This window comes from Sphaerisporangium rhizosphaerae (genome assembly GCF_042665155.1).
GTDB classification, from domain to species: Bacteria; Actinomycetota; Actinomycetes; order Streptosporangiales; family Streptosporangiaceae; genus Sphaerisporangium; species Sphaerisporangium rhizosphaerae.
In genome coordinates this window covers 112,097-225,201 of sequence record NZ_JBHTCG010000012.1, presented here as the reverse complement: position 1 = coordinate 225,201, position 113,105 = coordinate 112,097, and the positions used below count along the sequence as shown (strand labels likewise).

At 73.5% G+C, this 113,105-nt stretch carries 104 protein-coding genes (2 of these 104 running past the window's edge); 48 read left to right on the top strand and 56 right to left on the bottom strand.

The window, feature by feature from the left end; genetic code table 11:
- From ACFQSB_RS20230 to ACFQSB_RS20210, 5 genes are all read right to left on the bottom strand, one after another.
- A protein-coding gene (locus tag ACFQSB_RS20230; protein WP_380828354.1) for an ABC transporter ATP-binding protein crosses the window boundary here: on the bottom strand, positions 1-322 show its start. The gene continues 1,394 nt to the left of window position 1, outside the view; the window shows 322 of its 1,716 coding nt (coding positions 1-322); the start codon lies at positions 320-322; its stop codon lies beyond the left edge, outside the window.
- Positions 323-713: 391 nt separating this feature from the next.
- Positions 714-2,072 (bottom strand): calcium:cation antiporter, encoded by a 1,359-nt coding sequence (locus ACFQSB_RS20225; protein ID WP_380828352.1) that lies wholly within the window; start codon positions 2,070-2,072, stop codon positions 714-716.
- Between the two features lie 181 nt (positions 2,073-2,253).
- On the bottom strand, positions 2,254-3,750 hold the full coding sequence (locus ACFQSB_RS20220; protein ID WP_380828350.1) for an MFS transporter: 1,497 nt from the start codon (positions 3,748-3,750) through the stop codon (positions 2,254-2,256).
- A 16-nt stretch (positions 3,751-3,766) separates the two neighbouring features.
- Positions 3,767-4,213, bottom strand: coding sequence for a MarR family winged helix-turn-helix transcriptional regulator (locus ACFQSB_RS20215; RefSeq protein WP_380828348.1), 447 nt, complete (start codon positions 4,211-4,213; stop codon positions 3,767-3,769).
- 179 nt (positions 4,214-4,392) lie between these two features.
- A complete protein-coding gene (locus ACFQSB_RS20210) occupies positions 4,393-4,968 on the bottom strand; it encodes a helix-turn-helix domain-containing protein (RefSeq protein ID WP_354852580.1) in 576 nt (191 codons plus the stop codon).
- A gap of 147 nt (positions 4,969-5,115) precedes the next feature.
- Here ACFQSB_RS20210 and ACFQSB_RS20205 point away from each other — a divergent pair, with 147 nt between their 5' ends.
- Complete coding sequence (locus ACFQSB_RS20205; RefSeq protein ID WP_380828345.1) at positions 5,116-5,769, top strand: SAM-dependent methyltransferase; 654 nt, start codon at positions 5,116-5,118, stop codon at positions 5,767-5,769.
- An 828-nt stretch (positions 5,770-6,597) separates the two neighbouring features.
- On the opposite strand, the gene ACFQSB_RS20200 is transcribed toward ACFQSB_RS20205, so the two are convergent.
- The 4 genes from ACFQSB_RS20200 to ACFQSB_RS20185 all read right to left on the bottom strand — a co-directional run bounded on the left by ACFQSB_RS20200 (position 6,598) and on the right by ACFQSB_RS20185 (position 11,741).
- Complete coding sequence (locus tag ACFQSB_RS20200) at positions 6,598-6,849, bottom strand: DUF4242 domain-containing protein (RefSeq protein ID WP_354852583.1); 252 nt, start codon at positions 6,847-6,849, stop codon at positions 6,598-6,600.
- Positions 6,850-6,924: 75 nt separating this feature from the next.
- Entirely contained in the window at positions 6,925-9,723 is a 2,799-nt protein-coding gene (locus ACFQSB_RS20195) for an ATP-binding protein (RefSeq protein WP_380828343.1), read from the bottom strand.
- A 107-nt stretch (positions 9,724-9,830) separates the two neighbouring features.
- Positions 9,831-10,634: an inositol monophosphatase family protein gene (locus ACFQSB_RS20190; protein ID WP_380828341.1), complete on the bottom strand. Its 804-nt coding sequence runs from the start codon at positions 10,632-10,634 to the stop codon at positions 9,831-9,833.
- Positions 10,635-10,724: 90 nt separating this feature from the next.
- On the bottom strand, positions 10,725-11,741 hold the full coding sequence (locus tag ACFQSB_RS20185) for an NAD(P)/FAD-dependent oxidoreductase (protein ID WP_380828339.1): 1,017 nt from the start codon (positions 11,739-11,741) through the stop codon (positions 10,725-10,727).
- 231 nt (positions 11,742-11,972) lie between these two features.
- On the opposite strand from ACFQSB_RS20185, the gene ACFQSB_RS20180 reads away from it, so the two are divergent.
- The 3 genes from ACFQSB_RS20180 to ACFQSB_RS20170 all read left to right on the top strand — a co-directional run bounded on the left by ACFQSB_RS20180 (position 11,973) and on the right by ACFQSB_RS20170 (position 15,385).
- Positions 11,973-12,935, top strand: coding sequence for a helix-turn-helix transcriptional regulator (locus tag ACFQSB_RS20180; protein ID WP_380828337.1), 963 nt, complete (start codon positions 11,973-11,975; stop codon positions 12,933-12,935).
- A gap of 178 nt (positions 12,936-13,113) precedes the next feature.
- A complete protein-coding gene (locus ACFQSB_RS20175; protein WP_354929928.1) occupies positions 13,114-13,659 on the top strand; it encodes a DUF302 domain-containing protein in 546 nt (181 codons plus the stop codon).
- A gap of 187 nt (positions 13,660-13,846) precedes the next feature.
- Positions 13,847-15,385: a golvesin C-terminal-like domain-containing protein gene (locus ACFQSB_RS20170; protein ID WP_380828335.1), complete on the top strand. Its 1,539-nt coding sequence runs from the start codon at positions 13,847-13,849 to the stop codon at positions 15,383-15,385.
- A gap of 193 nt (positions 15,386-15,578) precedes the next feature.
- Here ACFQSB_RS20170 and ACFQSB_RS20165 read toward each other — a convergent pair whose 3' ends face one another.
- From ACFQSB_RS20165 to rox, 4 genes are all read right to left on the bottom strand, one after another.
- Positions 15,579-16,256, bottom strand: a complete 678-nt coding sequence (locus ACFQSB_RS20165) for an alpha/beta hydrolase (RefSeq protein ID WP_380828333.1) — start codon at positions 16,254-16,256, stop codon at positions 15,579-15,581.
- Between the two features lie 46 nt (positions 16,257-16,302).
- Positions 16,303-16,821, bottom strand: coding sequence for a pyridoxamine 5'-phosphate oxidase family protein (locus ACFQSB_RS20160; RefSeq protein ID WP_380828331.1), 519 nt, complete (start codon positions 16,819-16,821; stop codon positions 16,303-16,305).
- Positions 16,822-16,975: 154 nt separating this feature from the next.
- Positions 16,976-18,715 carry an RNA polymerase subunit sigma-70 gene (locus ACFQSB_RS20155; protein ID WP_380828329.1) on the bottom strand — a complete coding sequence of 580 codons (1,740 nt, stop codon included), beginning with the start codon at positions 18,713-18,715 and terminating at the stop codon, positions 16,976-16,978.
- A 166-nt stretch (positions 18,716-18,881) separates the two neighbouring features.
- The gene (gene rox / locus ACFQSB_RS20150; protein ID WP_380828368.1) at positions 18,882-20,306 is read right to left on the bottom strand and encodes a rifampin monooxygenase; all 1,425 of its coding nucleotides are present in this window, start codon (positions 20,304-20,306) and stop codon (positions 18,882-18,884) included.
- A 907-nt stretch (positions 20,307-21,213) separates the two neighbouring features.
- Here rox and helR point away from each other — a divergent pair.
- Entirely contained in the window at positions 21,214-23,361 is a 2,148-nt protein-coding gene (gene helR / locus ACFQSB_RS20145) for an RNA polymerase recycling motor ATPase HelR (protein ID WP_380828326.1), read from the top strand.
- Positions 23,362-23,472: 111 nt separating this feature from the next.
- On the opposite strand, the gene ACFQSB_RS20140 is transcribed toward helR, so the two are convergent.
- From ACFQSB_RS20140 to argG, 3 genes are all read right to left on the bottom strand, one after another.
- Positions 23,473-24,444: a pentapeptide repeat-containing protein gene (locus tag ACFQSB_RS20140; RefSeq protein ID WP_380828324.1), complete on the bottom strand. Its 972-nt coding sequence runs from the start codon at positions 24,442-24,444 to the stop codon at positions 23,473-23,475.
- A gap of 153 nt (positions 24,445-24,597) precedes the next feature.
- A complete protein-coding gene (sigJ, locus tag ACFQSB_RS20135) occupies positions 24,598-25,497 on the bottom strand; it encodes an RNA polymerase sigma factor SigJ (protein WP_380828321.1) in 900 nt (299 codons plus the stop codon).
- 234 nt (positions 25,498-25,731) lie between these two features.
- The gene (gene argG, locus ACFQSB_RS20130) at positions 25,732-27,180 is read right to left on the bottom strand and encodes an argininosuccinate synthase (protein WP_380828318.1); all 1,449 of its coding nucleotides are present in this window, start codon (positions 27,178-27,180) and stop codon (positions 25,732-25,734) included.
- Positions 27,181-27,535: 355 nt separating this feature from the next.
- Here argG and ACFQSB_RS20125 point away from each other — a divergent pair, with 355 nt between their 5' ends.
- On the top strand, positions 27,536-27,955 hold the full coding sequence (locus ACFQSB_RS20125) for a hypothetical protein (RefSeq protein WP_380828316.1): 420 nt from the start codon (positions 27,536-27,538) through the stop codon (positions 27,953-27,955).
- Between the two features lie 15 nt (positions 27,956-27,970).
- Here the strand turns inward: ACFQSB_RS20125 and ACFQSB_RS20120 are convergent, their stop codons facing one another.
- Positions 27,971-28,357 (bottom strand): VOC family protein, encoded by a 387-nt coding sequence (locus ACFQSB_RS20120; RefSeq protein WP_380828314.1) that lies wholly within the window; start codon positions 28,355-28,357, stop codon positions 27,971-27,973.
- Positions 28,358-28,393: 36 nt separating this feature from the next.
- Positions 28,394-29,650 carry an MFS transporter gene (locus tag ACFQSB_RS20115; protein WP_380828312.1) on the bottom strand — a complete coding sequence of 419 codons (1,257 nt, stop codon included), beginning with the start codon at positions 29,648-29,650 and terminating at the stop codon, positions 28,394-28,396.
- Positions 29,651-29,731: 81 nt separating this feature from the next.
- Between ACFQSB_RS20115 and ACFQSB_RS20110 the strand changes: the two genes are divergently transcribed.
- Entirely contained in the window at positions 29,732-30,610 is an 879-nt protein-coding gene (locus tag ACFQSB_RS20110; protein WP_380828310.1) for a LysR family transcriptional regulator, read from the top strand.
- An 86-nt stretch (positions 30,611-30,696) separates the two neighbouring features.
- Here the strand turns inward: ACFQSB_RS20110 and ACFQSB_RS20105 are convergent, their stop codons facing one another.
- The 4 genes from ACFQSB_RS20105 to ACFQSB_RS20090 form a co-directional block, all read right to left on the bottom strand.
- A complete protein-coding gene (locus ACFQSB_RS20105; RefSeq protein WP_380828308.1) occupies positions 30,697-31,566 on the bottom strand; it encodes an alpha/beta fold hydrolase in 870 nt (289 codons plus the stop codon).
- A gap of 184 nt (positions 31,567-31,750) precedes the next feature.
- Entirely contained in the window at positions 31,751-32,245 is a 495-nt protein-coding gene (locus ACFQSB_RS20100; RefSeq protein ID WP_380828306.1) for a GerMN domain-containing protein, read from the bottom strand.
- Between the two features lie 20 nt (positions 32,246-32,265).
- Complete coding sequence (locus tag ACFQSB_RS20095; RefSeq protein WP_380828304.1) at positions 32,266-33,822, bottom strand: ATP-binding protein; 1,557 nt, start codon at positions 33,820-33,822, stop codon at positions 32,266-32,268.
- Between the two features lie 7 nt (positions 33,823-33,829).
- Positions 33,830-34,504, bottom strand: a complete 675-nt coding sequence (locus tag ACFQSB_RS20090; protein ID WP_354852627.1) for a response regulator transcription factor — start codon at positions 34,502-34,504, stop codon at positions 33,830-33,832.
- A gap of 191 nt (positions 34,505-34,695) precedes the next feature.
- On the opposite strand from ACFQSB_RS20090, the gene vanY-N reads away from it, so the two are divergent.
- Together vanY-N and ACFQSB_RS20080 are read left to right on the top strand one after the other, a co-directional pair.
- Positions 34,696-35,292 carry a D,D-peptidase/D,D-carboxypeptidase VanY-N gene (gene vanY-N / locus ACFQSB_RS20085; protein WP_380828302.1) on the top strand — a complete coding sequence of 199 codons (597 nt, stop codon included), beginning with the start codon at positions 34,696-34,698 and terminating at the stop codon, positions 35,290-35,292.
- 77 nt (positions 35,293-35,369) lie between these two features.
- Entirely contained in the window at positions 35,370-35,972 is a 603-nt protein-coding gene (locus ACFQSB_RS20080; RefSeq protein WP_380828300.1) for a zinc finger domain-containing protein, read from the top strand.
- Positions 35,973-36,087: 115 nt separating this feature from the next.
- On the opposite strand, the gene ACFQSB_RS20075 is transcribed toward ACFQSB_RS20080, so the two are convergent.
- A complete protein-coding gene (locus ACFQSB_RS20075; RefSeq protein ID WP_380828298.1) occupies positions 36,088-37,017 on the bottom strand; it encodes a helix-turn-helix transcriptional regulator in 930 nt (309 codons plus the stop codon).
- 355 nt (positions 37,018-37,372) lie between these two features.
- Between ACFQSB_RS20075 and ACFQSB_RS20070 the strand changes: the two genes are divergently transcribed.
- Positions 37,373-38,353: an aldo/keto reductase gene (locus ACFQSB_RS20070; protein ID WP_380828296.1), complete on the top strand. Its 981-nt coding sequence runs from the start codon at positions 37,373-37,375 to the stop codon at positions 38,351-38,353.
- 307 nt (positions 38,354-38,660) lie between these two features.
- Here ACFQSB_RS20070 and ACFQSB_RS20065 read toward each other — a convergent pair whose 3' ends face one another.
- The 7 genes from ACFQSB_RS20065 to ACFQSB_RS20035 form a co-directional block, all read right to left on the bottom strand.
- Positions 38,661-39,116, bottom strand: a complete 456-nt coding sequence (locus ACFQSB_RS20065) for an STAS domain-containing protein (RefSeq protein ID WP_380828294.1) — start codon at positions 39,114-39,116, stop codon at positions 38,661-38,663.
- 333 nt (positions 39,117-39,449) lie between these two features.
- Positions 39,450-40,133: a DUF998 domain-containing protein gene (locus ACFQSB_RS20060; protein WP_380828292.1), complete on the bottom strand. Its 684-nt coding sequence runs from the start codon at positions 40,131-40,133 to the stop codon at positions 39,450-39,452.
- A gap of 190 nt (positions 40,134-40,323) precedes the next feature.
- Entirely contained in the window at positions 40,324-41,913 is a 1,590-nt protein-coding gene (locus ACFQSB_RS20055) for a serine/threonine-protein kinase (protein WP_380828289.1), read from the bottom strand.
- 398 nt (positions 41,914-42,311) lie between these two features.
- Complete coding sequence (locus ACFQSB_RS20050; protein ID WP_380828287.1) at positions 42,312-42,638, bottom strand: DUF1048 domain-containing protein; 327 nt, start codon at positions 42,636-42,638, stop codon at positions 42,312-42,314.
- 1 nt (position 42,639) lies between these two features.
- On the bottom strand, positions 42,640-42,996 hold the full coding sequence (locus ACFQSB_RS20045; protein WP_380828285.1) for a DUF1048 domain-containing protein: 357 nt from the start codon (positions 42,994-42,996) through the stop codon (positions 42,640-42,642).
- On the bottom strand, positions 42,993-43,319 hold the full coding sequence (locus tag ACFQSB_RS20040) for a PadR family transcriptional regulator (protein WP_354852640.1): 327 nt from the start codon (positions 43,317-43,319) through the stop codon (positions 42,993-42,995). Before ACFQSB_RS20040 ends, ACFQSB_RS20045 begins: the two co-directional genes overlap by 4 nt.
- A 247-nt stretch (positions 43,320-43,566) precedes the next feature.
- Positions 43,567-44,325 (bottom strand): lytic polysaccharide monooxygenase, encoded by a 759-nt coding sequence (locus ACFQSB_RS20035; RefSeq protein WP_380828284.1) that lies wholly within the window; start codon positions 44,323-44,325, stop codon positions 43,567-43,569.
- A gap of 213 nt (positions 44,326-44,538) precedes the next feature.
- Here ACFQSB_RS20035 and ACFQSB_RS20030 point away from each other — a divergent pair, with 213 nt between their 5' ends.
- The gene (locus ACFQSB_RS20030) at positions 44,539-46,380 is read left to right on the top strand and encodes a ricin-type beta-trefoil lectin domain protein (protein ID WP_380828283.1); all 1,842 of its coding nucleotides are present in this window, start codon (positions 44,539-44,541) and stop codon (positions 46,378-46,380) included.
- Positions 46,381-46,467: 87 nt separating this feature from the next.
- Here the strand turns inward: ACFQSB_RS20030 and ACFQSB_RS20025 are convergent, their stop codons facing one another.
- A complete protein-coding gene (locus ACFQSB_RS20025; RefSeq protein WP_380828282.1) occupies positions 46,468-46,812 on the bottom strand; it encodes a hypothetical protein in 345 nt (114 codons plus the stop codon).
- Between the two features lie 267 nt (positions 46,813-47,079).
- On the opposite strand from ACFQSB_RS20025, the gene ACFQSB_RS20020 reads away from it, so the two are divergent.
- From ACFQSB_RS20020 to ACFQSB_RS20005, 4 genes are all read left to right on the top strand, one after another.
- Positions 47,080-48,471 carry a ricin-type beta-trefoil lectin domain protein gene (locus ACFQSB_RS20020; RefSeq protein ID WP_380828281.1) on the top strand — a complete coding sequence of 464 codons (1,392 nt, stop codon included), beginning with the start codon at positions 47,080-47,082 and terminating at the stop codon, positions 48,469-48,471.
- A gap of 201 nt (positions 48,472-48,672) precedes the next feature.
- The gene (locus tag ACFQSB_RS20015) at positions 48,673-49,281 is read left to right on the top strand and encodes a hypothetical protein (RefSeq protein ID WP_380828279.1); all 609 of its coding nucleotides are present in this window, start codon (positions 48,673-48,675) and stop codon (positions 49,279-49,281) included.
- 215 nt (positions 49,282-49,496) lie between these two features.
- Positions 49,497-50,009 carry a TetR/AcrR family transcriptional regulator gene (locus tag ACFQSB_RS20010; RefSeq protein ID WP_354852714.1) on the top strand — a complete coding sequence of 171 codons (513 nt, stop codon included), beginning with the start codon at positions 49,497-49,499 and terminating at the stop codon, positions 50,007-50,009.
- A gap of 93 nt (positions 50,010-50,102) precedes the next feature.
- Positions 50,103-50,510, top strand: a complete 408-nt coding sequence (locus tag ACFQSB_RS20005; protein WP_354852650.1) for a pyridoxamine 5'-phosphate oxidase family protein — start codon at positions 50,103-50,105, stop codon at positions 50,508-50,510.
- Here the strand turns inward: ACFQSB_RS20005 and ACFQSB_RS20000 are convergent.
- From ACFQSB_RS20000 to ACFQSB_RS19990, 3 genes are all read right to left on the bottom strand, one after another.
- Positions 50,507-52,216, bottom strand: a complete 1,710-nt coding sequence (locus tag ACFQSB_RS20000; RefSeq protein ID WP_380828277.1) for a sensor histidine kinase — start codon at positions 52,214-52,216, stop codon at positions 50,507-50,509. The genes ACFQSB_RS20005 and ACFQSB_RS20000 overlap by 4 nt on opposite strands.
- A gap of 90 nt (positions 52,217-52,306) precedes the next feature.
- Entirely contained in the window at positions 52,307-53,185 is an 879-nt protein-coding gene (locus ACFQSB_RS19995) for a universal stress protein (protein ID WP_380828275.1), read from the bottom strand.
- A gap of 279 nt (positions 53,186-53,464) precedes the next feature.
- Complete coding sequence (locus ACFQSB_RS19990; RefSeq protein WP_380828273.1) at positions 53,465-53,899, bottom strand: pyridoxamine 5'-phosphate oxidase family protein; 435 nt, start codon at positions 53,897-53,899, stop codon at positions 53,465-53,467.
- Between the two features lie 231 nt (positions 53,900-54,130).
- On the opposite strand from ACFQSB_RS19990, the gene ACFQSB_RS19985 reads away from it, so the two are divergent.
- The gene (locus ACFQSB_RS19985; protein WP_380828272.1) at positions 54,131-54,802 is read left to right on the top strand and encodes a helix-turn-helix domain-containing protein; all 672 of its coding nucleotides are present in this window, start codon (positions 54,131-54,133) and stop codon (positions 54,800-54,802) included.
- Between the two features lie 12 nt (positions 54,803-54,814).
- Here the strand turns inward: ACFQSB_RS19985 and ACFQSB_RS19980 are convergent, their stop codons facing one another.
- Both ACFQSB_RS19980 and ACFQSB_RS19975 read right to left on the bottom strand, forming a co-directional pair.
- Complete coding sequence (locus ACFQSB_RS19980) at positions 54,815-55,300, bottom strand: CBS domain-containing protein (RefSeq protein ID WP_380828271.1); 486 nt, start codon at positions 55,298-55,300, stop codon at positions 54,815-54,817.
- 128 nt (positions 55,301-55,428) lie between these two features.
- Positions 55,429-56,031, bottom strand: coding sequence for an NADPH-dependent FMN reductase (locus ACFQSB_RS19975; RefSeq protein WP_380828270.1), 603 nt, complete (start codon positions 56,029-56,031; stop codon positions 55,429-55,431).
- Positions 56,032-56,305: 274 nt separating this feature from the next.
- On the opposite strand from ACFQSB_RS19975, the gene ACFQSB_RS19970 reads away from it, so the two are divergent.
- Entirely contained in the window at positions 56,306-57,751 is a 1,446-nt protein-coding gene (locus ACFQSB_RS19970; protein WP_380828269.1) for a sensor histidine kinase, read from the top strand.
- Here ACFQSB_RS19970 and ACFQSB_RS19965 read toward each other — a convergent pair.
- On the bottom strand, positions 57,709-58,413 hold the full coding sequence (locus ACFQSB_RS19965; protein ID WP_354852664.1) for a TetR/AcrR family transcriptional regulator: 705 nt from the start codon (positions 58,411-58,413) through the stop codon (positions 57,709-57,711). The genes ACFQSB_RS19970 and ACFQSB_RS19965 overlap by 43 nt on opposite strands.
- A 74-nt stretch (positions 58,414-58,487) precedes the next feature.
- Between ACFQSB_RS19965 and ACFQSB_RS19960 the strand changes: the two genes are divergently transcribed.
- Together ACFQSB_RS19960 and ACFQSB_RS19955 are read left to right on the top strand one after the other, a co-directional pair.
- Positions 58,488-59,645 (top strand): carotenoid oxygenase family protein, encoded by a 1,158-nt coding sequence (locus ACFQSB_RS19960; RefSeq protein ID WP_380828268.1) that lies wholly within the window; start codon positions 58,488-58,490, stop codon positions 59,643-59,645.
- Between the two features lie 240 nt (positions 59,646-59,885).
- Positions 59,886-60,626 (top strand): SRPBCC family protein, encoded by a 741-nt coding sequence (locus ACFQSB_RS19955; protein ID WP_380828267.1) that lies wholly within the window; start codon positions 59,886-59,888, stop codon positions 60,624-60,626.
- Between the two features lie 181 nt (positions 60,627-60,807).
- Here ACFQSB_RS19955 and ACFQSB_RS19950 read toward each other — a convergent pair whose 3' ends face one another.
- Positions 60,808-61,557, bottom strand: a complete 750-nt coding sequence (locus tag ACFQSB_RS19950; protein WP_380828265.1) for an SRPBCC family protein — start codon at positions 61,555-61,557, stop codon at positions 60,808-60,810.
- A 5-nt stretch (positions 61,558-61,562) separates the two neighbouring features.
- On the bottom strand, positions 61,563-62,219 hold the full coding sequence (locus ACFQSB_RS19945; RefSeq protein WP_380828262.1) for an ArsR/SmtB family transcription factor: 657 nt from the start codon (positions 62,217-62,219) through the stop codon (positions 61,563-61,565).
- Between the two features lie 192 nt (positions 62,220-62,411).
- Here ACFQSB_RS19945 and ACFQSB_RS19940 point away from each other — a divergent pair, with 192 nt between their 5' ends.
- Positions 62,412-63,584 (top strand): MFS transporter, encoded by a 1,173-nt coding sequence (locus ACFQSB_RS19940; protein ID WP_380828261.1) that lies wholly within the window; start codon positions 62,412-62,414, stop codon positions 63,582-63,584.
- A gap of 52 nt (positions 63,585-63,636) precedes the next feature.
- Here the strand turns inward: ACFQSB_RS19940 and ACFQSB_RS19935 are convergent, their stop codons facing one another.
- Together ACFQSB_RS19935 and ACFQSB_RS19930 are read right to left on the bottom strand one after the other, a co-directional pair.
- The gene (locus ACFQSB_RS19935; protein ID WP_354852676.1) at positions 63,637-64,017 is read right to left on the bottom strand and encodes a DUF427 domain-containing protein; all 381 of its coding nucleotides are present in this window, start codon (positions 64,015-64,017) and stop codon (positions 63,637-63,639) included.
- 276 nt (positions 64,018-64,293) lie between these two features.
- Positions 64,294-65,142: an alpha/beta fold hydrolase gene (locus ACFQSB_RS19930; protein ID WP_380828260.1), complete on the bottom strand. Its 849-nt coding sequence runs from the start codon at positions 65,140-65,142 to the stop codon at positions 64,294-64,296.
- A gap of 127 nt (positions 65,143-65,269) precedes the next feature.
- On the opposite strand from ACFQSB_RS19930, the gene ACFQSB_RS19925 reads away from it, so the two are divergent.
- The 3 genes from ACFQSB_RS19925 (at position 65,270) to ACFQSB_RS19915 (ending at position 68,545) form a co-directional block, all read left to right on the top strand.
- Complete coding sequence (locus ACFQSB_RS19925; protein ID WP_380828259.1) at positions 65,270-66,610, top strand: aminotransferase-like domain-containing protein; 1,341 nt, start codon at positions 65,270-65,272, stop codon at positions 66,608-66,610.
- Between the two features lie 156 nt (positions 66,611-66,766).
- On the top strand, positions 66,767-67,483 hold the full coding sequence (locus tag ACFQSB_RS19920) for a VIT1/CCC1 transporter family protein (RefSeq protein ID WP_354930151.1): 717 nt from the start codon (positions 66,767-66,769) through the stop codon (positions 67,481-67,483).
- 165 nt (positions 67,484-67,648) lie between these two features.
- Positions 67,649-68,545, top strand: a complete 897-nt coding sequence (locus ACFQSB_RS19915; protein WP_380828367.1) for a glycoside hydrolase family protein — start codon at positions 67,649-67,651, stop codon at positions 68,543-68,545.
- 178 nt (positions 68,546-68,723) lie between these two features.
- On the opposite strand, the gene ACFQSB_RS19910 is transcribed toward ACFQSB_RS19915, so the two are convergent.
- The 3 genes from ACFQSB_RS19910 to ACFQSB_RS19900 all read right to left on the bottom strand — a co-directional run bounded on the left by ACFQSB_RS19910 (position 68,724) and on the right by ACFQSB_RS19900 (position 72,673).
- Complete coding sequence (locus tag ACFQSB_RS19910) at positions 68,724-69,713, bottom strand: sulfotransferase family protein (RefSeq protein WP_380828258.1); 990 nt, start codon at positions 69,711-69,713, stop codon at positions 68,724-68,726.
- A 283-nt stretch (positions 69,714-69,996) separates the two neighbouring features.
- Positions 69,997-71,649: a TIGR03086 family metal-binding protein gene (locus ACFQSB_RS19905; protein WP_380828256.1), complete on the bottom strand. Its 1,653-nt coding sequence runs from the start codon at positions 71,647-71,649 to the stop codon at positions 69,997-69,999.
- 40 nt (positions 71,650-71,689) lie between these two features.
- On the bottom strand, positions 71,690-72,673 hold the full coding sequence (locus ACFQSB_RS19900; RefSeq protein WP_380828255.1) for a cation diffusion facilitator family transporter: 984 nt from the start codon (positions 72,671-72,673) through the stop codon (positions 71,690-71,692).
- 51 nt (positions 72,674-72,724) lie between these two features.
- On the opposite strand from ACFQSB_RS19900, the gene ACFQSB_RS19895 reads away from it, so the two are divergent.
- A complete protein-coding gene (locus ACFQSB_RS19895) occupies positions 72,725-73,489 on the top strand; it encodes an ArsR/SmtB family transcription factor (RefSeq protein WP_380828254.1) in 765 nt (254 codons plus the stop codon).
- A 118-nt stretch (positions 73,490-73,607) separates the two neighbouring features.
- On the opposite strand, the gene ACFQSB_RS19890 is transcribed toward ACFQSB_RS19895, so the two are convergent.
- From ACFQSB_RS19890 to ACFQSB_RS19875, 4 genes are all read right to left on the bottom strand, one after another.
- Positions 73,608-74,447 carry an isocitrate lyase/PEP mutase family protein gene (locus tag ACFQSB_RS19890; RefSeq protein WP_380828253.1) on the bottom strand — a complete coding sequence of 280 codons (840 nt, stop codon included), beginning with the start codon at positions 74,445-74,447 and terminating at the stop codon, positions 73,608-73,610.
- 112 nt (positions 74,448-74,559) lie between these two features.
- The gene (locus ACFQSB_RS19885) at positions 74,560-75,837 is read right to left on the bottom strand and encodes a cytochrome P450 (protein WP_380828252.1); all 1,278 of its coding nucleotides are present in this window, start codon (positions 75,835-75,837) and stop codon (positions 74,560-74,562) included.
- A gap of 137 nt (positions 75,838-75,974) precedes the next feature.
- Positions 75,975-76,961 carry a GNAT family N-acetyltransferase gene (locus ACFQSB_RS19880; protein WP_380828251.1) on the bottom strand — a complete coding sequence of 329 codons (987 nt, stop codon included), beginning with the start codon at positions 76,959-76,961 and terminating at the stop codon, positions 75,975-75,977.
- A gap of 209 nt (positions 76,962-77,170) precedes the next feature.
- On the bottom strand, positions 77,171-78,088 hold the full coding sequence (locus ACFQSB_RS19875; protein WP_380828249.1) for an ABC transporter ATP-binding protein: 918 nt from the start codon (positions 78,086-78,088) through the stop codon (positions 77,171-77,173).
- A 167-nt stretch (positions 78,089-78,255) separates the two neighbouring features.
- Between ACFQSB_RS19875 and ACFQSB_RS19870 the strand changes: the two genes are divergently transcribed.
- The 3 genes from ACFQSB_RS19870 to ACFQSB_RS19860 all read left to right on the top strand — a co-directional run bounded on the left by ACFQSB_RS19870 (position 78,256) and on the right by ACFQSB_RS19860 (position 81,179).
- Positions 78,256-79,548 carry a sensor histidine kinase gene (locus ACFQSB_RS19870; protein ID WP_380828248.1) on the top strand — a complete coding sequence of 431 codons (1,293 nt, stop codon included), beginning with the start codon at positions 78,256-78,258 and terminating at the stop codon, positions 79,546-79,548.
- 41 nt (positions 79,549-79,589) lie between these two features.
- The gene (locus tag ACFQSB_RS19865) at positions 79,590-80,294 is read left to right on the top strand and encodes a response regulator (protein WP_380828366.1); all 705 of its coding nucleotides are present in this window, start codon (positions 79,590-79,592) and stop codon (positions 80,292-80,294) included.
- A gap of 90 nt (positions 80,295-80,384) precedes the next feature.
- A complete protein-coding gene (locus tag ACFQSB_RS19860; protein WP_380828246.1) occupies positions 80,385-81,179 on the top strand; it encodes a TetR/AcrR family transcriptional regulator in 795 nt (264 codons plus the stop codon).
- Positions 81,180-81,252: 73 nt separating this feature from the next.
- Here the strand turns inward: ACFQSB_RS19860 and ACFQSB_RS19855 are convergent, their stop codons facing one another.
- Positions 81,253-81,621, bottom strand: coding sequence for a nuclear transport factor 2 family protein (locus ACFQSB_RS19855; protein ID WP_354852710.1), 369 nt, complete (start codon positions 81,619-81,621; stop codon positions 81,253-81,255).
- A gap of 414 nt (positions 81,622-82,035) precedes the next feature.
- Here ACFQSB_RS19855 and ACFQSB_RS19850 point away from each other — a divergent pair, with 414 nt between their 5' ends.
- The gene (locus ACFQSB_RS19850; RefSeq protein ID WP_380828244.1) at positions 82,036-83,649 is read left to right on the top strand and encodes an FAD-dependent monooxygenase; all 1,614 of its coding nucleotides are present in this window, start codon (positions 82,036-82,038) and stop codon (positions 83,647-83,649) included.
- 296 nt (positions 83,650-83,945) lie between these two features.
- Here the strand turns inward: ACFQSB_RS19850 and ACFQSB_RS19845 are convergent, their stop codons facing one another.
- Positions 83,946-84,785, bottom strand: a complete 840-nt coding sequence (locus tag ACFQSB_RS19845) for an ABC transporter permease (protein ID WP_380828243.1) — start codon at positions 84,783-84,785, stop codon at positions 83,946-83,948.
- Between the two features lie 253 nt (positions 84,786-85,038).
- Entirely contained in the window at positions 85,039-86,019 is a 981-nt protein-coding gene (locus tag ACFQSB_RS19840; protein ID WP_380828242.1) for an ATP-binding cassette domain-containing protein, read from the bottom strand.
- A gap of 321 nt (positions 86,020-86,340) precedes the next feature.
- Between ACFQSB_RS19840 and ACFQSB_RS19835 the strand changes: the two genes are divergently transcribed.
- Both ACFQSB_RS19835 and ACFQSB_RS19830 read left to right on the top strand, forming a co-directional pair.
- The gene (locus tag ACFQSB_RS19835; protein WP_380828241.1) at positions 86,341-88,344 is read left to right on the top strand and encodes a cellulose binding domain-containing protein; all 2,004 of its coding nucleotides are present in this window, start codon (positions 86,341-86,343) and stop codon (positions 88,342-88,344) included.
- A 125-nt stretch (positions 88,345-88,469) separates the two neighbouring features.
- Positions 88,470-89,240, top strand: a complete 771-nt coding sequence (locus ACFQSB_RS19830) for a TetR/AcrR family transcriptional regulator (protein WP_380828240.1) — start codon at positions 88,470-88,472, stop codon at positions 89,238-89,240.
- A 12-nt stretch (positions 89,241-89,252) separates the two neighbouring features.
- On the opposite strand, the gene ACFQSB_RS19825 is transcribed toward ACFQSB_RS19830, so the two are convergent.
- Entirely contained in the window at positions 89,253-90,203 is a 951-nt protein-coding gene (locus ACFQSB_RS19825; RefSeq protein WP_380828239.1) for an SDR family oxidoreductase, read from the bottom strand.
- 114 nt (positions 90,204-90,317) lie between these two features.
- On the opposite strand from ACFQSB_RS19825, the gene ACFQSB_RS19820 reads away from it, so the two are divergent.
- Together ACFQSB_RS19820 and ACFQSB_RS19815 are read left to right on the top strand one after the other, a co-directional pair.
- Positions 90,318-90,887 (top strand): TetR/AcrR family transcriptional regulator, encoded by a 570-nt coding sequence (locus ACFQSB_RS19820; RefSeq protein WP_380828237.1) that lies wholly within the window; start codon positions 90,318-90,320, stop codon positions 90,885-90,887.
- A gap of 278 nt (positions 90,888-91,165) precedes the next feature.
- Positions 91,166-92,080: a hypothetical protein gene (locus ACFQSB_RS19815; RefSeq protein WP_380828236.1), complete on the top strand. Its 915-nt coding sequence runs from the start codon at positions 91,166-91,168 to the stop codon at positions 92,078-92,080.
- Between the two features lie 54 nt (positions 92,081-92,134).
- Here ACFQSB_RS19815 and ACFQSB_RS19810 read toward each other — a convergent pair whose 3' ends face one another.
- Together ACFQSB_RS19810 and ACFQSB_RS19805 are read right to left on the bottom strand one after the other, a co-directional pair.
- Complete coding sequence (locus ACFQSB_RS19810; protein ID WP_380828235.1) at positions 92,135-94,000, bottom strand: CASTOR/POLLUX-related putative ion channel; 1,866 nt, start codon at positions 93,998-94,000, stop codon at positions 92,135-92,137.
- 293 nt (positions 94,001-94,293) lie between these two features.
- Positions 94,294-97,635: a BTAD domain-containing putative transcriptional regulator gene (locus ACFQSB_RS19805; RefSeq protein ID WP_380828234.1), complete on the bottom strand. Its 3,342-nt coding sequence runs from the start codon at positions 97,633-97,635 to the stop codon at positions 94,294-94,296.
- A 321-nt stretch (positions 97,636-97,956) separates the two neighbouring features.
- Between ACFQSB_RS19805 and ACFQSB_RS19800 the strand changes: the two genes are divergently transcribed.
- From ACFQSB_RS19800 to ACFQSB_RS19780, 5 genes are all read left to right on the top strand, one after another.
- Positions 97,957-98,364 (top strand): ATP-binding protein, encoded by a 408-nt coding sequence (locus ACFQSB_RS19800; RefSeq protein ID WP_380828233.1) that lies wholly within the window; start codon positions 97,957-97,959, stop codon positions 98,362-98,364.
- A 184-nt stretch (positions 98,365-98,548) separates the two neighbouring features.
- Positions 98,549-98,929 (top strand): STAS domain-containing protein, encoded by a 381-nt coding sequence (locus ACFQSB_RS19795; RefSeq protein ID WP_354853336.1) that lies wholly within the window; start codon positions 98,549-98,551, stop codon positions 98,927-98,929.
- A 205-nt stretch (positions 98,930-99,134) separates the two neighbouring features.
- Entirely contained in the window at positions 99,135-100,475 is a 1,341-nt protein-coding gene (locus ACFQSB_RS19790; protein WP_380828232.1) for a M1 family metallopeptidase, read from the top strand.
- Between the two features lie 51 nt (positions 100,476-100,526).
- Complete coding sequence (gene soxR / locus ACFQSB_RS19785; protein WP_380828231.1) at positions 100,527-101,012, top strand: redox-sensitive transcriptional activator SoxR; 486 nt, start codon at positions 100,527-100,529, stop codon at positions 101,010-101,012.
- Between the two features lie 198 nt (positions 101,013-101,210).
- Positions 101,211-101,705, top strand: coding sequence for a universal stress protein (locus ACFQSB_RS19780; RefSeq protein WP_380828230.1), 495 nt, complete (start codon positions 101,211-101,213; stop codon positions 101,703-101,705).
- Here the strand turns inward: ACFQSB_RS19780 and ACFQSB_RS19775 are convergent.
- On the bottom strand, positions 101,683-102,705 hold the full coding sequence (locus ACFQSB_RS19775) for a helix-turn-helix transcriptional regulator (protein ID WP_380828228.1): 1,023 nt from the start codon (positions 102,703-102,705) through the stop codon (positions 101,683-101,685). The two genes, ACFQSB_RS19780 and ACFQSB_RS19775, sit on opposite strands and share 23 nt — an antisense overlap.
- A gap of 54 nt (positions 102,706-102,759) precedes the next feature.
- Here ACFQSB_RS19775 and ACFQSB_RS19770 point away from each other — a divergent pair, with 54 nt between their 5' ends.
- Together ACFQSB_RS19770 and ACFQSB_RS19765 are read left to right on the top strand one after the other, a co-directional pair.
- The gene (locus tag ACFQSB_RS19770; RefSeq protein ID WP_380828227.1) at positions 102,760-103,512 is read left to right on the top strand and encodes a DeoR/GlpR family DNA-binding transcription regulator; all 753 of its coding nucleotides are present in this window, start codon (positions 102,760-102,762) and stop codon (positions 103,510-103,512) included.
- Positions 103,509-104,705 carry an MFS transporter gene (locus ACFQSB_RS19765; RefSeq protein WP_380828226.1) on the top strand — a complete coding sequence of 399 codons (1,197 nt, stop codon included), beginning with the start codon at positions 103,509-103,511 and terminating at the stop codon, positions 104,703-104,705. Before ACFQSB_RS19770 ends, ACFQSB_RS19765 begins: the two co-directional genes overlap by 4 nt.
- Before the next feature lie 6 nt (positions 104,706-104,711).
- Here ACFQSB_RS19765 and ACFQSB_RS19760 read toward each other — a convergent pair whose 3' ends face one another.
- Positions 104,712-105,455 carry a hypothetical protein gene (locus ACFQSB_RS19760; protein ID WP_380828225.1) on the bottom strand — a complete coding sequence of 248 codons (744 nt, stop codon included), beginning with the start codon at positions 105,453-105,455 and terminating at the stop codon, positions 104,712-104,714.
- Between the two features lie 82 nt (positions 105,456-105,537).
- On the opposite strand from ACFQSB_RS19760, the gene ACFQSB_RS19755 reads away from it, so the two are divergent.
- The 9 genes from ACFQSB_RS19755 to ACFQSB_RS19715 all read left to right on the top strand — a co-directional run.
- Positions 105,538-106,566: an AAA family ATPase gene (locus tag ACFQSB_RS19755; RefSeq protein WP_354853318.1), complete on the top strand. Its 1,029-nt coding sequence runs from the start codon at positions 105,538-105,540 to the stop codon at positions 106,564-106,566.
- On the top strand, positions 106,563-107,543 hold the full coding sequence (locus ACFQSB_RS19750) for a DUF58 domain-containing protein (protein ID WP_380828223.1): 981 nt from the start codon (positions 106,563-106,565) through the stop codon (positions 107,541-107,543). The genes ACFQSB_RS19755 and ACFQSB_RS19750 overlap by 4 nt, the downstream gene beginning before the upstream one ends.
- Positions 107,540-108,487, top strand: coding sequence for a VWA domain-containing protein (locus tag ACFQSB_RS19745; protein WP_380828221.1), 948 nt, complete (start codon positions 107,540-107,542; stop codon positions 108,485-108,487). Before ACFQSB_RS19750 ends, ACFQSB_RS19745 begins: the two co-directional genes overlap by 4 nt.
- A gap of 125 nt (positions 108,488-108,612) precedes the next feature.
- Positions 108,613-109,005, top strand: coding sequence for a GntR family transcriptional regulator (locus ACFQSB_RS19740; protein WP_380828219.1), 393 nt, complete (start codon positions 108,613-108,615; stop codon positions 109,003-109,005).
- Positions 109,002-109,889, top strand: a complete 888-nt coding sequence (locus tag ACFQSB_RS19735; protein WP_380828218.1) for an ABC transporter ATP-binding protein — start codon at positions 109,002-109,004, stop codon at positions 109,887-109,889. Before ACFQSB_RS19740 ends, ACFQSB_RS19735 begins: the two co-directional genes overlap by 4 nt.
- A complete protein-coding gene (locus ACFQSB_RS19730) occupies positions 109,886-110,956 on the top strand; it encodes an ABC-2 transporter permease (RefSeq protein WP_380828216.1) in 1,071 nt (356 codons plus the stop codon). Before ACFQSB_RS19735 ends, ACFQSB_RS19730 begins: the two co-directional genes overlap by 4 nt.
- Complete coding sequence (locus tag ACFQSB_RS19725; protein ID WP_380828214.1) at positions 110,953-112,134, top strand: alpha/beta hydrolase family protein; 1,182 nt, start codon at positions 110,953-110,955, stop codon at positions 112,132-112,134. The genes ACFQSB_RS19730 and ACFQSB_RS19725 overlap by 4 nt, the downstream gene beginning before the upstream one ends.
- 85 nt (positions 112,135-112,219) lie before the next feature.
- Entirely contained in the window at positions 112,220-112,858 is a 639-nt protein-coding gene (locus ACFQSB_RS19720) for a class I SAM-dependent methyltransferase (protein WP_380828213.1), read from the top strand.
- Between the two features lie 7 nt (positions 112,859-112,865).
- On the top strand, positions 112,866-113,105 hold the 5' end (the start) of the coding sequence (locus ACFQSB_RS19715; protein WP_380828212.1) for an RNA methyltransferase. The gene runs 357 nt beyond the window's last position; the window shows 240 of its 597 coding nt (coding positions 1-240); its start codon is at positions 112,866-112,868; its stop codon lies off the right edge, out of view.

Genomic DNA, 113,105 nt, shown 5'->3' with positions numbered 1-113,105 from the left:
GCTGGCCCGACTGCCACTCGCCGTGGAAGCTCATCGGCAGCAGTTGCAGGTGCCGGTAGAGGTCGTCGCGGATGGCCGTCTCCAGGCCGAGCACGGCCTTGGTCTGCATCCACCGGCGCAGGAAGGTCAAGAACGCCTCGGTGACGCCGAGGGCGAGGGCGAGCAGTCCGAGCGGGAGCAGGGCGTCGCCGTGGCCGTGGCCGACCGGGCCGTCGATGATGTCCTTGCCGACCAGAGGGATCGCGGTGCTGGTGGCGATGCCGGCGATGGTGGCGAGCCAGATGGTGACCAGTCGGGGGACGTAGGGGCGCAGGTAGGGCATGAGCCGCCGCAGTGAGCGGGATCTTGTTCCGCGGCGCTTGTCCGGGGAGTCGGGGGCAGGGCCTGGGTCTGTACCGTCGGAGGGCATGAGGAAGCGGCATTCCTTAGGGGTAGGCGCGATGGACGGGGCGGAAGGGCGCTCGAGGGGTGTCGCGGCGGCTTCGGGGGCGCGCGTGGGCAGCCACGGCCGCGGGCGTCACCTTCACCCTCCAAGCCTTCTACTCCCCCGAGCAACCGATTTTCGACACGCACGCGATTCCCGGCATCCCGGGCGGGTGGTCCGGTGTTGGCATACCCACTCGGCGGACCCACCCCACTCCGGCGCATCGGCGCCGCCTTCGGGCCCGGCGCCGATGCCGGCGGCGCTCAGGCCGCCCATTGACGCGGGGCGGTCAGGGGTTGGCGGCCAGGAACAGGTAGGCGGCGCACAGGGCGAGGTGGACGGCGGCCTGCAGGAGGGTGGCGCGGCCGGGCATGACGGTGAGGATGCCGACGCCGGCGGTGAGGGCGAGCAGCACGATCTGGGTCGCGCCGAGCCCGAGCAGCAGCGGGCCGCCGAGCCAGATCGAGGCCACGGCGATGGCGGGGATGGTCAGGCCGATGCTGGCCATGGCGGAGCCGAGGGCGAGGTTGAGGCTGATCTGGACGCGGTCGCGGCGGGCGTTGCGGGCGGCGGCGAGGGTTTCGGGGAGCAGCACCAGCAACGCGATGACGACGCCGACGACGGAGTGGGGCAGCCCGGCGGCGGCGACGGTGTGCTCGATGGTCCCCGACTCGACCTTGGCCAGGCCGACGACGGCGACGAGCGCGGCCATGAGCAGGGCGAGGCTGATCAGGGGGGCGCCGGCCGCTTGGACCACCGGGCCACCGGAGCCCTTGGGGCCTTCGGAGCCCTGGGAGCCGGCGCCGGGCACGATGGGGGCGGCCGGCGGTTCCCCAGAGGGTGGTTCCCCGGAGGGCCGTTCCCCGGGGGGGCGTTCTCCGGTGGGCGGTTCCCCCGTGGAACGGGCGCCCTCGGGGGCGCGGGCGGGGACCGGCGGGGCGGCGGGAGCGGCAGGAGCGGGCGGGGCAGGGCGAGCGGCGGGCGGCGCCGGCGGGGCGGATGGAGCAGGTGCAGCAGATGGGGCGACGGCCGTGGTGGCGGTGAGGAAGGACTCGCGGTGACGGACGTTCTGCACGAAAACGAACAACGAGTACAGAACCAGGGACGCCACGGCGGCGAAGGCCAGCTGCGGCGTCGAGAATTCCGGGCCGGGGGCACTGGTGGTGAAGGCGGGCAGCACCAGGCAGAGGGTCGCCAGGGTGATCACGGTCGCCAGGGCCGCGCCGGTGCCCTCGGGGTTGAACCGCGCGGTGCGCGAGCGCAGGGTGACGATCAGCAGTGACAGCCCGACGATGCCGTTGCAGGTGATCATCACGGCGGCGAAGACGGTGTCGCGGGCCAGGGCGGCGGTGGCGGGGCCGCCGGAGATCATCAGGGTGATGATGAGTCCGACCTCGATGATGGTGACGGCGACCGCGAGGACCAGCGAGCCGAAAGGCTCTCCGACACGGTGGGCGACCGCCTCGGCATGGTGAACCGCGGCCAGCACCGAGGCGGCCAGCAGCGCCACGACGACGACCTCCACGATGGCGGGCAGGTCGCGCCCCCACACCGCGACGAGTGCGAGGACCGCCACGATCGGCACGATCGCGGCGGTCAGATCCAGCGGCGAGCGGGCGGTCGTGGCCGCGACCGGCGGAGTGTTCACCACGAGCCTCCGTCGATTGAGATGGCCGGTGCACTCCCCCGCCGGCGACCGTACCGCCTGCCATTCTAGGCGGCGTGGTCACCGGCGGCCCGCACGCGCGTGCCCGTGGGCTGCGAACTCACCCCCTCACGCCCGATCCGCCCCGGCCATGACCAGGCGGGCGAGGTCCCCTTTGTGAGATCTATCTCGCCGCGCCGGACTCCGTCGCCGCCGCGCGGCCGAGCGTGCGGTCGAAGACGGTCAGCAGGAGGTAGAGCACGCCTGCGGCGAGCATGATCCAGGCGAGGTGGTGCATGCCGCCGGTGTCGGCGCGTCGTCCGAAGGACGCGCCGGCCGCCGAGGAGGCGATCATGGAGCCGATGTAGGCGAAGGTGCGCAGCAGGCCCGCCGAGGAGGCGATGCGCTCGGGGTCGGCCTGGAAGTAGACGGAGTTCTGCAGGGCCAGGCTTATCAGCCCCTGCGGGAAGCCGAAGAGCAGGGACACCAGCAGCAGGGCCCACAGAGGGCTGTGGCCGGTGAGCGTCAGCATCGCCAGGCAGGCGACGATCTGCCCGGCCGCGCCGGCCAGCAGCTTTCCCCGCACGCCCTTGCGCCGCCCGGAGACGATGGAGACGCCGATCGCCAGCAGGAACATGGGGACCTGCACCAGCCCGGCGTGGAAGGGCGTCAGCCCGTAGCCCTGCTCGGTCCACTGCGTGAAGCCGAACAGGAAGGCGTAGGCGACGAGGTAGGCCACGAGCGCGCGTGCGTAGGTGGCCAGAAGCGGTGCGTTGCCGCCGAGCACCCGCAGGTCGATGAACGGGGTGGCCGCCCGCAGCTCCCGCGCCGCGAACCCGGCCGCCGCGACGGCGGCGATCACCGGCAGGTACCACTCGCGCGGGTGCGGGTTCATCAGGAACAGCAGCAGACAGGTGAGCATCGCGGCGAACAGCCCCATGCCGGGCAGGTCCAGCTCGGCAACCGGCCACCTGCGCCGCGGCGAGGTTCCCTCGTCCGACCGCCCGCGCCGCGGCGACGTGTCCTCTCCGGCCGTTTCGGCCGGCCTGGGCAGCCGGCGCGCCCCCAGCAGCACGGCCACGACGGCCAGCGGCACGTTCAGCGCGAAGGTGGCGCGCCAGCCGCCCGCCGCGATCAGCAGGCCGCCCAGCAGCGGGCCGACGACGGCGACGGTCTGGTTGGCGACCGCCAGGGCGGTCAGCACCCAGCCGGGACCGTCCGCACCGGTGCGGTCCGCCTCGCCGCGCACCAGTGCCATCGCGGCGGGATACCCGCCGCAGGTGCCGAACCCGAGCAGGACGCGCGCGACGATCAGCACCCCCAGGTTCGGCGCCAGGGCCCCGATGACACCGGCCACGCCGACGAGGCCGTTGCTGATCAGGAAGAGCCCGCGCGGCCCGAAGATGTCGATCAGCCGGCCCACGACCGGCTGCCCGAGCGAGGTCGCCAGATACAGGGCGGAGATCAGCCACAGGGTCTGCGAGGACGGCGCGCCCAGGGCCGTGCCGATGGGGACGAGCGCGACGGAGATGATCGTCGTATTGATCGGATTCAGCACCGATCCCAGCAGCATCGGCGGCAGCAACCGCCGGTCGAACCCCGGCCGACCGGCCTGTCGCACGACGTCCCCGGTCCGCCGCGCGTCCCCGGTCCGTCGCACGGCGTCCCCGGTCTGCGGCATGGCGTTACTCGTCGGATCAGTCACGGGTGAGCCGCTGGAGGACGGCCATGGCGGCGATCACGGCCTGGCGTTCTTGTTCGGTGCACCTGTCCTGCAACCGGCCGGCGAGCCATTCCGTCCGGGCCTGGCGCCCCTCCTCGACGCGGCGGTGGCCCTCCGCGGTGAGCGTGATCAGCAGGCGCCGCCCGTCGGCGGGGTCGGGGCTCCGCTCCACCAGCCCCATCGCGGCCAGCGATGTGACCGTCGCCGTCATCGACTGGTGGCGCACCCCTTCGGCGGACGCCAGCTCACTGGCCGTGACGCCCCCCTCGCCGGACAAGCGGGCCAGCACGGAGGCCTGGCCCAAGGTGATGTCCTCGGCCTGGGAGGCGTTCAGGATGCGGCGACGCAGGCGGCTGATGACCGCGCGGATCTCCCGAGACGCCTGAACCGCCGAGGGCGAGGGGCCGGAGTCTTCGCTCATGCCGTCCACGCTAAAGCGCACAGTCCAAACTGTCCAGTTTACCTGTGCAGTATGGACTGCTGTATGCCCGCAGGACCGCCGCGGCCTTCGTCGCGATATTCTCCGGCCCGCCCTTCGGTCGGCGCTTCTTCAGGGGAAAGGTCAACACCGCGCCACCGTTCCGGCCGGCGCTCGCGCGGTCAGGTCGGGCGGGCGCGCAGGTGGGCGCGTTCGCCCTGCGGGCCGAACAGGGCGAGCAGCTCGACGGGCTGGTCGTCGGCCGGGCCCATCCAGTGCGGGACATGGGTGTCGAACTCGGCCACCTCGCCCGGCTTGAGCACCAGATCGCGCTCGCCCAGCAGCAGCCGCAGGCGGCCGTCCAGGACGTAGAGCCACTCATACCCCTCGTGCGTCTGCGTGACGGGCTCGGCGGCGTCGCACCGTGGCGGAATGACCAGTTTGTGCGCCTGCACCCCGCCGACCCGGCGGGTCAGCGGCACGATCGTCATGCCGTGGCGGCGCACCGGGCGCAGATGCACCCGCGGGTCGCCGGTCTGCGGCGCGCCGACCAGCTCGTCGAGGGGAACCCCGTACGCGCGGGCGAGCGGGAGCAGCAGCTCCAGGTTCGGCCGCCGGGTGCCGCTCTCCAGCCGGGACAGGGTGCTCTCGGAGATGCCGGTGGTGCGCGACAGCTCCGCCAGCGTGAGGCCGCGCCCCTTGCGCAGCTCGCGCAGCTTCGGGCCGATCGCCGCCAGGACGTCCTTCAGCTCTCCCATGGCCCCACCTTGCCGAAACGGCACGACGAATTGCAACCGGCGCGGAGGCTGGGCCACCATCGAGCCCACGTCCGGCCCCCCGCTCCGGCCCCCCGCTCGGGTCCCCTTCGCGGCGTCCCGCGCCGCACCATCGAGAAAGGCAGCCTCATGCACCACGACACGCCCGGCGCCGGCCGCACCGGCGAGGCCGGAGACTTCTGGGAGAACCTCTACAGCGGCCGCGAGCAGGTGTGGAAGGGCGATCCCAACCCCCTGCTGGCCGAGACGGCGCGGGGCCTGGCGCCCGGCGCCGCGCTGGACCTGGGGTGCGGCGAGGGCGGGGACGCCGTCTGGCTGGCCGCCCACGGATGGCGGGTGACCGCCGTCGACATCTCCCCGACCGCTCTGCGCCGCACCGCCGCCCACGCGGCCACCGCCGGCGTCGCCGACCGCGTCACCACCGAGCGGCACGACCTGTCCCGCACCTTCCCCACCGGCGCGTTCGACCTCGTCAACGCCCAGTATCTGCAGACGCCGTTCGAGTTCCCCCGCCCACGGGTCCTCCGCCGGGCCGCGAACGCGCTGACGCCCGGCGGCCTCCTGCTCATCGTCGACCACGGCTCGGCACGCCCCTGGGCCTGGAACCCCGATGTCGACGCCCACTTCCCGGCCCCCGAGGACATCGCCGAGGAGATCGGCCTGGACCCCGCCCGCTGGCGGCCTGAACGCCTCGACCGTCCCCAGCGCCAGGCCACCGGCCCGGACGGCCAGACGGCCACCGTCACCGACACCGTCATCACCATCCGCCGCCTGACCCCCTGACTCCTCCCCGCCTCCTCCCCTCCCTGGCCTTCCAGCGGCCCCACGGCCAGGCGGCCCCCCGGTACCCACCGGTGGCGATCTTGCGAGGATGACCGCCGGTCGCCCGCCCCCGTCGGAGGACGACCGGCGCACGCCTCGACCGCCGTCCGTCCCCCCCGGACGGACATGCGGCCGGCGCTCCTGCCACCCAGCTCTCGCTGTGCCGGCTTTCGCGGGGACCGGCGGCGAAGACGCCCTGGTGCCGACCACCGCAGGGCGAGGAAGAGGCCCCCGCCCGTCAGGCGCCGCCCGGCGTCACCGGATACGGCGCCCGCCTGCGACCGGCCGCACCGGCCCCGCCCTCGGCGGCGCGGAGACGGACGACGGACGGCGGACCACCATGGGGGTGACGGTGGCGGACGGCACGCGCGACCTCCTGGGATGCCGGTGACCCCTGCCGCCGCCCGGTCCTGCCCAACCCCGCTGGAGGCCACCGCCCCGCGCTCCGGGCGAACGCCGGTGGACACCGCCGGTTCGCGAGCCGGGCGGACGCCATGCGGGTCCGAGGAGGATGTGCTTCATACCGTCCCTCGCGTTGTCTGCTGCTCTGATGCTTGCCATGTCGTGCGGTGTCAGGAACAAGCCGCCACACCCGGCGCCCGTCTGGGAAGGCGGGACGGGCGCACCGTCCCCGTGGAAGACCTCCCCGCCCGATCACAGGTGCTCTTCCCGGCGCCTTCCTTCCTGTGGGCCCGGGGGGCGAAGTGCGTGCGCTGTACGCGCGGGCCGAGCCCGTCCCGCTATGGTGCGGGGGCGGGGCTCGTCCCGCCGCTCGCGCTCTGGGCGCCGTCAGCTGCCTTCCTGTACCTGGAAGATCTCGTCGGCGACCAGCCCGTGCGCCGCGCGGTGCACCGCGGCCGCCGCCTCGGCCGAGGGCGCCTCGACCAGGCAGAAGATCCTGCCCTGCCCCTCGTCGACCCAGTACCGCAGATAGCTGACGTCGTGCCCCGCCTGCTGCTGCAGGTCGGCCTTGTGCGCCTGGGCGACGTCGGCCATCGCGACGCCCCCGGCAATGGTGTGCACATCCATGTAGAGCGGCATTCCGGCCTCCTGTCTCGTGGTGAGTCCCGCCAACCGTAGGGACGGGGGCCGCGGGGCCGGATGGGGAGCGGTTCCCTATGTTGCGCCGCGTGCTCCCCAGATTTCCGCCGCGCCGCCACGCGCCCCCGCCGCGCCGCCACGCGGGCCCGGTGTCCGGGCCGATCCGCCGCGCCCGGCCGGCTCCTCCGCGGCGCCGCCGGCCGGTGCGGCCACCGTCCGGCCGGCCGGCCCTTGCCTCGTCCCACCGGCCGTCACCGGGACCTCGAGGCCGGCGAGGCCGAGACGGACGGCCTGTTCGGCGGCGGCGCCGCGGCTCGGGGCGCCGAGCTTGGCGAGGATCGCCGAGACGTGGTGGCCCGCGGTCTTGACCGAGATGAACAGCTTCGCGGCGATCTCGGCGTTGGTGTGCTGCGCGCAGACCAGGGCGAGCACCTCACGCTCGCGCCGGGTCAGCCCGGAGGGATGCTCCCGGGTGGCCGCCCGCGGCCCGGCCGGCAGCGACCGGACGCCGAGCCCGCGCAGCTCCTGACGGACGATGCGGGCCGCGGGGAAGGCGCCCAGGCCGGTGAACATCGCCAGGGCCTCACGCAGCTCCGGCTCGCCGCCGGCGCCGGACAGGGCGAGCGCGGCGTCGTAGCGGCAGTCCAGCTCGGTCCAGGCCCGCGCCGCCGCGACGGGCTCGCCGCCGAGCTCCAGCCGGTACGGCTCGGGCACCTCCCCCTGCGGCGGCCGCGGGGACCCGGTCCGCACCAGCCAGACGGCGACCGCGCCACGGTCCCACGGGTCGGAACCGGCCGACACGTCGTGGGCCAGTTCGGCCTCGCGGCGCGCCTGCCCCGTCCTGCCCTCCAGCCAGTACGCCTCGGCGCGGGTCAGCCGGACGGGCACGATCTGCTGCGGCTCGCCGGTGCGGTCGGCCAGCACGGCCGCCTCCTCCAGGTGCTCCCACACCCCCGGCTCACCCCGGCGGGCCAGGACCGAGCCGATCCTGCGCACCGTGCACAGCCGGTTGGACGGGGACGCGTTCACCGTGGCCAGGATGCCCGTGCTGATCGACAGCGACTCCTCCCAGCGCCCGTCGCGTTCCATGACGGTGGACCGCTCGCTGCGCAGGCACGTCGCGTAGGAGGTGAGGTCGTGCTCGTCGCAGTAGGCGATGCCCTCGGCCAGGTAGCGCTCACTCTCGGCGAACCGCCGCCGGCCGTTGTGCAGGGCGGCCAGGTTGGCGTACGCCCTGCCCGCCTGGTCCTGGTGCCGCCCGGCCAGCGCGATCTCCAGCGCGCGGCGCATCGGCCCCTCCCAGTCGCCGCCCCGGGTCCAGGCGCACACGGCGCGGGTGTTCAGCGCGTCGCTGAGCACGTCGGTGGCGCCGAGCCGCTCGGCCAGCTCCTGGGCCCGCAGCGCCGCCCCCTCCGCCGCGTCCAGTTCATAGCGCAGCATCCGCTGGTTGGCGTAGGTGGCGTACGCCCAGGCCAGCTCGACGCCCGGCCCGAGCGGCTCCAGGAGCGACACGGCGGACTCGACGGGAGCCCGTTCCCCGTGGCACATGTTCCACATGATGCGCGACAGCCGCCGCAGCGCGTCGCCTTCCCGCAGCCGGTTCCCCGCCTTGCGCCACTCCACCAGGGCGCGCTCGCACGCCTCGGCCGCCTCGTGCCACTGGTCGAGCAGCGCCGCCTCGTCGGCCAGCCCCTCGCACAGCTCGGCGAGGGTCGTGGCGTCCGTGCCGGCCGGGTCGGCCGTGCCGTCCGCGAAGCGCAGTGCCCGCCGGAACTGCGCCGCGGCCTCGCGGTGGGAGGACAGCCACGCCGCGCGGCGGGCGGCGGCGGGAGCGTGACGCAGGACCGCGGCCGCCTCACCGGCCGCCTCGGCGTGGAAGGCCATCCGGGCGTCGTCGTCGCAGCCGAGGGATTCCAGCGCGGTGAGGACCCGGCCGTGGACGGCGCGGGCGCGGTGGGCGGGCACCGCCTCCTGCACCGCCAGCCGGGCGATCTCGTGACGGAACCGCAGCCACTCGCCGTCCCCGACGACCAGCCCGCACGCCAGCAGCTCGTCCACGGCCGGGCCCGGGAACGGGGTCACCGCCTCCAGCAGCCGTGACTCGACCCTGGTGCCGGTCAGCGCCGCGACGTCGAGCACCTGACGGGCCGGGCCGCTCAGCCGCGCCGCGCGCGCCAGCACCGCGTCCCGCGCCGAACCCGGGATCTGTGATGACCCGGGCGCGTGCATGCCGGCCCGCACGACCTCGGTCACGTAGAAGGGGTTGCCGCCGGTCAGCCGGTGCAGCGCGCAGGCGTCGGCGCCGCTGCCCGCGGCCAGCTCCCGCACCGCCTCCGCCGACAGCGGCGCCAGGCCGATGCGCCGGGTCGACCGCTGCGAGGCCAGACCGCCCAGCGTGACGCGCAGCGGATCGGACGGCGCCATCGCGTCGTCCCGGTAGGTCGCGATGAGCAGCAGCCCGGTGCCGCGCAGCCGCCGGCCGAGGAAGCTCAGCAGGTCCAAGGTGGCCTCGTCGGCCCAGTGGACGTCCTCCACGACGACGGCGTCCAGCGCGTGCGGGTCACCGACTTCGCGCAGCAGCCCCCGGAACAGCTCCTCGCGGCCGGCTCCGGCGCGGCACAGCTCCAGCAGGGGGCCGCCCAGCCGGTCGGCCAGGTCGAACAGCGGCCCGAGCGGGCGCGGGGTGAACAGCCCGTCGCACGCCCCCCACGACCACCGTGCCAGCGGCAGGTCCCGCTGGAAGCGCTCGACCAGCGCCGACTTGCCCACCCCCGCCTCGCCGGCGACCAGGACCAGCCGCCCCTCACCACGCGCGGCCTCGGCCGCGTACTCGCCCAGCGACGCAAGCGACGACTCCCGCTCCAGCAAGCGCATCCCCGTAGTATCCGCCACCGCCGCGCGGCCGGTAAGGGATCGCCCGGGCCTGCGGCGGCCCGAGCGGCCGCCGCTGGGCGCGAGGAGCGGGGAACGGGGAACGGGGCCTACTCGCCGGAAGTGAACCCGCCGGCGATGATCTCCAGCAGGGCGTCGTGCGTCGGCTGGTCGGCCGCCACGACCAGACCACCCGCGCCGGTGTGCGCGGGCTCGCCGCGCAGACCGGTCACCACGCAGCCGGCGGCCCGGCACAGCGCGATGCCGGCCGCGAAGTGCACGCTGTCGCGCAGATGGCCGTCGGTGAGGTAAGCGGCCCGCCGGCCGGCGGCCACCCAGGTCACCGCCAGGGTGGTGGAGACGACGCGGGGCCGGAACCGCGCGGCGAAGCCGGGGTCGGCGAGCACGCGGACGGCGCGGAAGCCCGGCTGGTTCGGGAACGGCGGATCGAGGTTGAGGTCCACCAGCCGCGACTCCGCCGAGGGCGCCAGCGCCTGGTCCACGCCGTCGCGGCGGACGTAGGCGTGCTCGCCGCCGGTCCAGAACACCTCCCCGGAGAACGGGTCGGCGCAGGCGGCCACCGTGACCTCCGGCCCTCCGCGCAGGGCGACGTTCACCGCGACCAGCATGCCGCCCGTGGCGTAGTTCAGCGTGCCGCACAGGGGGTCGACCAGCCACACCCGCTCCGCGCCCGCGGAGCCCGTGCGCCCGCTCTCCTCGCCCACCACCGCGTCGTGCGGACGGGCGGCGCGGATGACCTCCACGATGGCCTTCTCCGCCTCGATGTCGGCGGCCGTGGCGAAGTCGTCCCCGGACTTGGGTACACGCGTCATCGACGCGCCGTACATCGCGCGCACAACGTCGGCTCCCGCCTGCGCCGCCGTCCGGGCCAGCTCCTCATCGGTGATCGCCATGCGCGCAGCATAGAGGCCGGCACCATGGACGCCCCCGCCACCCCACGACCGCCCCTGCCAGGTCGGGGCGGGACGGCGCCGCCGGTCGCCTCAGCCGTCCTGGCCAGGGGCGGGGCGGCGGGCGGCGACGGCCAGGCGGGTCTCCTCCTGGACCAGGTCGGCGTTGATCGCCGCGGCCGCGCGCATCCCGGCCGCCGCCGCGGTGACGACCTGGCCCATCAGGTCGGTGACGTTGCCGGCCACCCACACCCCGGGCACACCGGTGGCGCCCATGGGATCGGCGTCGAGGCGGGTGCCCACGACGTGACCGCCCAAGGACTGCTCGACCGGCTCCAGGCCCAGGCCCGCGAGCGCTCCGGTGCGGGCCGACAGGTGCGACATCACCACCAGGGCGGTGCAGGGCACCACCCGGCCGTCGGCCAGCCTCACCCCGGTCAGCCGGTCGCCGCCGACCTCCAGCCCGGCCGCCTCGCCCTCGACCACGGCGATGTCGCGGGCGGCCAGCCGCTCACGGTCGCCCGCCGAAGGCTCGGGCGCGGTGTGCAGCAGCAGGGTCACCCGCGGGCTCCACTGCCGCCACAGCAGGGCCTGCTCGGCGGCCAGGGCGCTGGTCGCCAGCACGGCGATCGGCTGGTCGCGGACCTCCCACCCGTGGCAGTACGGGCAGTGCAGCACGTCGCGGCCCCACCGCTCGGCCAGTCCCGCCACCTTGGGCGGCTCGTCGGCCAGGCCGGTCGCCACCAGCAGCCGCCGCGCCCGGACCGGCGAACCGCCGGCCGGCACCACGCGGAAACGGCCGTCCTTGGTCCGTTCGACCGCGATCACCTCGCCGGAAAGGACGCTGCCGCCGTAACGGGCGACCTCCGCGCGGCCCTCGGCCAGCAGCCGCGCGGGCGGCGTCCCCTCGCGCCCCAGGTAGTTGTGCACCGCCGAGGCCGGGGCGTTGCGCGGGCCGCCCGCGTCCACCACCAGCACCGAGCGGCGTGCCCGGGCCAGGGTCAGCGCCCCGCTCAGCCCGGCCGCCCCGCCGCCTACCACCACCACGTCGAAGTCCCGCTCCTGCTCGTCGGGAGCGGTCCGCGCCGTCTGTTCGTGCCTGTCGGTCATGTCCGGCACCTCCGTTCGCCGCAGATGCTCCGCCACCGCTCGCCGATCGGGCAAACCCTCTTGCCGATCCGGCAAGGGTAAAATCCCGCCAAAGCATGCGAGGGCCTAGCGCCGCCCGCGGCGCCGCTTCACGGGCCCGCACGGCGGGTCCGGCGCGGGCGGGCCCCGCGGCGACCGCCGCCCGCCCCGCGGACGTCACCTGCGCACCCGGCCGACGGCGTAATTTGAGATATGGACCGTGACCGGCCACTAGGGGCCTTCCTCCGGGCCCGCAGAGAGTTCACGACTCCTGAGCAGGCGGGAATCGCGCCCGGCCCGAACCGCCGCAGGACGCCGGGGCTGCGGCGTGAGGAGGTGGCGATGCTGGCCGGCGTCAGCATCGACTACTACATCCGGCTGGAGCAGGGCCGCGAGCGCCGTCCCTCGGAGCAGGTGCTGGACGCTCTGGCGCAGGTCCTGCGACTGGACGCCGAGGCCACCGAGCACCTGCACGAGCTGGCCCGCCCGCGCGTGCACCGGCGCGAGGTCCCCGGCCGCGCCGACACGGTCGACCCCAACGTGATACGCCTGATGAACGGCTGGGACCGCGTCGCCGCCTACGTGGTCAACCCCCGCCTGGACGTGCTGGCCAGGAACGCGGTGGCCAGTGCCCTGTACGAGGGCCTCGACCACAACGACAACCTGCTGCGGCTGGCCCTGCTCAATCCCCGGGCGCGGGAGTTCTATCTGGACTGGGAGAAGGACACCCGCTACAAGGTGGCCCACCTGCGCGCCGCGTCCGGCGCCGACCAGGACGACCCGCACCTCAACGAGCTGGTGGAGGAGCTGTCACGGGCCAGCCGGGAGTTCCGCCGGCTGTGGGACCGCCACGACGTGCGCAGCCGCATCCGCGCCCCGGTGCGCTTCCATCACGCGGTGGTCGGCGAAGTGATCACCACCATGGAGGTGCTGAGCGTCGACAGCGCTCCGGGGCAGAAGCTCGTCGCCTTCCAGGCCGATCCGGGCAGTCCTTCCGAGTGCAAGCTGGCGGAGCTCGGCCGCGTGGGACGGGAGACGGCCGGCCGCCGCGGCGAGGGCCCGTCCGGACGCGAGCGGCGCGGGGCGTCCCGGCCCGCCGTCTCACCCGAGGCCGGCGACGCGGCGGGCCGGGTGCGGTGCCACCCGGACGCGCCCTCCGGCAGGCAGGGACGGTGACCCTCGCGGCGCGGCCCGGCCGGGCGGAAGATCGGGTGTCCGGCGGGGGGCTTTCCGTTCGGGTGCTCGTCATGCCCCGGACCTGCCAGGCGTAGCGTTGCCAAGGTGAGCCCGCCCGCCCGCGGCCTCGGACCGCGCGGCCGCGGGCCCTGGCCGTGACCGGCGAAGGGAGCATCCGATGACCGCCAAGACCTCCCACGTGACGGACGTGGCACGCGAGGCGCACCGGCTGATCGTGGACGTCGGGATGCCCTTCGAGGAGTTCAGGCTGAGATACGAGCGGGCGGTGCCCCCCTTCGACGCGCCGGTGTACGAGCGGCTCGTGGCGGAGGGGGCCGGCTGGCCCGCCGTGCGGGCCGCCGCCGACCGGAACGCGCCCCACGGCTTCGTGATCTTCTGGAGCCTCGACAACGGGGCGCTTCTGCGGGGCTCGGGCGAGTGGTGGCGCAGCGTGCAGTACCTCATGGGCAACGCGGCCATCGCCGAGGGGATGTTCCGCCATGATCCGGCGGTGATGCTCTACGCGCCGCTGCGCACCACGATCTACGAGTACCCCGCGGGGGTGACGCACTTCGCGATCGAGCAGCCGAGCGCGCAGTTCGCTCAGTTCGGGCATCCGGAGATCACCGCGGTCGGCGCCGAACTGGACGAAAAGCTCGCGCGTCTGCTCCGCCACCTCCGCGTCCCGGTGCCCGACCGTCTCCTGCACGACGCCCGCCCCTGAAACCCTGACACCCGAGGCGTCCCTGCCGGTCGCCGGCTCCCGGCCGAGTGGCGGCGGGAGGGATGAGACGGAAAGCGGGAAGCGGAGGCACAAATCTTCCGCTTACTCGTGAGTAATGTCAATTATCGACATTTGTCAGAAAGCTCCTTACTGTGCACCCGTTGGCACCCCCCACCGAGGAGCACGCATGAGACCCCCCGGACGCCGATCGATCCCCGCCGCCAACCGCCTGCTGGCCGCCGCCCTGCTGGCCCTGGGTTCCCTGCTGGCGCTCACCGCCGCCCCGGCGAGCGCCGCCCCGCCGGGCGCCCCGGCCGAGCCCGCCCTGGCCGCCGCGTTCGCCCGCGCCGCCGCCGCCCACGACGTCCCCCGCGACCTGCTGGTCGCCCTGGCCTACGCCGAGACCCACCTGGACGGGCACGCGGGCAAGCCCAGCGCCGGCGGCGGCTACGGCGTGATGCACCTGGTCAGCAACCCCACCACCCACACCCTGGAGCGGGCAGCCGAGCTCACCGGCCGTCCGGCGGCCGCACTGCGCTCCGACACCGCCGCCAACATCGACGGCGCCGCCGCGCTGCTGCGCTCCTACGCCGAGGAGGCCGGCCTGGACGAGACGGCCCGCAAGGACGCCGGCCGCTGGTACCCCACCGTGGCCAGGTACGGCAACGCCACCACCCCCGAGGTGGCCAGGCTGTACGCCGACACGGTGTACGAACTGCTCGGCCGGGGACTCCGCGCGGCCGGGGTGAGCATCGCCCCGCGCGAGGTCACCGCCGACCGCGGCGCTTACGCCCGCACCCTGGACCTCAACGCCCAGGCCGCCGCCGCGCCCGACTACCCGAGCGGCACCTGGGTGGCGGCCAGTTCCAGCAACTACACCGCCTCCAGCCGCCCGTCGGCCTACGCCATCGACCGGGTGGTCATCCACATCACCCAGGGCTCCTACGCCGGCACGATCTCCTGGTTCCAGAACCCCAGCGCCCAGGTGTCGGCGCACTACGTCGTGCGCTCCTCCGACGGCGCGGTCACCCAGATGGTGCGCGAGAAGGACATCGCCTGGCACGCCGGCAACTGGAGCTACAACACCCGCTCGATCGGCATCGAGCACGAGGGCTACGTCACCGACGCCTCCTGGTACACCGACGCGATGTACCGGGGCTCGGCGGCGCTGACCCGCTACATCTGCGACAAGTACGGCATCCCCAAGGACCGGGCCCACATCATCGGTCACTCGGAGGTGCCCGGCGCCACCCACACCGACCCCGGCCCGTACTGGGACTGGAACAAGTACATGGGATACGTCACCGGAGGCGCCACCACCTGGTCGGCCACCGTGGACAACGCCACCGCCGGCGCGTTCACCGCCAGCGCCAACTGGGGCGTGTCGACCTACTCCTCCCAGCGTTACGGGGCCGACTACCGCTACGCCGGCCCGCTGTCGGCCAGCGACCCGGCCTGGTACCAGGCGAGCATCCCCAGCGCCGGGACCTACCGGGTGGAGGTCTGGTATCCCGCTGACCCCGGTTACAACAGTTCCGCGCCGTACATCGTCGCCGCCTCCGGCGGCAACCAGACGGTGTACGTCGACCAGCGCTCCGGCGGCGGCGGGTGGCGCTCGATCGGCACCTTCTCCCTCAACGCGGGCACCTACAACGTGGTCGCGGTGAGCCGCTGGACCGGCGGCACCGGCTACGTCGTCGCCGACGCGGTCCGCATCAGCCGCTGACCACCCGCGGTCCTCGACCGCCGCCGACGGCCGCGGCCTGTCGCGACCCGACAACGACCGCGACCAGCGACGACCGCGAGCCGACAACGACCCGCGACCCGCGACCGGCGACGACCGCGACGGCCCGGCACGTGCCGGCCCCTGCCCGCCCGGGCCCCGCCCGCTCCGCCGGTCCGGAGCGGGCGGCGGGCCATCACAGCTCGGCGCGGTAGGCCTCCAGCCGGTCGGCCAGTTCCTGCGGCCGGCTGAGGGCGATGCCGTGGCCGCCGTCGATCTCGTCGGGGACGATGCCGAGGCGCTCGCCGACGACCCGGCGCATGAACTCCGCCGGGAAGAAGCGGTCGTCGCGGCACAGCAGGAACCGGGTCGGCACCGCCGGCCACGCGCGCAGCGGCCAGGGTTCCAGGAACGGCGTGGCCGACTGCGCGCGGCGCCGGGCGAGCGCCCGCGCCGCCAACTCGGGCGGCACGTCGTGCAGGAACAGGGCGATGTCGTCATCGGGCGCCCTGCCGTCGCGTTCGTCCTGTTCGCGTCTGGCCTGCTCCCAGCCGGTGGCGGCCCACCACCGCCCCGGCGTCTCCCCCGGCGCGGGGATCATCGCCGTCACCAGCACCAGCAGGTCGACCGGCACCCGCTCGCACACCAGGGCCGCGGTGAACCCGCCCAGGGACTGCGCGACCACCACCAGGCCGGTGCGTGCGCCGATGGCATCGACCACCGTGTCGGCGTACTGGTCAAATCCGGCCGAATCGTCGTCGCAGGGCAGGTCGGGGGCGATCACGTCGTGGCCGCGCGCACGCAGCTCCGCCGTCACCAGATGCCAGTACCAGGAGTCGGACCCCGCGCCCGGGATCAGCACATAGGTCGTCATATCGCCCCGTCCCTGTGACCGCCGTCCCTGTGACCGGTCGCGGCCCTCACCGCCGGCCCCGGCGCTCGAAGTCCCGCATGCTGATGCCGCCCGGCAGCCGGGTCTGGAAGTCCAGCACCCCGGCCCAGGCGGGCCGCACCGCGATGCGGACCATCGTGACCCCGGGGTGGTCGAGCGCCGCCAACTGGGCGGCGGCCTGCTCCTGCCCGCCGTAGCGGCGCAGGGCGAGCGCGTACTCCGGGACGACGCCCTCCACGTCGGTGACCCGCGCCCGTCCGCGGATCAGCAGCGCCTCGGGCGGGGTGGAGGCGACGTCGATGGTGATCGCGACGTCGGGCCTGGCCCGCAGGGCGCCGACCTTGGCGCCGCCGAACGTCGACAGCACGATCTCGGCGCCCGTCCAGTGGAACAGCATCGGGAACACCCGCGGCGTTCCGTCCGCCGCGACATAGGCCACCCGGGCCAGTTCACGGGAGGCGAGCAGGCGCCGCGCCACCTCGCTGTCCAGCAGGCCGAGATCCCCCTGCGGCAGCGCCATCACATCTTCGCGGTTCTCGATCGCCATCGGTGCCCTCCCATCGCCGGCCGCGCGTGCCGCGACCGTCCGTTGTTGAGACGGCACGGCGCCCGCGAAGGAATCGCCCCCGGGTGGCGGCGGTCACGAACGGCGCACCAGAGGACCGCGGGTGCGGGTGCGGGACGCGGAGAGCAGAGGGGGGTCAGGGCAGCGTAGGGGGGAGATGGAAGGCGGAGAACAGGCGCGCCTCGAAGACGGTGATCTCGGCGATCATCCCGTCCTCGACCCGCAGCACGTTGAGCGCCTGAGCGCGGTACTCCCCGGCTCCCACCGGCCGGGCGTACACCGCCACCGCGGGCTGCCGGTTCGCCCGGGCCGGCAGGCCGCGCCACCGCGCCCCACGCAGCGGCGAGCCGAGCCCGAAGGCGTCGGCGGCGAAGCGGGCCACCGCCGCGCGGCCGTGGAACCAGAACGGCAGCGGGGGCATCGTCATCCGCACGTCCTGGCTGAGCAGCCGCGCGAACGCGGCGCTGTCGCCGCGTTCGTGGGCGTCCATGAAGCGCCGCAGCAGCGCCCGCTCCTGCGCGGTCGCCGGCGCCGACGGCGCCCACTGCTCTCGCCGCCGGGGAAGGTGGGCCCGCACGGCCGGCCGCGCCCGCTGCAGCGCGCTCTTCACCGAGGCGACGCTCGTCTCCAGCGCCGCGGCGGTCTCACCGGCCGGCCAGCCGAGCACGTCCCGAAGGATCAGCACCGCGCGCTGGCGGGGCGGCAGGTGCTGGATGGCGACCAGGAAGGCCAGCTCCACGCTCTCCCTGCCGAACGCGGCGGCCTCCGGGCCCGTCTCCCCGGGGGCCACCGACTCCAGCAGCCGGTCCGGATACGGCTGCAGCCAGCGGATCTCGGCCGGCGGCGTCCGGAGCGTCTCGCCGTCCTGCCCGTCCTGCCCGGCGGCTCGCGGGAAGGGACGGCGCGGGTGCCGCTCCAGGAAGTCCAGGCAGGCGTTGGTGGCGATGCGGTAGAGCCAGGCGCGGACGCTGGAGCGGCCCTGGAAGCCCTCGCGGGAGCGCCAGGCCCGCAGGAACGTCTCCTGCACCAGGTCTTCGGACTCCTCCAACGAGCCGAGCATGCGGTAGCAGTGCGCCTGCAGCTCGCGCCGGTGCCGCTCGGTCAGAGCGCCGAACGCCGCCTCGTCGTCCCCCTTGACCGCGTCGACGGCCGCCGCCCGCTCCGCCCGGCGCGCCGCCTCCGGCCCCTCCCCTTCCCCCCGCGGCCCGGCAGGGCCCGTGCCCGCGCCGGCGCCCGTCCGGGCCGAGGGATTCCCGCCGGTCGGCGGGACGGCGTCGGCGAGGTAGCGGTGCAGGGAGGTCTTGGGGATGCCCGTCTCGGCCGCGATCTGGGCCAGGGAGGCGCCCTGGGCCTTCAGCCGCCGGGCCTGCTCGATCTTGCCGGCCGGGTGGGCGACGGGCCGGCCGACGCGCCGCCCGGCCGATCCGGCGGCGGCGCGGGCGTGGGCGGCGCGCTCGGCGGCGAAGGTGCGGTCCATGTCGGCCAGCAGCGCGAGCAGAAGGCGGACGGTGCGGCCCTCGCCCTCGCCGGCGGTGTCGACGGGCAGCGGGCCGGCCAGCGTCCGCACCCCGATGCCGCGCTCGGACAGCTCCCCCACCAGGGTCAGCACCTCGCGCAGGTTGCGGCCGATGCGGTCCAGGGTGTGCACGACGATCGTGTCACCGGCCCGCGCCCCGGCCAGCAACCGCTCCAGGCCGTCCCGCGCCCCGGCGCCGCCGGTCCCGCCGCCGGTCCCGCCGTCGGTGTGGACGCGTTCGGCGGGGATGCCCGCGGCGCGCAACGCCTCAAGCTGCTGCTCCAGGGACCGCCTGGTCGCGGACGCGCGCGCGTAGCCGTACTCGACCCGGCCCCCGGAGTGCGCGGCACCGCTTCCCATGAGGCGAGCGTACCGAAATCCATCCCCGCACGCCGTTCTGGAACGGGCGTGCGGGAACGGACGTCCGACGGGAACGCCGGCCGCTCGACAGCCCCCGGCCGACAGCGCCGCAGGTACGCCCGCCATCTCGTCACCTCTGCGTGGGATGGCCGCTGGTCGGGCGAGATCAGGTGGCGGGCTCGCCGAACCAGCGGGAGAGGTGATCGTCCAGGTCCCGCTGGTCGTCGCCGATCCAGGCGACGTGGCCGTCGGGGCGTAGCAGGACGCACGGAGCATCCAGCGCCGCAGTGGGGTCGGCGAGGTGGTCGACCCGGTCCGACCAGCCGCCGACGCTCAGGCGTTCGGTGCGGTCCAGCAGCAGCCCGCGGCCGCGGTGCAGCAGATCGTAGAGGTGGCCCTGTTTCACCTCGATGTCGCGCAGGCGGCGGCCGAGCAGGTCGGGGCCCTCGCCGAAGTCGTAGCGGACGCCGATCGCGGTGATCTTCTCGATCAGGTGGCGGTTCACCTCGTCGAAGTCCATCAGCTCGGTGAGCAGCCTGCGCACGGCCTGCGCGCCCGGTTCGGTGGAATGCAGTTCCATCTGGGCGCGGGTGTTGTCCAGCACGTCCTCGGCGACCGGATGGCGCTCGGCGTGGTAGGTGTCCAGCAGTGCTTCCGGCGCCCAGCCGCGGAGCTGTGCGGCCAGTTTCCAGCCGAGGTTGAACGCGTCCTGGACACCCAGGTTGAGGCCCTGCCCGCCGGTGGGTGGATGGATGTGCGCCGCGTCGCCGGCCAGCAGCACCCGCCCGACCCGATAACGTTCGGCCAGCCGGGTGGCGTCCCCGAAGCGGGACATCCAGCGCGGAGAGTGCACGCCGAAATCGGTTCCGGCGATGGCGCGCAGCTGTTGCCTGAAATCCTCGAGGGTGGGCGGTTTCGTGCGATCGCTGACTCCCGCGGCGAGGACGACGACGCTGTAGACCCCTTCACCGAAGGGCCTGATCCAGAACCGCTGATGGCTTTGGGCGATTTCGGCCACCTTGGCGGTGATCTCCTCCTGCGGCACGGCCACTCGCATCTCGCCCATCAGCGTCTCGGTGCGTGAGGGCTCGCCGGGGAAGCCGACGCCGAGCCGCTTGCGCACCGTACTGCGCGCGCCGTCACAGCCGACGAGGTAGCGCCCGCGCAGCTGTTCCCCGCCGGCCAGCTCGACGGTCACGCCCTGGTCGTCCTGCTCGAAACCGGCCACCGCACAGCCGCGCCGGACCTGCGCGCCCAGCTCTATCGCGTGTTCTTCGAGCAGGTGGTTGATGACCGGCTGCGGGATGCCCAGCAGGTAGGCGTGCGCCGAATCCAGGCCCTTGGGCGCGGGCTTGTTGATGGCGGCGAAGAATCCGCCGGCGGGACGCTGTCTGGCGTGCGGGCGAATGCGCTCCAGCAGTCCGCGCATCGCCATCAGCTCGATACTGCGGATATGCAGACCGACGATGCGGACGAACGAGACCGGTTCGGCGTCCCTCTCCAGAACCAGGACCCGCACATCGTGCAACCGCAGTTCGGCGGCCAGCATCGCGCCGGTGGGCCCGCAGCCGGCGATGATCACGTCGAACATGAGGGGCGCGCGATCGGCGCCGGAGGCCGGTGACCAGGAAACCGCGGGGACCTCGCCCGCGGGCGAGCCGCGCTCGGCGCTGTGGTTGGACGGCGGCTCGGCGGTGAACTGAGAAGGGCTCATGGTGTTGCCTTTCGGGAGTGCCTTGTCGGCGAGGCGCTCCCGGCGACACCTACCTCGATCGCCCGGCCGTGACGGGAAGGGGGAGCACCCACATTGATACGGCGTTCATGGGGCTCACCTCCTTGGGCGGTGTCACGGTCGAGTGCAAGCTACAAGCCCGGGCGTCATCGCGTCCAATCCTTTTCCCGGCCCGGTGGTCACGGCGCCGAAAGGGGCCGCGCGTTCGCGTGGCAGAATCCGGCGTGGCGGCCCGGCCGGTACCGGCCACGGTCGACGGTTGGACTCTGACCGCCCCGAGGCGGCGGGGTCTTCGATGCCCGCCGCCGCCCGGCGAAGGCAAAGCGAAGGCAAGGCGACTGCGACTGCGGAGAAGTGGGCCGTCCGCGGCGGACGTCAATGAAGGAAAGGGGAGTGCCCGCGCCTTTCCACTCTCAACGTATAGCGCACCGGGGGGCTTGCGGCAAGACCCCGGGCATGCCGCACAATGGCGGGCCGAAGCCGGAACCTGCGGAAACGGGGAGTCGCGTAGTGGGGGTGTCGTTGTCGACGCATGGGTTCGCCGAGGGGACGTCGAGCCGCCGGTGGCATTCGCGGTGCGGTCGCGGGAGTTGGGCGCGCGGGTACGGGGGTGCACGCCGCCGTGGAAGGACATGAGCCGGCGGCCGCCACGGGGCTCGGCGCCAAGCTGAGCGCCGTCCGCCATGGCCGCCCCTTCGAGGTCACATCGGCCCGTACGCCGCGCCGCGCAATGGTCGCCCGGCGACCTTCAGATCGGAGCTTCACCGTGAACCCCTTGACCACCAGCGCGTTCGACCTTCCCGCCCACCTCGCGGCCAAGGCCGACCCGGCGCTGATCGCCCGCGACGAGCGGCACTTCGCGGACATCGCCCGCACCCTCGAGCAGTCGATCGCCGAGCTGTCCGAACGCCTCGACACCGAGCGCAGGTCCCCCGGCGGCCTCGGCCGGCAGGCGCTGGACCGCGACCTGGAGATCCACCGGCTGACCGCGCGCCTGCGCGCGCTGCGCCGCTTCGGCCTGGACCTGTGCCTTGGGCACATCGTCGGCGCCGACGATCCCGAGCCGGTGTACATCGGACGGCTCGGGCTCACCGACCGCGAGGGCCGCCGGCTGCTGCTGGACTGGCGCTCCCCCGCGGCCGAGCCGTTCTTCGGAGCGACCCACGCCAACCCCATGGGTCTGGCCAGCCGCCGCAGATACCGCTGGACCCGCGGCCGCATCAGCGACTACTGGGACGAGGTGTTCACCTCCGAAGGGTTCGACGGGCACGCCGCGCTCGACGACCAGTCCGCCTTCATCGCCAGCCTGGGCGCCGACCGGTCGGCGCGCATGCGCGACGTGCTGGGCACCATCCAGGCCGACCAGGACGCCATCATCCGCGCCGGGTCCAGCGGCGCCCTGGTCGTCGACGGCGGCCCGGGAACCGGCAAGACCGTCGTCGCGCTGCACCGTTCGGCCTACCTGCTCTACTCCGACCCCCGCCTGGGTCACCGCCGGGGCGGGGTGCTGTTCGTCGGCCCGCACCAGCCCTACCTGGCCTACGTCGCCGACGTCCTGCCCAGTCTCGGCGAGGAGGGCGTGCAGACCTGCACCCTGCGCGACCTGGTCGCCGAGGGGGCCGCGGCGGCGGCCGAGACCGATCCGCAGGTGGCCCTGCTGAAGTCGTCGGCGCGGCTGCTGCAGGCGATCGAGCCGGCCGTCAGGTTCTACGAGAACCCGCCTACCACGGGGATGACGGTCACGACCCCCTGGTCGGACATCTGGCTGAGCGCCGAGGACTGGGCCGAGGCGTTCGAGGCGCCCGACCCCGGCACCCCGCACAACCAGGCGCGCGACCAGATCTGGGACCACCTGCTCACCATCCTGGTCGACAAGCACGAGGAGGTGACCCCGGCCGATCTGCTCCGCAGATCCCTCACTCGCGACAGGGAGCTGCTGACGGCCTTCAACCGCGCCTGGCCGCTGATCGAAGCGGCCGACCTGGTCGGAGACCTGTGGACGGTGCCCGCCTACCTGCGCAAATGCGCTCCCTGGCTCAGCATCGAGGAGGTGCGGCGGCTGCAGCGCGACGACGCCCAGGCATGGACGGTGTCCGACCTTCCGCTCCTGGACGCGGCGCGGCAGCGGCTGGGCGACCCGGAGGCCTCACGGCGCAGGCGCCGTCATGAGGCCGCGGTCGCCGCCGAACGCGCGCGCATGGCACAGGTCGTCGACAATCTGCTCGAAGCCGACGACGACGGCGAAGGCGCGGTGACGATGCTCCGCGGCCAGGACCTCCAAGACAGCCTGGTCGACCCGACGGCGCCGCCCGGCACCGACCCCGACCTGCTCGCCGGCCCGTTCGCGCACATCGTGGTGGACGAGGCGCAGGAACTCACCGACGCGGAGTGGCAGATGTTGCTGCTGCGCTGCCCTTCACGCAGCTTCACCATCGTCGGGGACCGCGCGCAGGCCAGGCACGGGTTCACCGAGTCCTGGCAGGAGCGGCTGCGGCGCATCGGCCTGGACCGGATCACCCTGGCCTCGCTGAGCGTGAACTACCGCACGCCGGAAGAGGTCATGGCGCAGGCCGAGCCGGTGATCCGGGCGGTGCTCCCGGACGCCAACGTGCCGGTCTCCATCCGCGGCAGTGGTGTCCCCGTCGTGCACGGGTCGGCCCGCGACCTGGATTCCATCCTCGGTGCCTGGCTCGCCGCGCACGCCGAAGGCATCGCCTGCGTGATCGGCGATCCCACCTTCCAGGCCACGGGCCGCGTCCGCTCGCTGACCCCGGAACTGGCCAAGGGCCTGGAGTTCGACCTGGTCGTCCTCATCGATCCCGAGGACTTCGGCGAAGGCGTCCAAGGGGCGGTCGACCGCTATGTCGCGATGACCCGCGCGACCCGGCAACTGGTCATCCTCACCCACCCCTGACACCGGCCATCCCTTCACCGAACCGGTGCGGGATGCCCGCGCCGCCCCTCGACAGTGCAGGCCTGTCCTCTGGGCTCGCTGGCCCCGCCAAAGGCATCGGTCACGGGACCGTCAGCGGGCGGACGACCCGCGGCGCGGCGGGCGGCGCCCGCGACGGGCCGCCTCGGCGGTGCCACCGGGCACCGCGGGCCTCCCGGGGCTGCCGGTCCTGGCGGTGCCTTGGGGGGCGGCGGTGGCCGGCCAGTGGGCGGGGCGGGCCAGCGGGGACGGCAGCCGGGTGGCGCCGTCGCCTCTGGCGGCGTTGAGCTGGGGCCGGGTGAGGAACAGGCAGCCGGTCAGGTCGGCGCCGCCGAGATCGGCGCCCCGCAGGTCGGCGCCGATCAGGTCGGCCAAGCGGAGGTCGGCGCCGCGCAGGTCGGCGCCGATGAGGTAGGCCCCGCGCAGGTCGGCCGCCCGCAGGTCGGCCCCGCGCAAAGACGCGCCGATCAGGTCGGCTCCCCGGCGGTCCTTGCCGCGGCGCCCGGCGCTCGCGCGCACCAGTTCGCTCGCGCGGGCCAGCAGCGGGCGGATCTTCTGGCGCCGCTCCTCCACGTCCAGCTCCGCCAGGGTCTCGGCGGGCCGGGCCGTGAGCCTTTCCAGGTCGGCAAGGGCCAGGCGGACCTCGTCGTGCACGGGGGCGGCCCGGGGATGTCCCAGCGCCTGGGTGAGGTACCACATCAGCTCGTGCAGCCTCTGCATGACCGGGAAGACCGCGAACATCCGCTCGGCGTCGCCCGGGTCGGCCCGCCAGTCACGTCCGGCGAAGGTGAGCTGGGAGACCTTCTGCCCGGCGCCGAAGCAGTCATAGGCGACGCAGCCCGGGTAGCCGCTGTCGGCGAGCCGGTCGTGGATTCCGCACCCGAAGTCCGGCCGCAGGTTGGCGCACGGCCGGCCTGCCTGCTTGCCGGCCGCGAAGTCCGCCGACGCCGAGAAGGGCAGTGCGACGCAGCACAGTCCGAAACAGCTGCCGCAGTCGCCCTGGAGCAGGGCGAGCGGGCCGCCGTCCACCACTGGGCGGGGGGTGTGTTCTCGTCTGTCGGACACCGTGCGTGTTCTCCTCGTGCGCCGCCGTCACCGCCTTCCGGTACGGCGCTCCCAGGGTACGTCGGACCCGTCCCCGCACCGTCGAGCGCGGTCCCCGCGACCGGTCCCCCCGCGACCGGTCAGTGGTGGCCCGTCAGTGCAGGGGCGGTGTGGTCAGTGGCCGGGGGTCAGGGCGGTCAGGTCCAGGTCGCTCAGGCGGTCGGGGTCGGCCAGGATGTCGATGGCGGCGATCCGCCCGCCGGAGACGGTGAAACTCAGCACCGACGCCGGGCGTCCCTGGACGACGCTGACGACCCCGGCCGTGCCGTTGACCACGGCGGGCAGGATGGTGGCCGTGCCGCCCGACAGCCGGTGGAAGGTGAGCGCCTGCCCGGCGACCGCCTCGGCGCCGCGGACGACGCGCAGCCCGCCGGAGGCGGCGCCGGCGTCGACGCGCAGCACCACGTCGGGGTCCAGGGTGGACAGCAGCGTGGCGAAGTCGCCCTCGTGCGCGGCCGCCAGGAACGCCTCCACCAGCTTGCGCCGGCGCACCGGGTCGTGGTCGGGGACGGGGGTGGCCCCCTGAACCCGGCGGCGGGCGCGGCTGGCAAGCTGCCGGGTCGCCGCCGGCGAGCGGCCCACGATCTCGGCGATCTCCTCGAACGGCACGGCGAACATGTCGTGCAACACGAACGCCAGCCGCTCGGCCGGTCCGAGCGATTCGAGCACCACCAGCAGGGCCAGCCCGACCGCGTCGGCCACCATCACCTGCTGCTCGGGGTCCATGCCATCGGCCGCCGGGGCGACCACCGGGTCGGGCAGGCGCTCCTCCAGCGGATCCTCACGCCGCGAGGTGCGCGAGCGCAGCATGTCCAGGCACACCCGGCCGACGACCGTGGTCAGCCAGCCGCCCAGGTTCTCCACCTCGTCGCCGCCCGAGCGGGCCAGCCGCAGCCAGGCCTCCTGCACCGCGTCGTCGGCCTCGCTCAGGGAGCCCAGCATCCGGTAGGCCACCGCCTTCAGGTGGGCGCGGTGCCCCTCGAACCTGCTCGCCAGCCACTGGTCCTGCCCCATCGGTCACATCCTCTGGTCACGTCCCGTCATGGCTATGACGAACCGGACCGCCCGGGTGTGACGCACCAGCGCGAACCGGTGACCGGCCCGCGCGGTCCCGGCGAGGGGCGGCGGCCACGGTGGAGCGGCCGCCGCGAACGCCCGCACGGGCCCGGACCGGGGACGGCGGATGCCGGTCGATCACTCCAGGTCGAGCGGTGCCGGTCAATCAGAGGCCGGTCGATTGAATGCCGGTCAGTCGGTGCCGGACTCCATCGCGGCGTGGTCGAGCAGCTCCTCGTCGCTGGGCACCTCGCCGCGCGAGGCGATCGCCTCGGCGCCGCCCTCGGACATCGAGCCGATCAGCTCGGTCGGGGCCGCCTGCGCGGTGCCGATCAACGTCGGGTGCTGGCTGCCGACCATGCCGAGCTGGGCGTACTGCTCGAGCTTGGCGCGCGAGTCGGCGATGTCGAGGTTGCGCATGGTCAGCTGCCCGATGCGGTCGACCGGCCCGAACGCGGAGTCCTCGACCCGCTCCATGGACAGCTTGTCGGGGTGGTAGCTGAACGCCGGCCCGGAGGTGTCCAGGATGGAGTAGTCCTCGCCGCGCCGCAGCCGCAGGGTGACCTGGCCGGTGACGGCCATTCCCACCCAGCGCTGCAGCGACTCGCGCAGCATCAGCGACTGCGGGTCCAGCCAGCGGCCCTCGTACAGCAGCCGGCCGAGCTTCCGGCCTTCGGTGTGGTAGCTGGCGAGGGTGTCCTCGTTGTGGATCGCGTTGACCAGCCGCTCGTAGGCCGCGTGCAGCAGCGCCATGCCCGGCGCCTCGTAGATGCCCCGGCTCTTGGCCTCGATCACCCGGTTCTCGATCTGGTCGGACATGCCCAGGCCGTGCCGGCCGCCGATGGCGTTGGCCTCCAGCACCAGGTCGACGGCGGAGGCGAACTCCTTGCCGTTGATCGTCACCGGCCGGCCCTGCTCGAAGCCGATGGTGACGTCCTCGGCGGCGATGTCGACGGCGGGGTCCCAGAACCGCACGCCCATGATGGGGTCGACGATCTCGATGCCGGCGTCCAGGTGCTCCAGCGCCTTGGCCTCGTGGGTCGCGCCCCAGATGTTGGCGTCGGTGGAGTAGGCCTTCTCCGTGCTGTCCCGGTAGGGCAGGCCACGGGCCAGCAGCCACTCCGACATCTCCTTGCGGCCGCCGAGCTCGCTGACGAAGTCGGCGTCCAGCCACGGCTTGTAGATGCGCAGGGAGGGGTTGGTGAGCAGGCCGTAGCGGTAGAACCGCTCGATGTCGTTGCCCTTGAACGTGGAGCCGTCGCCCCAGATCTGCACGTCGTCCTCGAGCATCGCCCGCACCAGCAGCGTGCCGGTGACGGCGCGCCCCAGCGGGGTGGTGTTGAAGTAGGTGCGGCCACCGGTGCGGACGTGGAAGGCCCCGCAGGACAGGGCGGCGAGCCCTTCCTCCACCAGGGCCGCCCGGCAGTCGACCAGACGGGCGATCTCGGCGCCGAACGCCGTGGCGCGCCCGGGCACCGAGGCGATGTCGGGCTCGTCGTACTGGCCGATGTCAGCGGTGTAGGTGCAGGGAACCGCACCCTTCTCGCGCATCCACGCGACCGCTACGGAGGTGTCGAGGCCGCCGGAGAAGGCGATCCCGACACGTTCGCCGACAGGAAGGGAGGTGAGAACCTTGGACACGAGCAGAAGTATATACACACCAATGCATGACCATGCAAAGCCTTCGGTCCGTGTCCCCTCCCCCGGCCCTGCTCGCCACGGCTCCTGCCCGGGTCCGCTCGGGTCCCGCCCGGGGGTGCGGGCAGGGGGTCGAGAACACACCCACGAGATCGTGCGCCGAGCGTCCGAGACTGTCTGTGGCGGCTTGACCTGGAGTTTTGACCCGCCGGCACCTTCGCGGATCGGTTTGCCGATCTTTCTCCGGAGGGTGTCGTGGCGGTCGAGTTCCCGACCGATGAGCTCCGGACAGAGGAATGCACGCCTATTTCGTCAGGGCAACTTGACGTCAGGGTGGCTTGACGCGAGACTTGGGGGCATGTCGACTCCCGACGACCTTGAACGCCATTTCACGCTGCTGACCGCGGTCGCCCGCTATGAGGCGTTGAGGACGCGCGATGCCCTCGCGGCCGCAGATGACGACGACGGTGTGACCGACGCGGTGCCGCTGACAGGTGAGGAGGCCCTGGAGATGCTCGCGCTGAGCGAGGTGATCGCGCGTAAGGCCGTCTACGGACGCCAGCTGTCGGTCCGCTCCGCACGCCGGGCCAGGGCATCGTGGGCCCAGATCGGCGCCGCGCTGGGCACCAGCAAGCAGGCGGCCTGGGAGACCCATAACCGCTGGATCGATGAGCAGGCCAAGCGAGACCACAGCCCGGGGCATTGGGGCTGGGACGACGACGACGTCGCGGCCGCACGAGCCCTGGCGGGCGAGCCGAACGAAGGGGACCAGGCATGACCGCCCCGGCAGGGGCTACCGCCCGGCGTCCTTGGGATACCAGCGCAGTTCGACGGTGTTGCCGTCGGGGTCCCGCACGTAGATCGCCTGCGCGTCTCCGCGCGCGCCGAACCGGCGGACCGGCCCCTCCAGCACGGTGAGGACGCCGGATTCGATCACCTGCCGCCAGTCCACCGGATCCACGACAAGGCAGATGTGGTCCACGTTGGACTCGCCCCGCGGGCGTTCCACCAGGTCGATGATGGTGCCGGCGTCGACTCGCACCGACGGGAACGGCGCCTGGCCCGCCCGCCACGCGGCGACCCGTTCCTGCGCGAGCCCGAGCGTCCCCGAGTAGAACTCCAGTGCCCGCTCGGCATCGCTCACGTTGAGCACCAGATGATCGAAGCCTGTCACGCGCATCGGCGATCTCCTTTTCTGGACGTGCTGATGGATGGTTCACGGCTGGAGGGATCCGGTCTGTTCGCCGGCGGCCGGCGCGTCGCGGGGCACGGCGGGTGAGATCCGCCGGCGGGCGCCGAGCGTGAGCAGCGCCGCGGCCGCCGTCAGCGCCACGCCGAACCAGACGACGCTCGCCATACCCAGGTGATCGGCCAGCAGCCCGCCGAAGAGCGCCCCGAGCGCGATGGAGGTGTTGTAGGCCATGGTGTTGAGCGACATCGCCGCCTCGAAGGCCTCGGGCGCGGCGGCCTGCGTCATGGTGAGCTGGCACAGCTGGACCACGCCGAAGCCGACTCCCCAGGCGATCAGCGAGATGACCGCACCGGCCCGCCAGTGACCGATCGTGAGCAGCGACAGCAGGGACGCCACGAGGCCCGCGCAGCCGGCGATGAACCAGCCCCGGGGGTTCCTGCTCACCACGTGTCCGGCCAGGAGGTTCCCGGCCGCGCCTCCGGCGCCGTAGAGCATCAGCACCACGGTGACGAACAGCGGCGTGGCGGAGGTGCCGTCCTCCAGGTAGGGGCGCACGAAGGTGTAGGCGCCGAAATGGCCGAGCACGAACAGCACGACGGTGCACAGCACCAGGCGCAGCGGCAGGTTCCCGACCGGGAGCGCGAAGACCTCCCGCACCGAGACCGCGTTCGCCGAGGGCAGCGACGGGACCAAGGCGAGGACCGCGACCAGCACCAGCGCGCCCAGGCCGGCCCAGATCAGGAACGTGGTTCGCCAGCCGTTGAGGCTCTCCAGGGCCGTGCCCAGCGGTATGCCCACCACCGTGGCGACCGAGATGCCGGACATCACCACCGCGGCCGCCCTGCTCGCGTGGCGTCCGGGAACAAGGCGCATCGCCATGCTCACGCCGATGGCCCAGAACACGCCGCTGGCGAATCCCATGATCAGCCGGGTCGCCAGGACCAGGGGATAGTTCGGCGCGATGGCGGTGACCAGGTTCCCCAGCGTCAATATCGCCAGCAGGACCGACAGCATGACCCGCCGGTTGACGCGCCTGGTGCCCGCCACGATGAAGGGGACGCCCAGGCCGGCCGAGACGCCGTACAGGGTGACCATCAGCCCGGCGACCCCCACCGATATGCCGAGGCCGGCGCTCACCGGAGTGAGCAGGCCGACGGGCATCAACTCGGTGGTGAGAAACACGAACAGGCTGGCCGTGATCGCCGAGACCCCCAGCCATGATCTCAGGGCCGGATACCGGCCTCCCGCGCGTACGGCGGTCTTCTTCAGGGTTACCGTCATGCGTTCAAGGGTGCGCGACCAGCGATCGATGAGTCCAACACATACTTGTCATAGTGATCGATCGCGATCCATCATGGATGGATGGAGCTGCAGCAGCTGAGGTACGTTCTCGCGGTCGCCGAGACCCGCAACTTCACCCGGGCGGCCGAGCGCTGCCGGGTCGTGCAGTCGGCCCTCAGTCATCAGATCGCCGCTCTGGAACGCGAGCTGGGCGCCCGGCTGTTCGAGCGCACCAGCCGCCGCGTGCGGCTGACACCGGCCGGAGAGGCGTTCCTGCCCGCCGCCCAGGAGTGCCTGGAGGCCGCGGACCGCGCGCGGTCGCACGTCGCCGCCGCCGGCGGGGAGATCCGCGGGCGGCTCGCCGTCGGCGCCATCCCCACGGTGACCGCCGTCGACCTGCCGGCCGCCCTGAAGGACTACCGCCGGCGCCATCCGCGGGTGCGCATCACCCTCACCTCGGCGGGAAGCGACGACCTGATCGAAGGCGTCCGCCAAGGCCGCGTCGACGTCGCCTTCCTCGGCCTGCCGCCCCACACCGAACCGAAGGGCGTCCAAGGCCGCCGGCTCGGCGCGGGAGAACTGGTCGCCGTGGTCGCGCCCGACCACCACCGGGCGGAGCAGGAGGTGGACCTGCGGAGCCTGGCGGAGGAGCCGTTCATCGACTTCCGCGCCGGCGCGGCCGGGCGGGCACAGTCCGACCAGGCCTTCGCGGCCGCGGGGGTGCGGCGCGAGGTCCCCTTCGAGGTGTCCTCCGCCGACTTCATGGTCGAACTGGTAGGGCAGGGCCTCGGCGTCGGCATGCTCCCGGCCGCCTACGCCTCGCGCTTCCCCGACCTGCGCCTCATCCGCCTGCGCGACGCCCCCACCCGGATGGAGCACCTCATCTGGGACAACCGGCCCTCCCCGGCCGCCACGGCCTTCCTGGAGCTGATCCAACAGGGGACCCGACGCGGCACCTGACCGCACCCGGCATCGCCGACGTCCGCCCACACCTCGGCGCGTTGTCTCCTCATTGTCACCGCACTCGATGACCGGCCGTTTTCCTGCTATGCCTCACGCACGCGCGCAAGGACATGCTCGGCCCAGACGTCAGGCGCCTCCAGCGGGCTGAAGTGCCCGGCGTTCTCCAACAGGTGCAGCGTGTGGTCACTGTAGAAGTCGGACAGGTTGTCGCTCCATTCCTGCGGGAACAGCGGGTCCTTGTCGGGCCAGAGAATGGTGATGGGCGTGGAGAACCTGTCCGCGAGATCCGGCTTCTGCTCGTTGGCGTAATAGGTGATGGGGTTCCCCTCCGGGAACCGGAACCACATGATGCCGGCCACGAAAGCGCCCGGGGCGGAGTGGTTCTCGGTCAGATGGTCCAGCAGTTGGCCCACGACGTCGGAGCCGGGAGCCGACCAGTTCACCAGGCTCTCCCTCAGCGCCGCGCGCACGGCATCGGGCCTGCCGTCGATGAGGTCCTCTACCAGCCTCGTCTTGTAGAGGATCGCGTGGAGGAAGGCGTTGACCGCCTTCTCCTCCAGGATCCGACGGCCGACCCCCAGCGCCGGCGGCGCGATCACCACAGATCTGACGAGGTCGGGGCGCTTCACCGCGATCGTCTGGACGGTGAAGCTGCCGATGTCGTATCCGCACAACACCGCGTCGCTGACGCCGAGTTCGTCGATCAGGGCGCTGACGCCGTCCACCTGCCCGGACAGGGCGTAGGCGTTGCCCACGTCCTTCAGGTGCTTGTCCGACCTGCCGAAGCCCCTCAGGTCGGGGACGACGACGTCGGCGAAGGGCGTCAGCAGGGGCAGCAGTTTGGAGTACTCCTTGTTGTCGCCCGGACTGCCGTGTACCAGGACCACCGGCGGCCCTTCTCCGGAACGCAGGTAGTGCAGGCGGAAACCATCGGTCGGCCTGGAGAACGGCATGGTCTGACCCCCGAATTCGTGCGGCCGTACCGGCCCGTGTGGACCGCGGCGCGTTCGCGCCGCCCGCCTGGCCCCAGAGCAAGCGCTCCAACGCTACCTACGAGACGGTTGACCAGCGCCGAGAACACGCCTTGGCCTTCATTCCCCTGTTTCCCCCTTCACCGAGACGTTGCCGAGCCCACAGCTATGGCGACGGCGTCCCGCTCACCGACGGCGTCAAAGGCGCGCACGTGCTCGGGGCCGGCTCTTTGCGCCCGGCGCCGGCGACGGTGACCTCGACCGGGCCCTGCGGCACCGTGGCGGCCGCCGTGCACACGATCTGCTCCACGGCCAGGCGGGACAGTTCGCCGGCCGCAGTGGACAAGGTCACCACCAGGCGGCCGGCCGGTTCGGCGGTCACCGAAAACGGGCCGGCCTGCGGCGGGACGTCGCTGGTCAGTCCGTGCGCCTGTTCCCTCGCGGTCGGCCCGGCCGCCAGCAGCGCGAGGGTGTCGGCCTGGGACAGCCGGCCGCCGGGCCGCGTCACCGCGCTGACCCGGCCGTTCCTCACCAGGTAGAGGGTGACCGCCGTGATCGGCTCGACGGCTCCGCTGGGCGGGTCACCGGCGGGGATGACGTCGCTGGGTTGCACGCCGCACCCGGCCACGGCGACCAGCGACACCAGGACCGCGGCGAGCACGCGGCGCGGAGGCCCGGCCCTCACTCCGGGCCCCGGCGGGAGTCGGGCGCCGGGTCGGGCGCCCGGCGGGGCAGACGCACCGTGAACACCGCGCCGCCGTCGACGGCGTTGACGACGGTCAGGTCGCCCCGGTGCAGGCGCGCGTTCTCCCGCGCGATGGCAAGGCCCAGACCGCTGCCCTCGGACCTGGCCCTGGCCGCGCTGGCCTTGTAGAACCGGTCGAACACGTGCGGCAGCACCGCCTCCTCCAGCCCTGGTCCGTGGTCACGGACCTCCACGGCGATCCAGTGCGGGTCGGCGGACAGCCGCAGAGACACCGGCGGCTCGCCGTGCCGCAGGGCGTTGCCGACCAGGTTGGCCAGGATGACGTCCACTCGGCGCGGGTCCAGCCGCGCCGACACCCCGGACGGGAGCTCAGAGTGCACCGACTCCGACCAGCCCCGTACCCGCAGGGTGGCACGCACCAGCTCGGCCACGTCGACCTGGTTCAGCGCCAGGGCCGCCACGCCGGAGTCGAACCTGCTGATCTCGATGAGGTCGTTGACCAGAGCGGTGAGGTTGAGCGTCTCCTGCCCGACCAGCCGGGCGGCCCTGCCGGCGGGCTCGGGCAGCCCGGCCGCCTCCTCCTCCAGAACGTCGGCGACCGCGGTGAGCGCGGCCAGCGGGGTGCGCAGCTCATGCGACACATCGGCCACGAACCGGCGGGCGTCGGCCTCCATCTCGCGCAACTGCGTGACGTGCCGTTCCAGCTCCGCGGCGGTGTCGTTGAACGTGCGCGCCACCTCCGCCAGCTCGTCGGAGCCGCGCACCGCGATCCTGGCCCGCAGCTCCCCCTCGCCCAGCAGGCGCGCCGCCCGGCCGAGCTCACGCACCGGGCGCAGCACGCCGCGGGTGGCCAGCAACGCCAGCACCACCGCGAACGCCAGGGTCGCCCCACCGGTGCGCCAGGCCCGCGCGGCGAGCTCGTCGATGCTGCGCTGTTCGGCGAGCAGGCTGCGCGCGGCGTAGACCTCGATGCCCGACGGCCGCGCCGGCCGGTCCGGCTCGACGATCAGCAACGGCGTGCCGATGAGCAGCACGGGCGCGCCCCGCCACACCACGCGTTGCCAGGCGACGTCACCGCCGGCCACCGCCCGCCGCAGTGGCGGTGGAATCACCCCCGGATCCAGGATCGGCGCGTCTCCCTCCGGCCTGCCCTCCGGCGGCGGACCGGGCCGCGGCGCCCTCACCCCGGAGTCCGAAAGCGGCGCGTCTCCCACCGGCCCCGGCCGCCCCGGCAGCGGCACGACCGGCGAACGCACCTGGTGGTAGACGGCGACCGCGGAACTGTACTGGTCGGTCACCGCGCGGGCGATCTCGCCGAGCTCGGCCGGGCCCGGCGCCGGGTTCCGCAACGGGAACAGCGCCTGCAGGCGGCTCGTCATGACCTGCACCGCGGCATCCTGGGTGCGCTGGAGGATGTCGTTGCGGGCCTGGACGTAGATCCCGCCGGCCACCGCCGCCGCGGTCACCACACACAGCAGCGCGAAGGCGAACAGCAGCCGGGCACGCAGCCCCAGGGTCGGTCGAGGAGCCACCGGCGGCTCACACCGGCCCGAACCGGTACCCGAACCCACGCACCGTCTGCACATAGACCGGCGCCGCCGAGTCGTCCTCGATCTTCGCACGCAACCGCTGCACACACGCGTCCACCAGACGCGAGTCGCCGAAATACCCGTGCTCCCACACCGACTCCAGCAACTGCTGGCGGCTGTGCACCCGGCCCGGCGTGCCCGACAGCTCCAGCAGCAGGCGCAGTTCGGTCGGGGCGAGGCTGACCGGCACGCCGCGGTTGGTGACCACCAGCCCGGCCCGGTCGATGGTCAGCTCCCCGTGCCGCTCCAGCTCCGCCTGGTCGCGGCCCATTCGCCGCAGCACCGCGCGGATGCGCGCCTCCAGCACCCTGGGCTGCACCGGCTTGACCACGTAGTCGTCCGCGCCCGCCTCCAGCCCGGCCACCACGTCCATGTCGTCGCCGCGCGCGGTCAGCATGATGATCGGCACCTCCCCGGCGGCCCGGATGCGGCGGCAGACCTCGAACCCGTCCATGCCGGGCAGCATCAGATCGAGCACGACGGCGTCGGGAAGGTCGGTGCGCAGCCGGTCCAGCCCCTGCTCGCCGGACTCCACGGCCCGCACCCGGTGCCCGTGCCGGGTCAGGGCCAGTTCAAGGCCCTCCCGCACGGCCGGGTCATCCTCGATCAACAGCACCCGCGACACCCCGCCGAGTTTCACCGCACGCTCCGTAACTCGCCCGCCGGTCGACTCCATCCACTGTCGACCGGCCGTGTCCCCGCCTCGTCCGCGCCGTGTCATGGTCGTGTCACGGTCGCGCCGACGGCGGCCGCCGTCGACCAACCATGACATTCGGCGCACAGCGCGGGCACATTCGGCGCCAATCGTAGTCGTCCATGAACCAACCACACACGATCCCCCCTCGGCCCCGGGACCGGCTGTTCGCCGTGGTCACGCTGGTGCTCGCCGCGCTGCTGCTGCCCGCGGCGTTCGCCCGCCGGCCCGGCCGCGCCCGCGAACTGGCCTGCCGCTGGGCGTTGGGCATGCGGTTCCCCGCCGAGGATCTCACCGGCCTCACCGACGGCGCCATGGCCGCGTTCACCGCGGCGCGCACCGAGGCGCTCTGGCGTCACGGCCAGATCATCGGCCTCACCTCCGGATACCGCGACCCCCTCGTCCAGCAACGGATGTTCGACGAACAGGTGCGCCGCTGCGGCTCCCACCCCTCGCTGCGAACACTCGTGCTCCCACCGGCGCGATCACCCCACGTCAAAGGCATCGCGCTGGACGTGCGCCCCCACGAAGGCGCGCGGTGGCTGGAGCGGCACGGCGCCCGCTACGACCTGTACCGCATCTACGACAACGAGTGGTGGCACTTCGAGCACCGCCCCGAATGCGGCGGCATTCCGCCCCGACGACGCCCCCACCCCGGCGCCGACCACATCGACGACGAGGAGGAACTTGATCGACAATGGAACGGTCAGTGGCGTTAAAGAGCCAAGGCGGGTGGAGCCGCCGCCATCCATCGTTCCGATGTCGTTGGGGCAGACCAAGACCCTCCACGCGGTCGGTGGCCACCAGCCCCAAAGTAGCGCCGTGTGACCACTGCGACGCCCCTGCCGGGGCGCCCTGCCGCACCGGCCGGGGCAAGGTGGCCGTCCAGTACCACACCGCCCGCTTCCGGCTCGTGCCCGCGCTCGCCAAGGCGCTCAACGTCCCCAGCCCGGCCATCCGCAAGCCGGGCACGGCCTGGATCGAGCCGCCCCGCCCGGCCGCGGCCGACGTCGAGCCGGCCGGACACGTGCGGATCGGCTACGCCCGTGCATCCACCGGCCGCCAGTCCCTGGACGCCCAGCTCGACGTGCTCAAGGCCGCCGGCGTCACCCGCGTCTTCGCCGAGAAGATCTCCACCCGCGCCACCACCCGCCCCGAACTCGACAAGGCCGTCACCCCTCGGCCGCGACCGTCCTGCGCATGCTGCGCGACCACGACCAACAGACCGCGATCTGACCCGGTCGGACCCGTCAAGACCCGGGGCGCGGCTGAACGCGGGAGCCATCACAGGAGGATCGCCTCGGCCGCGCGGCGGCAGACCCGGTACAGCGGGTTTCCACCGACGTCCAGCCCTCCACCCACTGTGCGATGGAACGGAATCCGGCGTACCACGTCCTGAAGACCGCAATAGCAAGGGGTCACTGACCTGGGAGAACCCCGTTAACGCCGGATTCCGTGCCAAATCTCTCTGACCCCCGAGCCATAGAAGTTCCGGGCCGTGACAGTAGGGGGTATCACTGGATTTCGCGGTCGAACTTTGCGCGAGATGGCGCCTCATCCTGAGCGGTCGAGTGCGCGGCGGACTCCGGTGCGGTCATGTCGAGCAGCAGCATGGCGTCGTGGTCCGGGTTGCCGGGCTCGGCGACGTAGACCCCGAGGCGCTGGCCGGGGGTGCCTTCCAGGTCCATGGACTGGGCACTGAGAGTGATGGTACCGACATGGGGGTGGTGGAAGGTTTTGTGGACGGGCTTGCGGCCGGACACGTCATAGCGCTCCCAGAGCTTGGCGAAGCCGGGGCTCTTCAGCAGCAGTTCGCCGACGAGGCTGGTCAGGTCGGGCGCGTCCGGCGCGGTGCCGGCCTGGGCGCGCAGCCGGGCGACGCAGCCGCGGATCTGTTTGTCCCAGTCGGGGAACAAGTCGTGGGCGGTGGGGTGCAGGAACAGGTAGCGGGCGAGGTTGCGCTGCTTGGCCGGCCAGTCGGCCAGGCCCGCGTACAGGGCGAGCCCGCCGGGGTTCCAGGCCAGGAGATCCATGCTGCGGCTGATGACGTAGGCGGGGCTGGGGCGCAGCGTCTGCAGCAGCAGCTTCAGGTGGGGGCGCACGGTGCGGCTGGGGGGCGGCGGCGGCTCGGAGGCGTAGTGGGCCGCGCGGGCGGCCAGCTCGCGCAGGTGCTGATGCTCCTCATCATCGAGCTGGAGGGCGCGCGCGAGGGCGTCGATCACCGAGGGGCTGGGCCGGGTCTCCTTGCCGCGCTCCAGGCGGACGTAGTAGTCGATGCTGATGCCCGACAGAGTGGCCAGCTCTTCCCGGCGCAACCCTGGGGTCCGGCGCAGGCCCGTGCCGACGGACAGACCCACCTGCTCGGGGCTGGTCTGGGTACGGCGGGCGCGCAAGAACCGGCCCAGCTCCGTGTCGCTGCTGCTGGCGGTGCGCTGAGGTGCCATGCCTTCAGTCTCACACCGGCCTGACCTGTCATGGTTGCCAGGTGGGGGGCCCTGTCATTACCCCGAACAACCCGGCCTGCCAGCCGCGCCGCTCCCGGGCGAAGGTGGGGGTTGACGGCCCGCCGTGATCCCCGGCTCGCGGTGGCGGGAAGGCGTGGACAGCGGGCGACTGGGTGCAGGACCGAATCGAGTCCTGCAGAACTGGCCCCCGAGCAGCTCGCCAAGCTCGACAGCCTGCCCCCGGCCGCCGGCGGGCACCACAACGCAGCCCAGATGCAGATGATCGAACGCTGACCGGCGCCCGGACCCCGACAGGCCCGAAGGGGGCCTGCACGCTGAGAAAGGACCACCTACCGTGGAGTACACCCGTTTGGGAACGTCAGGGCTGAAGGTCAGCCGCATCGCGCTGGGCTGCATGAGCTTCGGTGACCCGGCCAAGCGGCTGCCGTGGGTGCTTGACGATCACGGCGCCGAGCCGATCTTCCGGCAGGCGGTCGAGTTGGGTATCACGTTCTGGGACACCGCGAACATCTATGGCTTGGGCACCTCGGAGGAGATCGTCGGGCGGGCCTTGAGGAAGTACGTCCACCGCGACGACGTCGTGCTGGCCACCAAGCTGTTCCAGCCGATGCACCAGGGCCCGGGTGGAGCGGGCCTGTCCCGTAAGGCCGTCATGGAGCAGGTCGACGCCTCCCTGCGGCGTCTGGACACTGACTACATCGACCTGTACCAGATCCACCGCTTCGACCCCGAGACCCCGGTCGAGGAGACGATGGAGGCCCTGCACGACGTGGTCAAGGCCGGCAAGGCCCGCTACCTCGGGGCCTCGTCGATGTGGGCCTGGCAGTTCGCCACCATGCAGCACACCGCGCAGGCGGGCGGGTGGACCCGGTTCGTGTCCATGCAGGACCAGTACAGCCTGATCCACCGCGAGGAGGAGCGGGAGATGTTCGGCCTGCTCGCCGCCCAGGGCGTGGGCAGCATCCCCTGGAGCCCGCTGGCGGCCGGGCGGGTCGCGCGTCCCTGGGGGGAGCGGTCGAGCCACCGTGCGCAGGTCGATCCCGTCGTCGACTTCCACGGCCGGCCGCTGTTCCTCGACAGCGACCAGGCCATCGTCGATGCGGTGCAGCGGATCGCGGAGGATCGCGGCGTGCCGATGGCTCAGGTCGCGATGGCCTGGGTGCTGAAGAATCCTGTGGTCTCGGCGCCGATCGTGGGCCCCACCAAGCCCCACCATCTGGCCGCCGCCGCCGCCGCGCTCGACATCCGGCTCACCGACGAGGAGATCCGTTCTCTGGAAGAGCCCTACGTGCCACGCATGCCTACCTACTTCTGAGCCGCCTCATGCCCGGGTGCGACCAGGCATGATCGGCCGGGTCAGCGGTGCCGTATCAGTCAGGAACTCCACCGGCATACGCCGCAAGGTAGGACTGACCGACCGGTAACCAACGCACAGTAATCATTCTGGTACAAATCTCTGTGCGTTCAGCGCTTACCGACATCGAAACGATGGATGGCGGCGACTCCGCTCGTGGCGGTTCGTTAACGCCACTGGTCGTTCCGCTGTCGATCACACCCCGAGGAGCGGATATAGCCCCGGGCTCCGTGCCGTCCGGCCGGGGGGCACGGCGCGGTCGCGGGGCTCACACCGCCGAGGGGGCCCGCGGAGTCGTCTCACGGGCGCGGCCGACCAGCGCCCTGGCGTACACGCGCGGCGGCGCCACAGGGCGCGCGGACGGAACGGGAGACGGCGCGGTCGCCGACCAGTCCCCCGGGCGGCCGTCAAGGTCGGGCCGGAAGGGATGCTCCAGCCGGGTGACCTCCAGGACGCGTTGCAGGATGCCCCGGACGCCCACCAGTCGCAGCGAACCACCGGCGCCCGCCGTCCGCTCGCTCGCCGCGATCATGGCCTCCAGCCCGGTCGAGTCACAGAAGCGCAGGTCAGTGACGTCCAGCGCCAGGTGCGCGTGTCCGCGGCCGATCAAATCCTTGGCGCTCGCGACCAGGATGTCCGCCGTGGCCAGGTCGAGTTCCCCCGTCAGCGCCAGGAGGACGACGGGTGGCCGGTAGGCGATGGACACCTCGAATTGTGCGGCCATCTGTGCCCTTTCATCCGATTCGGGATGTAGGTACGAACGCTACCCGTCCCAGGTCAACCGGCCGGTAACGTCGCCGACCCGCCAACACCCCGGAATGGTCGAGAATCCCTCATCAACACCAGACCGCCGTCAAAAGTGCAAAGCCCCCCAACTTGACGGCCGCACCTGCCCCACTCTTCAAGCGCCCTGGGCCTCAGACCACCGCACCACCGCCCCGGACGCGCCACCCCGGAGACCACCCGGCACCCGGGCCGCGCCGTACCCCCTACCCAGGGGCCCCGCACCGCGCGGCACCCCTGGGATCACGCGGCGCCCCGTCGCCGCACCACGGCCTCACCCGGCGGCCCGCACCGCCCCGCCGTCCGGGTCACGCACCTCGCCACCCCGCGAATCACGCAGCACCAGCACCGCCAGCGCGGTCAACCACGCCATCCCGACCACCAGCGTCAGGCGCTGCAAGAGCCCGCCCACCGCCACCAGCCCGGGATCCTGCGCGAACGCCTTGGACGCCAGCACGAACCCCACCAGGAACACCACCGCCGACGCGGCGCTGTAGACGGCGAACCACCGATGCCCCGATTTGGCGAACCGGTAACAGGCCACCAGAGCCGCCACCGGCAACCCCAGGAACACCGGAGTCCCGAACACACCGTGCAACGTCCCGTGGATCGTCGCCGCCGCCCCCTGCGGCACCGCCGGCGTCCCCGGCGGATATCCACTCCACGGATCGGTGGTGAACAGCGCCGAACCCACCAGACCCAATCCGGCCAGCGCGACCAGCAACGGCACCCATAGGCCGCCCCCGTAAAGCCGCATCGCCGGCCGCAGGGCGAACGCGAACACCAGCAACGACAGACCCACCATCAGGAAGTCCGCCACCTGGATCCACCCCAGTTCGCCGATGGCCAGCGAACTCACCGGATGCCGCAGCGCGCTGTACCCCTCAGGGCGGAGCACCGACCCCTCCAGCAGCCACACCGCCACGAACAGCGGCGGCCCGACCACTCCGAACGCCACCAGCTCCCGCCGAACCGCCCCACCGGAACGCCGCGCACTCGCACCGGACTCACCAAGAGCCATCCCGTCGCTCCAATCGTCGGCCTGACCCGGAATTGCAACGTACGGCCAACGCGATCGAAGCGCCAGATGCTCGATTGACCTTCAATGGGAAAAGGGCGGTCGAACCGCCGGGGCGCGCGTTCAGGCGCTAGTGGAACTTCCCTTTTGCCCCGCCTCTGGCCTTCTCTCCAGCCTTGGCCGGTTTGCCAGGAATGGCGGAAATACCCGGAATACCAGGCCTATCGGGCTTGCGCGCGGAGCCCTTGCCTTTCGCGCCGCCGCCCTTTCCCCCCTCACCCTTCCCCTTACCGGACCCCTTCTCCTTCCCGGCCCCTTTCCCCCCACCAGGCCCCTTCGCCTCACCGTGCTTCTTCGCCCGCCCGGCGCCGGACGGACCTCCCGGCGCCTTCTTCACCGACCGCACCCCCTCCGGCCGTCCCCCGCCCAAGAGGGACACCGCCTCCGGGCGCGCCGCCCCGCCCCGCGAGCCCGCACTCCCACGCCCCCCCGGCGCACGACCGGCCCCCTCCCCCGTCCGATCCGCAACCCGCTCGCCGCCGATGCCACGCTCCTCCGCGACAGGCCGGGACGGCGCCACCGTCACCCGCACCGCCTCCGGCGCCGCCGCCATCCCCTGATCGACCGCAGGACGCAGATAGGCCAGCCCTCCGACGACCAGCCCGCCCAGCAACAGCGTGGCACCCGCCGCGGCGAACAGGCGGCGCGGCGCCGGCAGGGAGACCGCCTCCGGCGACAAGGCCCGGCCGGCCATCGCCATGGGCCGCGACAGCCCCCCAGGACCGGACACCACACCCGTCCCCGACGTCGAGACCCGCACCGGACCCGCGCCCGCCTCCGGGATCGGCATCCGGGCCGACACGGCGGTCGGCACCCCCACCGGCTCCGTCGCACGACCGGACGCGACCTCGCCCAGCAGGCGGACCACCTCGGGCGCCCGCATCCGGACCGCCGGGTCCTTCACCAGCAGCCCCTCGATCACCGGAGCCAGCGCCCCCGCGCTCTGGAACGGCGCCGCCTCCTGGTACAGCACCGCGGCCAGCGTCGCCAGCATGTGCCCCCGCTGGAACGGCGACCTGCCCTCGACCGCGAAGTACAACGTCACACCGAGCGACCACAGGTCCGACGCCCGCTCGGCCCGCCCCCCGAGCGCGCGCTCCGGGGCGATGAACGCCGGCGTCCCCACCAGCGTCCCGGTCCTGGTCACCGGCGAGTCCTCCTCCAGCGTCGCGATGCCGAAGTCGGTCAGCACCGCGTTGCCGTCCGCCGTCACCAGCACGTTGTCCGGCTTGACGTCCCGATGCAGCACCCCCGCCTCGTGCGCGGCCGTCAGCGCCGCCAGCACCTGCAGGCCGATCTCGGCGACCCGCCCCGGCGGCAGCGCGCCGTCCTCACGGACGATCGCCCCGAGCGTCCGCGAGGGCACCAGCTGCATCACGATCCACGGATGGCCGTCGTCCTCGAAGACGTCATAGACGGCCGCGACGCCCGGATGGCTCAGCCGCCCGGCCGCCCGCGCCTCGCGGAAGGTCCGCGTCGTGAAGATCTCCCGCTCCGGCTGGGTCAGCTCCGCCGACCCGAGCAGCTCTTTGACCGCCACCTCGCGGAGCAGCAGCTCGTCCACGGCGCGCCACACGACTCCCATGCCACCCTGCCCAAGGGGTTCCAGGAGCCGGTAACGTCCCGCGACCACACGTCCGGAGCTACAAGTATCGGCCATGAGCCCATCGCTACCCCAATAGGGCGCGCACACTCACCACAACATCACAACAGCCTCGCAACACTATTGATCACCGTGAACACCGTGACGCCCGCGCCCTCCCCGCAGGTCACGAATATTGATCGTTCCCGCAGGCCCAGGTGATTTCCCCCGCACAACACGCCGACGGGACGCACCTGTCGCGTGAATGCGCCGGCGCCGCCACCCAGGAGTCGCAAGGGTCGGTTCGTCGTTGCGGGTTGATTGTTTCGGGAAATTTATTGGTGGCTGCACATATCCAGCGCCTTTACATTGTAGATCAAAGTGCTGCCGGGAAGTCGTGGCCAGTTCTGAACGGCACGGGGGCCGATGGCCGGCCACCGATCGGAGAACTCCATCAGCACCCCGGCCGGCGGATGTCACTTCCCTGCCGTGCCGGGCCGCCCGCCGGTGGACTCCTGATAGATGTCCGCGTAGGTGCGCGAGTCCTTGATCAGCTCGTCGCAGAAGGCGGCGACATCGTCGCCGATGAGCTCCAGGACTCCCCTGCCGGCCGCGACGCCCTCCTGGAAGAAGTCGAGGATGCCGGAGAACAGGGATCCGTCGGTCAGGTCGAACGCTCCGACCTTGAACAGGTACCTCTGGATCTCCTTGTAGACGATCCGATAGTCGGGCGGGAGCGCTTTGACCCGGGCCATGTGCGCCCGCCATTGCCTCTTGCCCTCGATGATGTCGTGGATGCCCACGTCAGCCTCCCAGCCGGCCCAGTTTCCTGGCGATCTTCCTGTTCAACCGCTCGCGCCACCGGTCGCGATAGCTCCGAGCCCCCTGCCCGCCCGCCAGGGCCGCGCAGAAGCCCTGGATGTCCTCACCCAGCACCTCGTGAATGCTCTGCCCATCGGCCGCCGTCTCTTCGAGCAGCCCCAGAGCACCGTCGAGAATCGGCATCAGGTTCCGGCCGGTGAAGTCCCCATAGGGGAATAGATGGCACTTGATCTGTTCCCACGCCGCCCGGTAGTCGGCCGGCAACCCCTCGGCCCGGGCTTCGAAGGCCTTCCATTCCCTGGTCAGATCGCTGCCCGTCATGGTCTCCCAGAGGTTCATCTCCCGCCCTCTCTGAGCTTGTCGATCCGCGATGTGATGTACTCCCACTTCGCCCAGAAGGTCGCGAGCTCCGCGCGCCCCGCGTCGTTGAGTGCGAAGAACTTGCGCGGCGGCCCCAGCTCGGACGGTCGTTTCGCCACCTCGACGAGCCCGTTCTTCTCCAGGCGCAACAGGATGGTGTAGACGGTCCCCTCGATGACGTCGGCGAAGCCGAGTTCGTTCAGCCGGCGCGTGATGGCGTACCCGTAGGTCTCCTCGCTGTCGATGATCTCGAGCACGCAGCCCTCGAGCGTGCCCTTCAGCATCTCGGTCAGGTCGTCCACCGTGAGTCCTCTTCGGTATCCAGTACTCGGTACTACCAAGTACCACTACAACGTACCACAGAGTAGTGAACCGGCAAGGCCTTGATCTCCGGGTGTGCTCGCAGGCGGCCGTCGGCCGGGCCGGGCACTCCGGCGCGCGCAGGCCGCCCGGCGCCGATCCGCCCGGCGGTGCCCCCCGGGCGCACGCCTGCGGGCGCCGCGCCCGCCATCGGACGCGACGCCCGCAAGGGGTCAGGTGGAGGTGGGGTCAGACCCTCTGCCACAGGGCCGGGACCTTCGGCGGCTCCCAGCCCACCAGTGCCGTGTGCGCCTGGAGGCAGCGGTACCGCAGGCCGTCGTAGGTCACCTGGGCGCCCACCGCGTACGCGGTGCCGGCCGCCCACGTGCCGCCCGGCGCGGGAGTCGTCGGAGTCGGGGTGGGAGTGGGCGTCGGCGTGCGGGTCGGCGTGGGCGTCGGGGTCGGGGTCGGGGTCGGGGTCGGCTGCGGGTTGCCGCCGCCGCCGATCTGCAGGTCGACGCAGGAGTAGAACGCGTTCACCGTGTCGGCGATGTTCCAGATGGCCAGGACCTTCTGCCTGCCGCTGAAGCCGGACAGGCTCACGGTGTGCGAGACGGTCGCCCCCGGCTGCCGGCCCCCGTCGTCGAACACCGCCACCCGGGTGTTGCCGATGTAGTACTCCCAGGTGCTGGTGGCGTGGCGGGCGGTGAGCACCCAGTTGAAGGTGACCGTGGAGCCGACGGAGGTCGCCGGCCACGACTTGCCGTCGTCGCTGAGCTGGGCGAAGCGCGCGACCCCGCCGTGACAGTTGCGCTGCCCCTTCGGGCCTTCGACGCTCTGCGGCTCGTAGATGATGTCGCCGCAGCCGGTGACTCGTCCCTGGGCGCACATGGCCTGCCGGCTCGGCGGCGAGTTCACGTACCCGTGGGCCAGGGCGGGCGAGGCGGCGAACACCGTGATCCCGGCCGTCATCAACGCCGTGACCACCACCAAGATCGTTCTTCGCATGCCGGACTCCTTCGCTGGGGGGTGCGGCAAACATAAAAGAAACTTTCTTAAGAGTAAAGGCCCAGGACGGTGAGGGTGAGGGCGGATGTCAAGGCCCGCACGCGTTGCGTTCCCCCTGAGCCCGTGTTACCACTGGCACACCACGCCGTGCGCCGCCGGGCAGGGCCGTACGGGCGAAACCCCCCTCGCTCCCCCGTCGAGAGAGACCGGCCCATGCCCCTGCCTCCATTCCGCAGAGCGCGTCTCGCGCTGCCCGCCGTGCTCCTGCTGGCCGGCACCGCGCTCAACGTCGCCGGCGCCGCTCCCGCCCAGGCCGCCGGCGAGACCGTCAACGTCTGGCTCACCACCACCTCCGACGCCGCCGGCCGCACGGTGACCCGGGGCCTGCAACAGCAGGCGCCCATCGGCTTCACCGCCACCAGCCCCGGCGCCGCCCAGACCATCACCGTCGACGAGAACACCACCTACCAGCAGTTCGAAGGCGGCGGCGCCTCGGTCACCGACTCGGCCGCCTGGCTGCTGAACAGCAGCGGTGTGCTCAGCGCCGGCGCCCGCGACACGGTGATGCGCAGGCTGTTCGACCCCGTCCAGGGCATCGGCCTGGGCTTCCTGCGCAACCCGATGGGCTCCTCCGACCTCGCCCGCTCCAGCTACTCCTACGACGACACCTGCTGCGACCTGTCGGGCTTCTCCATCGCCCACGACCTGACCGACATCGTGCCGCTGACCAAGCAGGCCAAGGCGCTCAACCCCGCACTGAAGGTCATGGCATCGCCGTGGAGCGCGCCCGCCTGGATGAAGGACAACGACGCCTGGAGCCAGGGCTGGCTGGAGGCGCAGTACTACGGCATGTACGGCGAGTACTTCGCCCGGTACATCCAGGCATACCAGGCCCAAGGCGTGCGCATCGACTACGTCACGCCGCAGAACGAGCCCACCTGCTGCGCCGGATACCCCTCGATGAACTGGAACACCTCCGGGCTGCAGTACTTCATCAAGAGCGCGCTGTGGCCGGCCTTCCGGACCGCGGGCATCACCACCAAGACCCTCGTGCACGACTGGAACTGGGACGGCTGGAACACCTGGGGCGCTCCTCTGCTGGCCGACACCGCGATCCGCGACGACCCGCTGTTCGGCGGCATCGCCTGGCACGGCTACGGCGGGGACGTCGGCACGCAGAGCACGGTGCACGACCAGTACCCGAACGTCAACGCGTACATGACCGAGCACTCGGGCGGCACCTGGATCGGCGACCAGCACCGCGAGGACATGAACAACCTGATCGACTACACCCGCAACTGGGACCGCAGCTGGATCAAGTGGGGGCTGGCCATGGACCAGGCCCACAACCCGCACAACGGCGGCTGCGACGTCTGCACCGGGCTGGTCACCGTGCACAACGGCGACGCGCGCCACGGCCAGGTCGACTACACCATCGAGTACTACACCATGGGTCACCTGACCAAGTTCGTCAGGCCCGGCGCCTACCGCATCGCCTCGACGGCCGGCGCGGCGGTGAAGAACGTCGCCTGGCGCAACCCCGACGGCTCCAAGGCGCTGATCGCCTACAACACCACCGGCAGCGCCCAGTCGGTGAAGGTCAACTGGGCCGGGCAGTCGTTCACCTACACCCTGCCCACCCGCACCTCGGCCACCTTCACCTGGCCGGGCACCGCCTTCGCCGGCGGCCGGCCCATCTCCGGCTACGGCGGCAAGTGCGTCGATGTCGCCGGGGCCTCCGGCGCCAACGGCACGCAGGTGCAGCTGTACACCTGCAACGGCAGCGCCGCCCAGCGGTGGGCCACCGGCGTCGAGGGCAGCCTGCAGGCGCTGGGCAAGTGCCTGGACGTGGCGGGGGCGAGCAGCGCCAACGGCACCAGGGTCCGGCTCTACGACTGCAACGGCACCGGCGCCCAGCAGTGGACGGCGGCCTCCGACGGCACACTGCGGGTGCTCGGCAAGTGCCTGGACGCCACCGGCCCGAGCTCGGCCGACGGCACGCCCCTGCAGATCTGGGACTGCACGGGCGCCGCCAACCAGAAGTGGTCTCCGTAGGAGTGAGGCCGGAATGCGAGCGAGACATGCCACGGCGATCCGCGCCGAAGTGAACCGGGACGTGTTCGCCACCCGTCGCCGGCCGGATCACTCCGGGGCGGCGCGGTCGGCGAGCAGCAGCCGCGGCGCACGAGCTCCGACCGCTTCCAGCCGACGGGTGGCGCCCTCGAAGAAGGAGATACCGGAGGCGTGGGCGAACGGGTTGGACGGGTCGTCGTGGCCATCGGGAAGCAGCCCGTCCCAGTAGTCCTCGTCGGCGTTCCAGACATAGACGATCGTGCTCGTGGCGTCGTCCAGCGTGACCCGGTAGACGCCCTTCTTGCTGCCGTTGAGCAACCGGTCGACGCCGGCGACGCGGCGGTCGGAACCGAAGACCTCCCGCATCACCGGGGTCAGGGATCCGGCGTCGGCGAATTTCCGTGCGGTGGTCATCTCTGGTCCTCCTCCGGAGCGCTCGTATTCCGGTCCTCCATAGTCCCTTACCTCGGCGGCAACGAGCCTCTTGACTCCAAGTGGCCGCAGGGCGTTGAATCCTCTCATTAAACAAGAAACCTTCCTAAGAGTTTCGGGGCTGCCCACCCGAAGCGCAAGGAAGGACCGGCCCCGGGCGAGGTCCCCCTCGCCTCCATCCCCGCACGATCACAGGAACAGCACAGAACACGGCACCTCCCCCCACGCACGAAGGAAGCGACACCCCCCATGAATCCGGAACACTCCGGCCGTTTCCGCTCCCGACTCCGTTCCCGGGTGCTCACGGTGGCCGCCGCCGCGGCGCTGCCCCTGCTCGCCACCGGCCTGATCCCCGCCTCGGCGGCCACCGGCCAGATCACCGGCTACGGCGGCAAGTGCGTCGACGTCGCCGCGGCCTCCAGCGCCAACGGCACGCAGGTGCAGCTGTACACCTGCAACGGCACCACCGCGCAGCAGTGGACCACCGGCTCCGACGGCACCATCCGCGCCCTCGGCAAGTGCCTGGACGTGGCCGCCGCCAGCAGCGCCAACGGCACCAAGGTCCAGCTCTACGACTGCAACGGCAGCGCCGCCCAGGTCTGGACCGCCCAGAGCGACGGCACACTGCGCGCCCTCGGCAAGTGCCTGGACGCCACCGGCCCGAGCTCGGCCGACGGCACGCCCCTGCAGATCTGGGACTGCTTCGCCGGCGCCAACCAGCAGTGGACCCTCCCCGGAGGCGGCACCACCCCGCCGCCCACCCCCGGCAAGATGGCCGGCGCGCCCTACCTCTACATGGGCTGGGGCAGCCCGCCGAGCGCCACCTCGGTCATGAGCGCGACCGGGGTGAAGTCCTTCACCATGGCCTTCATCCTCTCCGGCGGCGGCTGCACGCCGATGTGGGACGGCTCGCGCCCGCTCACCGGCGGCGCCGACGCGCAGACGATCTCGGCCGTCAAGGGCGCGGGCGGCAGCGTCCAGGTGTCCTTCGGCGGCTGGTCGGGCAACAAGCTCGGCCCCAACTGCTCCTCCTCCAGCGCCTTCGCCGGAGCCGTCCAGCAGGTCATCAACGCCGTCGGCCCGGCCGTGGTCGACTTTGACATCGAGAACACCGACGAGTTCTCCAACTACACCGTCCAGGACCGCATCCTCGGCGGACTCAAGATCGTCAAGCAGAACAACCCGAACGTCAAGGTGGTCCTCACCTTCGGCACCGGCACCAGCGGCCCCAGCGGCGACGGCATCCGCCTGATCAACCAGTCGCGGGCGCTGAACGTCCCCATCGACAACTACACGATCATGCCGTTCGACTTCGGCGGCGGCGCCAACATGTACCAGAGCACCGTCAACGCCTCCGAAGGGCTGAAGAACGCCCTCAAGAGCGCCTGGGGCTGGACCGATGCCCAGGCCTACGCGCACATGGGCATCTCCGGCATGAACGGCCTGAGCGACCAGCAGGAGGTGACCTCGACCGGGACCTGGACGCAGATCCGTGACTGGGCCAAGTCCAAGGGCCTCACCCGCCTGGCCTTCTGGTCGGTCAACCGCGACCGTCCCTGCCCGGGCGGCGGGGTGTCGGAGACCTGCAGCGGCGTCTCCCAGAACAACTGGGACTTCACTCGCATCACCGCCGGTTTCTGACCGGCCCGTCCGACCGCGGCCGCCGTCACGCACACCGATGACGGCGGCCGCCCGGCCCGGCGGCACGCCACAAAGCGTCCCCGCCGGGCCTTTCCCATCCCCGCGGGCCGTGGCGACGGGCTCATCGCGACCACGGCCCCGGCGCGGGGGCGGCGGGACGGAGCGTCCGCGCACCACGCCAGGTAGAGGACCATGGAGAGCATGAACTTCGTCCTGACCGCCTGGCACGAACCCGAGCCGATCACCAGGGAACGCGCGAGGGAGGTCCACGCGGCCCTCGGCCGCGGCGACACCACGGCCGTCCGGCCCCACCCGGGAGTCGCGGCCTTCGCCGGGGACCTGGCCGAGGCCGAGGCCGCCTCCCCCGCGCACGCCGTCGTCACCGTCGGCCTGGACAGGTCCGACGAGGTCGCGCGAACCGCGTTCGCCCTGGCCCGCGCGTGCGGGCTGGTCTGCTACGACCCCCAGCGCCACCTGGTGCACAACCTCGCGCCCACCGGCTCCTTCCGCGAGATGCAACTGCACACCGGCGACGGCCTGGTCATCACCGACCCCGATCTGGGGCTGGTGTCGGACGTCCTCGCCACCCTCTCGGCGCAGAACCCGTTCGCCGCCCTGGTCGTGTTCGGCCGGCACTTCCTCCAGGTCTCCCCTGAACCCGGCGGGTACGAGCTGGAGTTCAAGGACAGCCCTCGCGACCTGCTCCTGCGCACCCACGTCACCGGCCTGAAGGCCCTGCAGGAGTCCTTCACCGACTACGCCACCGGCGACCACACCTTCCTCGAACGCCACGACTGGCATCAGGCCTGATGATGGGTCCGCTCGTCGTTCTGGTTTTGATGGTGGTTTCTTTGTAGTGTGCCCGAGCGGCCTCCTTTACAAAGTAAGTCAACGGTGAGCGCGGCAGCGGAGGGAACGGCACGGTGAACGAGGGCGACGGCGACCACGGGAACGCCGGAGATCACGGGGACGCGGCGCGCACGGCCCCGCGCAAGCGGGCCGACGCCCGGCGCAACGAGGCGGCGCTGCTCGACGCCGCCGCGGCGGCCTTCGTGGCCTCGGGGGTCGAGGCGCCGGTGCGCGACATCGCGGCCAGGGCGGGGGTCGGCGTGGCCACGATCTACCGCCACTTCCCGACGCGGGCCGATCTGATCATCGCCGTCTACCGGCACCAGGTCGAGGTGTGCGCCGAGGCCGGTCCGGCCCTGCTGGCCGCCGGCCCGACCCCGCACGCCGCACTCGGGGCGTGGATCGACCGGTTCGTCGATTTCCTGGTCACCAAGCACGGGCTCGCAGCGGTGCTGCGCTCCGACGACGCCGGGTTCGACGCGCTGCACGCCTACTTCCTCGACCGGCTCGTGCCGGTGTGCGCCGGCCTGCTCCGCGCCGCGGCCGCCGCCGGCGAGATCCGCGCCGACGTGGACGCCTACGAGCTCATGCGCGGCGTCGGCAACCTGTGCATCGGCGCGGACACCGATCCTCGCTACGACGCGCGCCGGCTGGCCGGCCTCCTCATCGCCGGCCTGCGCCTGCCGTGACGGCCGCTCCACGGAGTGGAACCGCCCGTCAGGGATGAAGAGGGGACCTTAGCCCCTAACCGGATCCCCCCTCGCTCGGGCAGGCTGTGACGCGTGAAGATCGATGCTGCCGGCCTGCAGGTGCTCTCCCGGGAAGAGTGCTTGGAACTGCTCGCCTCGACCCCGATAGGACGGATCGTCTACACCGACCGCGCCCTCCCGGCCGTCCAGCCTGTGAACTTCCACCTCGACGGCACGAGCATCGTGATCCGCACCGGGACGGGCTCCAAGCTCGCCGCCGCCGCGGGCAACGCGATCGTGGCGTTCGAGGCCGACGAGATAGACCCGCGGGCCCGCACCGGCTGGTCGGTGACCGCTGTGGGGCACGCGCGCGCCGTGAGCGACCCCGAGGAGATCGCCCGGCTGTCGGAGCTGCCGCTGACCCCGTGGGCGCCGGGCGGCCGCGAGCACTTCATCGTCGTGTCCACCGAGCAGGTATCCGGGCGGCGCATCCGGCGCTAGCCGAGCGGCACGCTCCAGGTCAGGCGGGTGCCCCCGCCCGCGGGCGCGTCCAGCTCGAACGTGCCGCCGAGGCCGGCCGCCCGCTCCTCCAGGTTGCGCAGCCCGCTGCGCCGCCCTCCCCCGGACAGGCCGACGCCGTTGTCCTCCACGATCAGGGTGAGCCGGTCGTCCCGCGTCCGCGCCACGACCTCGGCGCGGGTGGCCTTGGCGTGGCGCACGACGTTGGACAGCGACTCGCTGAGCACCGCGAGCACCTGCTCGGCGAGCCGGGGCGGCACCTGGTTGTCGAGCTGGCCCTCCATGCTCAGCGCGGGCATGAACCCCAGGTGGCCGCGCGCGTTCTCCACCACCTCGACGATCTGCGCGCGCAGGCTCGGCCCCGCGGCCTCACGCGGCGTCTGCAGGGCGAAGATCGTGGAGCGGATCTGCCGGATGGTGTTGTCCAGCTCGTCGATGGCGCTCTGCAGCCGGGAGGACGCCTCCGGCCGCTCCACCAGGCGCACCGCGCTCATGAGCGTCATGGCGACAGCGAACAGGCGCTGGATGACGACGTCGTGCAGGTCCTTGGCGATGCGGTCGCGATCCTCCAGCAGGCCGAGCCGCTCGGCGTCCTTACGGGTCTCGGCCAGCTCCAGGGCGACGGCGGCCTGCCCGGCGAAGGCCGACAGGGTGCGCAGCTCCGAGTGGCTGAACGGGATGCGCCCATGCCGTTTGCCCAGCGAGAGCACCCCGCGCACCGCGCCGGCCGCGCCCAGCGGCACCGCGACCACCGGTCCGGGCATGGGGTGGTCCTCCAGGCCGTCGAGGATCTCGCTCTCCCCCGCGTTGTTCAGCATCAGCGGCTCGCCCCGCACGAACGCCCTGCCCTCCAGGGACACCCCGACCGGCACCTCGTCGCCCGGCCGGCGGGCGCCCGGCTCGCCGTCCCGGATGACCACGCGCAGCGTCTTGCCGCCCTCGTCGCCGTCGTCGGGCAGCAGGATCGCCGCGACGTCGGCGCCCGCCATCTCGCGGGCCCGGCGCGCCATGAGACTCAGCACCTCCCCCGGGTCGGCTCCCGACAGCAGGCGGGTGGTGATCTCCGAGGAGGCCTGGAGCCAGGTCTCGCGACGCCGGGTGTCCTCGTACAGGCGGGCGTTCTCGATGGCGACGCCGGCGGCGGTGGCCAGGGCGACCACGATGGCCTCGTCGTCCTCGTCGAACTCCCCTCCCCCGCGCTTCTCGGTGAGGTAGAGGTTGCCGAAGACCTCCTCGCGCACCCTGATCGGCACGCCGAGGAAGCTGCCCATGGGCGGGTGTCCGGGCGGGAAGCCGTAGGACTCCGGGTGCTGGGAGATGTGGGTGAGCCGCAGCGTCTGAGGCTCCTTGATCAGCAGGCCGAGCAGGCCCAGCCCGTGCGGCCAGTGCTCGATGCGGGTGATCTCCTCCTCGCTCAGCCCGACCGGGACGAACTGCACGAGGGTGTTCTCCTCGCCGATGACGCCCATGGCGCCGTAGGTGGCGTCCACCAGGGTGGTGGCGGTCTCGACGATGCGGTGCAGCACCGTCTCCAGGGCGAGGTCGCTGCCCACCGACACCACCGCGTCCAGCAGGGCGTGCACGCGGTCGCGGGTGGCCAGCACGGCCTCCAGCCGGACCCGCAGCTCCGACAGCAGGTCGTCCAGCCGCATGTTGGGGATGACTGAACGCGACTCGTTGTCCGTCATACGAGGAAGTGTCGCACCGACCGCGTCCGGTGTCGGACACAGGGCGAGCAGGGATCGCGGCGCGTCCTCCGGCCGCCGATGAGCTCCGGCTCAGGGCGCGGGTCCAGCGCCCCGCCGGCGGCCCGGCGCCCGGTCACCGGCGGCGGGTTCGCAGGGCGGTGCCGGCCCCGTGGGCGGGGGCAGGACGACGACGGGGCAGAGCGCCTGGTGCAGGAGGGCGTGGCTCACCGAGCCGAGCACCAGCCCGGTGAGGACGCCGCGCCCGCGCGAGCCGACGACCAGCAACTCGGCCCGCGCGGACGCCTCGGCCAGCACGTCCACCGCCTCCCCGCTCACGACGGGCTCGCTCACCTTCACCTCGGGGTGCAGCTCCCTCCACCGGTGGCAGGCGGCGGGCGGCGACCCCTGACCGCCTCCGCCGGGGCCGTTCCCGAGGTGCACGACGACGAGTTCGATCTGACGCAGGGCCGCCTCGGCGAACGCGAACCGCAGCGCCTCCTCGCCGGAGCCGGGGCCGTCGACGCCGGTGACGATCTGCGGCCGCGCGCCCTGCGGCACGGGCCGCACGACGGCCACCGGGCACGGCGCGCGCCCGGCGACGCCGAGCGCGACCGACCCGAGCAGCAGTCCGCGCAGGCCGCCGAGGCCGTGGTTGCCGACCACGAGCAGCTCGGCGGCGCCCGCGGCCTCGATGAGAGCCGCACGGGGGTCGCCGGGCAGACGCGCGTGGCTCATCTCCGCGCCGGGGGCGACCCGGCGTGCCTGATCCAGCGCCTCGCGCAAGATCGCGTCGGCGCCGTCGCGCATCCATCGCGCCACCTCGGCGTAGGGCCCGGTCCCGGCCTCGGCGGCCCACGCCGGCATCGCGTGCGCCACCAGCAGCCCGGCGCCGCGCAGCGCCGCCTCCCCGGCGGCCCAGCGCGCGGCTTCGAAACCGGCCGGGGACCCGTCGACTCCCACCACGATCATGACGCCCCCCGCCTTTTTGCACCGTTCCATTCCATCGGCCGGCGCGCCGGGGGGAACAGAGCCCAAGGTCCCTTCCGCACATACGCCCCAAGACGGTTCGGAGCGGGGCGAACCCCGCCGTTCACGGCATCAGGGGCAAAAAGTCCTTTCATCTAGGGCGAGGAGACCCGTGGCCACGTGTGCGCTCCGCCGCCCGCGGCGCGGGAACCGGCGGGGCGCCCTACCGCGGCGGTCGCGGAGGTGGACGCCGGTGCCGCGCGGGCGGACGGCGTCCGGGGGCTAGGACCTGGTGATGCGGCGGCCGGTGATCTGGACCGGGTTGACGCGGACGTACAGCCGCCGCTCACCACCCGCCCACGGCTCCACGCCGGAGGCCCGCACGGCGGCGAGCTCGTCCTCGGCGGACACCCGATGGGCCGCGCCCTGGATCAGCACACTCCAGCCCACGCGGTCGTCGGCGTCGAAGTCGTCGACCTCGAAGGCGACCTTCAGCTCGACGCCCGCCACCCCGGTGTTCAGGTCCTCGTCGAGCGGGCCGCCGAAGGCCGTGCGGAACAGCACCGACTTCTCGTACATGGTGTAGGTCACCGGCAGGATCACCGGACCGGTGGCGGCCGTGAAACCCACCCGGCCGATGCCTCCGGGCGCGATGAGCCGCAGGCATTCCGCGAGATCGAGCTCTTCCAGCGACGGAGGGGCGACGCGGTCGTTCATCTGAGTCTCCAACTTCGGGGCCGGTGTCATTGCTCCATGGTCGCGCCGCCGCGGCGGGTGGCCACAGGGACGAAGTACCCTTCCACGCGGGACCCACGTCCCTTCGGTCCCGCCTTCCTCACGGACCGGCCCTCCCGGGACGGCCGGTTCCCCGGTTCCCCTGCCACCGCCTCGGACGCCAGGAGTAGCGTCGGAGATGGCAGGCGCGCTCGCGCGCACAAGGGGGTGCCGATGTCCTACGGAACGGCCTCACCCGGCGACCTTGGACGCCGCCTCGCCTACCACCGGCGCAGGCTCGGCCTGACGCGCCGCCAGGTCGCCGAACGCGCCGGGGTGGTGCCCGGCTACGTGCAGTATCTGGAGACCTATCCCTCCCCCCTCGACGAGGGCGTGCTGCTTCGGCTGGCCGCGGCTCTGGAGACCACGGCCCTGGAACTGCTGGGCGGGAACGCCGACCGGCCGCCCGGTCAGGGCGGGCCCGCCGGGCGGCCCGTCCTTCGCCCGCTCGGCCGCGACGAGTGCCTGCGCCTGATCGCGCCGGGCGGCGTCGGGCGCGTCGCGTACGCGGGGTCCACCGGCCCGGCCGTCTTCCCGGTCAACTACGTCTTCCACGGCGGGGCGATCGTCTTCCGCACGCGGGCGGGCGGGCCGATGGACCGGGACCTGCGCGGCGGCGTCGCGGGCGTCGCCGTCAGGGCCGGCTTCGAGGTGGACCGCATCGACGAGGCCGAGCGCCGCGGCTGGAGCGTGCTGGTGCAGGGCCCGGCGCAGCACCTGGCCCCCGATGAGACGCCACCGCAGGCCGCCGTCCTCGACGTGCGGCCATGGGCGGGCGGTGAGCGCGACCAGTGCATCCGCATCATCGCGCAGGAGGTCTCCGGCCGCCGCATCGAGGGCATCTGACCGCCGCCGCGCTCATCCGCCGGGAGGACGCCTGGGCGGCAGCACCGGCTCCAGGCGGAACAGGCCCGTGACCACCTCGGTCGGCCCGGCCGCGCGCGCCGGCCGCCCGGCGACCGCCTGCAGCACGTCGGTGGAGGTGACCAGCCCCTCCAGGGTGCCGTCGGCGCCCACGACGGGCACGACGTCGACGCAGGAGTCCACCATCGTCGCGGCGACGCTCGCGAGCCCCGTCCCGGGGGCCACGTGGGGGCAGCGCCTGCCGCCCAGAAGCTGCCGCACCTGCTCGCTGGACTGCTCGGCCGGACCGCCCGACCAGTGGGAGGCGATGTCCTCGCGCCTGAGGACGCCGAGCACGTGGGAGCGGGCGTCCACCACGGGCAGGTGGTGGACGCCTCCGCGCCTCATCAGCTCCCAGGCCATCAGGGGCGACTCATCGGGCCTCACCGTGACGACGACCCGGCTCATCACGTCCGCCGCGGTCATGCTCGCGATGTCCATGGCGCCTCCTTGGGCGAGTGCGGCGGGGCCGTGACGGCTCGCCCGTCACCTCATCGAACAACGCGGCGCCGGGCGGGCGCAGGGGCCGAACGTCCCGCCCTGCCGGGACCTCCGGCTCCCGGCCGTCCTCACCCCCGCACGACGGCTCGCGCGCCGCCGGGCTGAGCGGCACGCGGGGTCCGCGGAGCGGGGATCGGCGCGGCGGAACTCGCGGCCGAGGGCGGGCGCAGGTGGTCCAGGGCCGAGCGGAGCCGGGCGCGGACGGCCGCGTCGGTGACGCGGCCTTCGGCGTCGAAGTGCCCGAAGGCGGGAGAGATGGCGAGGTCGGCGCCCTGGACGTGCGCGCCCGCGGCGGCGAGGGCCCGCTGCAACCGGGTCTGGGTCCACATCGCCTCGTGGTGGCGCAGGCAGGAGGTCACCACCAGGGCCGGCTTGCCCAACAGGACCGTGCCGCCGTGCTGGGAGGCGATCCAGTCGAGCGCGTGCGTCAGCTGTGGGGGCAGGACGCTGTGCGCGGGGGCGGTGATCAGTAAGCCGTCCGCCCGGGCGAGCCGGTCGCACAGGCGCGAGAGCGGGGACGGCAGCGGGCCTTCCTCGACCGGCGGCACCCGCTCCAGGCCGTCCCACACCGCGAGCTCCGCCCGAGCGGGGAGCTCCCGGCCCGCCGCCTCCAGCAACCTGCTGACGTAGGCGTTGGACAGGACGCTTCCCGCGATGCCGACGATTCTCATGCTCTCCCATCTCTGCCGCGTCCCCGCGACGCTCCGAGGGAGGGCGGGCCGCAGGCATGGCCACCGGCCCTGGACCGCCCCCCGCTGTCCACCGGATGCCGCTGCCCCAGGAATCGCGGGACGAACATCGGCGGGGGTCTTCGAGTCCTTTTCCGATCTCCGGCGGGCCCGGAAAGGCGGCGGCCGCACCACGACCCCCGCGACAAGATTCCCTACGGCATGTGGTCGACTGCCTATAGGGGGATTTGGCATGGGTCCGGGGCACCGATGGCCGGTGAAACGCCGTCTGACGCTGTACGCCGGCGTGGTGGCGGCGGTGCTGTGCGCCCTGCTGGCCGCCGTGATCCTGGTCGCCGTGCACATGACCACCACGGCCTACCTGACCAAGGAGATCATGGGCACGGCGGGGCGGGTGGGCGCCGAGGTGGACCGCGGCAACATCCTGGACCCGATCCCGCACGGCCTCATCTACGACATCCAGGTGATCGACCCGATGGGCAAGGTGGTGGCGGCGTCCAAGGAGATGGAGGGCAAGCCGCCGATGGCGGACCTGCACCTGCGGGACGGCCGGAGCGGGATCACCTCGACCGTGTGCGACGGCCCGGCCTTCGCCCGCGATGAGTGCTCAATCGTGGTCGGGGAGCAGGTGTTCCTCGCGGGGCGCGTCTGGACGATCTACACCGCCGCCCCGGTGGTCCCTCCGCTGACCCATCCGCTGGTGGCCGCCTCCGTGATCGGGGGCGCGCTGCTGCTGACCGCGGGGATCGCCTACGGCACCCACCGCGCGGTGTCGGCGTCGCTGTCCTCGGTGGAGGCCATCCGGACGGAGCTGGACGAGATCAACGCCGACTGCCCGGGACGGCGGGTGCCGACCCCGGACAGTGAGGACGAGCTGCGCGACCTGGCCGAGAGCGTCAACCTCACGCTGGGGCGGCTGCAGTCGGCGATGGAGCAGCAGCGCCGCCTGGCCTCCGACGCCTCCCACGACCTGCGCACGCCGATCGCCGCCATACGCGCCGAGGTCGAGGACGCCCTGATGGACACCGATGACCACGACTGGCAGGCGACCAGCCGGGCCGTCCTCAGCGGGCTCGACCGGCTCCAGGCGATCGTGAGCGACCTGCTGACGCTGGCCCGCCTGGACGCCGGCACCCCCGGCGCCAGCGACCGGGTCGACCTGGCGGAGCTGGTGATGAGCGAGATGGGGAGCCGGCACATGCCCAAGCGGCTGGAGCTGGTGCTGGGCGAGGGAGCGGAGGTGGTGGCCGACCGGGTGCGGCTCGCCCGGCTGGTGACCAACCTGGTGGACAACGCCGTGCGGCACGCCGAGACCACGGTCACGGTGAAGGTGCACCGGGGCCCCAGGCCCGGCGGCCCCGGCCACGCCTTCGGCGCCGCGGTGCTGGAGGTGCTGGACGACGGGGGCGGCATCGCGCCCGACAAGCGCGAAGTGGTCTTCCAGCGCTTCACCCGCCTGGACGCCGCGCGCAGCAGGGACACCGGCGGCACCGGTCTCGGGCTTCCCATCGCCCGGCAGATCGCCGAGATGGCCGGGGGCACGCTGACCATCGAGGACAGCGCGCGCGGCGCGCGGTTCGTCCTGTGCCTGCCCCGGGCGCCCTCGCCGGGCGAGGAGCGCCCGCCGCCGACGCCCGCCCCGGTGACCGGCACGCAGGATCAGGCCGGCCCGCTCGCGGAGGGGTCGCCGCCGGCCGGGTAGGGGGTCACGCCGCCGAGCTCGCCGGGCAGGCGGGCGAGCGAGGCGCGGACGGAGCGCTCGGCCGCCGCCAGGTCGTCGCCGGCGCCGACCATCAGGCCGGTGAGCTGGGCCTCGAACACCACGTCCGCGTTGCAGGGATCGATGAGGTACTCGCCCAGCTCCAGCGTGACCAGCCCATGGACGGCGGTCCACAGCAGATGGGCCGCCAGCTCGGCGTCGCCGGCGCGGAAGCGGCCGGCCTCGATGCACCGGGTGGCGCAGCCGACCACCGTGCCCAGGGTGTAGCGGCCGTGCTGGCGGTCCTCGTCGGTGAGCGAGAACCCGGCCGGACGCGCGCCGCCGAACATGACGGCGTACAGGTGGGGGTTGGTCACGGCGTTGCGCCGGTAGGCGCGGCCGAGCAGCGCCATGTCCGCCACGGGGTCGTCGGTGGCCTTGACGTGCGAGAAATAGGCCTCCAGCCGGGCGAACCCCTCGAGCACCATCTCGCGGACCAGGCCGCTCATGCCGCCGAAGTTGGTGTAGACGGTCATCGTCGAGCTGCCCGCCTCCGCGGCGACGCGGCGGGCCGACAGCGCTTGGGGGCCCTCGCCGGCGAGCAGGCCGGCGGCGATGTCGACAAGGGCGGTGCGCGTCTGGGGGTCGGTTCGGCGTGGACTCATCTTGACAGTATGGCATAACAGCGTTATTTTTTTCATAACGCTGTTATGCCAGCCGTCTTCCCGGAGGTTCCGATATGACCGTCGCCGAGCACAGCGCCGCCGTCGCGGCGTCCGGTCGCGGGCCGCACGACGCGTCGCTGACCGTCGACGGGGCCCTTCCCTCCGGCCTGGAGGGCGCCCTGGTGTGCACCTCCGCCCACCCGGCGGGCGGCGCCGTCCCCGCCTCCCGGTCGCCGCTGGTGTACGGCGTGCGACTGTCCGGCGGCGCCGCCCACCGGCTGACCCTCCCCTCCCCCGCCCCTGGGGCCGGTACCGCCGTCCCCGGCGCGGGGGCCGCCGCCCCGGGGACGCAGGTCGCCGCCCCGGTCCGCGACCACACCGGCATCGCGTGGCACACCGTGGCCGTGCGCCCCGGGTCCGACATCGCCGAGCATCTGGTCCTCGGGCCGGAGGGCGGCGTGCGCGACGTGCGGCCGTTCGCGCTCCCCGGCGCGCCGCTCGTGCACGCCGTGGCGGTCACCGAGCGGTTCGTCGTGGTGTTCGACCTTCCGGTCACCCACCACCGCGCCGCCGCGATGATGGGCTCCGGCTCGCCCTACCGCTGGCGGCCGGGCCGCCCCGCCCGCATCGGCCTGCTGCGGCGGGACGCCTGGGACCCCTCCGGGCCGATCTGGTTCCCGATCGACCCCTGCTACGTGTTCGAGGCCGTGAACGCCTACGACGACCGAGGGCGGGGAGTGGTGGTGGACGTCGTCCGTCACGAGCGCGCCTTCGACACCCCCTGGTGGGACCGCGACCGCGACGCCGGGCCCGCGTCGGTGCACCGCTGGACGCTGGACCTCGCCACCGGCACGGCCTCGGGGCGCACGTTGATCGCCTCGGCGGCGGAGGCGTCGGCCGACCCCCGGCGCGCCGGGCTGCGGCACCAGTTGGTGTTCGCCCGCGCGGCGGGCGGGCAGGCGGTCATCGGGCTGGACCTGGCGGCCGGCGTCACCCAGGTGCGCGAGCTCGGCCCGGGCCGGCGCGCCGGGCGTCCGGTCTTCGTGCCGCGGCCCGGCGCTTTGGAAGGGGACGGCTGGGTCATGGTGCTCGCCCGCGACCTGGCCCGCCGGCGCGGCGAGCTGCTGGTGCTCGACGCCCACAACCTGACCGGCCCTCCTCAGGCGGTGGTCCACCTGCCGGACGCCCCGCCCGACGCCGGCCACATCGCCTGGGCCGGCGAAGGGCGCTGACCGGCCACGGCGGACGGCGCGCGCGGCACCAGGCCGTGGGTTCACCCACTCGGCAAGGCCCTCCGCGGCGTTCCAGCGGCCACGCGGCGAGCGGCCGTCACCGACAACTGAAGTCGTATTGACAAATTAATCTTTCGGTGGCATCGTGATGCTCCGAGCGGCCGCCATCGCCTGACGACCCGCTCGCTCACCGACATACCAGACGGCGCGCCCGTGGGCGCCGAGGACGAGGAGCTCCCGATGCCGCACGAGTTCGAGCTGCGCAAGCAGGTGACGCTGCAGGCGACCCCCGAGCAGGTGTGGGAGGCGATCGCCACCGGCCCCGGCGCCGACTCCTGGTTCATGGGACGCAACGAGATCGAGCCGCGTGTCGGCGGGTCCGCCCGGCAGTACTTCGGCGACTTCCCGCCCTCCGAGGCCACCGTCACCGCGTGGGAGCCGGCCCGGCGCTTCGCCTTCCGCAGCCCCGAGAGCCCCGAAGGGCTCTTCATGGCCTTCGAGTACCTCATCGAGGGGCGCGGGCAGGGCACCACCGTCCTGCGCCTGGTGCAGAGCGGCGTCCTCGGCGACGACTGGGAGGGCGAGTACGACGCCCTCCGGCGCGGCTGGGACCTGTACCTGCACAGCCTCGGCCAGTACCTCGCCCACTTCCCCGGCCGCACGGCCACGGTCGTCTTCGGGGCGCGCCCGTCCGCGGGCGGCGCCGAGCCCGCGTGGGAGGTCCTCGAGCGCGGCCTCGGGCTGGCCGGCCCGGTCTCCGCGGGCGACCGCGTGCGGCTGACCCCCGAGGGGCTGCCGCCGGTCGAAGGGGTCGCCGACTACGTCGCCCCGGGCTTCCTCGGCGTGCGCACCGGCGACGCGCTCTACCGCTTCATCCTCGGCATGCACGACACGCTCGTCATCGGCCACCACCTGTTCGCGCCGGCGGACGCCGAAGAGAGCGAGCACGCCTGGCAGGCCTGGCTCGGCAAGCTGGCCTGAACGCCGGCCCGAACGCCTGGGCTCCGCCGGCAGGCGAGGGCCGCCCGGCGCGCGACGCGGCCGGGCGGGGCGGAGCCCGGCCGCCGGGCGGGACGTGACCGCCACGTCCCGTCCGGCGGACTCCACGCCCCGGCGCCGGCCGTCCCCCAGACGGGGTGCGAGGCCGGCCGACGGCGGGCGCTCAGGCGAACGCCTGGGCCAGCCAGGACTTCCACGCCTGCTCGGTCGCCTCGACGTCGGCGCCCTCGGTGAAGCCGTGCTGCTCCACCACGACCGTGTCGCGGTAGCCGTGCATGAACGTGTACAGCGCGTCGCCGGTGCAGACGCTGGGGATGCTCGGGTACTCGGTGCTCTCGACCACGCCGTCCGCGGGCGGCAGCCCCGGCACCGTCAGGCGCACCGGCGTGCCGGGGGTGATCTCGCCCGCCACGCCCAGCGCGCTCTTGAACGCCGTCCACACCTGCTCGTGCCCGGGCACCTGGGGGCCGGGGACCAGCAGGGCGAAGGTCGAGGTGCGCCCGGGGAAGTGCTTGAGGTAGGCGGCGAGCTTGCGCATGTACATGCCGTCGCCCTTCTTCAGCGCGTCGTACTGGGCCTCCCAGTCGTCGCCGAGGAAGCCGCTGTGCACCAGCCGCAGCACGGTGCTGCCCCGCTCGCGGCCCTCGATGAGGTAGTCGAAGGCCATGAACGTGCCGTCGGGGTTCTGCTCGCTCTGGTAGGTGAACCGCTTGCCGGGCTCCCACGCGGTGACCGTGGCGTTCGTGGTGTGCCCCATCAGGCTGTGGCGCACGGTGTTGCCCACGCCCGGCTCGACCTCGTTGCGCCCCATGAACCAGGAGTCGATGCCCGGCCCGGTGGCGATGGCCTCCCAGACCTCCTCGGGCGTCGCGTCGAGCGCGATCTCCTCGCGCACCTCGAATTCGTGCCGCATGCCGCTCACTGCTCCTTGGTCGCGTCCTTGGTCGCGGTCGGGGTGGCGCCGGTCTCGCCGGGGTCGCCTGTCTCGCCGGGGTCACGGGTGATGCTCGGGTGGACGGCCACGATGACCCGGTGGTCGCGCCCGCCCGCGGCCCCCTCGTCGTGGTACTTGCCCACCAGCGTGGTGACCGCCTCGGCCAGCTCGCGGGCGAACGCGGCGCGGTCGGCGGCCGAGGCGAAGCGGATCTCGCCGTCGATGGCGAAGGTGGCGACCTTCTGGCGCGCCTTGGCCGCCCCGGTGATCAGCTGCCCGACGTCGCGCACCAGCCGGGAGGCCACCGCCAGCAGCCACCGCGCCGACAACTGATCGGGCGCGCGGGAGGGATCGGGCTGCACCGGGGCGAGCGCGACCGGCGAGATGACGTAGGAGGCGGCGGTGGCGCGCATCACGCGCTCGGTCACGTTGCCCTTGCGCCGCTCCTCCACCAGCTCGACCAGCCCGTACCGCTCAAGGGTCTTGAGGTGGTAGTTCACCTTCTGCCGCGGCAGGCCGACCTTGGCCGCCAGCATGGTGGCCGACCCGGGGACGGCCAGCTCGGCCAGCAGACGGGCCCGCACCGGATCGAGCGAGACCTCGGCCGCCGCCGGATCCTCGATGACCGCCACATCCAACATGCCGCAACACTCCCAGCGACCAGATTCGCCCGTCAAGGCGGCCCCGCCCCGTCCCGGAGCGGCGTGCCGTCCCCATGGGACCGTCCCCAGAAGCGTAGTCCCGCCCCCGCCGCGAAGGCCCGCCGGGACGAGCCCGCGACGCCATGATCACCTCGCGCCGGCCGGCGCGGGGGGCTCTGCTAGGTTCTTGCCGTGGACCGGGGCATCGTCAGGCGCGCCCGCGTGGCCATCGCCGTGACCTTCGCGGTGCACGGCGCGGTGTCCGGCTCTTTCGCCACCCGCATCCCCTGGCTGCAGGAGCATCTGGGCGCCGGTCCCGGAGAGCTCGGGCTCGCCCTGCTCGCCCCGGCCGTCGGCTCGCTGGTCACGATGCCCATGGTGGGGCGGTTCGCCCACCGCGTCGGGGTCCGGCCCGCCACCCGCCTGCTGATCGCCCTGTGGTGCGTCATGCTCGCCCTGCCGGCGCTCGCGCCGGGTCTGGCCGTGCTGTGGGTCACCCTGCTGGTGTACGGCGCGGTCGCGGGCATGTGCGACGTGGTGATGAACGCGCAGGGCATCGAGGTCGAGCAGCGGCTGGGCCGTTCGATCATGCCCGGCCTGCACGGGATGTGGAGCGTCGGCGGGCTCGCGGGCGGCGCGGTGGGGGTGGCGGCGGCGCACGCCGGAGTGGACGCCCGCGTCCACCTCGCCGCGATGGCCGCGGTGCTGCTGGTCGTGGGCGCGGCGGCCGGGCCATGGCTGCTGGACGTGCGCGCCCCGGCGGGTCAGGACGCTCCGGCGCGGTTCGTGCTGCCGTCCCGGCCCCTGCTCGTGCTGGGGGCGGTCGGCTTCTGCGCGGTCTTCGGAGAGGCGGCGGCCCAGGACTGGTGCGCGGTCTACCTTCGGCAGGTCACCGGCACCTCCCCCGGCGTCGCGGCGTTCGCCTACACCGGGTTCGCCTTCACCATGGCCGCGGGGCGACTGGGCGGGGACCTGGTGGTACGCCGCGTCGGCCCGGTCGTCTCTGTGCGCCTCAGCGGGCTGCTCGCCACGGCGGGCGGGGTGCTGGTCGTGGCGGCGCGCACCCCGCCGCCCGCCATCGCCGGGTTCATGCTGATCGGGCTCGGGGTGGCCGTGGTGGTGCCGCTGGTGTTCGCGGCGGCCGGCAACGCCGGGCGCACGCCCAGCGAGGGCGTCGCCGGGGTCGCCACGATCAGCTACAGCTCGGGCTTCGTCGCGCCGAGCATGATCGGCGGGGTGGCGTCCGTCACCAGCCTGCCGATCTCCTTCGTCCTGGTGACCGTGGCGATGGCCGCGGTGCTCCTGGGCGCCGGCTCACTGGCTCGGCGCCCGCCCGCCGAGAACACCGACCGCGCCGCCGCCTGAGCGGCCCGCGCGCCGGGCGCCACGCCGGCGGGGCCGGGACGCGGTGGGGCGGTCAGCCGGCGGGGTGCTCCTCGATGGCGACACGGTCGGGATAGAAGGCGAGGTGGCCCTCGATTTCGGCGACGGCCGGGTAGGGGGTCTCGTAGGTCCAGATGGCGTTGACGCCCTTCTCACCGCCTTCGGCGAGGCTGTAGTAGGAGGCGTCGCCCTTGTAGGGACAGTAGGTGGCGTGGTCGGTGCGCTCGAGCCGCCCCATGTCGACGTCCTCGCGCGGGATGTACTGCACCGGCGGGTAGTCCGCCTCGCGCAGGGTCAGGGCGTCACGGGTGTCGGCCAGCACGCGCCCGCCCGCCGACACCACGACGCGGCCGGGAGTGCGCTCGACGGTGATGGGGTGGTCGGGGCCTGGTGTCAGCACCGGCTTGTCGGCCATGGTCGTCTCTTCTCCGTTGAGCCGTGCCGGCGACCGGCCGTCGGGCCGCTCGGGGAAGCCGGGCGCGAAGGGCGGTGACCGGCCCCGTCTCCGGTCGTCGGTCCCATTCTCACCGCTCCGGCCGACCACCGTGTACCACCTGCCGTCCCCGCCGGGGCCGGTACGCCGTGCCGGCGCCGCCAGGGCCGGAGCCGGGCGGCAGCGGCCGGAACCGCCGGATTCACCGGATCCGCGCAGGAGTCGCCGGATTCGCCGGCGCCGAGTCGCACGGCGGGCTCAGGAGCCGCCGACGGGACCGGGCCGGACGGGCGGACCAGGCGTCGCCGCGGGGAAGGTCGACAGGAACTCGTCGAGCGCGCGGCCGAACTCGGCGGGCGCCTCCAGGTTCGGCATGTGCGCGGCGCCCTCGATCACCGCCAGCGTCGAGCGCGGGATGCGGCGGTGCATGAACTCGGCGTCGGCGACCGGGGTGAACTCGTCGTGGCGTCCCACCACGACCAGCGCGGGCACCGCGACGGCGGCGAGCATGGCGCTGTAGTCGGGACGCTCGGCCCGGCCGCGCAGCGCCGCGGCCGCGCCCTCGGCGGGCGCGTCACGCATCATCCGCAGCACGTGGGCGGCGACCTCGGGCATCGTCGCGATCGTGGAGGGGGCCACCATCTTGGGCAGCACCTCCTCGGCGTAGGGGCGCATGCCCTCGGCGAGGAGGCGGTCGGCCATGGCGTTGCGCGTCCTCCTGCCCTCCTCGGTCTCCCCCTGGGCGAAGGTGTCGGCCAGGACGAGCCCGCGCACGCGGCCGGGGAACAGCCGGTGGAACTCCAGCACGATCTGACCGCCCATGGACAGCCCGCCGATGACGGCCTCCTCCACCCCCAGGTGGTCCAGCAGGGCGGCGATGTCCCGGGCGAAGACCGCGAGCGGCGTGATGCCGGGGACGACGGTGCTGTCGCCGTAGCCGCGCAGGTCGGGGACGATGACCCGCCATGCCGGGCCGGCGAGGCCGGCGACCTGCGGCGCCCACATCGACCGGTCGAACGGGTGTCCGTGGACCAACACCAGTGGCGCACCGCCGCCCTCGTCGTCGTAGGCGACGGTGATCCCGTTGACCTCGGCCGTCATCCCCATCGCTGCTCCCCTTCCACGGCGCCCGTGACGTCCGGGCCTGGCCGCGATGCTAGGCGGGACACGTCGATCGGTGCAATAGGGTAAATTGCCCTCGGTGCAATGTTGACTTCGTATCGATAGGGGTCCGATGGAGGACTACCGGGTGATCGCCGACGCCGTGGCCGCCGACATCGCCGCCGGCCGGCTGCGCCCGGGCGACCGGCTGCCGCCCCAGCGGCTCTTCGCGCGGCGGCGCGGCATCGCCGCCTCCACCGCCGGCCGGGTGTACCAGGAGCTCGCCAAGCGGGGCCTGGTCGCCGGAGAGGTGGGCCGCGGGACGTTCGTGCGCGCCCCGGGCCGCTCCCCTGGCAGCGCCCTGGTCGAGCCGGGCGGGTCGCGCGTGGACCTGGAGCTCAACTATCCCGTGGTGCCCGGGCAGCCGGCCCTGCTGGCCGGAAGCCTGGGCGGCATGCTGCGCCCGGACGTGCTCGGCTCGGCGCTGCGCCCGATGCCCGCACAAGGGACGGCCGCGGCCCGGGACGCGGCCGCCGGGTTGCTGGCCCGGGGCGGCTGGCGGCCCGACCCCGCCCGCGTGCTGTTCGCCGCCGGCGGGCGGCAGGCGATCGCCGCGGCGCTCGCCGCGCTGGTGCCGCCGGGGGCGCGGCTCGGCGTCGAGGCCCTCACCTACCCGATGGTCAAGACGATCGCCGCCCGGCTCGGCGTCACCCTGGTCCCGCTGGCCTGCGACGAGAAGGGGCTGGTCCCGGAGGCGCTGGCCGCCGCCCACCGCGGCGCCCCGCTGCGCGCGGTGTACCTCCAGCCGACCCTGCACAACCCGTTGTCGTCGACCATGCCCGCCCACCGGCGCCAGGAACTGGCCGAGACGCTCGGCGACCTCGGGCTGCACGCCATCGAGGACGCCGTCTGGGCGTTCCTGCACGCCGGTGACCAGCCGCCCCTCGCGGCGCTGGCCCCCGAGCGCACGATCCTGCTCGACAGCCTGTCCAAGCGGCTGGCCCCGGGGCTGACGGCCGGCTTCGCGGTCACCCCCGCCGGCCTGGCGGCGCCGATGGCCGCCGCCCTGCGGTCGGGGGCCTGGACGGCGACGGGTTTCGCGCTGGAGGCCGCCGCCCGCTGGACCGCCGACGGCACCGTCGACGCCGTCGTGCGGGCCAAGCGCGAGGACGCCGCGGCCCGCCAGCGCCTGGCCGCCAGCGCCCTCGCGGGGTTCGCCGTGCGCGCCGACCCCCACGGCTACTACTGCTGGTGGGAGCTGCCGCGCCCCTGGCACGCCGAGACCTTCGTCGCCGCCGCCGCGCGCCGGGGCATCGCGGTCACCCCGGCCGCGTCCTTCGCCGCGGGGCCGCACGGCGCGCCGGCCGCCGTCCGCGTCGGCCTGGCCTCACCACCGCCGGAGGTGCTGGCAGGCGCCCTGGAGGAACTGGCGGCCCTTGGGCGGAGCTCCCCCGAGGACGCCCTCACCGACTGAGCCGCCGGGGGCTTTACCGTCCTTTGACACCGGCGTCCCGGCTGGCTAGCGTGAACGATCGGCCACGGACGACAGCGGCTTCGAGCAGGCGTCCGTGTGCAGGGCGCCGGCGGTCCCGGCGCCCACCCGGTGGGCAGACCGCCCGAAAGGAACGCGATGTCCTCCGCTCCCCTCCACGCCGCCGAGGTGCACCACAGCCACAGGGACGTGACCGGCGGCTGGCTGCGGCCGGCGGTGTTCGGCGTCATGGACGGGCTGGTGTCCAACGCCTCGCTCATCGCCGGGGTCGTGGGCGGCGGCGCCGGGGCGCACACCGTCACGATCGCCGGCCTCGCGGGCCTGGTCTCCGGCGCCTTCTCCATGGCCACCGGCGAGTACACCTCCGTTCGTTCGCAGACCGAGATGACGCTCGCGGAGATCGACGTCGAGCGCCGGGAGATCGCCCGGAACCCCGAAGCCGAGGAGCGCGAGCTCGCGGCGCTGTACGAGTCCCGCGGACTCTCCCCTGACCTGGCCCGCGAGGTGGCCCGCCAGCTGCACCGGCACGACGAGGTCGCCTGGCGGGTGCACGCCCGCGAGGAGCTCGGCGTCGACCCCGACGACCTTCCCTCGCCGTGGAAGGCGGCCGGGTCCTCCTTCCTGGCCTTCGCGCTCGGCGCGCTGGTGCCGCTGCTGCCGTTCCTGTTCGGCGTCGGCTCGGTGGCCGTGGCGGTGGCGCTCACCGCGGTGGCGCTGTTCGCCACCGGAGCGCTGGTCGCGCGGCTCACCAGCCGCTCGCCGCTGTTCGGCGGCGCCAGGCAGCTCGCGCTCGGCGCGGCGGCGGCCGCGGTCACCTTCGGCGTCGGCCATCTCGTCGGCACGGTGGTCTCCTGAGCGGCGGCCGTGACCAGGCAGTCGCCGCTCGGGACGGTGGCGCATGCCGGAATCGCGGGGACTCCGGGGGTGGCCCCGGGAGCACTCTGGGGTGACTCGCACCCCCTATGACCGGCCAATCTTTCGTCATCACCCCCGATTCCCGTCTATTGTTTCGACGTGCCGATGAACGAAAACGACCCGCGAAGCGCCCTGCCGGCTCTCCGGCCCGACCGCTCGGTCCTCGTCCTCGCCCCTCCCGGGGATGAGCCCGGCCACTGGGTCGGGGCCCCGAGCTCCGTCCACAGCGATGGCGTCTTCTACCTCGCCTACCGCCTCCGGCGGCCGATCGGCGAGGGACGCGGCTACGCGGTCCGCGTCGCGCGGTCCCTGGACGGCGAGCGGTTCGAGCCGATCTACACCATCACCCGCGAGGAGGCCGACACCGAGTCCCTGGAGCGTCCCGCGCTGGTGCGCACGCCCGAGGGCCGGTGGCGGCTCTACATCAGCTGCGCCACCCACGGCACCAAGCACTGGCGCGTCGAGGTGATGGAGGCCGCCGAGCCGTCGGCGTTCGACGCCGCCCAGCGCAAGGTCGTGCTGCCCGGCGACCCCAAGACCGCGGTCAAGGACCCGGTGATCCTCCACCACGACGGCCAGTGGCACCTGTGGGCCTCCTGCCATCCCCTGTCGGACCCGGGCGAGGAGGACCAGATGGTCACCGACTACGCCACCAGCGCCGACGGCCTGGAGTGGACCTGGGAGGGCACGGCGCTCAGCGGCCGTCCGGGCTGCTGGGACGCGCGGGGCGCCCGAGTGACCTCGGTGCTGCACGCCGGCGACACCGTCCTGGCCACCTACGACGGACGGGCCACCGCGGCGGAGAACTACGAGGAGCGCACGGGGCTGGCCATCGGCGCCTACTCCACGCTGGCCCCGGTAGGCACCGAGCCCATCGCGGAGTCCCCCTACGGCGGGCTGCGCTACCTGGACATCCTGCCGCTGCCCGACGGACGGCGGCGCGTGTACTACGAGATCACCAGGGAAGACGGCTCGCACGAGCTGCGCACCGAGCTGCACTGACCTCATTGCACCGACCTCGCGGCGGGGCCGCCCCGGCCCCGCACCGCCCGCGGGGCCCGCACGGCGGCCGGTCACGGCGTCACAGGACGCGCGCGCCGGCCGGTGCCGGGGTCCCGCGGGGGGTCGCGGGCTCAGTGCACGCGCCGGCCGGTGATGGGCTCCCGCCGGAGGCGCGGGCTCAGTGCACGCGCGGGCGTCCGTTGCGCGCCTGCCCCTGGCCGGGGGGCCGGTCGCCCATCAGCCCGCCCGAGCGGTCACGGGGCCGCAGCCAGTCGCCGAACTCCTCCCCCGTGACCTCCTCCAGCAGCGCGATGTCGTCCCGGAACCTCGGGATGAGCGCCTGGCGCTGCTCCCAGCTCAACGGGCGGCGCGGACGGCCGCTGTCCTGCAGCGTCTTCTCCAGCGGCTCGGTAAGCCGGGCCGCCAGCGAGCCCGGCAGATGGCGTCCCAGGGTCGCGCCGGCGCGCATCAGCCGCGACAGCGCCCGGTGGCGCAGCGTCGGATCGGGATGGGCGGTCACGTTCGCGCGGGGCACCTCGGCGACCAGCCCCGGCTCGACGCCGAGGAACAGGCAGATGCGGTCGAGGGTCGCCGCCGGCTCGTCCACCAGGTCGCGGTAGCGGAACACCAGGACGTTCTCCCGCGGGAACAGGCCGAACAGGTGCTCCAGCTGCTCGCCGTACCGGCCGAGCGCCACGTAGTGCCAGAACGCCGACCATCCGGCGGCGATGCGGCGCTCCTCCTCGGCGCAGGCGCGCACGACGTCGCCGACCGGCTCCAGTCCGGCCGACCACAGGTGGGTCCAGTTGGAGTGGGCGCGCTCGACGGGATCGCGCAGCACGACGATCAGCCGGGCCTCGGGGAGCAGCGCGTGGATGCGCCGCTGCGCCTGCCGGTCGTACAGGTAGAAGGGGGTGGACTCCCCCTTGAGCGCGCCCGGCGGGGCCGGGTCGAACAACGCCTCGTAGTCCGCCCTGCGCCAGACGTGCTCTTTGAAGGTCTGGGCGTCTCCGGGCCCGCCCCGATCGGGCGGCGGCCCGTCGGTGAGGAAGAACTTGGGCTCTTTGACGGCGGACATGAAGATCCCCGGATGCCGCGCGAGCGCGGCGTGCAGAGCCGTGGTGCCCGACTTGGGGGCTCCGATCACCAGGAAGTCCGGTAGGGCCACGCGATCTCCTTGGTCAGATCACACCATCGAGCATCATACCCCCTTAATTACTAGGAAATAGGGATTTAAACGTCGCATGCCGGATCCCTGCCCGATGATCTCCCGGCGGGACGGACGATCTCCCTGGCGCGAGCCGGGGAAGGCGGTGACACGGCCCGCACAGGCGGAGGGTGAAAGTCCAGGTCGAGGGCGAAGCCCAGGTGGCCGCCCGGCCGGCGATCGTCCCCAGGCCGCCACGCCAGGGCCGGGCATCGCGCCGCCCGTGGGACGGCGCGAAAGCGGGTCAGTCCAGGCGACGGCCCAGGTAGGCGGCCAGGCGGTCGGCAGGGGTCGCGCCGTCGGGCACCGGGCGCTCGGGGGCGAACGAGCCGCCGGGCGTGCGGGGCAGGCCGCCGTAGATCTCCCGCACCGACGGCATGAGCGCCTCGGCGACGTCGGGGACCAGGTCGGCCGGGCGGCCGATCGCCCTGGCCAGGTCCCAGCCGTGCACGGTCATCTCGATGAGGACCTGCTCCACCAGCCGCCAGCCCGGCGCGGGCCCGAACCGCTCGGCCAGCATGCCCGGCCGGCGGAAGGCGGCCATCGTGGCCTCGGCGGCGGCCCGGAAGGCGGCGACGTGGTCGCCGCCGAGGTGGTCGCCGGCGAAGTCGGAACGAGGGGCGCCTTCGGCGAGGCCGGCCCACAGCAGGTTCTCCCAGACCAGGTGGTCCAGCAGCGCCCGCACGTCCCACCCCTCGCACGGAGTCGGGTCGGCCAGCCTCCCGGGCGGCACGGCGGCGACCAACTCTCCCACCTCGGCCAGCACACGGGCGCAGTCGCCGACGATCCCCTCCGGGCCGGCGTCGCCCGCCGTTCCTGCGGCCCTTTCGGGGCGGTCGCCGGTGATGCCGGGCGCCGCGTCCTGCCCACCGGTCGCGGGGGCCCGACCCTCTTGCCGGAGGAGGGCGGCGATGCGGGCCTCACGGGCGCCGGGCTCGGGATTGGTACGCAGCGCGGTCGTCAGCCACCGGCCCGCGGCCGCGATGCTCGGCCGCACCGGCAGGCCGTTGATGACGCACATGAGCTGCCAGTACCGCTCCAGGCGAGGGTCGGCCGCGTTCTCCAGCTGTTCCAGCAGCACGCGGCGCGCCTCGGCGCCGTCCCGCTCCGGACTGCCGGGAACGCGGACCTGAGTGGGGAGCCAGGCGGCGACGACGGCGGCCACCACCGGCTCGGCCGCCGGCGAGTCGGCGGCCGAGCCCGCCTCCATGGCGGCGCTCACCTGCCCCACCCACAGATCGGTGACCCGCTCCACCTCCCGCAGGTCCCGCTCGTCGTGCTCGCGAAGCGCGTGCCGCGCGGCGTACTCGGCCATGCGCCGCATGCCGGCGGCCAGCGCCGGGTCCTCCAGAAGCTCGCCGAGCTCCAGCCAGGCGTCGATCTGCTCGGGGGTGGGCTCGGGCGGCAGCTCGGGCAGGGCCGCGAGCAGCCCCTCACGATAGCCGGGGGCGTCGGCCTTCCCCACGGCGCCCGCCACGAACTCGCGGACGACGGCGTTGCGCTCGGCGGCGGACAGTCGTGCCAGCCTGGTCATGAGAGTGAGCCTTTCGGTGGCCGTTCTACCGGAGGTGATCGATCGCAGCACCGCCTGCTGCGACCTCAGCGTGCGTATCCGGACCTCCAGCGCGTCGGCGTGGACCGCCGCCACCTCGGTCAGATCACGCCCGCGGGCGACGACGTCCCTGATCGCGGCCATGCCCAGCCCGAGATCGCGCAGCGCGCGCGCCAGTTCGAGCCGGGCGACCGCGTCGGGGGCGTAGAGCCGGTACCGGGCCGCCGTGCGGTGCGCCGGGGGCACCACACCGATGTCGGACCAGTGACGGATCAGCTTCACCGGCATCCCGGTGCGCTCCGCCAACTCTCCGATGCTCAGCAGCCTCTCGTCATCGCCACGCACCGGACCACCTTCCGGTCTCCCACAGTGGGAGAGTCAAGCCTCAGGCCGTGGTCGTCTCGCGGTGCCGGTTCAGCCGCTCGTGGTAGTCGGCGTCGCGCGGGCCGTGGGGGTCGGCGTGGACGGTCGCCGCGCGAAGGCGCGCCACCTGGTGGATGAGCCGGTGCTCGGCCTCGACGGCGACCGCGTGCGACTCCACGAGCGACAGGTCGTGGTCCACCTGGATCTCCACCTCGGCCCGCAGCGTGTGGCCGATCCACCGCAGCCGGACGGCGCCGACCCCCCGCACGCCCGGGGTCTGCGACAGGACGCGTTCGGCCTGGTCGAGCAGGGCGGGATCGACGGCGTCCATGAGACGGTGGTAGATCTCCCGGGCCGCGTTCCGCAGCACCAGGGCGATCGCCAGGGTGATCAGCAGGCCGATGACCGGGTCGGCGATGGGGTAGCCGAGCGCCGCGCCGCCCGCGCCCAGCAGCACGGCCAGGGAGGTGAAGCCGTCGGTGCGCGCGTGCAGGCCGTCGGCGACCAGAGCGGCCGAGCCGATCTCGCGGCCCACCCGGATGCGGTAGCGGGCCACCCACTCGTTGCCCAGGAAGCCGACCAGCCCCGCGCCCGCGACCCAGCCGAGCTGGCGGACCTCCTGCGGGTCGAGCAGACGCTGGATGGCCTCGTAGCCGGCCAGCACCGCCGAGGCGGCGATGATGACGACGATCACCAGGCCGGCGAGGTCCTCGGCCTTGCCGTAGCCGTAGGTGAACCTGCGGGTCGCCGCCCGCCGTCCGAGCCAGAACGCGATGCCGAGCGGGACGGCGGTCAGGGCGTCGGCGAAGTTGTGCAGGGTGTCACCGAGCAGCGCCACCGAGCCGGAGAAGGCGACGATCACCGCCTGCACGACGGCCGTGGCCGCCAGGATCGCGAAGGACAGCCCGAGCACGCGTAAGCCCCGGCTGCTGGACTCCAGCGCGGTGTCGGTCTTGTCGGCGCTGTCATGGCTGTGCGGAGTGACCAGATGTGCCCCGAAAGCCACCAGCCGCCCGAGAAGCCCCTGCCTACCCCCGCCATGTCCATGTCCATGTCCATGTCCATGTCCGTGCCCGTGCTCATCCTGCTCCGCGTTCGCAGGCTCTTCCGCGTGCCCGTGCTCATGGCCGTGCTGAGTGCCCTGCTCAGTGCCCTGCTCGGTGCCGTGCTGGCGGGCGTGCTCTTGGCCGTGCCCGTGCCCGTGCCCGTGGCCGTCCCCGTGACCGTGCTCCTGATCGGTCACGGGGGCGGGTGCCGGCTCCCCGGACCTCGCAAGGCCGTGCCGGTCTCCATCGCCATGGCCCTGCCCGCGTTCGCGTCCGTCCGCGGGCCGGTGCCGGTGTCCATGCTGGTGTTCGGGGTCATGCCGGTCGAGCCCGCCGGGGGAGGAAGGGCCGGACTGCTGGTCAGACATGGCTGCCTCGCTTGCGGACGGGGATTCTTGCGTGGAGTATATGTAGTCATGTACGCACGCGACAACGAATCAGGTGCACATCCGTTGCACCAGCAACCGACTTCCTCTCAGGTCGACACGGCCGTCGAGGCGTTTCGCATGCTCAGCGACGGCACACGCCTTCGGCTGATGTGGCTTCTGGTCTCCGGCGAGTACGACGTCTCCTCGCTGGCCGAGCTCATCGGCGTCGCGCGTCCCTCGGTCTCCCAGCACCTGGCCAAGCTGCGCCTGGCCGGGCTGGTCGACACGCGGCGGCACGGGCGTCGCGTCCTGTACCGCGCCCGCGACGCGCACGTCCGCCGGCTGATCTCCGAGGCCCTGTTCCACGCCGACCACGAGGTCTCGGGCATCCCCCGCCACGAGATGTGACGACGCCCGCCCGGTCCGCGGCACCCACGAACAGGCAGCGTCCGTAACCGGACCGGACGGCGTCCTGGTCGTCCCGGATCGGACGGCGCCCTGGTCGTCGGCGGAGCAGCCGCCGCGCTCAGCCGAAGGCGCCGGCGAGCGCCTGGGCCTGGGCGTAGGACGGCAGCCCGGCCGCCACCACCTCCTCGTGCGCGGCCGCCCACGCCAGCTCCACCGCGTTGTGCAGCGCCGCCCGGAACAGCAGGGAACCGCAGCTCACCCGGCGGACCCCGAGCTCGCCCAGGCGCGCCACGGAGGGACCGCCCGGCGTGAACAGGATGTTGAGCGGAGCGTCCACTCCTGCCGCGAGCGCGGCGATGGCGGGCTCGTCACCCGCACCCGGGACGAAGACGCCGTCGGCCCCGGCGTCGCGGTACGCCCGTACCCGCTCCAGGGCCACCGCCAGCGGTCCCCGCCGCGCACCCTCCGGGTCACCGGACCAGCTGGGCTCGGTCGCCGCGAACCAGAAGACGTCGGTCCGCGCGTTGACGAACAGCCCGGGGACGGCGTCCTTGATCGCCGCGATGAGGGCGCACTGGCGGTCCCGCCCGGCCAGGGTGCCGCCTGGGCGGCCGTCCTCGATGTTCAGCCCGGCCACGCCCGCCTCCGCCAGTTCGGCGGCCAGCGCGGCGACCTCGCACGGGTCCTCGCTGAACCCCCCTTCCACGTCCACGCTGATCAGCGCCGGCAGCCGGGCCAGGCCCGCCGCCAGACGCATGGTGTCCTCGCGGGTGACGCCGGCGGCATCGGGCTTGCCCGCGGCGGCCGCCACGCCCAGGCTGGTGGTGCCGAGGGCGGTGAACCCGCGGGCCACCAGCGCCGCCGCCGAGGCGTGGTCCCAGGCGTTGGGCAGGAACAGGGGTCGCTCCCCGTGGTGCAGGGCGCGGAACTCCTCGAAACGGTCGATCTTCGCGTTCAACGGACGTGACCTCCGATCACAGCGGGAACAGAACGCGCCGGAGAGGATCCCGCGCCCGCACGGGCGATCGCGCACCGGCGGGAGCCGCCTCCGCGGCGGAGACGATCAGCCCTCACCGGACCCGCACCTCCAGCCGCAGCGGGACGCGCAGATTCGCGGAGGGCGCGTGGACCGTGCCGCCCCCGGCCCGCTCGCAGCGGGGCAGCAGCACCTCCAGCACGCCGCACGCCAGCGCGAGGCCGTGGTCGGATCCCGGGCACGACCGCGGACCGTGGCCGAAGGCGAGGTGTGCGGTCGTCCGCCGCGCGGGGTCGAAACGGCCGGGATCGGGGAACACCCGCGGGTCGCGCTCGGCGGCGGCGAGGTCCAGGAGCACCACCGTGCCCGGCGGGACGCCGCGTCCCGCGATCTCGGCTCCGGCGGTGGCCACGCGCCGGGTGGACCGCACCGGCGGGTCACGGCGCGCCGTCTCGGCGACGAGCCACTCGACCGGCCACCCACCCCGGCCCCCACCGCCCCCGCACTCCACCGATCGCTCCCTCACCCGGCTACCGGCCTCCGCCGCTACCCGCCCCTCTCCCGGTCTTCCATCGCCCTCCGTCCCGACCGGCCGGTCAGCGGACCTGTCACCGGCTCCCGGCTCCCCTGGCGACCGCTTGGGTGCGGGCGGTGGAGGCAGGGCCGCGTCGAGGGTGTTGCCGATCAGGCCGGCGGTCGCGTCGCACGCCTGGACCAGCAGACCTATGCGCGCGGCGACCGCCTCGGGGTCGCCGGGGCCGAGCAGGGCGACCAGAGCGGACACCGCCGCGTCGGCTTCGCCGTCGTCCGCGGCACCGCCCCCCGTACCCGGGTGGTAGGCCGCCGCGACCGCCGAGACGGCGCGGACGAAGTCCCCTACGCCGTCCGGACGCGCCGGATCGAGCCCGGCCACGCCGAGCGCACCGCCGAGCACGCCGATCGGGACCGTGCGCGCGATCGACGCCATGACGTCGAACGGCTCATCCCCGGCGCCCTCGACCACGGCGGTCGTCCACTCCCGGGCCGCCGCGCGCAGGACCGAGGGTTCCATGCGGCGCAGGTCGGCGGCGACCATGGCCCGCCGGCGCCGGTGCCGGGGTCCGTTGCTGAACCGTGCCACGCCTGCGCGCAGCCAGGCGACCGTCCCGGGGGCAGCGTCGTCCGCCGGGACGGTCGGGACGACGAAGCGCGGGTCGGCCAGCACGGCGCACACCTCGGCATGACCGGTGACCGTCACCTCGGGATGACCGGTGGCCGTCACGGGCGAACCGTCCGGCGGCCGGCCGGGCTCATGGCCGGGCGCCGGGGGCGCGGGCTTTCCACCTGTGGCGACGGCCCGTCCGGGCGGGCCGTCCACCTGCGAGAACTCCATGCCCTGACGCTAGGGCCGCGTCGTTTAACCCGGCGTCGAAACGTCTTGCCGGGGCCGGAGGACGCAGGGCACCGGGGGCCGGCGTATCCCGCCGCCCCATCAGGGCCCGGACGAGTCGGGCGGCGGGGGCCGGGCCTCTAGGGCCAGGTGTAGTTGAGCTCGCGCTCGAACTCGACGTAGCCGGCGCGGCGGAAGGCCCTGGCCATGGGCACGTTGCCGAGGTCGGTGGAGGCGCGGACGCGCGGCACGCCCTCGGCGGCCAGGATGCGGGTGCCCTCGGCGAGCAGGTCGTCGATGTGGCCCTTCCCCCGGTGCGCCGGAAGCACCCCGATGTAGGCGATGATCGGGTTGTAGGAGTTGTGCGCCGGGATGACGAAGCCCACCGGCTCACCGCCGGGCGTCGTGGCGACGCGCCACCACTCGCGCGGGCTCTGGTAGCGCTCCAGCTCCTCCTCGTACTGCTGGACGGCCGCCTCCCGGGGGGTCATCCGGGTCAGCTCGTCGCGGCTGTGGGCGTCCAGTGTGCCTTCGAGCACCTCGGTCATCAGCTCCACGAGCTCCTCGCGGCCCGTCACCGGCCGGAACGCCAGGCGCCCGCTGGGCTCGGCGATCGGGGTTCCCGGTTGCCAGTTCAGCCGCAGCCGCTCCACGAACAGCCGGGCGCCGGTGAGCTCCAGCGCGGCGACCCTGGTCTCGACGACCCGGCTCGCCACCGGATCGTCACGCCAGCCCGGCGGGACGTACCGGATGTACTCCGGCGGGCGGGCGCCCTCGGGGAGCACGTGCTCCATGGCGGTGCGCAGCAGCCGCACGCCGTCCTCACCGCTCGGCGCGACAACGGAGCCGGCCGGATGCGCGGTCGCGTCCGGGGCGGCGGTGTCCGCGGCCACGTCGAATATGTCGAGCAGGAAGGGAGCGGGGTCGCCGGGACGGCTCCACCAGGCGAGCCGGGCGGTCGGCCGGTCGCCTCGCAGGGCGACCCACATCCAGCCGGGCCGGCGCCTGCCGGTCCGCAGGTCGTCGGCCAGCTCGCGGTCGAGCATGTAGGGCAGGCGGGTGAACAGGTCGAGTTCTTCCGGCCCGGTGATCGGGCGCATGGTCAGGTCTCGCGGTACAGCGGTCACAACACTCTCCTGTGGAGGCGCGCCCGCACGGTTTCCGATGGTCAGCGCCGGTGCGCGACCTCGGAGGACACGAGCGCGGTGATATTGGTGGTCATCGCCTCTTCCCTCCTCTCGTCTCAACGGGCCCGCCGACGTCCGGCCCGGCCCCGGCCGCAATTCCTATCGGTACGCGCGCCCGCCGCGCAACGGCTTTTCCCGCGCCGGGCGGGTCAGTGCCCGGTGAGGGTGCGCGGGGTGGCGTGGTCGCCGGTTCCCGCGGTGAGCCGCAGGTAGGCCTCCTCCAGGGAGGCGCCGCGGGGGGACATCTCGTGGACGGCGATGCCGTGGCGCGCGGCCAGGTCGCCGATGGCGGCCACCTCCATCCCGGTCACCGACAGCCCGCCGCCCGGGTCGTCCGCGACGACGCCGCCCGCCTCGGCGAGCACCGCGGCCAGCTCCGCCGCGCGGGGCGAGCGCACCAGCACCCCCTGCCCGTAGCGGCCGGCGAGCTCGGGCACCGAGGTGTCGGCGATCAGCCGGCCGCGCCCGACGATGATCAGCCGGTCGGCGGTCAGCTCCATCTCGCTCATCAGGTGACTGGACAGCAAGATGGTGCGCCCCTCGGCCGCCAGACCGCGCATCAGCTCCCGGATCCAGCGCACCCCATCGGGGTCCAGGCCGTTGACCGGCTCGTCGAACAGCAGGACCTCCGGGTCGCCGAGCAGCGCCGCGGCGATGCCCAGCCGCTGCTTCATCCCCAGGGAGAAACCGCCGGCCCGCCGCCGTGCGACGCCGGCCAGCCCTACCTGTTCGAGCACCTGCGCCACGCGGGCCTGGCCGATGCCGTTCCCCCGGGCGAGCCACCTGAGGTGGTTCAGGGCGCTGCGCCCGGGGTGCAGTGCCGCCGCGTCGAGCAGCGCGCCGACCTTGCTCATCGGGCGCCGCAGGGAGGCGTACGGGCGGCCGCCGACGAGCGCCGCGCCGGAGGTGGGGGCGGCCAGGCCGAGGACCAGGCGCATGGTGGTGGACTTGCCGGCGCCGTTCGGCCCGAGGAAGCCGGTCACCTGCCCGGGCCGCACCTCGAAGGACAGCCGGTCGACGGCGAGGGCGCGGCCGTACCGCTTGGTCAGTTCTCTCACTTCGATCACCGTGCCAGGCTGCCGCGAGGACACCGGGCGGCGCATCGTCCCTGGGCCGCGATCCGGCGGCCCCGCCGCAGGCGTAGCGCGGGGCCCGCGGGCGGCCGGCGTCCGCCCGGGGGATGACATCCCCCGGCAGGAGGTGCCGGGCCGGCCGGCACCGGTAGCCTGCGGAGGTGGACGACGCGGAGACCCAGACCGAGAAGGCGGACCTGTGGCCGTCTCCCGGCCCGGGAGGCTCCGGCGCGGCCTGGTCGCCGCCCGCACGGGGCCGGCTGGTCAGGCTGGACGCGTTCGCGGCGGCCGGATACACCTTGCTCCTGCTGGGCATCGTCCTGGCGCGGCACTCGGCGCCCGGCGCCGCTGTGCCGGTGGTGCAGTGCCTGATCGTCGCCGGCATGGGAATTCCCCTCGCGGTGCGGCGGCTGTGGCCGGTGCCGGTCTTCTGGGTGGTGCTGACCGCGACCGTGTCGTCGCTGTTCGCCGAGATGGTCAACGATGCCTTCGCCGCGGCCGCCTTCGCGCTCTACATGGTCGCGCTCACCCGTCCGGGGCTGCGCTGGGTGCCCACGCGGACGATCGGCGCGGTGAGCGCCGTCGTGATCGCCGGCTCCACGATGGCCGGTCCGGTCGACTGGGGGACCGACGGCTTTCCGTTCACCTCCGTGCTGGTGGGCCTGCCCATTATGGGCGGGGCCTGGACCGTCGGCCGCGCGGTGCGGGAGCGCCGGCTGTACGTGCGGCGCTCGGCGAACGAGCTCGCGCGCCGGGCGGTCGCCGAGGAGCGGCTGCGCATCGCCCGCGAGCTGCACGACGTCGTGGCGCACAGCATGACGCTGATCACCGTGAAGGCCGGTGTGGCCGACCACGTCGCCGAGGTGCGGCCGCAGGAGGCCCGCAAGGCACTGCGCGAGATCGAGTCGGTGAGCCGGGGCGCGCTCGTCGAGATGCGGCACATGCTGGGCGTGCTGCGCTCGGAGGGCGACGGGGAGCCCGCCGACCTGCTCCCGGCGCCGGGCCTTTCCGGCCTGCCCGAGCTGGCCGAGCGGGCGGCGCAGGCCGGCGTGCGGGTCGAGCTGGACGTGGCGGGGGCCGACGGCCTGCCCGAGGGGGTGGAGCTGTCGGTCTACCGCATCGTCCAGGAGGCGCTGACCAACGTCGTGCGGCACGCCGCGCCCGCGCACTGCCGGGTGCGGGTACGCGACGGCCGGGGTGAGGTGCGGGTGGAGGTCGTCGACGACGGGCCTGGAGCGCGGGTGCTGCCCGGCACGGGCGGGGCCGGCGGCGGCCACGGCCTGGTGGGCATGCGCGAGCGGGTGGTGATGTACGGAGGGTCCTTCGACGCCGGCCCGCGGCCCGCGGGCGGCTTCGCGGTCACCGCCACCCTCCCCTACGGACCGCCGCCGGCGGGAGCGGGCGGCGCGGCGGAGGGGCCGGCTCCGGAGCCGGCGGACGGAGTGGCGTGGTGAGCGGAAAGGTGGACGAGCGGGTGGGCGAGAGCGCGGCGGAGATGACGCGGGGCGGTCCGGGCGCGGCCGGCGGCGGGGACATCCGCGTCCTGGTCGCCGATGACCAGGCGCTGCTGCGCGGCGGCTTCCGGCTCCTGATCGACACCGCGCCGGGCCTCACGGTCGTCGGCGAGGCCGGCACCGGCGCCGAGGCGGTCGAGCTGGCCCGGTCGGAGCGTCCCGACGTCGTGCTGATGGACGTGCGGATGCCGGAGATGGACGGCATCGAGGCGACCCGTCGCATCTGCTCGGACCCGCGAAGCTCAGGGGTGCGGGTGCTCATCCTGACCACGTTCGACCTGGACGCCTACATCTACGCGGCGCTGCGGGCGGGGGCCAGCGGCTTCCTGCTGAAGGACACCCGGCCGGCCGACCTGCTGGCCGCCGTGCACGTGATCGCCTCGGGGGAGGCGCTGCTCGCGCCCACCGTGACGCGGCGGCTGATCGCCGAGTTCACCCGCAGGCCCGAGCCGGCCCGTACGCTGCCGCGCCGGCTCGACGGCGTCACCGAGCGAGAGCGCGAGGTGCTCACCCACATCGCCCGCGGGCTGTCCAACGGCGAGATCGCCGAACACCTGCACCTCAGCCAGGCGACGGTGAAGAGCCACGTGGGGCGCCTGCTGGCCAAGCTCCACGCCCGTGACCGCGCCCAGCTCGTCGTGGTCGCCTACGACAGCGGCCTGGTCACCGCTCCGCCCGCCGGGTAACGCGCGCAGTGCGGCGAGGTACGGGCAGGTGATCCCCGTACACGGTACGCCGTACTCTGTACGGAGCGGGGTTGGTGGGAGGATGGCCGTGTGCCGCCCACGATCGACCGCAGCGGCGCCGGAGATCCGGTGCGCACCCTCGAGCTGCTCTGGAGGCGGCCGGGTGCCCGTCCGTCGCAGCGCGGGCCCCGCCAGGGCCTCACCGTCGACGAGGTGGTGCGGGCGGCAGTGCGGCTGGCCGACGCCGAGGGTCTCACCGCCCTGACCATGCGCCGCGTCGCCCAGGAGCTGGGCGTGGGCGCCATGTCGCTCTACACCTACGTCCCCGGCAAGGCGGAACTGCTCGACCTCATGCTCGACATGGTGTTCGGCGAGATGCCCCGGCCCGACCTGTCCGGCCTGGCCTGGCGCGAGCGGCTGGAGGCCGTGGCGCGCGACAACCGCGACCTCTACGAGCGCCACCCCTGGGTGACCGCCGTGTCCACCAGCCGCCCGCCGCTCGGCCCCGGCCTGCTCGCCAAGTACGAGCACGAACTGCGCGCCTTCGAGGGCCTCGGCCTGGACGATGTGGAGATGGACGACGCCCTGTCCTACCTGCTGGGGTTCGTGCACTCCTCCGCGCGGTCGGCGGCCGACGCGCGCGCCTTCGAGCACGAGGGGGCGCTGACCGACCAGCAGTGGTGGGCGGCGAGCGCCCCCCTGCTCGCCCGGGTGTTCGATGCCGAGCGCTATCCCACGGCCTCCCGGGTGGGCGCCGCCGCGGGTGAGGCGCACAACGCCGCCTACGACCCCGGCCACGCCTACGCGTTCGGCCTGCGCCGCGTCCTGGACGGCCTCGGCGTCCTGATCGACCAGCGCCAGGGCGCCCGACCGGCCGACTCCTGACCTGGGCATACCCCGCGCCGCGTCGCCGCGTCGCCGCGTCGTTCGCCGAGGACGCCGCACCGGGGCGGGGGTGTCAGGCGGCGGGCACCTTGTCGAGGAAGCCGTGCACGTCGCGCAGCCGGCCGTCCTCGGTCAGCACCGCCACGTCGAAGCCGTCCACCACCGACTCGGCCTCGCCGGCCGGGCCCAGGTGCCAGCCGAACCGGACCAGGTTGTGGTGGGCGTCCACCGGTCCCGACAGGCGAAACTCGAATCCCGGGAACTGCCGCTGCACCGCGGCGATGGTCGCGTCGATCGCCTCGCGCCCCTCGACGGACGCCAGCGGGTCCACGTAGGTGCCGTCCTCGACCCACAGCCCGTCGACGGCCGCACGGCGGGCGGCGGGGTCGGTCTGGTTCCACGCCGCGATGTACCGGCTGATCAGTTCGTGCGCGTCACTCATCACTGCACTCCTTATATCTATCTATGGGTTGATATTTCGGCGGATGTCGGCGAACCATCCGATGTCCCAACAATGGCGGGCGAGCGCCGGGAAATCGATTACGTCACGGGTAACCGCGCACGGCCCTCACCAGCGTCGTCGTCCCCGCACCCGGCCGCAGGACGGGTCCTTCCACCCGGGCGACGGGGCAGGCGCGTCGATGGTGGGTGCGCGGGTCCGGACGACGGACGGCGCACCCGGCAGCGTCCAGACGACGGGCGGCGCGCCCGGGTGCGTGCGGGCGGCAGCGGGTGGCATTGCGGTGGCAGCGGCGTGGCAGCGTCATGGCAGCGGCGTGGCAGCGGCGCCGTGCACGGTGGTCCCGTCACCGCCACATCCGACGGGGACCACCTCCACCACCTGGGACGGACAGCCATGAACCACACCCCCGTGCTGATCGCCGGAGCCGGGCCCACCGGGCTCACCCTCGCCGTCGACCTCGCCCGCCGCGGCGTCGCCTTCCGCCTGGTCGACGCCTCCCCCGAGGCGCGTCCCAACGGCTCGCGCGGCAAGGGCCTGCAACCTCGCACGCTGGAGGTCTTCGACGACCTCGGCGTGATCGAGCCGACGCTGACCACCGCCGCGCCCTACCCGCCGATGCAGGCCTACGCCGGCGACACGGTCGTGTGGCAGGGGCGCCTGCACGAGCCGGCCGAACCCACCCCGGCCGTGCCGTACCCGGTGGTCCTCATGCAACCCCAGTGGCGCACCGAGGCGATCCTGCGCGAGCGGCTCGCCGGGCTCGGCGGGCGGGTGGAGCAGGGCGTCGCGCTCGCCGGCCTGGAACAGGACGCCGGCGGGGTGACCGTCACCCTCGAGGGTCCCGCGGGCGCCCGCGAACGCCTCACGGCCGACTACGTGGTGGGAGCCGACGGCGGCGGGAGCACGGTGCGCAAACTGCTGGGCGTGGGGTTCGCCGGCACCACCCACGAGAGCGAGCGGATGCTGATCGGGGACGTCACCACCGCCGACCTGGACCGCGACCACTGGCACGTGTGGGGCGACCTCGCCGCGCAGAAGCTCGCCGTCGGGCTGTGCCCGCTGCCGGGCACCGACGTCTTCCAGTTCACCGCCGCACTCGGCCAGGACGAGACCCCCGACCGCACGCTGGCCGGGTACCAGGAGCGGCTGGACGCCGCCCGCGGAGACGCGCGCGTCCGCCTGACCGATTTGAGCTGGACCTCGGTCTACCGGGTCAACATCCGCATGGCCGACCGGTTCCGCGTCGGGCGGGTGTTCCTGGCCGGGGACGCCGCCCACGTGCACTCCCCCGCGGGCGGTCAGGGGCTCAACACCGGCGTCCAGGACGCCTACAACCTCGGGTGGAAACTGGCCCGGGTGATCGACGGCGCTCCCGCCGCCCTGCTGGACACCTACGAGGAGGAGCGCCTGCCCGTCGCGGCGGACGTGCTCGGCCTCAGCACCGCCCTGCACGAGAAGGCCAGGCGGGGTGACGCCGACGCGGCGCACCGGGGCGAGGACACCCAGCAGTTGCTGCTGTCCTACCACGGCGGCTCGCTCGCCGCCGTCGGCGCCCGCGCCGGCGACCGGGCGCCCGACGCGCCGTGCCACACCGCCGCCGGGAAGGCGACCCGCATGTTCGACGTCCTGCGCGGCCCCCAAACCACGCTGCTCCTCCTCGGCTCCGCCGCCGGTGCCGCTCCAACCGGCGAGGACGTGGCCCGATACGGCGGCGGAGCCGGGTCCGCCGGCCTCGGGTCCCGCGGCCTTGGGTTCGGCGGCCTCGGGTTCGGCGGCCTCGGGTTCGGCGGCCTCGGGTTCGGCTCGGATGCGGGGGTGCGCGTGTGCCGAGTCGGCACGGACCTCTCCGACTCCGGTGGGCACATCCGCGCCGCGTACGGCGACCGGGGATACGTGGTGATACGTCCGGACGGGTACATCGGCGCGGTGACCGAGGACCCCGCCCAGGTGGAGGGCTACCTGGCCCTGCTCGGCCACCGCCCCGCCGCCCCGGCCGCCACCGGCTGATCATGCGCCCCCGCCTCACCGCGGTCGGCGCTCCCGAGGGCGGGTCAGCCGTGAGTGCGGGCCGGCACTGAGGGCGGAACAGCAGTGGGTGCGGGCCAGCGGAGGAGGCCGGCAGTGGGGACAGGCCGGTGGTAGGGACGGACAGGCGGTGGGTGCGGGTCGGCAAGGGGGACGGCCCCGCATCGGGGACCGGCTGGCAATGGGGCCGGCCCCGGGAGTGGGGACGGCCCGGTGGGGACGACGGCCCGGTGGGGACGACGGCCCGGTGGTGGGTGCGGCCCGGTGGTGGATGCGGGTCAGCGGTCCAGGGTGCGGTACCGGCGGACCGAGAGCGGGAAGAAGACCGCGATGAGCAGCAGCGGCCAGGCGAGCGCCAGCAACGGCGCCTGCTGGGCCGCCCAGGAACCGCCGCCCCAGCCGGGGTTGCCGAACAGCTCCCGGGTCGCCGCGACCGTCGCCGACATGGGATTCCATTCGACGACCGCGCCGAGCCACCCCGGCATCGTGGCCGGCGAGGCGAAGGTGTTGGACAGGAACCCCAGCGGCCACACCAGGATCTGCACGGCCATGACCGCCTCGGGGTTGCGGATGGCCAGCCCGAGGTAGACGCCCGTCCACAGCAGGGCGAACCGCAGCAGCAGGAGCAGCCCGACGGCCGCCAGGGCGGGTCCGAGACCGTGGTGCCACCGCCAGCCGACCGCCAGCCCGCAGGCGATCATGACGGCCAGCCCGAGGGCGGAGTTGAGCATGTCGGCGGCGCAGCGGCCGGTCACCACCGCCGAGGGGGCCATGGGCATCGAGCGGAACCGGTCGGTGACGCCCTTGGCCGCGTCGGCGCTGACCGCGGTGAAGGTGGCCTCGACCCCGAAGACCATCGTCATGGCGAACATTCCCGGCATGAGGAACTCGCGGTAGTCCCCTCCTCCGGGGATGGCCATGCCGCCGCCGAACAGGTAGGCGAACATCAGCACGATCATGACGGGGAAGAGCAGCTCCACGACGACCTGGCCGGGCCGCCGGGCCCGGTGCGCCAGGTCGCGGTGGGTGATGGTCCAGCCGTCGGCCAGCGCCCACCGCAACCGCGCGGCGGCCGTGCGGGGCGGCGCGGGCGGCGCCACCGAATCCATGACCGTCATGCCGCCACCTCCCACCCGTGCCGCGCCGCCGCGTCCCCGCGTCCACCGGGCCCGCCGAGCGCTCCGGGCATCACCAGGACCGTCCCCATGCCGCCGTCCCCCTCCGTCCGCGCCGCACCTCCACGCGCCCCGCGTTCACCGAGTCCGATGGGGGTACTCGTGGTCGTCTCTACGCCACCGTCAACCTCCGTCCCCGGCCGGCCGCCGCGCCGCCCGTATCCACCGGGTCCGATGGGGGTACTCGTGACCGTCCTCATGCCGCCGCCTTCTTCGTCGGGTCGGGTGCCGTCGCCTGGTGGCCGGTGAGGTGGAGGAACACCTCGTCCAGGGTGGGACGGCGCAGGAGGATGTCCTCGACCGGCACCCCCTCCTCCGAGAGCGCCCGGGTCAGGGCGGTCAGCGCGGCCACCCGGTCGCGCACCGGGACGCTCACGCGCCGCCGGTCGGTGTCGCGGTCGGCGCGCGCGCCCGCCACCCGTTCGGCGACCGCCGCGGCGGCGCCCATGTCGGCGGGCTCGCGCACCACGAGCTCGACGCGGTCGCCGCCGATGAGCGACTTCAGCTCCTCCGGGGTGCCCTGGGCGATCGTCCGGCCGGCCGAAAGGACGCAGATGTCGGTGGCCAGCCGGTCGGCCTCCTCCAGGTACTGGGTGGTGAGCAGCACGGTGGTTCCGCCGGCGACGAGCGAGGCGACGGCCTGCCAGACCTCTCCGCGTCCGCGCGGGTCCAGCCCGGTGGTGGGCTCGTCCAGGAACAGGACCGGCGGGGTGAGGATGAGGCCGGCGGCCAGGTCGAGCCGGCGACGCATGCCTCCGGAGTACAGCTTGACCGGCTTGTCCCCGGTGTCGGCCAGCCCGAACCGTTCGAGCAGTTCGTCGGCGCGGCGGCGCGCTCCCGCCGTGCCGAGGTGGTACAGCCGGCCGAACATCACCAGGTTCTGCCGGCCGCTCAGCACCTCGTCCAGGGCGGCGTTCTGCCCCACCAGCCCGATGCGGCAGCGCGCCCGCGCGCCGTCGCGGACCACGTCGAGGCCGGCCACCTCGGCCCGGCCCGCGTCCGGCCGCAGCAGCGTGGTGAGGATGCGCACCGCCGTGGTCTTGCCCGCACCGTTGGGCCCGAGCAGCCCGCATACCGTGCCCGCCGGCACCGCCAGGTCGAACCCGGCCAGGGCCTCGGTGCGGCCGTACCGCTTGCGCAGCCCCTCGGCGAGGATCGCGTGTCCTGTGGACCCCATTCCCGCCTCCCTTCCATTAACTCCGTACGTTGTACCGTACAACATACGGGACATCGTACGGAATAACCGGTCCGACGGGGACCCTTGGTTGAGCGAGCCTTCGGCGAGCGGGTTCCGGGTCCGCGGACGGCCACGAGGGCGGCGCGGAAACGGCGCGGCGATGGCGGCGGCGATGACCGTGCGCAGTGAAAGTTTCACGGTCGGTTGACGCAGGACGGCGTCAGCTCCCAGGATCATGGGTGCTTCCCGGTCGGGAGGCATGAGATGTCCATGGCGAGGGGTCCGATGCCGAAAGCTCTGTTAGCGCTAACATCCGCCGTCGTGCTGACGCTGGCCGGCCTGAACGTGCCCGCCGCGCACGCCGACGAGCCCGCCGCGGTCGCGGTGACCGTCAACGCCCGCGCCGCGCTCGCCACCGTCCCCGCGACCGGCATCGGCGCCAACCACGCGATCTGGGACGCCAACCTGGGCACCGACGCGACCGCCGACCTGCTGAAGGACGCCGGCGTGAAGGTGCTGCGCTATCCCGGCGGCTCCTACTCCGACATCTACCACTGGGCCGACCACACCGCGCCCGGCGGGTACGTGGCGCCCGGCACCGACTTCGACACCTTCATGCGCGGCGTGCGGCGCACCGGCGCCCAGCCGATGGTGACCGCCAACTACGGCACCGGCACCGCCGCGGAGGCCGCCGCCTGGGTCCACCAGGCCAACGTCGTCAAGGGCTACGGCGTGAAGTACTGGGAGATCGGCAACGAGAACTACGGCAACGGCCGCTACGGCAGTGCCTGGGAGGCCGACGACCACGCCGACAAGAGCCCGGCCGAGTACGCGCGCAACGTCGTCGCCTACGCCGACGCGATGAAGGCGGCCGACCCCTCCATCAAGATCGGCGCGGTGCTGACCACGCCCGCCAACTGGCCCGACGGGCTGGTCGCCGCCGGCGACGACGGCACCTGGAACAAGGTCGTCCTGTCGGCCGCCGGACCGAAGATCGACTTCGTGATCGTGCACTGGTACCCCGGCGCGCTCGACAGAGCCGGCCAGATCCCCGACATGATCGACCTCACCCGGCGGCAGATCGCCGCGTACGCGGGCCCGGGGGCCGAGCGCATCGGCATCGCGATGACCGAGTTCAACACCGGCACCAGCAGCGCCGGCGCCACCACCCAGCCCGGCGCGCTGGCCGCCGCCGACGCCTACGCGACCCTGCTGGCCAACGGGGTGTTCACCGTCGACTGGTGGAACACCCACAACGGCATCGGCCCCGTCACCCAGGTGGCAGGGCAGACCGACTACGGCGACTTCGGCCTGCTGTCGAGCGGGGCCTGCACCTCCGGCGGCGAAGTGTGCGAGCCGGCGCTGAACACGCCCTTCGCGCCGTACTTCGCACTGCAGATGATGAGCAGGTTCGCCCGTCCCGGCGACCGCTTCCTCCGGGCCGCCACCGACCAGCCCAAGGTGGTCGCGCACGCCGTCCGGCGCCCGGACGGCGACCTCGCGATGCTGCTGCTCAACACCTCGGCCGACACCTCCTACCCCGTCACCATCGGGTACGCCGGCTTCGCCCCGGCCGGCGCGGCGCCGACCGTGCTCACCCACACCAACGGCGCCACGAGCATCACCACCGCCACCGCCGGCAGCGCGACCGCCCAGACGCTGCCGCCGCTGTCGATGACGACGATCGTCGTTCATCCCTCCTCCCCCCAGGCCGGGCTGCCGGGCACGCCCGGCCAGCCCACGGTTTCGGGGGTGACCGACCGGGGAGCCACCATCTCCTGGCCCGCCGCCTCCGCCGGCGTCCGCCCGATCGTCAAGTACGAGATCCACCGCCAGAACGGGATCGTCAGCGAGCAGCTCGGCGAGACCGCGGGCACCTCCTTCACCGTCGCCAACCTCAACCCTGGTACGCGCTACACGGTGAATGTGATCGCCCGGGACGGCGGCGGCGGCCTGTCACCGGCGTCCCCGCCGCTGACCTTCACCACCGGCACGCCCGCGTCCAGTTCCTGCACGGTCCGGCTCAGCGACCAGAACGACTGGGGCAGCGGGTACGTCGGCGCCATCGACGTCACCAACAACGGCGCGCCGATCGACGGCTGGACGCTGAACTTCGGCTGGCCGCGTTCCTGGCAGAGCCTCGGCAGCGGCTGGGGCGGCGTCTGGACGCAGGACGGCTCGCAGGTCAAGGTCGTCAACGAGGCCGGCCACGGCTCGCTGCCCACGGGGGCGACGGTCAGCGTCGGCTTCGTCGGCAACTACAGCGGCCCGAACGTCCTGCCCACGGTCTTCACCCTCAACGGGACACTCTGCTCGGCCGCGTAGCCTCCGTCCTCCTGCGGCGTCCCGCGGCCGTCCTCCTCTGAGGGCCGCGGGACGCCGTTCGCCCGGGGCGGCGGGGGTGCGGGTCCGGTGTGGTCCCGGGCCGCGGCCGTAGGATCGGGACCACGATGACCACGGAGTACACCGGCGGGGGCGACCCCGCGCGCAGCCTCGCCCTGCTGTGGCGCACCCGCGAGAAGTCCGGGCGCAAGGGCGGGCCCGACCTCAGCGTCGACCGCGTCGTCCGCGCCGCCGTCGAGCTCACCGACGCCGACGGCCTGGCGGCGCTGTCCATGCGGCGCGTCGCCCAGCGCCTCGGCGTGGGCACCATGTCGCTGTACACCTACGTGCCGGGCAAGGCCGAGCTGCTCGACCTCATGCTCGACACGGTGTGCGGCGAGCCCGCCCGGCCGGCCGAGGTGCCCGGGGGGTGGCGCGGCAGGCTGGAGTTCGTGGCCCGGGAGAAGTGGGCGCTCTACCAGCGCCACCCGTGGATGCTGTACGTCGCCACCAGCCGGCCGCCGCTCGGTCCCAACGTGGCCGGCGCCTACGAGTATGAGCTGGCCGCCGTCGAGGGCATCGGACTGACCGACCTGGAGATGGACTCCGTCGTCACCCTGGTCGCGGGGTTCGTGCACGGCGCCGCGCGCGGCGCGGTCGACGCCGCCCAGGTCGCACAGCGCACCGGCGTGTCGGACGAGCAGTGGTGGTGGGCCCACGCCCCCTACCTGGCCAAGGTGATGGACCCGTCCCGCTACCCGCTGTCGGCGCGGGTGGGCGCGGCCGCCGGGGAGGAGTACGGCGCCGCCTCCGCTCCGCAGCAGGCGTTCGAGTTCGGCCTCCAGCGGGTCCTGGACGGCGTCGAGGCCCTGGTGACGCGCCGGACGGCCGCGTCCTAGGACGGCTGCCCCCTAGGACGCGCCCGCCTGCGTGGAAGCGTTGTGGAAGTAGTGGCCTTTGTCCAGGTCGTCGATGAGTCCCGGCTGGGTCGGCCGCCACCCCAGCAGCTCGCGGGTCAGTGCGCTGGAGGCCGGGCTGTCGGCGGCGAGGAAGCCCGCCAGCCAGCCGAAGTGCGCGCCCGCGTCCTCGGGAGCGACGGCGGCCACCGGCAGGCCGAGATGCCGGCCGATCACCTCGGCGACGTCGCGGATGGGCACGCCCTCGTCGGCGACCGCGTGCAGGACCGATCCCGCCGGCGCCTGCTCCAGCGCCAGGCGGAACAGGTGGGCGGCGTCGAGCCGGTGCGCGGCGGGCCAGCGATCGGCCCCCTCGCCGATGTGGCCGGAGACGCCCTTGCCGCGGGCGATGCCGACCAGGACCGCCATGAAGCCGGGGTCCCCATCCCCGTGCACCGTCGGGGGGAGCCGCACGACCGACGAGCGGACGCCGCGTGAGGCCAGGGACAGCGTCATCCGGGCGGTCGCCTGCCGATCCCGCGGCCCGCCGCCCGCGTGGGCCACGTCCGGGCCGGACTCGAGCCCGTCCTGCTCGGTGGCCACCCGCCCGGGGGCGAGTCCGACGATCCCGGAGGCGATGACCAGCGGCCGACCAGAGCCCGCGAGCGCCTCCCCGAAGGTCTCGACGGCGCGCCGATCGGCCTCCGTGGCCTCCGCGAAGCGACCGGAGAAGGCGATGTCGTGCTTGAACGCCAGGTGGATCACCCCGTCGGAGGCGGCGGCCGCGTCGCGCAGGCCGTCGAGATCGTCGATGGTGCCGCGACGCAACTGTGCGCCGGCCGCGGTGAGCGCGGCGGCGGAGGCGTCCGAGCGCGCCAGCCCGACGACCTGATGACCCGCGCCGACCAGTTCGGGGACGACGGCGGAACCGATCCATCCGGAGGCGCCGGTGACGAATACGCGCATGAGAAGTACTCCAAAGGGTCGATCGTCCGGGGCATCCAGGCCCCAGATCGATGTCAGTGACTGTCATCAACGTAGCACTGATGTCAGCCACTGTCATCAAGGTAGGATTCCGGCATGGGACGATGGGAGCCGAACGCGCGCGGCCGGCTGGAGCAGGCGGCGCTGGAGCTCTACATCGAGCGCGGGTACGAGCAGACCACGGTGGCAGAGATCGCCGGACGGGCCGGGCTGACCGAGCGCACGTTCTTCCGGCACTTCGCCGACAAGCGCGAGGTGCTGTTCTGGGGCTCGGGCCCGCTGCGCGAGCACCTGGTGGCCGCCGTCGAGGACGCGCCCGACGCGGCGGCCCCGATCGAGATGGTGGCACGCGCCGTCGAAGCCGTGGGCGAGCTGTTCGGGGAGCGCCGCGAGAGCGCCCGGCGGCGCCGGTCGATCATCGCCGCGAACCCCGAGCTGCAGGAACGCGAGCTGATCAAGCTCGCGACGTTGTCCGCGGCGCTCGCCGGCACGTTGCGCCGGCGCGGCGTCACCGATCCGGCGGCGAGCCTGGCCGCCGAGGTCGGCCTCGCCGTCTTCAAGGTCGCGTTCGAGCGCTGGGTCGGCGACGCCCCCGGGCAGCCCGGCCTGTCCGAGCTCATCCGGGAGTCCTTCGACGAACTGAAGGCCGTGACCGCGGGCGGGTGACGACCCGGACGCCGCGTCCGCCGGGCCCGGCTCCCCGGCCGGACGGCGGTCACCGTCCGGCCCGCGAGGCGACGGCGGTTACCGGCCGCCGACCGTTCGGTGAACGAAGAGGCGGCGCAGAGCCGAGCGGCTGCGTACGGCGAGGTCGTCTGAGATGATCGCGCCTGGAGATCATCGGACCCGGCGCACCCCTCGGAAGGTCGGCAGTGGACGGATTCTTCGTCGATCACGGCGGACTACGTGACCTCGTACGGGGACACTCGGCGCGGCAGCCAAACGTGGACGCCTTCCCCGGCGTTCTCTCCGAGCTGACGCCTCGGCCGGCGGACTACCCCGAAGCCGCCGGCGACTTCCGCACGAGGTTCGACCGGCATGCCTCTGAGGCCGTCACGACGGCCGCACTGCTGCGCGACGGCCACGGGCAAGCCGGCGCTGACATGCGGACCGCCGGCCTTCGCTACGGCCAGGCCGAGGAGGCGACCACGGGGATGGTGGCGGCCACCGGCGAGCACTCCACCGGCCGGCCCGGCGCCGTGCTCGGCGGGCTCGGCGTCCAGGCGTCCGCGATCCTCGCATCGGTGGCGGGCGCCAGGAGAGCCGCCCGGCTGGGCAGGAACCCGGCGATGCCCGCGGCGGGCGGCGGCGGAAGCGCACTGCTCACCATGGCCGCGACGCTGATCGTGATAGCGAACGCCCGCGACCCCGAGACCTGGGAGCAGCGGGGACTGGCGGCGGCCCGGCTCGGGACGGACGTGACCGAGCATGCCGACGGCGTCCACGGGGCCGTGCGAGCCTCGCACGAGCATCTGCGCGGCGAGGCCGGCGACGCCTTCAGAAGCCTCATGCTCTCCGACGTCGTCGCGCCCACCAGGACGCTCTCGGAGGCCGTCGGGGAGATGAGCACCGCCGCGCTCGCAGCCGGCGACGCCCAGCGCAGGTTCAACGAACAGATCGTCAGGGGCGCGCCGCTGGCCATGCTGGCCAGCGCGCCGGCGGGGTACCTGCTGCCGCCGGCGCAGGTCACCGTGGCGGCGTTGTGGCTGATCTACGTGATCAACTGCCGCAAGCGGCTCCGCGAGGACCTCGAGGCGGCCGGCGGCCACCTCGGGCGGACCGGGGCCCTGTCGGAGGTGGCCGAGAGGCTGGGGAGGGACCGCCCCGCGCCGGGCCGGCCGCCGACGGTGACCATCTGACGCGACGGTCCCGCCGAGGACGGCGCCCTGCTCGGCGCGCGGCCTCCGGGAGGGTCAGAGGTTCTCGGCCAGGACGATGACGTTGTCGTCGGCGCCGAAGGTCAGCGGCGCGGTCTTCGGCGGGTTGAGCGTCACCCCGAAGGAGGGGGTGTGGTCGCTGTGCCGCTTGACCCGGTAGCCGATGGCGGTCTGCCCTCGCCGCTTGGCCACCTCCACGACGGTCGCGAAGTTCGCCTCCACTCCAGGGACGAGGTAGTCCGAGGCGGGCAGCAAATGGATCTCCGGGCCGGTGGGGTCGAAGAGCTGGGAGAACACGCGGTGCAGATGCCGGTTCTCCGCGAGCTGGGTCAGCAGCAGGCTGATGAGCTTGGTGCTGATGATGAAGTCGTCGGCCTTGGTGACCTGGAAGATCTCCCGGTTCGCGTCGTCGTTGATCTCGGTCACGATGGTGTAAGGGTCTCCGAGGCTCACCTTGATGTCGCGCAGGTGCAGCAGCGTCACCAGCGTCCGGTCGTCGGCGTGCTCGGGGTCGACCTCGTCGTCGGCCAGCACGACCAGGTGCCGGTAACCGCCGAGGTCGAGGTTCTCCAGCGACCGCCGGCTCGTCGGCCGGCAGTACTTGTAGCCGACGGTCAGGTTCTCCCGCCCGGTCTCAAGGACGTCCACCGGCCGGCCAGGGGCGGCGATGTCCACCACCGACGCCGGCTCGACCAGGCGGTCCAGCAGGTCGATCAGCTTCAGAGCGCGCGAGTTCCACCCGATGAGCAGGGTGCGGTCGGGCGTCTGCGCCCGGTCGGGGGCCGCCGCGACGGCCTCCGGGACGATCGCGGGAGCGGAGCCGGCGAGCTGGATGAGCAGGTCGTCCTCGGCCAGGACGATCACCTGGTCCCTGGCGTCGATCACGGTCTCCTGCGCGGGGTTGAGCAGGACCCGCCCGTCCATCCTGCGCAGCCCGACCGGGATGCCGAGGTCGTAGGCGCTGAGCGCCTCGCCGTAGGTGCGGCCGGTGAGCGCGGGCTCGGGGCGGATGTAGAGCTCGTTGCCGTCGAAGTCCAGCAGGTCGGTGCAGACCGTGGACAGCCCCGACTGGCGGTGCGACTGGGCCACCAGCCGCACGGTGATGTCGTCGGCGTCGATCACGATGGCCGACTCGCCTCCGGCGAGGCGCGCGGCGGCGAGGTTCTCCGACTCCTGCACGGCGGCGACCACGTGCGGCCGCACGCCCCGCCAGGCGCGGTTGTTCAGCAGCAACAACGCCTTGATCACATCGACGTCGGCGTCCTTGTCCGGTGAGGGCAGCACCATGATCGCTTTGGCGGTGTCCGGGCTGACGAGCTCCAGGTCCACCCGCTTGAGCGGGCTTCCCGAACGGCAGATGACCCTGGTGCGGCCGGTCTCCCCCACCCGGGCGCGGATCTGGTCGTCCATGTCGACCTTGTCGCGGTCCGCCAGGATCACCACACAGGACCGCCGTTGCCCCTCGTTGGCCTTGACCAGCTCCTCGATCACGGTGAACACCTGCTCCGACCAGCCGAGCACGATCGTGTGACCGCTCTCGATCAGCCGGGACCGGCCCTTGCGCAGCTCGCTGATCCGGTTCTCCAGACCGGTGGTCAGCACACCGATGAGCGAGCTGACGATGAAGATGCCCCCGATGGTGATGGTCAGCATCAGCGCCAGGAACACCGGGCTCCCGCTGTCGCCGCCCATGGTGCCGGGGTCGATGGCGCGCATCAGGCTCATCCACCCGACGGTTCCCCAGCCGCCGTTCTCCTCGGTATCGGTGAAGGCGACCACCGCTGCCGTGACCAGCACGATGAGCACGACGGACGCCAGCGCCAGCCAGCCGATCAGAGCCGGCGTGCCGCGATCCATCGTGCCGTCGAACCAGTACCGCAGACGCTCTCGCAGTCTCCGCATCGTTGCCCCCGCCCATCGCAGCCGTGAAAAGCCGGCGTCCTCAGCCGCCGGCCATCGATCATTGAAGCAGTAACCCAGGGCGAACCGTGCACGTGTCAGGACATCGCCCCGGCTCCCCGGCGGAGACAACGCCGTTCCGGCCCAGCTCAGAGGGCTCCTCGCCGCCGGACGCCGTCCGCAGGGGTCATGAGAGGACTCCCGCCACCGACAGGGTGAGACGGGCACGTGCTCGCAGAGGTGAGGCGGGGTCGCGGGCGGCGGAGCGGTACTCCGCGGCTCGCCACGGCGGGCCCTCAGAGTCCGGACAGCAGGGCCGCGGCGTCCGGGGCGGGTGAGGAGGCGCCCGCGCGCCATGCCGCGGCGAAAGCGGCCTCCCCCAGCGCCCCCCGGCATCGGGCGACCAGCGCGGCCACCTCGCGGTCGGCGCTGTCGGGCACGCCCCGCAGCCGGGACGCCGCCGCCAGCGCGGCGGCGGCCCGTCCGGGCTCGCCCGCCTCCACGAGCCACTCGGCCGCCCCCTCCAGGACGGTGGCGCGCGCGGTGTCGTCCGGGGTCGCCGCCACCGCCTCCAGAGCCTCCCGCAGACGCCGCCCGCCGGCGGCGAGGTCGCCCGCCAGGGTCTCCACCCGGGACGCCTCCAGCCACACGAACGCCACCAGCTGCGCCGGGATCATCGGCGGCCGCGACCCCGTGCCGCCGGCGGACCGCTCGGCCGGCAGCAGGTCCATCGCCCGGCGCAGGCGCGTGCGCGCCCCCGCGTGGTCTCCCGCGCGGCGCGCCCTCTCGCCCAGGGCGTGCCAGGTGCGGGCCTGCGCCAGCGCGTCCCCCGCCCGCTCGGCCGCCACCCGCGCCTGCTGAAGCACCGCCTCCGCGCCCGCGAGGTCGCCGGTGCGGGCCCGTAACTGGCCCAGCCGCACCGGCAGCATCGCCGGGCCGGGCAGCGCGTCGACGCCGCCGATCTCCGCCGCCCGCGCCGCCGACTCCTCCAGCAGGGCCAGCGCCTCCGCCGGCTCGCCCCGGTTCTCCGCAACCAGCGACAGCCAGAACAGCGCCAGCGCCATCCCCCAGCGCTCGCCGAGCCCGTGGAAGGCCCGCGAGGCCGAGCGCACCAGCACCTCGGCGCGTGGCGCGCCGCCGGGCACGAACTCGAACTCCACAATGCCCTCGATGAGCAGCGTCGTGGCCCGCGCCCACGCGTCCGGGTGGCGGCCGAAGTGCTCGACCGCGGCGGCGGCGCGGCGCCGGATGTCGGCGACGCCGCCCGCGTACGCGCCCACGATCGCCCACGAGCCGAGCACCGCCGGCCGGTCCGACCGGTACATGCGGTCCAGCAGCTCGCCGGGCCGCATCCCGGCGACGCCCGCGCCGTCGCCTTCGCCGCCGGTGTCCCCGGACCCGGCCAGGAGCAGGCACATCGCGTGCTCGGCGGCCAGCCCGGGCGGTGGCGCGTCGCCGGTGGCGCGGGCCACCGCCGCCGCCCAGTCGGCCGCCTCCCGCCGCCTGCCCCGCATCACCCACGACCACAGCCGCGCCGTGTACAGCCGGACCGCCGTCTCGGCCCACCCGCACTCGATCGCGTGGCCGAGGGCCGCGTCAAGGTCGCCCTGATGGCCGTCCAGCAGGCGCAGCGCGGCGGCCTGCTCCGGGCCGCGCAGCGACGGCTCGCAGCGCTCGGCCAGCTCGAGGAAGTACGCGGCGTGCGCCGCCCGCACCCGCCGTTCCTCCGCCCCCACCCCGGTGCCGTCCGTGCACCGGGTGCTCTCGATGCCGTCCGGGGTCTCCGGTGTCTCCGGGGTCTGGGCGAGTTTCTCGGACGCGTAGTGGCGCACCGTCTCCAGCAGGCGGTAGCGCCCCTCGCCGCCGTCCCCGGCGAGGGGCGGGCCCGGCCGGGGGTCATCGGCGGCCTGGACCAGCAGAGACCGGTCGACCAGCGACGTCAGCACGTCCAGGCCGGCTCCGCACACGCGCGCCGCGGCCTCGGCCGACGCCCCGCCGCCCGCGAACACCGACAGGCGGCGCAACGCCGCCCGCTCGGGCTCGGTGAGCAGCTCCCAGCTCCAGTCGATCGTCGCCCGCAACGTGCGGTGCCGCCGCTCCACCGCGCGGCTGCCGCGTCCCAGCACCTCCAGGCGGTCGCCGATCATGCCGGCGAGCTGGGTGAGGGTCAGGGAGCGCAGCCGGGCGGCGGCCAGCTCGATCGCCAGCGGCATGCCGTCCAGCTCCCGGCACAGCCGTACGACGTCGGCGAGGTTGCCCTCGTCGACGGCGAAACCCGGGCGGACGGCCGCGGCGCGCTCGGCGAACAGCGCGACCGCGGCGAACGACGGCGCCGACAGCGGCGTGACGTCCTCGCCGGGCACCGCGAGCGGCGGCAGGGGATGCAGGGCCTCACCGGTGACGCCGAGCGGTTCCCTGCCGGTGGCCAGCACCCGCACGCCCGGCGCGGCGGCGAGCACGCGCTGGACCAGCTCGGCGGCCTCCTCCACCACGTGCTCGCAGTTGTCCAGCATCAGCAGGGCACGACGCCCGGCCAGCGACGCGCACAGCCGCTCGGCCGGCCCGGCTCCCGGGGCGCCGCCGAGGCCGGCGAGCAGGCCGGTGCCGGCCAGGGCCGCGTGGACGGCCGCCGCGACGCCGGACGGAGGGGTCAGGTGGCCCAGGACGCCGGACGGACGGGTCACGTGGGCCAGTTCGACCAGCCATACCCCGTCCGGCGCCCGTTCGCGTCGCGCCGCCTCCAGGGCCAGCCGGGTCTTGCCCGCACCTCCCGGCCCGGTCACGGTGACCAGGCGCGACTCCCCCAGCAGGCGGCCGACCCTGGCCAGGTCGTCGTGCCTTCCCACCAGGCGGGTCAGCGGCGCGGGCAGGTTGCCCCCGGCCGCCGTGCCCTGGACGGCCGGGGAGGCGTCGGCGCGGAGGGCGTGCAGGTGGGCGGCGCGGAGTTCGGCGCCCGGGTCCACGCCGAGCCCGTCCGCCAGCGCCGCGCGCACGCGCTCGTACACCTCCAGCGCGTCCGCCCGCCGGCCGTCGGCGCACAGCGCCCGCATGAGCCGGGCCTGGAACGGCTCCCTGGTGGGATGCGCGGCCGCCAGCTCCTCCAGCTCGGCGACCAGCCCGGGAACCGCGCACGCCAGGTCGGCGTCGATGCGGGCCTCGAGCGTGGCCAGCCGCAGCTCCTCCAGCCGCGCGGCGGGCGCGGCGGCGAAGGGGAACCGGGAGGCGTCCACCAGCGCGGGCCCGCGCCACAGCTCCAGCGCCTCGCGCAGCGGCCCGCCCGCGCCGGACGGGTCGCCGGCGCGCAGCAGGGCCGCGCCCCGGGCGGCCCGCGCGTCGAAGACCCACGCGTCCACGGCCGGCCCCTCCGCGCCCAGCCGATACCCCGACGGGTGGGAGGCGACCGCCTCCCGTCCGCCGAGCTCACGGCGAAGGCGCGCCACAAGGGACTGCAGCGCCGCCGCCGGGTTGGCGGGCGGCTCGCCCGGCCACAGGTCGTCGACCAGACGCTCGACGGTGACGACCCGCCCGGGGTCGAGGGCGAGCCGTACGAGCAGTGCCCGCAGCCGCGCGCCCGCGACCTCGACCGGGTTCCCGCCCGCGTCCTGGACCCGGAGCGGCCCGAGGATCCCGACGCGCACGGCATCCCGCCCTTCCCTCGATCACGACCGCTTCATTCTCGTGGACCCGCGCCGGCCGCGTGGTTCGTCCCTGCACTTACCTCGACCGGAACGCATGGAGTGCCGTATCTCTGTTATCGCCGGGCTCACGGGGTAACAGGTGAATTCTCCGGCCCCGGGATGCGGCGCGCCGATTCGTCCTTACCGTACGGTTGTGCGGACGCCGCGCCGCCGGGGGTGGGAGAGTGGCCGGTGCGTGACCCAGGACGTCCAGGCGTTATGGTCAAGCCCGTGGCGGAGTTCTGACAGGTGGACGACTGGCGGCGTGGCAGGAGGGTGCCGGTGGATCGCAGGGGGCATGCGTCCGCGCAGTGGCCGATCACCGATGATCTCAGCGCCTTGCGGGGGCAGGTGCGCGGGTACGCCGCTCTGGCGGGTCTTTCCGGCGTGCGCCTGCAAGACCTGGTGCTGGCGGTGAACGAGGCCGCCGCCAACGTGCTCGACCACGCCCACGGCGAGGGGCATGTCCAGGCCTGGCACGACGAGCGCTCCGTCACCGTCGAGGTGCACGACCGTCTCGGGCAGCTCGTGCCCGCGCACGCCACCGCCGGCGACCCCGGGGTGACCACGCTGCGCGGCCGGGGCCTTTGGCTCATGCAACAGCTGTGCGACGAGGTGCGCATCACCAGGGACGCCCAGGGGTCGGCGGTGCTGCTGCGCCAGGAGATCAACGGCCTGCCGAAGGCCTGACCCCGACCGGGTCCCCTCACTTACCGATCAAGCATGGCTCTATCTGTGGGCAGGCGTGGCCGCTTCGCATATCGTCACCGATGTGGAGCATCAGCTAGTCGCCATGCGGGCCGGTCCCGGTGCGCGCACCCGGTCACCCGCCCGCGGCCCTGTCCGCCGTCCCCGCCGATCCAATGCTCGCTCCGTGAATAGGTCGCCCATGAACTTCACCGTGCAGGTCGAAGGCGGCTCCGCCGACGGCCACTCCTCCCCGGTGCGCACGCTGGTCCTGACGGGGGAACTGGACCACGGCAGCGTCCCGCACCTGCAGAAGGCGCTCGACAAGGCCTACGCCGACCAGTGCCGGCACCTGATCATCGACGTCACCGGCCTGGCCTTCTGCGACTCCACCGGCATCAGCGTGTTCCTGGGCGCCCGCCGCGCGCTGGCCGCCCGCGAGGGGAGCGTCGCGCTCGCCGGCCTGAACGCGCGCGTCCAGCGCACCTTCCGCCTGACCGGGGTGGCCGACGCCTTCTCGACCTACCCCACCGCCGACGAGGCCCGCGCCGCCCTGTCCGCGTCCTGACCGGGGCACCCGCACCGCCCTCTTCCGGCCGGGCATCTTGACCGGGGCCATGACCGCGCGCCCGCACCGGCGCCGCCGCCGAGCGGCGCCGGCCTGCACATCCTCCATGCCGGGAGTAAGGGGATCGTTGACCGGTCCCGGGAGAGAAGTTACGTTACGTCGGCGGGGCGGGGGTTTCCGGTGTTCGGAAGGGAGAACCGTCCTCATGCTCCGACGAATGCTCTTCTCCGCCGCTGCGGCGGCACTGCTGCTGCTCGGCGGCGTCCCGCCGGCCGCGCTGGCGGCGGACGCGACCCGCACGCCCGCCACCGCCGTCTACACGGTCACGCTGGCCAGTAACGCCTCGGGCAGCACCTGGACCGGCCATCAGAGCGTCAGCTTCGGCAACCCGTCCGCCGACCCGCTCACCGAGGTCTACCTGCGACTGTGGGACAACTACCACGGCAGCTGCCCCTCCACCCCGATCACGGTGACCAACGTGACGGGGGGCACGCCCGCGCCGCTGTCGGTGAACTGCACCGCTCTGAAGATCACGCTGCCGTCACCGCTGAACCAGGGCCAGAGCACCTCGATCGGATTCGACCTGAGCATCGTGGTGCCGAGCGGCGCCGACCGGTTCGGCCGTGACGGGTCCTACAACTTCATCGGCAACGCCCTGCCGGTGCTGGCCGTCCGGGACGGCAACGGCTGGCACCTGGACCCCTACACCAACAACGGCGAGGCGTTCTACCAGCTGATCAGCGACTACACCGTCACCCTCGACCATCCGACGTCGCTGCTGGTGCCCGCCACCGGCACTTCGGTGGACACGCCCGGCGCCTCCGGCCGGACGGTGACCACGGCCACGGCGAGCAAGGTGCGCGAGTTCGCCTGGGCGGCGGGGCCGTTCGTCAAGACGACGAGCACGACCACCACCGGCGTCACGGTGAACGTCTACCGGGTGAGCTCGATCAGCTCCAGCAGCGCCGCGTCCATGATGACGACCGCCAAGAACGCGCTGGTGGCGCACGCGGGGCGTTTCGGCGCCTTCCCCTACGGCGAGGTCGACGCGGTGCTGGACAACAACTTCTGGTTCGGCGGCATGGAGTATCCCGGCTTCGTCCTGGACGTGATCAGTTCCACGGCGCTGGCGCATGAGCTGGCCCACCAGTGGTGGTACGGCATCGTCGGCGACGACGAGTACAACAGCCCGTGGCTGGACGAGTCCTTCGCCGACTACGCGACCGACCTGTACAACGGCATCTCGGGCACCAACTGCTGGAACAGCGTCTCCTGGCAGTCCTCCGCCGAGAAGATCAGCAACCCGATGGCCTACTGGGACGCCCATTCCGGCCGGTACGGCACGGTCGTCTACACCTACGGCAAGTGCGCGCTGCACGACCTGCGCCGCGCCATCGGCACGACCGCGATGCAGAACCTGCTGAAGAACTACGCCGCCTCCCACTGGCTCGGCGTCTCCACCACCGCCGACTTCAAGGCCGCCGCCCAGGCCGCGACCTCGGTGAACCTGTCCTCGTTCTGGACCACGCACCGCATCGACGGCTGACCGCCCCGGCCGGACCTGAACTATTGTTCAGGTCCGGCTAGCCTTGGCGGCATGACACGAGTCTCCTGGCGGGCCGCGCAACTGACGGTCGGCGAACTGTCCGAGCGCAGCGGCGTGCCCGCCTCGGCCCTGCGGTTCTACGAGCGGCAGGGCCTGATCCACAGCGGGCGGACGGCCGGCAACCAGCGGCGCTACACCCGCGACACCCTGCGCCGGGTGGCCTTCATCCGGGCGTCTCAGCGCGTCGGCATCCCGCTGGCCACGATCAGGGACGTGCTCGCGCTGCTGCCCGAGGGGCGCACGCCCACCCGCGCCGACTGGGCCCGGGTGTCCCAGTGCTGGCGCGAGGACCTCAACGCGCGCATCGAGCAACTGGAGCGACTGCGCGACCGCCTCGCCGATTGCATCGGCTGCGGCTGCCTGTCCATCGACATCTGCGCCCTGGCCAATCCGCAGGACGCCCTCGGCGAGCGGGGTCCTGGCGCGCATCGCCTGATGAAGCCTGAAGTGTCCAGAGCCGACGCCTTTACAAAGTAGATCACATCGGCCACGACGACCGGTTCGCGATCACCTGCGCGTCGGCGCTCCCGATCGGCGGTCGCCGTGGAGGGGGTGAGCAATGCCACACCCAGAGTGATGAATTGTGTGTGTATTGTGACATTTAGTGAGCATTTTTCCCGAGCTTTGGCGGCTCGTCACCTGTCTCACGCGATGATCGATGGGGAGGAGGTCCCCGTGACGCACAACACGAGTCGACCACGCATCGTCGTGGGCGTGAGCCACTCCCCCGCGGCGACGGCCGCCCTGCGCTGGGCGCTCGGCGAGGCCCGGCTCCGGGACGCGGTGATCCAGCCGGTGCACGCCTGGCAGTGGTCGGGGCAGCACCGCGCGTCGTACGCGCCCATGGGCACCTGGCGCTCCCACGACGAGGAGTACGCCGCCGCCAGGGAGCAGACCCGCCGTGTCGTCGCCCAGGTCGCGCCCTCCCTCACGCCCATCGTGGCGCACGGGCCGCCCGCGCAGGTGCTGCTCACACACTGTGAGGGCGCCGAGATGCTGGTGCTGGGCATCCGCAATCCCGAGCCCGGCACGCCGGTCGCCGCGACGCCCGTGCTCGCGGCGCTGATCATGAGCGCCCCCTGCCCGGTGGTGGTCGTCTCCCCCAAGTCCGTCCCTCGGCCGGCCTTCCCCTCCTACGAGGTCACCCTCAGCGTGGCGCCGACCGGATGACCCCGCCGGGGTCGTCGCGGCCCGCCGTGTCGCCGTACATGGCGGCCAGGCGCGTCACGGTGCCGGCCATCATCTCGCGCAGCTCCGGCGGCCCGAGGACCTCCAGGTTCGCGCCCAGGCGCAGCAGCTGCCAGCAGGCGTGCCTCACCGACTCGACCGGCAGCCGCAGCACCGTCCAGCCGTCCTCGCCCGGCGGCCCGGCCTCGGCCAGCGCGGCGTCGACCGGGCGCGCGCCGAGGGTGTGGCTCAGCAGACCCTCCATCCCCGGCGCCAGCCGCACGGTGGCCTCGGCGGTGTACATGCGCTCGCGGAACTCGGCCGTGTAGGTCTGCCAGAACTCCCCGAGGTCGAAGCCCTCCGGGCGGGCGAAGCGCTCGGGCAGCACCTCCAGCGACACGATGCGCGAGACGCGGTAGGTGCGCGCGGCCGACTCCTCCGGCGCCGCGACCATGTACCAGGATCCGCCCTTGAGGACCAGACCGTACGGGCGGACCTCCCGCACCACCTCGGCGGGCCCCCAGCGGCGGTAGACCATGCGCAGCCTGCGCCCCTCCCACACCGCGTCGGCGACCTGCCCCAGGTGGGGGGCGTCGTCGGCGTCGCGGTACCAGCCGGGGACGTCCAGCAGGAACCGCTCGCGCATGCGTGAGGCCTGGGAACGCGGCTCGGGCGGCAGGGCGGCCAGCAGCTTGAGCTCGGCGGCGGCGGCCACCTCGGCCAGGCCGAGCTCGGCGGCCGGGCCGGGCAGCCCGGCCAGGAACAGCGAGGACGCCTCCTCGGCGGTCAGGCCGTTGAGCCGGGTGCGGTAGCCGTCCAGCAACCGGTAGCCGCCCGCCGGGCCCCGATCGGCGTAGACGGGGACGCCCGCGGACGACAGCGCCTCCACGTCGCGGTAGACGGTGCGCACGGACACCTCGAGCTCCTCCGACAGCTCGGCGGCCGTCATCCGGCCGCGCGCCTGCAGGACCAGCAACAGGGAGATCAACCGGCTCGCGCGCACGCCCCCAGTCTCCACGATTTGCCAAACAAACACCAAAGATGTTCATATGAACACATGGATCGATTGCGGGCGATCATGGACGCCCTGATGACCGCGGACAGCGTGTCGGTCGCCGAACTCGCGGCCCGGCACGGAGTCTCGGAGATGACCATCCGGCGCGACCTGGACGAGCTCGCCCAGCAGGGCGTGGTCCGCCGGGTGCGCGGCGGGGCCCAGAGCCTGCTGCTGCGCGGCGAGGAGCCGCCGTTCGGCGTGCGCGAGCACGAGGCGCCGGAGGCCAAGCTCCGCATCGCCGCCGAGGTCGCCGGCCTGCTCGCCGACGGAGAGGCGGTCGTGCTGGACGGCGGCACCACCGCACTGGCGGTCGCCCGGGAGATCCGCGACCGCCGGCTCACCGTCCTCCCGCTGTCGGTGCAGGGCATCCAGGCTCTCAGCGACGCCCCCCGCATACGGCTGGTCCTGCCCGGCGGCGAGGTGCGGCACGGCGAGCTCAACATCGGCGGCCCCCTGACCGTGAACACCATCGCCTCCCTGCGCTTCGACACCGCCGTCATCGGCTGCTGCGGACTGTCGGCCGAGCACGGGGTCACCGCGCACGCGCTGGACGACGTCGCGGTCAAACAGGCCGCCATCGCCTCCGCCCGCCGGGTGGTCGTCGCCGCCGACTCGGCGAAGTTCCGCCAGACGGCCTTCGCCGCCGTCTGCCCGCCCGCCGCGGTCGACGTGCTGGTCACCGACGAGGGCATCCCCCGCGACCAGCGGGAGGCGTTCGCCGCCGCCGGCGTCACCGTGCGCGTCGCCGCATGACGCTCACGCTCCACCGCGACGCCGCCCTGCGCGGCGCCCGCCTCGCGGTGTGCCTCGCGTTCCTGATCCCCGGGATGGCCATCGGCGTGTGGACCTCCCGCATCCCCGCGCTCAAGGAGGCGCTGGCGCTCGGCGACGGGCAGCTCAGCGTCGCCCTGCTCGCCATCGCGGCGGGCGCGCTCGCCGGGATGCAGCTCGTCGGGCGGCTGGTCGACCGGCTGGGCAGCGCCCGGGTCACCGTGCCGCTGGCCTTCGCCCAGGCCGCCGTCCTCCCTCTGCCCGCCCTCATGCCCTCCCTGGTCTCGCTCGCCGCCTCGCTGGCCGTGTTCGGCGCCGTCCACGGCATGCTCGACGTGGCGATGAACGCGCGCGCCGTCGAGGTCGAGCGGGCGTGGGGAGGGCCGCTGATGTCGTCCTTCCACGCCGTGTTCAGCATCGGGGGCTTCCTCGGCGCCGCGCTCGGCGGGCTGTCGGCGCACGCGGGCGTGGGCCCCCTGCCCGCCTTCGCCGCCGTCGGCGTCCTGCTCGCCGCGCTCGCCGCCCTGACCGCGCGCCGCCTGGCCGGCGGAACGCGCGGCGGACGGGACCGGACGGCCGACGCCGTCCCCGAGCCGCTCCCCGGACGTCGGCGCGGGCTCGGGGGAGGGCTCGGCGGGGTGCTGCTGCTCGGCCTGCTCGGGTTCTGCTGCATGGTCGGCGAAGGCGCCTCGGCCGACTGGGGCTCGGTCTACCTGCGCGAGCACCTCGGCAGCTCACCCGGCTTCGCCGCCGCCGCCTACGCCGCCTTCTCGATCGCGATGACCGCCGGCCGCCTGACCGGCGACCGCCTCGCGGCCCGCTTCGGCCCGGTGGCGCTCGTCCGCTGCTGCGGGACGCTGGCCGGCGTCGGCCTGGCCTCGGCGCTGCTGATCGGCGACCCGCTGGCCGGGGTGATCGGGTTCGGCTGCTTCGGCGCCGGTCTGTCGTGCATCGTCCCGCAGGTGTTCTCCGCGGCCGGCAACCGCGACCCGGCCCGCGCCGGGCAGGCGCTCGCCCGGGTGGCGAGCCTTGGATACCTGGGCTTCCTGACCGGGCCGGTACTGATCGGCGCCGTCGCCGAACTGCTGGACCTGCCGCGCGCCCTGGCCATCCCCGCCCTGCTCGCCCTCTTCGTCGCCCTGGCCGCCCCCGCCGTCCGTCCTCCTCGTCCCTGACGACCCTCAGATGGGGTCGCCCTCGTCGCCGGGCAGGCTCGGGCCGGGTGAGACGGTGCCGCTGTCCCCCGGAGAGGGAACGGGCGACGGCTTGAGGGTGTCGTCGGGCGAGGGCAGCGGCGGCGGCGTCGGCACGAACATCGTCGGCGGCAGCGGCCGGGACGGCGGCGCGGTGTCGTCGTCGCGGCCCAGCAGCAGCCACGCGATCGCCCCGGTCAGCACCACCAGCACCACCAGGGCCGACAGTGCGGCCAGCACCGCGCGGCGGGTCTCGGTCAGGGGCGGCGCGGGCGGCGGCGGCTCCGGGACCGCCGGGGCGCGGTCGCCGAGCCAGTAGGGGACGAAGTCGGGCCCGTGGGTCTCCCCGATCAGCGTGCCGCTGACCAGCACCGACCGCAGGAACCACGCCGCGCCGACCCCGCCGGACGCGTACGGCACCGCCACCCAGGGCGCCGCGCCGTCGTCCATGGCGATGATCTGCGGCGCGCCGGCCGGCCCGCGGCCACGGGCACGCGCCATCCACCCGCGCACGCCACCGCGCGCGGGCGCCGCCTGGCGGGCCGCCGCCAGGAACCGCTCGCGGGCCGCCGCGTCCAGCGCGGCGCCGCGAGTCAGCAGCGCGATGGAGACCGCGCGCCCCTCGGCGTCCTGCGCCAGGTACACGAACCCGGTGGCGAGCGACTGCAGCCGCGCCTGCACGACGTAGGGACCCAGCCTGGGCGGGTCACCGTACTGGAGCGGAGTGGCCACGCAGCCATGAAAGCACACCACGACACCCGGCTCACCGCGACGGTGCCGTGCACCTTTGCGCCGTGTTTGATGGAATGGCCGCATGACCGTTGCCGAAGAGCGCAGTGACGGGTCCGGGCCGGACGACGGCGCCGACGCGGACCTCCGTCTCCTACAGCAGTCCCTCGCCGAGGTCCGCCGGGTGATCGTCGGCCAGGACCACATGATCGAACGGCTGCTGGTGGCGTTGCTGGCACGCGGTCACTGCCTGCTGGAGGGCGTGCCCGGCGTGGCCAAGACGCTGGCCGCCTCCACCCTGGCGACCGTGGTGGGCGGCACCTTCGCCCGCATCCAGTTCACTCCCGACCTGGTGCCCAGCGACATCGTCGGCACCCGGGTGTACCACCCCTCCAGTGAGAGCTTCGACATCGAGCTCGGCCCGGTGTTCGTCAACTTCCTGCTCGCCGACGAGGTCAACCGGGCCCCGGCCAAGGTGCAGTCGGCGCTGCTTGAGGTCATGGCCGAGCGGCAGGTCACCCTCGCGGGGCGCACCCATCCGCTGCCGCGGCCGTTCATCGTGCTGGCCACCCAGAACCCCATCGAGTCCGAGGGGGTCTACCCGCTGCCGGAGGTGCAGCGCGACCGGTTCCTGTTCAAGGTGAGCGTCGCCCACCCGACCGCCGGCGAGGAGCTGGAGATTTTGCACCGCATGAGCGTCTCCCCGCCGCTGCCCTCCCAGGTGCTGGACCCGGCGCGGCTGATGGCGCTGCAGAAGCTCGCCGACCAGGTGTCGGTGCACCAGCTCGTCGCCGACTACGTCGTCCGCCTGGTCATGGCCACCCGCTCCCCCGCCGAGTACGGGCTGCGCGAGCTGGAGGAGGCCGTCGAGATCGGGGTGAGCCCGCGGGCCACGCTCGGCCTGGTGGCGGCCGGGCGCGGGCTGGCGCTGCTGCGCGGACGCGACTACCTGCTGCCCGACGACGTGCGCGACGTCGCCGTGGACGTCATGGGCCACCGCCTGATGCTGACCTTCGACGCGCTGGCCGACGGCGTCGAGCCGGAGGACGTGGTGCGCCAGATCCTGGCCGCCGTGCCTCCTCCGCTCGTCGTGTGGAATCAGGCGCAGCGATGAGCGGCGCGCACGCCCCCGCCACCGGGCGGGCGGCCGGCCCCGAGCACGCCCTGCGGCGCCTGGAGCTGACCGTGGTCCGCCGCCTGGACGGCCTGCTGCACGGGCAGCACCAGGGGCTGCTGCCGGGCCCGGGCAGCGAGCCCGGCGACAGCCGGGTGTACGTGCCCGGCGAGGACGACGTGCGCCGCATGGACTGGTCGGTCACCGCCCGCACGACCGTCCCGCACGTCCGCGACCTGGTCGCCGACCGCGAGCTGGAGACGTGGGTGCTGGCCGACCTGTCCCCGAGCATGGACTTCGGCACCGCCGCGATGGAGAAGCGCGACCTGGTCGTCGCCACGGTGGGCGCCATCGGCTTTCTGACCAGCCGCATCGGCGACCGGTTCGGCGCCTATGTGATCCACGGTGACGAGGTGCACCGCCTGCCGGCCCGCACCGGCCGCCCGGCCATGTACGCGCTGCTGCAGACGCTGCTCGACGCCCCGCGCGGCGCCGCGGTCTCCGGCCCCACCCGCCTGGCCGAGGCCATCGACCTGATGGGCAAGGCGCGGCGCAAGCGGGGCCTGCGGGTGGTCGTCTCCGACTTCCTGGACCTCGGCAGGGACGGCGACCTGGCGACCGAGCGCGACTGGGAGCGGCCGATGCGCCGCCTGGCCGCCCGCCACCAGGTGCTGGCCGTGGAGGTGGTCGACCCGCGCGAGCTGGAGCTGCCCGACGTGGGCCTGGTCGCCCTGACCGACCCCGAGACCGGGCGCACCCGGGAGATCCACCTCACCCCGAAGATCCGCCGCGCCTACGCCGAGGCCGCGGCGGCGCAGCGGGAGGCCAACCGGGTGGCGCTGCGCCGGTGCGGGGTGGGCCACCTGGTGCTGCGCACCGACCGCGACTGGGTGTACGACATCGTCCAGTACACCCTCAGGCACCGTCGCACGGCCCACCTGGCCGGTCGGCACCCCACCAGGAGGGCGGGCGCGTGACCTTTCTGTCTCCGGGATGGCTGTGGCTGTTCGCGGCGCTCGCGCTGATCGTGGCGGCCTACGTCTACACCCAGTTCGCCCGCCGCCGGTACGCGATGCGCTTCACCAACCTGGCGCTGCTCAGCCTGGTCGCGCCCGAGCGGCCCGGGTGGCGGCGCCACGTGCCCGCCGCGCTGTTCCTGCTGATGATGGCCCTGCTGATCACCGCCGCGGCCCGGCCGGCCGACGCGACGCGGGTGCCCAGGGACCGGGCGACGATCATCATCGCGGTGGACATCTCGCTGTCGATGGAGGCCGCCGACGTCTCTCCCACCCGGCTGGTCGCGGCCCAGCAGGCGGCCCAGCAGTTCGTCAAGGACCTTCCCGAGCGGTTCAACGTGGGCCTGGTCTCCTTCGCCCGCTCGGCCGCGGTGGTCATCTCGCCGACCACCGACCACCTGGCGGTGATCACCGCCATCGGCAACCTGTCCACCCGTCCGGGCACCGCGATCGGCGAGGCGGTGTTCAACTCGCTGGACTCGGTGCGCTCGTTCGACCAGCGCGCGGTGACCGACCCGCCGCCCTCGGCGATCGTGCTGCTGTCCGACGGCGACAACACCTCCGGCCGCTCGGTCAACGAGGCCATCCAGGCGGCGTCGGGCCTGCACGTGCCGGTCTCCACCATCGCCTACGGCACGCCGGACGGCACGGTGAGCATCGACGGGCGCGACGTGCAGGTGCCGGTCAACAAGACCACCCTGCAGTCGCTGGCGGACGGCACCAGCGGGCGGGCCTACACCGCCGAGTCGGGCGACGAGCTGCGCGAGGTCTACAGCCAGATCGGCAGCTCGCTGGGCTACCGCATCGTGCACCAGGAGGTCGGCCAGTGGTTCACCGTGGCCGGCGTCCTGGCCGGCCTGCTGGTGGCCGGAGCCGCCATGCTCCTCGGCGCCCGCCTCCCCTGACGACGCCGGCGCCGCGACGGGCGTGGGCGGCCCGCGTAGCGGGGACCAGGTGATTTCGCGATCTCTCATGGCCTTCTGACAGCTAGGCTCCTATAGTACTAGGAACCTAGATGAATGGAGTTTTGGTGATCGAGTTCTACCTGGACGGCCGGTCCGGCGTCTCGCCGTACATGCAACTGGTCCAGCAGGTACGGCAGGCGCTGCGGCTGGGCCTGCTCCGGGAAGGCGACCGGCTCCCGACCGTCAAGGACGTGGTGGCACGGCTGGCGATCAACCCCAACACGGTGCTCAAGGCCTACCGGGAACTGGAGCACGAGGGCCTGGCGGCCGCCCGCCCCGGGGTCGGGACGTTCGTGACCAAGACGCTGACCGACGCCTCCCTGGCCGCGCACGGCCCGCTGCGTCAGGATCTGCGGCGCTGGCTGGCCAAGGCCCGCCTGGCCGGCCTCGACGACGAGAGCATCGAGGCCCTGTTCATGACCACCTTCCGGACCGCCGCTCGGCAGGACATAGCATGACCGCCGTCCTGCAGGCCCAGGACCTGGGCAAGAAGTACGGCAGGCGATGGGCGCTGCGAGAGTGCACCATCGACATCCCGGCCGGACACGTCGTCGGGCTGGTGGGCCCCAACGGGGCCGGCAAGACCACGCTGCTGAAGCTGGCCGGCGGCCATCTGACCCCGACGTCGGGCGGCATCACCGTGCTCGGCGGCCCTCCGGAGGGTGACCGGGCGCGACTGGCCGAGATCGGGTTCGTCGCCCAGGACACCCCTGTCTACCCGGGACTCAGCGTCGCCGACCATCTGCGACTGGGAGCCCGGCTCAACCCCGGCTGGGACGCCGCTCTCGCCGGGGAACGCGTCGGACGGCTCGGGCTCGATCTGTCGGCCCGGGCGGGGAGGCTGTCGGGCGGACAGCGCGCCCAGCTCGCCCTCACTCTGGGACTGGCCAAAAGGCCCAAGCTGCTGATCCTGGACGAGCCGGTCGCCTCGCTCGACCCGCTCGCCCGCCGCGAGTTCCTGCAGGGCCTGATGGAGGCGGTGGCCGAGCAGGAGTGCAGCGTGGTGCTCTCCTCCCACCTGGTCTCCGACCTGGAACGGGTGTGCGACTACCTGATCGTGCTCGTCGACTCGCACGTCAAGGTGGCGGGAGAGGTCGACGGGCTCCTGGACGCCCATCACCGGCTCACCGGTCCCCGCCGCGACCCCGATCGCCTGCCCGCGGACCAGCATGTCATCTCCATGCGCCACACCGACCGGCAGAGCACCATCGTCGTCCGCACCGATGCCCCGATCCACGATCCCGCCTGGACGGTCAGCCGGCTCAGCCTGGAAGACCTCGTCCTCGCTTACATGGACAAGCCCGCCGCCGTACGGCGGGCCGCCCTGGAGGCACGGCGATGACCTGGCTGACCTGGCGCCAGTTCCGCGGCGCGGCCGTGACGATGTCCGCGGTGCTCGTCGCGTTCACCGCCTTCCTGGCTCTGAGCGGTCCGGAACTGGCCTCCGACTACTCCACCGGGGTCACCGCCTGCACCCTGAGCGGCGACTGCGCGAGCTTCTTCGACCGGTTCTTCGACGAATACGAGATCCCCTTTCTGGCCGTCACCGTCACGGTGCTGGTCCTGCCGGGCCTGCTCGGGCTGTTCTGGGGGGCGCCGCTGATCACCCGTGAGCTGGAGGGCGGCACGCACCTGATGGTGTGGAGCCAGAGCGTCACCCGCGCCCGCTGGCTGGCCGTGAAGCTGGCGCTCACCGGCCTGGCCGCCATGACCGCCGCCGGTCTGTGCGGTCTCGCCGTGACCTGGTGGTCCGCTCCTCTGGACAAGTCGGCCGCCGCCGGCTTCGCGCTGATGGACCCCCTGGTGTTCGGCGCGCGGGGCATCGTGCCCATGGGGTATGCGGCCTTCGCCCTCGTGCTCGGCGTGACGGTGGGGATGCTCGTCCGCCGCACCCTGTCCGCCATGGCCGTCACCCTGATCGTCTTCACCGCGCTCCAGATCGCCATGCCGCTGATGGTGCGGCCCCACCTCCTGCCTCCGGTCCGTTCGAGCTTCGAACTCGATACCTCGAACGTGGATGCGATCAGCTCGCCGCCCGGCGGCGAATCCGCGCGCGTGTCCCTGGATCCGGCGATACCCGGCCACCCGGGCGCCTGGGTCCTGTCCAGCCGCCTGCTCGATCCGTCCGGGCGCCCCGCCGCCGCCGACGCCGGCGGCGCCGCCGTTCCGGTGTCCCTGACATCAGGCCCCTGCGGGCCATCTGAGCGAACAGAGCAGGCGGCGCGGGCAGGACATGCCATGGACCCGTGCCTCGCCGAGATCAACCGGCTGGGCTACCGGCAAGAGGCCACCTACCAGCCCTTCGACCGCTTCTGGCTCTTCCAGTGGATCGAGACCGGCGTCTACGCCCTGCTCACCCTCGGTGTCACGGGCTTCTGCTTCTGGTGGATCCGAAGGCGGATGTCATGACCTCCCGCACCATGGCGGCCGGGCTCGCGCTCCTCCTGGCGGCCGCCTGCTCCGCGCCCACCCCTCCCAGATCCGTCGCCGCCGCGCTCCCCCGTCCCTCGGCGAAACCCGCCGGTCCCGCGACCTTGCCCGCGCCCACCGGCACCCATCCGGTCGGCACCACCGCCCTGTACCTCAAGGACACCTCCCGCCCGGACCCGTGGATGCCGGGAGTGAAGGCCAGGGAGCTCATGGTCACCCTGTGGTACCCGGCGCGGGCGCGGGAGGGGCGGCGGGCCCGGTACATGAGTCCAGAGGAGTCGGAGCTCACCCTGAAGGGCAAGAGGGTGACCGGTGCGCCCTACGACCTGCTGAGCAGGACGCGGACCAACGCCTTCACGGACGCCGGACCGGCGGCGCGCGAAGGCCGCCTGCCCCTGGTGGTGCTCTCCCCGGGATTCACCATGCCCCGTAGCACGCTCACAGCCCTCGCCGAGGAACTGGCCGGCGGAGGGTACGTGGTGGCCGGCATCGACCACACCTACGAGAACTACGCGACGACCTTCCCGGACGGGCGGATCGCCGAATGCGCCGCCTGCGACCGCGACTCCGATCCGGGCTTCGGCGCGAAGGCGGCCGGGGTCCGGGCGGCCGATGTGTCCTTCGTGCTCGACCAGTTGACCGGGTCGCGCGCGCAGTGGGCCGGCTCCTCCCTGATCGACCCGTCCAAGATCGCGATGGCCGGCCAGTCGATCGGTGGGGCCGGCGCCGTGGCCGCCATGCTGAAAGACCCCCGGATACGCGCCGGGATCGACATGGACGGCACCACCTACGCCCCGATCCCCAAGCGCGGGCTGTCGCGGCCGTTCCTGTTCATGGGCTCGGCCGGCCACCGGCCCGGAGGCCGCGACGGCTCATGGGACCGCGACTGGAGACTCCTGACGGGATGGAAGCGCTGGCTCGTGCTGCCCGGCGCGGAGCACCAGTCGTTCACCGATGTGCCGCTCCTGGCGGACGCTCTGGGCGTCGGCCTTCGGGGCGATCTTTCCGCGGCCCGCTCGATAGAGATCACCCGCGCGTACGTCCGGGCCTTCTTCGACCTGCATCTGAAGGCCAGGCGCCAACCGCTGCTGGACGAACCCTCCTCCCGCTATCCGGAGGTCGAGTTGTGCGCCCCGGACAAGAAGATCTGCGAGTAGCCGATCGCCGTCGGCGCTCCGGGCGGGGACGGCGGAGCGCCGCCGTATCACGGGCACCGCCGTGTGGTTGGTAACGTCTCTGCACGTGACGTCCAAGGGGGCACATTACTTCGACGAGCGGCCCGGCGCGGCCGCCCGGCCGGGCACGGTCGACGTCGTGCTGCCCGACCTGCACCTGCGCCTGGCCACCGACAGCGGCGTCTTCTCGCCCGGCCGGCTCGACCCGGGCACCCGGGTGCTGCTGGAGAGCGTGCCCGCGCCGCCGCGGGAGGGCGACCTGCTCGACCTCGGCTGCGGCTACGGGCCGGTGGCCCTCACCATGGCCTCCCGGGCGCCCGAGGCGACGGTGTGGGCGGTGGACGTCAACCGGCGCGCGCTGGAGCTGTGCGAGCGGAACGCCCACAGCGCGGGCCTTTACAAAGTAAGAGCGGCCCATGTGGACGAGGTGCCGCGGCACGTGCGGTTCTCGGCGATCTGGTCCAACCCGGCCATCCGCATCGGCAAGCCCGCGCTGCACGCCATGCTCACCCGCTGGCTCGACCGGCTCACCCCCGACGGCACGGCCTACCTGGTGGTGCAGAAGCACCTCGGCTCGGACTCCCTGCAGCGGTGGCTCGGCGAACAGGGCTGGGAGGCGACGCGCGCGGCCTCCCGGTCGGCCTACCGCGTGCTGCGGGTCGCCCGGGGCGGCCGCACATCCCCAGGCGACGACGAGGAGCGATGAACGCCCGATGAGCACAGGCACCCGCAGGCAGCTGCGCCCGACCGACGTCAAGCGGCTCAACCGCTCCTGGCGCCGGGGCACCGAGAACCGGCTGTCGCTGATCCTGGAGTCGGTGACGGGCCCGTTCAACGTCGGCTCGATCTTCCGCACCGCCGCCGCGTTCGGCGCCGACCAGCTGTGGCTGGCCGGCAACGCCATCCCGCCCACCAACCCCAAGGTGCAGAAGACCGCCCTCGGCACCGACCGG

Excerpts from the sequence above, each read along its gene's own strand:
- ACFQSB_RS19730 (WP_380828216.1), top strand. The coding sequence starts at position 109,886 with ATGACCTGGCTGACCTGGCGCCAGTTCCGCGGCGCGGCCGTGACGATG.
- ACFQSB_RS19855 (WP_354852710.1), bottom strand. The coding sequence starts at position 81,621 with ATGAGTGACGCGCACGAACTGATCAGCCGGTACATCGCGGCGTGGAAC.
- ACFQSB_RS19850 (WP_380828244.1), top strand. The coding sequence starts at position 82,036 with ATGAACCACACCCCCGTGCTGATCGCCGGAGCCGGGCCCACCGGGCTC.
- soxR (WP_380828231.1), top strand. The coding sequence starts at position 100,527 with ATGACACGAGTCTCCTGGCGGGCCGCGCAACTGACGGTCGGCGAACTG.
- ACFQSB_RS19820 (WP_380828237.1), top strand. The coding sequence starts at position 90,318 with ATGGGACGATGGGAGCCGAACGCGCGCGGCCGGCTGGAGCAGGCGGCG.
- ACFQSB_RS19955 (WP_380828267.1), top strand. The coding sequence starts at position 59,886 with ATGCCGCACGAGTTCGAGCTGCGCAAGCAGGTGACGCTGCAGGCGACC.
- ACFQSB_RS19945 (WP_380828262.1), bottom strand. The coding sequence starts at position 62,219 with ATGTTGGATGTGGCGGTCATCGAGGATCCGGCGGCGGCCGAGGTCTCG.
- ACFQSB_RS20075 (WP_380828298.1), bottom strand. The coding sequence starts at position 37,017 with ATGGCACCTCAGCGCACCGCCAGCAGCAGCGACACGGAGCTGGGCCGG.
- ACFQSB_RS19825 (WP_380828239.1), bottom strand. The coding sequence starts at position 90,203 with ATGCGCGTATTCGTCACCGGCGCCTCCGGATGGATCGGTTCCGCCGTC.
- ACFQSB_RS19980 (WP_380828271.1), bottom strand. The coding sequence starts at position 55,300 with ATGGACATCGCGAGCATGACCGCGGCGGACGTGATGAGCCGGGTCGTC.
- ACFQSB_RS19965 (WP_354852664.1), bottom strand. The coding sequence starts at position 58,413 with ATGAGTCCACGCCGAACCGACCCCCAGACGCGCACCGCCCTTGTCGAC.
- ACFQSB_RS20120 (WP_380828314.1), bottom strand. The coding sequence starts at position 28,357 with ATGCGCGTGACAGGCTTCGATCATCTGGTGCTCAACGTGAGCGATGCC.
- ACFQSB_RS20000 (WP_380828277.1), bottom strand. The coding sequence starts at position 52,216 with ATGACGGACAACGAGTCGCGTTCAGTCATCCCCAACATGCGGCTGGAC.
- ACFQSB_RS20110 (WP_380828310.1), top strand. The coding sequence starts at position 29,732 with ATGGAGCTGCAGCAGCTGAGGTACGTTCTCGCGGTCGCCGAGACCCGC.
- ACFQSB_RS20220 (WP_380828350.1), bottom strand. The coding sequence starts at position 3,750 with ATGCCGCAGACCGGGGACGCCGTGCGACGGACCGGGGACGCGCGGCGG.
- ACFQSB_RS19885 (WP_380828252.1), bottom strand. The coding sequence starts at position 75,837 with ATGGAGTTCTCGCAGGTGGACGGCCCGCCCGGACGGGCCGTCGCCACA.
- ACFQSB_RS20055 (WP_380828289.1), bottom strand. The coding sequence starts at position 41,913 with ATGGCCGATACTTGTAGCTCCGGACGTGTGGTCGCGGGACGTTACCGG.
- ACFQSB_RS19765 (WP_380828226.1), top strand. The coding sequence starts at position 103,509 with ATGACGCTCACGCTCCACCGCGACGCCGCCCTGCGCGGCGCCCGCCTC.
- ACFQSB_RS20115 (WP_380828312.1), bottom strand. The coding sequence starts at position 29,650 with ATGACGGTAACCCTGAAGAAGACCGCCGTACGCGCGGGAGGCCGGTAT.
- ACFQSB_RS20045 (WP_380828285.1), bottom strand. The coding sequence starts at position 42,996 with ATGAACCTCTGGGAGACCATGACGGGCAGCGATCTGACCAGGGAATGG.
- ACFQSB_RS19920 (WP_354930151.1), top strand. The coding sequence starts at position 66,767 with ATGTCCTCCGCTCCCCTCCACGCCGCCGAGGTGCACCACAGCCACAGG.
- ACFQSB_RS19960 (WP_380828268.1), top strand. The coding sequence starts at position 58,488 with ATGACCGTCGCCGAGCACAGCGCCGCCGTCGCGGCGTCCGGTCGCGGG.
- ACFQSB_RS19865 (WP_380828366.1), top strand. The coding sequence starts at position 79,590 with ATGACGCGGGGCGGTCCGGGCGCGGCCGGCGGCGGGGACATCCGCGTC.
- ACFQSB_RS19770 (WP_380828227.1), top strand. The coding sequence starts at position 102,760 with ATGGATCGATTGCGGGCGATCATGGACGCCCTGATGACCGCGGACAGC.
- ACFQSB_RS20205 (WP_380828345.1), top strand. The coding sequence starts at position 5,116 with ATGCACCACGACACGCCCGGCGCCGGCCGCACCGGCGAGGCCGGAGAC.
- ACFQSB_RS19930 (WP_380828260.1), bottom strand. The coding sequence starts at position 65,142 with ATGGGGATGACGGCCGAGGTCAACGGGATCACCGTCGCCTACGACGAC.
- sigJ (WP_380828321.1), bottom strand. The coding sequence starts at position 25,497 with ATGGGGCAGGACCAGTGGCTGGCGAGCAGGTTCGAGGGGCACCGCGCC.
- ACFQSB_RS20030 (WP_380828283.1), top strand. The coding sequence starts at position 44,539 with ATGCCCCTGCCTCCATTCCGCAGAGCGCGTCTCGCGCTGCCCGCCGTG.
- ACFQSB_RS19755 (WP_354853318.1), top strand. The coding sequence starts at position 105,538 with ATGACCGTTGCCGAAGAGCGCAGTGACGGGTCCGGGCCGGACGACGGC.
- ACFQSB_RS20175 (WP_354929928.1), top strand. The coding sequence starts at position 13,114 with ATGACCGCCAAGACCTCCCACGTGACGGACGTGGCACGCGAGGCGCAC.
- ACFQSB_RS19990 (WP_380828273.1), bottom strand. The coding sequence starts at position 53,899 with ATGAACGACCGCGTCGCCCCTCCGTCGCTGGAAGAGCTCGATCTCGCG.
- ACFQSB_RS20155 (WP_380828329.1), bottom strand. The coding sequence starts at position 18,715 with ATGGGAAGCGGTGCCGCGCACTCCGGGGGCCGGGTCGAGTACGGCTAC.
- ACFQSB_RS20190 (WP_380828341.1), bottom strand. The coding sequence starts at position 10,634 with ATGGCGATCACCGATGAGGAGCTGGCCCGGACGGCGGCGCAGGCGGGA.
- ACFQSB_RS20160 (WP_380828331.1), bottom strand. The coding sequence starts at position 16,821 with ATGGCGATCGAGAACCGCGAAGATGTGATGGCGCTGCCGCAGGGGGAT.
- ACFQSB_RS19925 (WP_380828259.1), top strand. The coding sequence starts at position 65,270 with ATGGAGGACTACCGGGTGATCGCCGACGCCGTGGCCGCCGACATCGCC.
- ACFQSB_RS19915 (WP_380828367.1), top strand. The coding sequence starts at position 67,649 with ATGAACGAAAACGACCCGCGAAGCGCCCTGCCGGCTCTCCGGCCCGAC.
- ACFQSB_RS20125 (WP_380828316.1), top strand. The coding sequence starts at position 27,536 with ATGTCGACTCCCGACGACCTTGAACGCCATTTCACGCTGCTGACCGCG.
- ACFQSB_RS20210 (WP_354852580.1), bottom strand. The coding sequence starts at position 4,968 with ATGGGAGAGCTGAAGGACGTCCTGGCGGCGATCGGCCCGAAGCTGCGC.
- ACFQSB_RS19830 (WP_380828240.1), top strand. The coding sequence starts at position 88,470 with ATGACCACGGAGTACACCGGCGGGGGCGACCCCGCGCGCAGCCTCGCC.
- ACFQSB_RS20025 (WP_380828282.1), bottom strand. The coding sequence starts at position 46,812 with ATGACCACCGCACGGAAATTCGCCGACGCCGGATCCCTGACCCCGGTG.
- ACFQSB_RS20065 (WP_380828294.1), bottom strand. The coding sequence starts at position 39,116 with ATGGCCGCACAATTCGAGGTGTCCATCGCCTACCGGCCACCCGTCGTC.
- ACFQSB_RS20170 (WP_380828335.1), top strand. The coding sequence starts at position 13,847 with ATGAGACCCCCCGGACGCCGATCGATCCCCGCCGCCAACCGCCTGCTG.
- rox (WP_380828368.1), bottom strand. The coding sequence starts at position 20,306 with ATGTTCGACGTGATCATCGCCGGCTGCGGGCCCACCGGCGCGATGCTG.
- ACFQSB_RS20015 (WP_380828279.1), top strand. The coding sequence starts at position 48,673 with ATGAACTTCGTCCTGACCGCCTGGCACGAACCCGAGCCGATCACCAGG.
- ACFQSB_RS20215 (WP_380828348.1), bottom strand. The coding sequence starts at position 4,213 with ATGAGCGAAGACTCCGGCCCCTCGCCCTCGGCGGTTCAGGCGTCTCGG.
- ACFQSB_RS20105 (WP_380828308.1), bottom strand. The coding sequence starts at position 31,566 with ATGCCGTTCTCCAGGCCGACCGATGGTTTCCGCCTGCACTACCTGCGT.
- vanY-N (WP_380828302.1), top strand. The coding sequence starts at position 34,696 with ATGAACCAACCACACACGATCCCCCCTCGGCCCCGGGACCGGCTGTTC.
- ACFQSB_RS19935 (WP_354852676.1), bottom strand. The coding sequence starts at position 64,017 with ATGGCCGACAAGCCGGTGCTGACACCAGGCCCCGACCACCCCATCACC.
- ACFQSB_RS19790 (WP_380828232.1), top strand. The coding sequence starts at position 99,135 with ATGCTCCGACGAATGCTCTTCTCCGCCGCTGCGGCGGCACTGCTGCTG.
- ACFQSB_RS20035 (WP_380828284.1), bottom strand. The coding sequence starts at position 44,325 with ATGCGAAGAACGATCTTGGTGGTGGTCACGGCGTTGATGACGGCCGGG.
- ACFQSB_RS19995 (WP_380828275.1), bottom strand. The coding sequence starts at position 53,185 with ATGATCGTGGTGGGAGTCGACGGGTCCCCGGCCGGTTTCGAAGCCGCG.
- ACFQSB_RS20185 (WP_380828339.1), bottom strand. The coding sequence starts at position 11,741 with ATGACCGACAGGCACGAACAGACGGCGCGGACCGCTCCCGACGAGCAG.
- ACFQSB_RS19975 (WP_380828270.1), bottom strand. The coding sequence starts at position 56,031 with ATGAGAATCGTCGGCATCGCGGGAAGCGTCCTGTCCAACGCCTACGTC.
- ACFQSB_RS20165 (WP_380828333.1), bottom strand. The coding sequence starts at position 16,256 with ATGACGACCTATGTGCTGATCCCGGGCGCGGGGTCCGACTCCTGGTAC.
- ACFQSB_RS19845 (WP_380828243.1), bottom strand. The coding sequence starts at position 84,785 with ATGACGGTCATGGATTCGGTGGCGCCGCCCGCGCCGCCCCGCACGGCC.
- ACFQSB_RS19950 (WP_380828265.1), bottom strand. The coding sequence starts at position 61,557 with ATGCGGCACGAATTCGAGGTGCGCGAGGAGATCGCGCTCGACGCGACG.
- ACFQSB_RS20195 (WP_380828343.1), bottom strand. The coding sequence starts at position 9,723 with ATGCGCTTGCTGGAGCGGGAGTCGTCGCTTGCGTCGCTGGGCGAGTAC.
- ACFQSB_RS20200 (WP_354852583.1), bottom strand. The coding sequence starts at position 6,849 with ATGCCGCTCTACATGGATGTGCACACCATTGCCGGGGGCGTCGCGATG.
- ACFQSB_RS19725 (WP_380828214.1), top strand. The coding sequence starts at position 110,953 with ATGACCTCCCGCACCATGGCGGCCGGGCTCGCGCTCCTCCTGGCGGCC.
- ACFQSB_RS19810 (WP_380828235.1), bottom strand. The coding sequence starts at position 94,000 with ATGCGGAGACTGCGAGAGCGTCTGCGGTACTGGTTCGACGGCACGATG.
- ACFQSB_RS20180 (WP_380828337.1), top strand. The coding sequence starts at position 11,973 with ATGGACCGTGACCGGCCACTAGGGGCCTTCCTCCGGGCCCGCAGAGAG.
- ACFQSB_RS19895 (WP_380828254.1), top strand. The coding sequence starts at position 72,725 with ATGTCCATGTCCGTGCCCGTGCTCATCCTGCTCCGCGTTCGCAGGCTC.
- ACFQSB_RS19985 (WP_380828272.1), top strand. The coding sequence starts at position 54,131 with ATGTCCTACGGAACGGCCTCACCCGGCGACCTTGGACGCCGCCTCGCC.
- ACFQSB_RS19735 (WP_380828218.1), top strand. The coding sequence starts at position 109,002 with ATGACCGCCGTCCTGCAGGCCCAGGACCTGGGCAAGAAGTACGGCAGG.
- ACFQSB_RS19840 (WP_380828242.1), bottom strand. The coding sequence starts at position 86,019 with ATGGGGTCCACAGGACACGCGATCCTCGCCGAGGGGCTGCGCAAGCGG.
- ACFQSB_RS19750 (WP_380828223.1), top strand. The coding sequence starts at position 106,563 with ATGAGCGGCGCGCACGCCCCCGCCACCGGGCGGGCGGCCGGCCCCGAG.
- ACFQSB_RS20020 (WP_380828281.1), top strand. The coding sequence starts at position 47,080 with ATGAATCCGGAACACTCCGGCCGTTTCCGCTCCCGACTCCGTTCCCGG.